The following is a 113,942-nucleotide window of genomic DNA, read 5'->3' as shown; positions in this document are numbered from 1 at the left end:
CGTTCATGCCGTACTGGACGTTGACCCCGACGAGGCTCCGGCCCTTGCCGTCGTCCACGACCACGCTGCTGTAGCCGGCCTGCTCGCTCCGGTCGACGACCGTCAGGCCCTTCGGCAGCAGCGACCGCAGGGTCGCCTTGACCACGGGGCCGCTCGGCTCGGCGTGCAGAGCGGCGGCGCCGGGCTTGCCGGACTTGGGCAGCGGGTACGACTTGGCCAGCGCCGCCCAGTCACCCAGCGTGGCGACCTGCTTCAGCTGCTGCGCGGTGAAGGGAAGGGACTTCCGGGGCAACGGCGGCTGCCCCTGGGCCTTGGGAGTCGTCGACTCCGACACGATGACGGTGAATCCGTACCGGTCGATCGAGATGGCCTTCCACATCTGGCCAGGAGCGTCCGCAGAGCCGTTGCTCCGGAGGTCCAGCAGCAACGAGCCGTCCTTGCCCTTGCTGATGTTGCAGTACTCCCACGTCTCCAAGCCCTTGCCCTGGCACGAGGTCTCGCTGATCTGTTCGGGGGCCGTCCGGGTCAGGCTCGCGGAGACGCGCGCCTTGCCCTTGCCGTCGTCGTAGGTCCCGTGGACCCCCGTCCCCGCGCTCTTGGGGTTGTCGACGGTCCAGGCGCCGGCCGGCAGGTTGTTCTTCAGGACGGCCAGCATCTTCAGGGCGGGGATGCGCGCGCCGAGGGTCGCCTCGTCCTCCGCCGCCTTGTCCTGGGCGTTCGTGCCGCCCTGGGTCGGGCCGGCCACGGAGGACTTCTCCACCCCGCCGTTCCCGCCGAGCACCGAGCCGCCGTACACCCCGCCCACGCCGATCGCGGCGAGGGCGAGGGCGCCGCCGACGGTGGCGACGCGGCGGCGCACCACCCGGCGGCGGCCGCGGGCGAGGCCGCCGGTGACGAGCTCGCGGCGGTCGTCGAGGGCGAAGCCCTCGCCGGCGTGGCGCATGACCGTGCCGAGTTCGTCCTCGAATCGTCCGTTCGTGACGTCGTGTTCTTCGTGCTGAGGCATGGCGGGATCACCGTTCCGGGTCCGTGGTTCGAAAAGGGAGGAAGTTCAGGGGTTCAGCGGGCTCAGCAGGCTCAGCGGGTGGCGAATTCGGCGATGCTGCCGCCGAGCCGTTTGCGCAGGGCCGCGAGGGCCCGGCTGCTGCGGGTGCGCACGGCCGCGGAGCTGGTGTTCATGACGTCGGCCGTCTCCTCGACGCTGCGGTCCTCCCAGTAGCGGAGCACCACCACCGCCCGGTCCTTGGGCGCGAGCCCGGCGAGGGCGTCGAGGAGGGCGATGCGCAGCGCCGGGTCCTCGCCGCTGTCGGGGGCGCGGTCGGGCAGCTCACCGAGGGGACGCTCGGTGGCCGAGCGGCGCCTGCGGTGACTGAGGAAGGTACGTACGAGCACGGTCTGTGCGTAGCCCGCCGGGTTGCCGATCCGGGCGACGCGGCCCCAGACGGCGTACATCCGGCCCAGCGTCTCCTGCACCAGGTCCTCGGCGAGATGGGTGTCGCCGCTGGTCAGAAGGCACGCCGAGCGGAACAGATGCCCGGAGCGGGCGGTGGCGAACTCCAGGAACTCGTCCGCGCGGGACGTTCTCATGTCCCTCCCCTCCGTCGCTGTCGAGTTCGCTTGCTTGCTTCACCTCACTGACGCGACGGACGCCCGGGAATGTTTCACGTGAATCCTCGACTTTCGACGACTCCCGGCGACTCTCGCCCTCCCCAGGGAGCACATTCCGGGCAAAATGGGGTAACCCTGTTGTATGAACACTTTCCTCGTGGACTCGGCGCACGTCACCACGGCGGCTGGTGTCTGGCAGTCCGGACTGGCCCAGGTGCTGGGTGGTCTGATCGTGGTCGCCATCCTCATCGGCGCCTTCATGTTCGGGATCCGGGTGAAGAACAAGGAACTTCCGCCACCCGACCCCGACACCCAGCCGCACCGGCCGGACACCGGAGCGCTGCCGGGTGAGACGTCCGAGTACCGGAAGCCCAGCGAGATGCCGCAGACCGACGGTGAGCACCGGCTCATGCCGTACCACCTGAAGAACTCCGGTGAAGAAGCCACCGACCCCCCGAGCGAGGAAAAGCGCAAGTGGGGCGGTATTTCCAGCGGCGGCTTCGGCAGCGGCGGCCCGGGCCACGGCGACTGAGCCGCCCCGCCCCGCCCGTACCCGTACCCCCGTGGACATGACTCCCGTCGACTCCCCTCCCCTCGACCCCGCTCCGGTGGCCGAGCGGCTGCTCGGCACCGCCGGGGCACCCGCCGCCTCCTCCCTCGTGGAGGAGGCGGTACGGGCGTCCGGCGGACGGCTCGCCGACCTCGCCGCGTTCTGCCTGGACTGGCTGCGGGCACGTGAGGCCCTGCGCCCGGTCCCGCAGGACCCCTGGGACGCCCCGGAGGCCGAGGAGGCCCTGGACGCCCTGGCCCCGTCGGAACGGCTCGCCTTCGTCCTCCACGAGGACTTCGCCGTGCCGTACGACACGATCGCGCCGCTCGTCGGCCGCACCCCAGCCGCCACCCGTCAGCTGGTCTCCCGGGCGCGCCGCCGGGTGGAGGGCACCGAGGAGCTGCCGGCCCCGGATCCGGAGCGGCAGCGGAAGGTGGTGGCGGCGTTCCTGGCCGCCGCGCGCGAGAACGACGTGGACGCCCTGCTCGCCCTCCTCGACCCGGACGCGGTGCTGCGAGCGGACGCCGAGGCGGTACGGGCGGGGGCGGCGCCCGCGCACGGCGCGCCGGCCGTGGCGCACCGTGTCGCGGGACGGGTGCGGGAGGCCCGTACGGCGCTGGTGAACGGCGCGGCGGGCCTGCTGTGGACGGCGCCGGACGGCGAACCGAAGGCGGTACTCCGCTTCACCGTCCTGGAGGACCGGGTCACGGCGGTCGACGCCCTGGCGGACGGCGAGCACCTGTCCCGGCTGACGCTCGCGCCCCTGTGAACTACCCAGCGGTGGAGCGGAGCCCGATCATGTTCCCGTCCGGGTCCTTCACGGTGGTGATCCGCATCCCGCCGCCGACCTCCTGCACCTCCTGCACCGTGGTCGCACCGGCCGCAAGCAGCCCCTGGAGCAGCCCGTCGAGGTCGTCGACGTCCCAGAAGGGCACGGGTCCGGTCAGCCCCTTGCCGTGACCGTTGGGGTCGAGCCCGAAGTGCTGCCCGTCGACGTCGAAGCCCACGTAGTACGGCGCGTCGACGCTGGGCGCGGTTCCGAGGAGGGTGGTGAGCAGGGCCTTGGCCCGCTCCAGGTCCTTCACGGGAAAGATCACGGTGTTCATGGCCATGGCTGCTCCTCGGACGACGGGGCCGGATGACGGGGTGGATGACGGGGGGCGAACAAAGCTCCTCCCCCAGTCACGCCCTGCGGGTCGCCCCGCGTCGCGCCGGACTGCGCCGTACGGACCACGTCACCGCCCGGGAGGCCGCCCGAGGAGTTCCCCGGCCCGCCCGGCGATGTGCGCGGGCGGCTCGATCCCGGCCGGCAGCACGGGATCGGCCTCCGGCACCCCGAACCGCGTCTCGACCGGCAGCACCCCGGCCCACAGGCCCAGTTCGGCGTCGGGCCCGTCCCCGTCGTCCGGCGGCCCGCTCGCGACCTTCACGGACGCCTCGGCCAGGTCGAGCGCGACCAGCGCGGTCGCGGCCAGCTCCTTGCGGCTGGGCTGCCGCACGTACTCCCACTGCCCCGGCGCGGACTGCTCGGTGAGCGCCTTCAGCCCGCGCAGCTTCTCCTCCGGATCGGTCACCAGGCGCGGCACGCCGTAGATCATCGCGCTGCGGTAGTTCACCCCGTGCTCGAACACCGACCGCGCGAGCACCAGCCCGTCCACATGCGTCACGCTCACGCACACCACCCCGCCCGGCGCCTGCACCAGACTCCGACTGGCCACGGACCCGTGCACGTACAACCGGTCCCCGTCGACCCCGTACACGGTCGGCACCACCATCGGCGCCCCGTCCACGACGACCCCGAGATGACAGAGGAACCCCGCCCCCAGCACCTCGTCGAGATCCCCCCGCCGATGACTCCCCTTGTGCCGCATCCGCCGCAACCGCGTCCGCTCGGTCACCCCGAACTCCGACTCCGACCCCTGCTCCGCCATCCCGGCTCCCCCGCCTCGCCCATCCCGAATCGAAACCACAAAACCCCAGGTCAGAGGCGTCCGACCGCGATCACCATGACGCCGCGTCCACCCTAGTGCCACCCAGTCCGCTCACGCAGCGCTCACCCCCGTCCCGATAGGCCCCGGTAGCAGGGTCGGTGTCGGCGTTCCAGTCAGGCCCCGCAGCCTCCTCCGAGGAATTCGCCAGGATCCGAGCGAGCCGGTTGTGGCGCTTGGACGCACTGGGGCTCACAACGACCGTCCCGTCCACGATCTCGACTGTCTGCGGAAGAAGCGCCGCGTCCACAACTGCCCGTTCAGCCCCACGTCACAGGGTCGATGATCGAGGACCGCTTGCCGCACGGCGGCCTGTTCGGCCTCCCCGAGCATCCGGTGCACCCCAACCGGCTTGCCGCGTGGGCGTATGACCAGCGCCTCCCGGCCGCCGGCCTGCCACTTCGCCCACCAGATGCCGACCGCTTTCAGCGACACCCCGAACACCGCCGCCACGTCCTCACGATCCCGCCACCCCGGCCCGGAGCCATGCGGCAGCGCCGCGCCGAGCGCGCGGGTCGGCCCGGTGCGGTCGGCGACCTTCCGCAGCAACACCACGCCCGCATGGCCGATCAGGTTCTTCTCGTCGGCTCGGACATCGAGCCCCTCCTGCTGCCGGAGCGTCAGGCCACAGCCGTAGCCGAACACATGGGGTCAATGGCCGGCCCACCACCCGGACGGGCGCAGCCAATTGGCCCAGTGAAGGTGATAGTGGAACAAGACGGCCAATCAGCCCGTATGCCACCAGAATTCCGACAGGCCCTGTTCATCGCGGCGTCGCCGTCGGCACACCGATGTTCAAGCCAAAGTTCCTTGACCCCCGCGTCGGGCCGAGGATAGGTTCCGCATAGATCTTAGAAAGTCCGTGCGATGCCATTTGCCAACTCACGCTTCATGCATGAGCCTTGACGCATCGCGCCGCCTTATGACATGCACTTCGGGGGAAGCGTGTTCGGTCGGAACTGGTTGACATCCTGGCGTCGCAACGCGTCGGCAGGGTTCGTGTCGCGTCATGTACGCGGCCTTCCCACGCGGTTCGCAATGTCGCCGTGTCCGGGCCGCTTGCCGGGGTCGTAGCGGCGGCGGGTTCAGCCGCTATGGGTGTGCGGGCGTTGGCGCCGGACCACCGCGTGACGACAGCGCGGGCGCGCCAGATGATCCGCTAGCGGTTTCCACGACGTTTCGGGTCGGAGCATTGTGATCCGACCGCGGCGGACGGCTCCCATCGGGCCGCCGCCCTCCGGCCGCCGTGCGCGGCGGCTGTCCCATGTCTCCCTTGCAGCCCGGCCGCTTGTGCATAAAGCGCCGGCACCGTAGTCCGACCCCACCACCGCCGCAGAGCGTCCCCTTCCCATCGGGACGCCTGCCGGTCGCGCCTGCGCGGAAGTGTCCGAGGCGAAGAATACCCAGTCATCCCAACCTGAATCCACGGGGGAACAGCATGCTGGTTGGAGCGATTTCACGCGGTTTGGCATCCTTCAAACCGAGATCCACCGACACTCCCGCTCTTGTCTGCGTTCCGTGGGCCGGATCCGGCGCGGCGCCGTTCCGGGCCTGGACGCCCGCCTTCGGGCAGAACGCCGGCGTCTACGGCGTCCGCCTGCCCGGCCGCGAGAGCCGGATTGAAGAAACCTTCCTCAGGGACGTCGACGCCATGGTCGCCGGCATCGTCGACGACGTGCTGGACCTCGGCCCGCGGCCGATCGTCCTGTTCGGCCTCTGCTCCGGTGCCCTGCTGGCCTACGAAGCGGCTCGCGTGCTGGGGTCGCGGGTCTCCCACCTGTTCGTGGCCTCCCAGCTGCCGCCGATCGACGCGGCCCGCGTGGCGGCCGAGGAGCTGGAGTCCCGCGAAGCACTCGCCGAGCGCTATCTCACCGCGGAGGCCGCGGCCGACCCGGAGATGGCCGAGCTGCTCCTGGAAGTCCTCGAAGCCGACATCGGCGCCATCAGCGGCTACCACTACACGCCCGGCGGCCTGGAGATCCCGATCACCGTGTTCCGGGGATCGGACGACCACGAGATCGGCGCCGACCTGCTCGGCGGCTGGACGGCCGAGAGCACCGGCCGTGTCGCCGTCCGCGAGATCAGCGGCGCCAACCATCTCTTCAGCGGTGCGTCCTGGCCGGAGCTGGCCGCCGAGATCTCGGCGGAGCTGGGCCTCGCCGCGAACTGAGGCCGGTCCCCCGTCCCGAACTTCCAGCACCACCCCATCAAGCGCTGTGTGGAAACGTCATTGAAAGGCCTCACACCGATGAGTTCAATCCCCGCCGCTCGCATCGGCGGTCGGCGTCCCGTCGGCGGCACCCGAGTCCTCAGCCGGCCCGAATCCATCGTGGAGAGCGAGCACTTCTCCATTCGTCCCTGCGGTCCCACCATCGGCGCCGAGATCACCGGCCTGTCGTTGGCCGAGCCGCTCGCCGCCCCGGTCCTGGGCGACCTGCGCCGCGCCTTCCTGGACTGGAAGGTGCTGTTCTTCCGCGACCAGCATCTGACCGCAGGCCAGCACGTCGACCTGGCAAGGGCGTTCGGCGAACCGATCATCCTGCCGGTGCCCGACAAGGGTGAGTTCCCCGAGGTGACCCGGGTCGCGGCCGGCGTCGGCGAGCCTGGCGCCGAGAACGTCTGGCACAGCGACGGCTCCGGCGACGAGAAGCCGTCGCTCGGCTCGATCCTGCGCGCCCTGCACGTCCCGCCGGCCGGCGGCGACACGCTCTGGGCCGACATGGCCGCCGCCTACGACGGGCTGCCTGAGGACGTGAAGGAGCGCATCGCGCACCTGCGCGCCGTCCACGACCCGCTGACCATCTACGACGGCTACGACGACGTGGCCCAGGACCGCGAGGGCCTGGACATGTTCCCGGTCAGCGAGCACCCGATCGTCCGGGTGCACCCGGAGACCGGCCAGAAGATCCTCTACGTGAACCGCTTCTACACCACGCGGATCCTCGGCCTCGACGACGCCGAGGGCGCCGAGCTGCTCGCCTTCCTCTGCGACCAGGCCCACTACCCCGAGTACCAGGTGCGCTTCCACTGGACGGACGGGGCGGTCGCGATGTGGGACAACCGCTCGACCCAGCACTACGCGGCTTCCGACTACTACCCGCAGACCCGCGTCCTGGAGCGGGTGAGCATCGCCGGAGACAAGCCGCAGGGACTGCGCCGGCCGCTGGCGGCGGCCACCCGGAGGGGACGCTGACCGTGCGGACGACTGATCTGACGACGGCCGAGCGGCTCGGTGTCCTCGCCGGCCTGTTCGCCGAGGTCCTGGACCTCGACGACGCCGCCGAACTCGGGCCGGACGACGACTTCTTCGACGAGGGCGGAAACTCGCTGCTGGCCACCCGGCTGATCAACGCGATCCGGACCCGATTCCGCGTCGACCTCCCCCTGAAGGCCCTGTTCCGCGCGCCGACCGTCGCCGGACTGCTGGCCCTGATCGACACCGCCCCGAGCAGCCGCCCGCCGGTCGCCCAGCAGGAGCGCGGTGGACTGTTCCCGACCTCGTTCGCGCAGCGCCGGCTGTGGGTCGTCGAGCAGTTCGAGGCTACCGGAGGCCTGTACAACATGCCGATCGCGCTGCGGCTGCGCGGCGCCCTGGACCGCGACGCCCTGACCGCGGCGCTGCACGACGTCGTGGTCCGGCACGAAGTCCTCCGCACCGTCTACGTCGACGTGGACGGCGTCCCGTGGCAGCGGATCCTCGACCCCGAGGACACCCGGCTCGCGGTCAATCACGTCACCACCGCGGCCGAGTCCCTGCCGTTCCTGCTGTCCGAGGCCTCCCGGCACGTCTTCGACCTCGCCACCGAGCTCCCGATCGCCTGCTGGCTGTTCGAACTGGGGCCGGAAGAGCACGTCCTGCTCGTGGCGCTGCACCACATCGCGGTCGACGACGTCTCGCTCCGCCCGCTCTTCCAGGACGTCTCGACGGCCTACACCGCCCACCTCGATGGCCGGGAGCCGGAGTTCGCCGACCTGCCGGTGCAGTACGCGGACTACGCGGTGTGGCAACGTGAACTGCTCGGCGAGACCACCGATCCGGACAGCCTCGGCGCCGTGCAGACCGCCTACTGGCGTTCGGCGCTGGCCGGCCTGCCCGACGAGCTGGCGCTGCCCTACGACCGGCCGCGGCCCGCGGTGCCGACATTCCGCGGCGACCGCGCCCTGCTGACCGTGGACGCCGACCTGCACGCGGCGCTGACCCGGCTCGCACAGAACGAGGGCGTCAGCCTGTTCATGGTCGTCCACGCCGCCCTGGCGACGCTGTTCGCCCGGCTCGGCGCCGGTCCCGACCTCGTGGTCGGCGCCCCGGTCGCCGGGCGCACCGACGCCGCGCTCGACGACCTGGTGGGCTTCTTCGTCAACACCCTGGTCCTGCGCGTGGACGCCTCCGGGCAGCCGGATCTCAGGACCCTGCTGAACCGGGTCCGCTCGGCGGACCTGGACGCCTTCGCGCACCAGGACCTGCCGTTCGACCGCCTGGTCGAAGCGCTGAACCCGAGCCGCTCGCTGGCCCGGCACCCGCTGTACCAGGTGATGCTCACCGTCCTGGCCGAGGACGACTTCCTCTACGTGCCCGGCCTGTCCAGCACCGAGGAAGACGTGGACCTGTCCTTCTCCCGTTACGACATGTGGGTGGGCCTGTCGGAGTCGAAGACCGCCGACGGCGCCTGCGCCGGGATGTCCGGCGAGATCCGGTACAGCACGGACGTCTTCGACGCTTCGACCATGCGGGACCTGGCCGACCGCTTCATCGCGACGCTCCGTGACTTCGTCACGGACCTGTCGCAGCGGGTGGTTCCCGCCGCGGCTCCGAGGACTCCAGCCGGCGTCCGGCGCCGCGCGGTCCCGCAACCCGTCCTGCCCACGACCTAAGCACGTAAGGCAAGAAATGATCCTGAACGTCTTCAACCTCGGATCGGCTCCGCCGAGCACCATCGCGCGAGTGGCGGAGCCCTACGGCGGTTGCGTGTTCATCGTCGACCCTGAGGAGCCCGACGCGATCGCGCTCCTGCCGGTGCTCGAGGAACTCGGCACGGTCGTGACCGCGAACACCTTGGAAGCCTGCGTCGAACTCCTCGCGGACGTCACCCCGCGCGGCGTCGTCGTCTTCGACGAGCGCAGCATCCGGCTGGCCGCCGGACTGGCCGAGTACTACGACCTGCCGGGGGTCTCCCCGAAGGCCGCACAGTGGCTCTGCGACAAGTCGGCGCAGCGCGAGCGGCTCAACGCCTGTGGCATCGGCGACGTCCGTTCGGTGTCGATGACCGGCGGCGAGGTCCCGGCCGAGATCCCGCTGCCTGCCGTGGTGAAGCCGAGCGCCGGCGCGGGCAGCGAGGACACCTTCATCGTCCGGACGCGGGAGGAGTTCGACGTGGTCGCGGCCGGGCTCGACCCGGCGCGCGCCTACGTCGTCGAGCACTACATCGAAGGTGCGGACGCGCCGCTGGGGTCGTGGCTGGCCGACTACGTCTCCGTGGAGAGCGCGGTGGACGCCGCCGGCACGGTCCGGCACATCGGCATCACCGGTCGCCTTCCGCTGGCCCGACCGGCGCGGGAGACCGGCCTGGTCTTCCCGGTCAAGCCCGACGCCGAGCTGGAGGAGAGCCTCCTGGGGCTGGCCGAGGCCACCATTTCCGCCCTCGAGTTCCGCGCCGGCCTGGCGCACACCGAGATCAAGATCGGCACCGGCGGCCCGGTCGTCATCGAGTTGAACGGCCGCCTCGGCGGCGGCCTGCACCGGCTGATGCCGCAGGCCGGCGGCGTCGAGCCGGTCTCCGTGGCGGTGGCCCTGGCCACGGGGGAGCCGGTCCCGGACGGATTCCCCGAGCCCGCGCGGCACGCGCTGCACTACTACGTGCAGCCGCCTTGTGAGGCCACCGCCGTGCTGGAGCTGCCGACGCCGCGCGTCGTGAAGACCGCGCCCGGGGTGTTCCAGGCCGACCGGACCGCGCGGCCCGGCGCGAGCGTGGACTGGCGACGCGGCTCCACCGGCCGGGTCTACGACGTCTGGCTGGTCGCCGACTCGCTGCCCGAGCTGGCCTCCCACCAGGCCGGCCTGGACGAGGTCCTGGAGCGCACGATCCGATGGGAGTCCGCGTGAACGCCGAAACGGTGTCGCTGCACGAACTGGTGGACCAGCAGGCCGACCGGGAGCCGGACGCCCCGGCGGTCGTCGTGGACGGCGAGGAGCTGACCTACGCGAAGCTCGTCGACGACAGTCGCCGGCTCGCCGCCGACCTCCGCGACCTGGGAGTCGCCGAGGAGCATGTCGTCGCGCTCGACCTGCCGGTCGGCCCGCGCCTGGTCTCCGCGATGCTCGCGGCCGGCCGGCTGGGCGCGGCCTTCCTGCCGCTGGACCAGCGGGACCCCCGGGCCCGTCGGGACTACCTGCTCGCCGACGCCAAGCCGGCGGCCGTGGTCACGGCCCACGACGTCCTGGTGCCGGAGACCGCGCCGGAGAAGCTGAGCGACCGCCTGCCCCGGGTCACCTCCCCGGCCGCGTACCTGAGCTACACCTCTGGCTCGACCGGCGAGCCGAAGGGCGTGGTCACCGAGCAGCACGCGATCGTCAACTACATCCGGGCGGCCATCGCCGAGTACCGGCTGACCCCGGCCGATCGCCAGCTCCAGTTCGCGTCGATCGCCTTCGACATCGCCATGGACGAGGTGTTCTCGACCCTGGTCGCCGGCGCGACGCTGGCACTGCGCGGCAAGGACTTCGTGTACGAGGACGCCCAGGACTTCCTCCGCCTGCTCGACGAGCGCGGCGTCACCGTGGCGAACCTGCCGACCGGCATCTGGAACCAGTTCGGCCTCGCCCTGCGACAGACCCCGCAGGTGAGTCTCCCGGCGGCGCTGCGCGTCATGGTGGTCGGCGGCGAGGCGGCCAGCGCGGACGCCGCCGCGGCCTGGCACGCGGCCTCCGTCGCCGACGGCTTCCGGGTCGTCAACGCGTACGGCCCGACCGAGGCCGCGGTGTCGGTGAGCTTCGCCGAGCTGACCGCCGACGGTCCGGTGACCATCGGCCGGGGCATCGCCAACGTCGGCCTGACGCCGGTGGGCGAGGACCTTCTGCCGGTCCCGGCCGGCGAGATCGGCGAACTGCTGGTCACCGGCGTCGCCCCGGCCCGCGGCTACCTCGACCGTCCCGAGCACACCGCGGCCCGGTTCGGCGAGAACGCGGAGGGCCGCTACTACCGCACCGGCGACCTGGGCCGGGTCCGGCCGGACGGGCTCATCGAGTTCCACGGTCGCGCAGACGAACAGGTCAAGGTCCGCGGCGGGTTCCGCGTGGAGCCCGGCGAGGTCGTCAGGGTGCTGCTGACGCACCCCGGCGTGGCCGACGCCGTGGTGCTGCCCGTCGACCAGGGCGCCGGGCGGGTGCTGGCCGCGTTCGTGGTCGCCGCCGCGGACGGCGGGCCGCAGGACACCGAGCTGCGCGAGCACCTCGGGAGCCGGCTGCCGGACTACATGGTCCCGAGCTCGTTCACCCGGGTCGAAACCGTCCCGCTCACGCCGCGCGGCAAGGTCGACGCGGCGGCGCTGACCGCCCTCCTGGCCGACCTGACGTCGCAGCCCACTGCGACTCCCGGCACGCCGGAGGCCGTGGAGAACGCCGTCCGCGAGGCCTGGACCCTGGCCGTCGGCGCCGAACCCGAGGACGACGACGCGGACTTCTTCGACGAGGGCGCGGACTCGATCGCGGCCGTGGAGTTCCTCAGTCAGCTGCGGGTCCGGCTCGGCTTCGCGCCCGCACTGCGCGCGCTCTATGCCTCACCCCGGTTCGGCGACGTCGTCGAACTCCTGGCGCAGGGCGACGGGGTCGCCCCGTCGGACCGCTGAACCCGCCCCACCATGCCCTGTCGAACCACTGTCAAACCCATCCCCACACCAGAAGGTCGTCCATGAATTCGGTCGCATCGCGGCTCAAACGCTGGCCGTTCGTCCCCGGGCAGGCGAAGTTCCGGAAACTCTGGGCGGCGCAGTCCGTCTCACTCATGGGAAGCCAGGTCAGCCTGGTGGCCTTCCCGTTGGCGGCCATCTACCTGCTGGACGCCGACACCGATGAGGTCGGCCTGATCGCAGCCGCCGAGCGCCTGCCGTTCCTGGTCTTCGGACTGCTGGCCGGCGTGCTCGTGGACCGGTGGCGGCATCGCAAGGTGCTCATCACGGCGGACTGGGTCCGCGCCGGCGCCATGGCGCTGGTGCCGCTGTTCGCCTGGATGAACCACCTCTCCATCGCGCTGATGTGCGTCGTGGTGTTCGTCGTCGGCGTCGCGACGGTGTTCTTCGACATCGCACACCAGAGCATCCTGACCTCGGTGGTCGAAGAGGACGACCTGCTGGAGGCCAACCGGCTTCTGGAAGGCAGCCGTGCGGTCTCGGAGTTCGCCGGGCCCGGCATCGCCGCCTTGATCCTGAAGCTCATGGCCGCTTCCTACGCGATCGCCGTCAACGCCGCCACGTTCGCCTTCTCGGCCCTGTTCCTGCACGCCATGGGCAAGGTCGACTCCGAACCGGAGAAGACCGGCGAGCGCACCTCGATCCGGTCCGACCTCGTCGCCGGGCTGGCGTTCATCCGCCGGACCAGCTTCCTGCGCTGGAACGCCCTGATCGGCGCCACGTGGAACCTGCTGCTCAACGCGCTCATGGCGGTGTTCTTCGTCTTCCTGGCGCGGGACCTCAAGCTGAGCCCGTCGGTCATCGCGATGGTCGTGCTCGCCGGCAGCGTCGGCGGTCTCGTCGGCATCGCCGTGATGGGCCGGATCAACAAGATGGTCGGCCTCGGCCCCGGCATCGCCGTCGCCACCGGCACCAGCGCGGTCGGCGGCCTGGTGATGGCGCTCGCCGGCGGCTCGTCCACCCAGGCGGCGATCACCGTCGCGGTGGCGTACCTCGTCATGAACTCGAGCTATCCGCTGTTCGACGTCAACGTCATCAGCATCCGTCAGACCATCACGCCGCAGAACCTGATGAGCCGGACGACCGCCGCGATGCGGACGATCGTCTGGGGCACCCTGCCGATCGGGTCCGCCATCGGCGGTTTCATGGGCGTGAACCTCGGCACGCGGACGTCGATCACCGTCCTCGGCGTGCTGCTCCTCCTGCCGGCCGTCTTCACCCTGATCTCGCCGATCCGCAAGATCCGGCAGATCTCGGACATCGACGTCCCCGGCCGGACCGCCGACGCCGACGCCGACTCCGCCGACTCCGCCGCGGCCGCCGTCACGGACACCGACCCGGATTCCGACAACGCGGCCCTGGCCACCAAACGCTAAACCACCGCTGGAGACACCGAAGTGACTACCGAAAGCACCAGAGCGCCTGAGCGCCCCGGCCCGAAGAACCTCCGCCGCCGCGCGGTCGCGATGACCGACGGCCCGGCCGTCACCGTCACCCCGCCGGCCGGCGACCGCCTCCCGGCCACCGTCACCCCCGACATCCCCGGCGTCGACCTCGCGGCCTGGCTCGCGGTCAGCGGCGACATCCTGAAGGGGCTGCTGCACACCCACGGCGCCGTCCTGTTCCGCGGCTTCGGCATCTCGGGCCCGGAGGGCCTGGAGCGGCTGGTCCTCGCGGTCTCGCCGGAGGCGATGAACTACGTGTACGGCTCCACTCCGCGCACCCGCGAGATGCGCCAGGTGTACACGTCCACCGAGTACCCGGCCAGCGAGTCGATCCCGCTGCACAACGAGCTCGCCTACGCGACCACGTGGCCGATGCGGCTGTGGTTCCTCAGCCACAAGGCCGCGGAGACCGGCGGCGCGACCCCGCTGGCGGACAGCCGCAAGGTGTACGAGCGGATACCGGAGGACGTCCGGAACCGGTTCGCCGAGCACGGCGTGATGTACGTCCGCAATTACGGCAGCGGCATGGACCTCACCTGGCAGCAGGCCTTCGAGACGGAGGACCCGGCCGAGGTCGAGCGGTTCTGCGAGGAGTCGGGGATCGAGTACACCTGGTTCCCCGACCAGCGGCTGCGGACCAAGCAGATCGCCCAGGCGGTCGTCCAGCACCCGGTCACCGGCGAGTGGTCCTGGTTCAACCAGGCCCATCTCTTCCACACGTCCAGCCTGCCGCAGGAGGCACGCGAGACGCTGCTGGAGACGCTGGAGCCGATCGAGCTGCCGCGCAACGCGCTCTACGGCGACGGCACGCCGATCGAGGACGAGGTGATCAAGGCCATCCACGAGGCAATGGAGGCCGAGTACCGCGCCGAGGGCTGGAGCGACGGCGACGTGATGCTGATCGACAACGTCCTGGTGGCCCACGGCCGTCAGCCGTACACGGGAGCACGCAAGGTGCTCGTGGCCATGTCCGAGCCGGCCTCGTCCGACTTCGGGGGTACCCGATGAGCGACGACCTGACCGAGGCGTTCGGCACCTCGCCGCAGCAGGAGCAGGTGTGGCGGGACGCGGTGTCGCGGGACGGCCTCGCCGCCGCGGTCACCGCGGTGGTGGAACTGACCGGCCCGCTGGATGTGGAGCGGCTGCGCCGGGCGGCGCAGCAGCTCGTCGAGCGGTACGAGATCCTGCGCACCGATCTGCGGATTCCGGACGGATATGTGGCACCGGTGCAGGCGATCTCGCCGGACGCGCGACTGGAGTTCGAGGTCCGTGACGTCGCGGATCTCGCCGCCGTCCGGGCGGATCAGGTGTGGTCGGCCGAGCCGGTGCTGCGGTCGCGGCCGCTCGCGCTGCGGGTCCTGCGGGTCGACGCGGAACGGCACGCGTTGGTGCTGACGGCCTCGGCGGCGACGCTGGACCGCGCGGGCGCGACGGTGCTGATCGGGGAACTCGCCGGGGCGTATGCCGCGGACGGTGCCGCTGCGGCATCCGACGACGAGGGGCCGATGCAGTACGCGGACCTCGCCGAGTGGCTGCGCGAGCGGGTCGGCGACGGCAAGTTCGAGATCCAGCAGTGTCTGCGTGGGATCGACGACGGGACGGCGCCGCTCGGGCTGCCGTTCGAGCTGCCGGTGGCGACCGGCGCCGCGACCTCGACCCCCGGTTCGCTCTTCGCGGTCACCGACGTGTCCGGCGTGCTTCCCCAGGACGTCACCGAGCTGCTCACCACCCTCGGTTGCAGCCTCCGCGACCTCCTCCTCGCCGCCTGGCAGGTCGCCCTCCACCGTTACACCTCGGCGGACAACCTCCTCACCGGCCTGCTCGACTCCGGCCGCGGCCTCCCCGAGCTCACCGACATCCTCGGCCCGCTGGCCCGCCTCCTGCCGTTCCAGGTCTCGATCGCCGAGGACACCACCTTCCGCACGGTCGTGGCCGCCTGCCACACGGCTTTCGAGTCGGGCACGTCGGAGTCGGACCTGTTCGACCCGGCCTGGTGGTCGGCACGCCCCGCCGGCACGGTCGCGGCCTTCGACCACACCGCCGTCGGCCCCTCCCGCATGGCAGCCGATGTCCGGTTCTCGACGCTCGCGGTCCACGGCATCCCGTCCGGCGCGGGCCTGTCGCTCGTGGTCGACCAGTCCGGCCTCGCCGAGGCCCGGGTCGCCCTCGCCTACGACACCACCCGCTTCACCGCTGAGGACGTCGCCCAGCTCGCCACGGTCCTGCGGACCGTTCTGGCGGTGGAAGACGCCGACACTCCCGTCGGCGGCCTCCGGATCTGGCCGGACCCCGAGCAGGCCTCGCTCGCCGAACGCGACGACATCCGCCTCGTCCCGTCCCGGTTCGCGGACCACGTCTCGCAGACCCCTGACGCGACGGCTGTCGAGGACGCCACCGGCGCCCTCACCTATGCACAGGTGGACGGGTTCGCGGCCCGGCTCGCCGCTCGCCTCACCTCGGCGGGCGTCGGCCCCGGCGCGGTCGTCCCGGTCCTCCTGGAACGCGGCGCAAGCACCATCGCCGCGATGCTCGGCGTCTGGCGCGCGGGCGCGGCCTTCACCGTCCTCGACGACACCACGCCCTCCGGCCGCATCGCCGCGATCCTCGCCGACACCGAGGCGCAGGTCGTCGTCACCAGCGCCGCACTCGACGGCCTGCTCGCCGACTCCGCCGTGGACCGCATCGTCCTCGACGACCTGACCGACGACGTCCAGGGAACCGTCTTCGAGACCGCCCCGGACACCCTCGCCTACGTCGTCTACACCTCGGGCAGCACCGGCACCCCCAAGGGCGTCGCCGTCAGCCACGCGGCCCTGGCGTCCTACGTCCACGACGTCGGACACCGCCTCCCGGGCTCGCAGTCCTCCTCGTTCGCCGCCATCACGACCTTCGCCGCCGACCTCGGCTACACCGCTGTCTTCTCCGCCCTGGCCTCCGGCGGCCGGCTGTCGGTCATCCCGAAGTCCGCGACCACCGACGCGGTCGAGCTGGCCGCCTGGCTGACCGATCACGCGATCGACTGCCTGAAGATCGTCCCGTCGCACCTGGCGGCCCTCCTGAGCGCCTCCGACGACCCGGCCGGCGTCCTGCCGCGCAAGCTGCTGGTCGTCGGCGGGGAGGCCTGCCCGCTCGACCTGATCGAGCGGGTCGCCGCGCTGGCTCCGGACTGCGTCGTCGTCAACCACTACGGCCCGACCGAGACGACCGTCGGCATCTGCACCTTCCCGGCCGGCAGCGCGCCCCTCGACCCGCGGGTCCGGACCGTCCCGATCGGCACGCCGCTGCCCGGAATCCGGGCCGCCGTCTGGGATTCCGCCCGCCGCCCGGTTCCGGCCTGGATGCCCGGCGAGCTGTACGTCTCGGGCGCGCAGGTCGCCGAGGGCTACCTGAACCAGCCCGAGATGACCGCGGAGCGGTTCGTCACCGCGCCCGCGACACCCGGCGGCGAACCGCTGCGCTGGTACCGCACCGGCGACGTGGTCCGCGCCCTGCCCGGCGGCGAGCTTGAATACCTGGGCCGCACCGACCACCAGGTGAAGATCAACGGCTACCGGGTCGAGCCGCAGGAGGTCGAGGCGGTCCTGCGCACCCACGCCGGCGTCCGCGAGTGCCTGGTCGCCGTCACCGGCGCCGACAACCAGCTGACCGCGTTCGTCGCCGCCGACGAGGACACCGTCCCGATCACCGAGCTGACCGAGCACGTCCGCGCGTTCCTGCCGGAGCACATGATCCCCAAGGCGTTCGTCGTCCTCACCGCGCTGCCGCGCACCGAGAACGGCAAGATCGACCGGACGGCGCTGGCCGCCCTGGATGTGGCGGCCAACCGCGCCCGGGACGCCGTGCCGCCTCGCGACTCGCTGGAGTTGCAGGTCCTGGAGATCTGGCGCGCGATGCTGGGCTCGGACCAGTTCGGCGTCACCGACAACTTCTTCCAGGTCGGCGGGCACTCGCTGCTGGCGTTGCAGCTGCTCGCGGAGATCACCCGCAAGCTCGGCAGCCGCCTGCCCATCTCCGTCCTGTTCGAGAGCGGCACGGTCGAAGGACTGGCCCGCGCGATCCGCGCTCAGGACGGTTGGCAGCCGACGGCGATCGTCCCGATCCGGCCCGGCGGCAGCAAGCCCCCGGTGTTCTGCGTCCACGCCGGCGGCGGCAGTGTCATGGGCTACCTCGACCTGGCGCGCTCCCTGCCCGCCGACGTCCCGGTCTACGGCCTGGAGTCGGTGGGTCTGGACGGCCGGGCGACACCGCTGGACCGGGTCCAGGACATGGCCGAGCGGTACGCCGCGGAGATCGCGCGGCTGCTCGACGCCGAGGCCGACGGCAAGGCCGGCGACACCTCGTCGTGCACGGTCATCGGCTGGGGCCTCGGCGCGGTCTTCGCCTACGCGGTCTCCGAGCAGCTCCGGACGCTGGGCCGACCGGTGGCCGCCCTGGTCGTCGTCGACGGAGCCGCTCCGGACGCCCAGGCGCTGCGCGCGGTGCTCGACGGCACGTCCGCCGACGAGTACTACAGCGGGATGACGGACGAGTTCGTCATCGAGCGGTTCGCCGCGCACTACGGACTGTCGGTGGCCGACGAGGACCTCGCCGGTCGTTCCGACGCCGAGAAGCAGGACGTGCTGGCCGCCGCGATGCGGGAGCAGAACGTGCTCGCGTCGGACGCCGGCGCCGGCCACCTGGAGACGCTCTTCGACCTGTACCGCCGCAACATCGCGGCCTGCAAGGAGTACGTCCTCGGATTCCAGCCCGCCGTCTCGGACTACGACCTGCTGCTGCTCCGCACCAGCGACGACACGGCCGGGCCGGAGCAGGACGACGTGCTCGGCTGGCGGGAGCTGTTCGGCGACCGCTGCACGCTGGCGTGGTTCCCCGGCGACCACTACGAGGTCATGAAGCCTCCGATCGTCGGAACCCTCGCCCCGCTCATCGAGAAGGCGATGGCGAGCACCTCGTAGGCGGCATCCGGCTGGATGTCCGAACTGAACGCCGCAGGCCGGCGGGTCCCCGTCCTGACCGGGAACCGCCGACCTGCGGTCGGGCTTGTAGGCAAGGAGGTTGGCTGTGTCCCGATGGATCAGGATCTTCCATCCGGTCGCGTATCCCGCGGCCCGCCTGGTGTGCTTCCCGCACGCGGGCGGCACGGCGAGCTCATACGCCGCGCTGTCCAAGGCCCTGACACGGCAACGAATCCAGGTGCTGGCGGTCCAGTACCCCGGCCGGCACGAGCGGTTCTCGGAACCTTGCGTCACCGACGCCGACGAACTCGTCGCCGCGGTCCTCAGTGCGCTGCCGGTCATCGAGGACGGCCAGGCCCTGGGCCTCTTTGGGCACAGCATGGGGGCAGTCCTGGCTTTCGAAACCGCACACCGCCTCCGGGACCGCGGCGTCCCGGTCACGGCGCTGTTCGCCTCCGCGCGGCACGCGCCGTCCACCCCGTGGGTCGGACCCGATCTGGCGGAGCGGGACGAGGCGGCGATTCTGGCTGACACCCGCCGGCTCGGCGGCATGAGCGACTCGATGCTGGCGTCCCGCGAGCTGGTCGAGTTCGTCCTCCCGTCGCTGCGCGGCGACTACCGGCTGCTCGCCGGCTACCGCTACCGCGCGCGGCGCGCCCCGCTGGACTGCCCGCTGGTCACGCTGGTGGGGGACGCCGACCCGGCGGTCTCACCCGAGGACCTCCTGGCCTGGCGGCGCGAGACGGCCGGCGACTTTCGCCGCCACGTCCTGCCTGGCGGACATTTCTATCTCGACGACCGCTCCGCCGAGGTCGCGGCGCTCGTCGGGGCGACGCTTCGGGGTGAGGTCGCGTGAGGAGTTCACCGCTGCGGTCAAGGAGTCGCTCGGGGCTGGGGTGTTCAGTGCCCTCTCGTGCCGGTTGCCCCGGCACGCGCATGACAGGCGGATCTGACGGGGGGGTGAGCGTGCGGCACCTGGCCCCCTCGACCAGGTGCCGCGCGAACTCGACGGGACCACGCACGCCCCCCGGGCCCGCCGCACCGCACTCGCCGCCGCGCAGGGTCGGGTCAGGCAGGGCGGGTGGCGAGCAGGGCGAGAAGGTCCGCCGTCGTGGTGTTCTGCCCCATGCGCGGGAAGATGTGGGTGACGCTGTGGTCGTGGGCGGTCGCGTCGAAGCTGGTCATCGCGTCGGTCGCGAGCAGGACGTTGTAGCCGAGCTCGTAGGCCGTGCGGGCCGTGGTCTCGACGCCGATCTGTGTGTTGATGCCGGCGAGCACGACCTGCGTGACACCCCGCTCCTGGAGCTGCGCGTGCAGGGTGGAGTTGGTGAAGGCGCCCCAGTTGGTCTTGGTCACCCGCAGATCACTCGGCCGGACATCGAGCTCGGGCAGGAGCTCGAGCCAGTCCTGCGTGTCGTCATCGTCCCCCTCGTCGCCGCCGTAGTCGAAGTCGGTGCGCCCCGGGGCCATCGCGGCGACGTTGACGAGCACGACGGGCAGGCCCAGGGAACGGAAGGACTCGACCAGGGCGACTGCGTTCGCGACGACGCCCTCCACCGGGTGCGCTTTGGGCCCTTCGACGATCCCCTTCTGCAGATCGATCACGACGAGTGCTGGCAGTGCGTCAAGAAGGCTCGGCTGCATGGCCGTTACCCTGTCACATCCTCCGGACGTACCGCCTCACCCGCCCGGTCGATGTTCGTAGGGTGTACCCATGGAACGGATCATCAGCTTCACCCACCTACGCAACGTCCGCGACCTGGGCGGTCTGGTCACCACGGACGGGCGGACGATACGCCCCGCGCTCGTCTACCGGTCCGACAGCCTCCACAAACTGGCAGGCGCGCACGCGGCGGAGGACCGGGAGCGCTACGCGAAGCTCGGCGTGCGCACCGTGATCGACCTGCGGCACGGCTGGGAGATCGACCAGCAGGGCCGGGCGCCGCTCGACACCGCGCCCGCCTGGCACCACCTGAGCATCGAGCACCGCCCCTACGACCAGTACCACCAGTCGTTCAAGGACGTCGCACGGTTCTTCGCGGACCGCTACGTCGAGACCGCCGAGGACGGACGGGAGGAGATCCGCGCCGTACTCGAACTGGTGGCGGACCCGCAGTCAGCGCCCGTGCTGTACCACTGCAAGGGCGGCAAGGACCGGACCGGGATCATCACCGCCCTGATCCTCCACCTGCTCGGGGTCGCCGAGGCCGACATCGTCGCGGACTACGCCTTGACGGAGGTCGTACGCCCCGTCCTGCTCGCCGAGTGGGAGGCCGCAGGAGGAAAGCCGCTGCCGCCCGGGACCGGTGCGTTCCGCGCCCCTGCTCGGGCCATGGAGCTGTTCCTGGCCGAGCTCGCGCGGGACTACGGCTCGGTCTCCGGCTACATCGCCTCCACCGGCGCCGACCCGGAGGACCTGGCGCGGCGGCTGCGCGCCCTCTACCTCGAGAAGGAGTTCTGAGCCCTCTCCGCTCCGTCGGAATTGGGTGCTTGTCTTGCTCGGGTGACTTGTTGGGGTGGTTCGCTGGGGTCTGGTGTGCCGTCGGCCGCCTCGGGTTCCTACCTTCGGTGGTGAGCCGTTCGCTGTCGGAGCGGACACCGGTCGGGCGTGGGTGCGAGCTGTCCCGGTTGCAGATCACGGCGGAGGCGTCCGGAGATAGCTGGTCCCCCTCCAGCGCAAGGCCGAGCAAGAAGCGCAGGTCCGCCAGGCCGCCGAGGAAGCGAAGAAGGCCGCGAAGGCGAGGGCCAAGCGGAAGAAGGCCGCGAAGAAGGGCTGACGGCCGCTCCGCTCACGCAAGCAAAGTCGCGGCAGTCCGGCCGTGAGACGCGCCATGCCTCGGACAACAGAAAAGGCCAGGTCAGACGGTGTCTGACCTGGCCTTCCTCTGAGCCGCCTTCGGGATTCGAACCCGAGACCTACGCATTACGAGTGCGTTGCTCTGGCCAACTGAGCTAAGGCGGCATGCCGTGCGGTCCCATGGTGGGTGCAGCAGCGTCGCCAAGTCTACACAGTTTCCGGGGGTGCTCCGACCACGGGTCGGAGCGGTGCCGGGAGGGGCTACGAGCAGCGCTTTCCGTTCTGGGGAGGGGTGCCTTCGAGGAGGTAGGTGTTGATCGCGGTGTCGATGCAGTCGCTGCCGCGGCCGTAGGCGGTGTGGCCGTCGCCCTCGTAGGTGAGGAGGGTGCCGGAGGAGAGCTGGGCGGCGAGGGAGCGGGCCCACTTGTAGGGGGTGGCGGGGTCGCGAGTGGTGCCGACGACGACGATCGGGGCGGCGCCCTCGGCGGTGATGCGGTGGGGGCTGCCGGTGGCGCGGGCGGGCCAGTAGGTGCAGTTCAGGGCGGCCCAGGCGAGGTTGCGGCCGAAGACGGAGGAGGCCTGCTCGAAGGACGGGACCGCCTTCTCGACGTCCGTGGGGCCGGCGGGGAAGGCGGGCGGGAGGTCGAGGCAGTTCACGGCGGCGTTCGCGTCCATCAGGTTGGCGTACGAGCCGTCCGCCTCCCGCTCGTAGTACGAGTCGGCCAGTGCGAGCAGCGCCGAGCCCTCGCCGCCCATCGCCCGGGTCAGCGCCTCGCGCAGCTGCGGCCAGGCGGACTCGTCGTACATCGCGGCGATCACCCCGGTGGTGGCCAGGGACTCGCCGAGCTCGCGGCTCTCGCCCGTCGGGACGGGCTTGGCGTCGACCTCGCGGAAGAAGCGCTTCAGGGCGTCGAGGGCGGCCGGGGCGGACGCGGTGCCGAGCGGGCAGTCGGTCTGCTTCACGCAGTCCGCGGCGAACGCGTTGATCGCGGTCTCGAAGCCGGCGGTCTGCTCCCGGTTGAGCTGCTCGGCGGTCAGTGACGGGTCCATCGCCCCGTCCAGGACAAGCCGCCCGGTCCGGTCGGGGAACAGCTCCGCGTACGTGGCGCCCAGGAAGGTGCCGTACGAGGCGCCCACGTACGTCAGCTTCTCGTCGCCCAGGACCGCCCGGACGATGTCCATGTCGCGGGCCGCCTCCACGGTGGAGACATGCGGGAGGACCTTGCCCGAGCGCTTCTCGCAGGCCGCCGCGAAGTCCTTGTACGAGCCGGCGAGCGCGTTCTGCTCGGCGGCGCTGTCCGGGGTGACGTCCACCTGCGTGTACGCGTCCATCTGCGGCCCGGTCAGGCACTCCACCGGCTCGCTGCGGGCCACCCCGCGCGGGTCGACGCCCACGATGTCGTACCGCGCGCGGACCGGGGCCGGATAGCCGATGCCCGCGTACCCCTGGAGGTAGCCGACGGCCGAGCCGCCGGGCCCGCCCGGGTTCACCAGGAGCGAGCCGAGGCGTTTGCCGGGGCCGGTCGCCTTCACCCGCGAGATCGCCAGGTCGACCCGCGCGCCGGCCGGCTTCGCGTAGTCCAGCGGGACGTGCACGGTGCCGCACTGGAAGCCCGGCACGCCGCAGTCCCGCCAGGTCACCTTCTGGCCGTAGTACGCCCGCAGCCCGGCCGAGGAGGCGGACGTGGACGCGGACCGGGACCCGGAAGCAGAGGCGGAGGACGACGGCGCGGCCGCGTCACTGCCGCTCGTCGAGCAGCCGGAGAGGATGAGCCCGGCGGCCGTGAGGGCCGTGGCGGAGATGCGGAGCAGACGCCTGGAATCCATTCCCGGAGCGTATCGGGGCAGGTACGGAACGTGTCCAATCGGCCCTGTGGACAACTCCGTCCCTGTGGACGACCTCCCGGGGAACCTGTGGACGGTCAGTCCCGCAACGCCATCGTCATCGCCTCCACCGCGAGCAGCGGCGCCACGTTCCGGTCGAGCGCCTCGCGGCAGGCGAGGACCGCCTCGATCCGGCGCAGGGTGCGCTCGGGAGGCGTGTCGCGGGCGATCTGCTCCAGGGAGTCCCGTACGTCCTCGTTGGCCAGGGCCGTCGCCGCGCGCAGCTGCAGGGCGAGCACGTCGCGGTAGAAGCCGGTCAGGTCGGAGAGCGCGAGGTCGAGGCTGTCGCGCTGGGTGCGGGTGCGGCGGCGCTTCTGGCGCTCCTCCAGCTCCTTCATCGCCCCGGCCGTGCCGCGCGGCATCCGGCCGCCCTGGGCGGCGCCGAGCGCGGCCTTCAGCTCCTCGGTCTCCTTGACGTCGACCTCCTCGGCGACCTGCTTGGCGTCCTCGGCCGCCGCGTCGATCAGCTCCTGGGCGGCCCGCAGGCCACCGCCGACGTCACCGACCCGCAGCGGCAGCTTCAGCACCACGGCACGGCGGGCCCGCGCCCGCTCGTCGGTGGCGAGCCGCCGCGCGCGGTCGATGTGTCCCTGGGTGGCGCGGGCCGCGGCGTGCGCCCGCTCCGGCTCGATGCCGTCCCGGCGGATCAGCAGATCGGCGACGGCGTCCACCGAAGGAGTGGTCAGCGACAGATGCCGGCAGCGGGACCGGATGGTCGGCAGCACGTCCTCCAGGGACGGCGCGCACAGCAGCCACACGGTGCGCGGCGCGGGCTCCTCCACGGCCTTCAGGAGCACATTGGCCGCGCCCTCGGTGAGCCGGTCGGCGTCCTCCAGGACGATGACCTGCCAGCGCCCGCCGGCCGGGGACAGCTGGGCCCGCCGGACCAGGTCGCGGGTCTCCTTCACGCCGATGGAGAGCAGGTCGGTGCGGACCACCTCCACGTCCGCGTGCGTACCGACGAGCGCCGTGTGGCAGCCGTCGCAGAAGCCGCAGCCCGGTGCCCCTCCGAGCGCCCGGTCCGGGCTCACGCACTGCAGCGCCGCCGCGAACGCCCGCGCCGCGGTGTCCCGGCCGGCCCCGGGGGGCCCGGTGAACAGCCAGGCGTGGGTCATCTTGGACGCGTCGGGAGCGGGCTCGCCGGCGGCGTGCGCGGTCACGAGCGCGTCGGCGTCGCGCGCGGCGGCGGCCAGCTGCTCCTCGACCCGCGGCTGCCCCACGAGGTCGTCCCATACGGCCATGCCCGATGCCCCTCCTCAGGTACGCGCTGCACGTACGCGTTCCATTGTGGGGCACCGGACTGACACCCCGGCCGTCAGCGCCGGCGGCGGCGCTCCTCGTCGTCGTCCCCGAAGCCGCCGAGCAGTTCGTCGGCGAGCGTCGGCAGGTCGTCGAGCGGGGTCTCCTCCGCCCAGTCGGAGCGGCGGCGCGGCCGGCCCTGCTCGTCCAGCTGCGGCAGCTCGCGGGTCCGGTCGTTCGACCCCGCGTCCGCTTCGCGGGCGGCCTCGTCGCGGAAGAAGCCCTGCGGGACCCGGTCGGCCGGCTCGTCGCCCTGCACGGCCGGCAGCACGGCGGTCTCGTCCGCCGCCGGAGTCTCGCGAACAGTCTCACGAGCGGCCTCGCGGGGATCCCGGGTCTGCCGGGTCTCCCGGATCCGCGGGATGACCGTGGTCTCCTCGTCGAGCCGCACGATCGGGGTGGGCACGGTGACCTCGTTCGGCGAGACGGTCGGCGCCTCGTCCGCGGCCGGCGCCGCGGCCGGCTTCGCGCCCGGCGCCGCCTCCGGCTTCACCACCGGCGTCTCGACCGTGACCTCATTCGCCGACTCCTGCAGACGCTTCGCCTCGGCGGCCTTCGCCTCCGCCGCCTTGCGCTGCGCCTCCGCCGCGAGCCGCGCGGCCTCGGCCTGCGCCACGGCCTTCCGGGAAGCTTCCGCGGCGGCGGCTTCCTCGACGGCCTTGCGGGCCGCCTCCTCCGCCGCCTTCGCCGTGGCGGCCTCCGCCAGGCGGCGGGCCTCCTCGGCGCGGATCAGGGCCTCCTCGGCCTTGCGCTGCTTCTCCTTGCGGCGCTCCTCGGCCTCGGCCCGCAGCCGGGCCTCCTCCTCGGCCTGCTTACGGAGGCGTTCCTCCTCCTCGCGGCGGGCCTTCTCCTCGGCAGCGCGGCGCTTGCGCTCCTCCTCGGCCGCGATCCGGGCCTCCTCGGCGCGCTGCCGGGCCTCCTCCGCCTGGCGCTCGGCCTCAAGGCGGCGGGCCTCTTCCTCCTCGGCCTGGCGGCGGGCCTCCTCCTCGGCGCGCAGCTTGGCGAGCTGCTCCTGGCGCTCGCGCTCCAGGCGCTCCTCCTCGGCCTTGCGCGCGGCCTCTTCCTCGGCCTTCCGCCTGGCCTCCTCCTCGGCCTGGCGGCGGGCCTCCTCCTGGGCCTTCACCTCGGCCGCGGACAGCGGCAGCATCCGGTCGAGCCGGTGGCGTACGACGGTGGTGACGGCCGCGGGCTCCTGACCGGCGTCGACCACGAGGTAGCGGCCGGGGTCGCCGGCGGCGAGGGCGAGGAAACCGGCCCGCACGCGCGCGTGGAACTCGGGCGGCTCGGACTCCAGCCGGTCGGGGGCCTCGGTGAAGCGCTCGCGGGCGGTCTCCGGGGAGACGTCGAGGAGCACGGTGAGGTGCGGGACGAGCCCGCCGGTGGCCCAGCGGTTGATGCGGCTGATCTCGGTCGCGGACAGGTCGCGACCGGCGCCCTGGTAGGCGACGGACGAGTCGATGTAGCGGTCGGAGATCACCACGGCGCCCCGCTCCAGGGCGGGCCGGACCAGGGAGTCGACGTGCTCGGCGCGGTCGGCCGCGTACAGCAGCGCCTCGGCGCGGTTGGACAGGCCGGCGCTGGAGACGTCGAGCAGGATCATGCGGAGCCGCTTGCCGATCGGGGTGGCCCCGGGCTCGCGGGTGACGACGACCTCGTGGCCCTTGGCACGGATCCACTCGGCGAGCGCCTCGACCTGGGTGGACTTGCCGGCGCCGTCGCCGCCCTCCAGGGCGATGAAGAAGCCGGTCGGCGAGGGCGCCTGGACCGGGTCGGCGCCGCGCAGCGCGTCGCGCAGGTCGCGGCGGAGCGGGACGCCGGAGCGGTCGTCGGTCTTGGCGAGGACGAGCGCGGCGACCGGCAGCAGCAGCGCTCCGGTCAGCATCAGGGTGAAGGCGGCGCCGCCGTGGGCGAAGACGAAGTCGCCGGAGGCGAGCCGGTGCGGGCCGATCGCGGCGGCGAGCAGCGGGGCGGCGAGCGCGCCGATGCCCATGCCGACGCGGGCCACGGCCTGCAGGTGCTCGGTGACCCGGGGCCGGCGGGCCTCCTCGGTCTCCTGGTCCACGAGGCCGTGCCCGGTACCGGCGGCGACTCCGGCGGCGTAACCGGCAAGCGCGGCGATCGCGAGCACGGTCGCGGTGTCGGGCACCAGGCCCATGGCGAGCAGCGCGATGCCGGTGACGGTGATCGCGAGGGCGAGCAGCCGGCGCCGGGACAGCACGCTGAGGACGGATCCGGCGGTGCGGATGCCGACGGCGGTGCCGCCGCTGAGCCCGAGGATCAGCAGGGCGAAGGTGACGGGCCCGCCGCCCAGGTCGAAGGCGAGCAGCACGGAGACGGCGGCCGCGGCGGCGATCGCTGCGGCGACGGTGGCGCAGGCGAGGACGAGCAGCCCGAGGGCGCCGGTACGGCCCTTCTCGGGGCGCTTCTCGGCGCCGGGCTCACCGGAGGTCGGCCGGCGCAGGCCCTCCAGGGGCGAGCGGGGCCGCGGGGTGTGGCCGCCGGGCAGCGCGACGAAGGAGAGGACGTTCACGGACGCGGTGAACAGGCCGGCTGCGACGTACGAGCCGAGCGCGGCCTGGTGCTGCGAGAACCAGTCGATGCCGCTGCCGAGCAGGTTGCCGACGAGGGTGGCGAGCAGCAGGACCGCGGCGCCGGCGGGCACGGCGAGGAAGCCGGTGCGCAGGCTGAGCGTGCGCAGCGCGCCCAGGTGGTCGGGCAGCGGCCGGACCGCGGCGCCCTCGATCGGCGGGTCGGGCAGCAGCGCGGGCGCCGCGCCGTCCTTGGCGATCGTCCACAGGCGCTCGGCGGCGCCGGCCACGAAGACGGTGCCGAGCAGGAACCACAGCGCGTTGTCCGGGGTCCAGTCGATCCACAGCGGGGCGATGATCAGCAGCGCGATCCGCACCCCGTCGGCGCCGATCATGGTCCAGCGGCGGTCGAGCGGGCCGCTCGGCGCGGTCAGCGCGGTGAGCGGGCCGAGCAGGGCGGCGCCGAAGACGACGGCGGCGAGCAGCCGCGCGCCGACCACGGCGGCGACGGCGAGGGCCGCGCCCCGGGCGCCGCCGCCGAGGGCGCCGCCGACGAAGGACGCCTGGAGGCCGAGCAGGACCAGGACGAGGAGGGCGAGCGCGTCGCCCGTGCCGCCGACGAGCTGCGCGCTCCACAGCCTCCGCAGGGGCTGGTGGCGCAGGAGGGCCCGTACGGCACGCTCCCGGGAATCGGCGACGAGTGCGGCGTCGGTGTCTGGCTGCTCAGCTCGCGTCATCCGTCCACCCTATCCGGACGGCCCAGCTCCCCGTGGCCTTCGCCCGAACAAACAGACGGGGGGTGCGGGCCCGGTCGGCCCGCACCCCCCGCCGCTGTCGGCAAGGTCACTCCGGCTTGGCGGCCGCCGTCTTCTTCGCGGCAGCGGCCTTCGCCGTCGTCGTCTTCTTGGCCGTCGTGGTCTTCTTGGCGGCCGTCTTCTTCGCCGTGGTCGTCTTCTTCGCCGCCGTGGTCTTCTTGGCGGCGGTCTTCTTCGCGGGCGCCTTCTTGGCGGTCTTCTTCGCCGGGCCCTTGGCGCGCTTCTCGGCGAGCAGCTCGTAGCCGCGCTCGGGCGTGATCGTCTCCACGCTGTCGCCGGTGCGCAGGGTGGCGTTGGTCTCGCCGTCCGTCACGTACGGGCCGAAGCGCCCGTCCTTGACGACCACGGGCTTCTCGCTGACGGGGTCGGTGCCGAGCTCCTTCAGCGGCGGCTTGGCGGCGGCCCGGCCACGCTGCTTGGGCTGGGCGTAGATCGCCAGCGCCTCCTCCAGCGTGATGGTGAAGAGCTGGTCCTCGCTGGTCAGCGACCGCGAGTCGGTGCCCTTCTTGAGGTACGGGCCGTAGCGGCCGTTCTGCGCGGTGATCTCCACGCCCTCGGCGTCGGTGCCCACGACGCGCGGCAGCGACATCAGCTTGAGCGCCTCTTCGAGGGTGACGGTGTCGATCGACATCGTCTTGAAGAGGGAGGCGGTGCGCGGCTTGACCGCGTTCTTGCCGGTCTTCGGGGTGTCCTCGGGGAGGATCTCCGTCACGTACGGGCCGTAGCGGCCGGCCTTGGCGACGATCTGGTGGCCGCTGACCGGGTCGGTGCCCAGCTCGAAGTCGCCGCTCGGCTTGGCGAGCAGCTCCTCGGCGTACTCCACGGTGAGCTCGTCGGGCGCCAGGTCGTCGGGCACGTCGGCGCGCTGGTGGCCCTCCTGGTCCTTCTCGCCGCGCTCGACGTACGGGCCGTAGCGGCCGACACGCAGCACGATGCCGTTGCCGACGGGGAAGGAGGAGATCTCGCGGGCGTCGATGGCGCCGAGGTCGGTGACCAGCTCCTTCAGGCCGCCGAGGTGGTCGCCGTCGCCGTTGCCGGCGTCGGCGGCGCCGGAGCCCTCGCCGGCGCCGGGTCCGCCGCCCTCGCCGAAGTAGAAACGCTTCAGCCACGGCACGGACTGGGCCTCGCCGCGCGCGATGCGGTCGAGGTCGTCCTCCATGCGGGCGGTGAAGTCGTAGTCGACGAGCCGCCCGAAGTGCTTCTCCAGGAGGTTGACCACGGCGAAGGAGAGGAAGGACGGCACGAGGGCCGTGCCCTTCTTGAAGACGTAGCCGCGGTCGAGGATGGTGCCGATGATCGAGGCGTACGTCGACGGGCGGCCGATCTCGCGCTCTTCCAGCTCCTTGACCAGGGTGGCCTCGGTGTAGCGGGCGGGCGGCTTGGTGGCGTGCCCGTCGGCGGTGATCTCCTGGGCGGTCAGCGCGTCGCCCTCGGCGACCTGCGGCAGTCGCCGCTCGCGGTCGTCGAGCTCCGCGTTCGGGTCGTCGGCGCCCTCCACGTAGGCCTTCATGAAGCCGTGGAAGGTGATGGTCTTGCCGGAGGCCGTGAACTCGGCGTCGCGGCCGTCGGCGGCGGTGCCGCCGATCTTCACGGTGACCGAGTTCCCGGTCGCGTCCTTCATCTGGGAGGCGACGGTCCGCTTCCAGATCAGCTCGTAGAGCTTGAACTGGTCGCCGGTCAGGCCGGTCTCCGCGGGGGTGCGGAAACGGTCGCCCGACGGCCGGATCGCCTCGTGCGCCTCCTGCGCGTTCTTGACCTTGCCCGCGTAGACGCGCGGCTTGTCCGGCAGGTAGTCGGCGCCGTACAGCTGCGTGACCTGCGCGCGGGCCGCGCCGACCGCGGTGTCGGAGAGCACGGTGGAGTCCGTACGCATGTAGGTGATGAAGCCGTTCTCGTACAGCTTCTGCGCCACCTGCATGGTCGCCTTCGCACCGAAGCCGAGCTTGCGGCTGGCCTCCTGCTGGAGGGTGGTGGTGCGGAAGGGGGCGTACGGGGAGCGGCGGTACGGCTTCGACTCGACCGAGCGGACCGAGAAGCGGGTGTCGGCGAGGGAGGCGGCGAGCGCGCGGGCCTTCTCCTCGTCGAGGTGCAACACGTTCTCGCTCTTCAGCCGTCCGTCGGCGCCGAAGTCACGGCCCTGCGCGACGCGCTTGCCGTCGACCGTCGCGAGCCGCGCGGTGAGCGAGGACGGGTCGGAGGGGTCGCCGGCGCGGCCGGTGGCGAAGGTGCCGGTCAGGTCCCAGTACTCGGCGGAGCGGAAGGCGATGCGCTCGCGCTCGCGCTCGACGACGAGCCGGGTGGCGACGGACTGGACGCGGCCCGCGGACAGACCGCGCATGACCTTCTTCCACAGGACCGGCGAGACCTCGTAGCCGTAGAGGCGGTCGAGGATGCGGCGGGTCTCCTGGGCGTCGACCATCCGCTTGTTCAGCTCGCGCGGATTGCGCACGGCCTGCTGGATGGCGTCCTTGGTGATCTCGTGGAAGACCATGCGGTGCACCGGCACCTTGGGCTTCAGGACTTCCTGGAGGTGCCACGCGATGGCCTCGCCCTCGCGGTCCTCATCGGTGGCGAGGAAGAGCTCGTCGGACTCGGCGAGCAGCTCCTTGAGCTTCCTGACCTGCGCCTTCTTGTCGGCGTTGACGACATAGATGGGCTGGAAGTCATGGTCGACGTCGACGCCGAGCCGGCGCACCTCGCCGGTGTACTTCTCGGGCACCTCGGCGGCGCCGCTCGGGAGGTCGCGGATGTGCCCGACGCTCGCCTCGACGACGTAGCCGGGGCCGAGGTAGCCCTTGATCGTCTTCGCCTTGGCAGGCGACTCGACGATGACGAGTCGGCGGCCGCCCTGTGCGGTCTCGCTGGTCGGGGACAACTTCGCTCTTCTCTCCGGTCGACGCGGTCTGCGCTGGCACGCACGGCAGCGGCACGCACGGTGACGCTGCCGTCGCTGCGGAGTGTGACGGTACAACCCGCCCCCGTGTCAAACGGTGAAAGCCCGCAACGGCCACTCGAACGGTAACCCGACTCCTGCCCTTCCTGCCGCCCGGACTGCCGGACGGGGCCGCGTCACGTCGGCGGCGCGGGCACGTCACAGCCGGCCGAAGCACCAGATCCCGAGCAGCACGAAGACCGCGCCGAAGAGCACGGCGAGGGTCGCGGCGGCGCGCGGCGCGACCCCGAGGGCGACCGGCTCGCCCTGCCGTACCCGGACCCCCGTCCAGAGCAGCAGTGCGGCCCCGAACAGCGTGAACGCCGCTCCCGCGAAGATCGCCGGCCCGCTCTCCATGCCCGTACCCCGTTCCCTCGCCGTTCCCTCACCCATGGCCTCAAGGGCTCCGGAGCCGAGGCTGGCACCTCCCGGCGTCAGGAGGGCGAATTCCCGGTGAACGGCGCGGAGGGTCCCGAACGGTTTCACGAGGATGGCCGGTACTCAGCCGGTGCTCAGCCGGTGCTCAGCCGGTGCTCATACGGGACGTCCGTCACAGGGGATGTGCGTCACAGGACGTCGAGCGTGGCGCGGCGCCGGCTGCCGCGCTCGAAGAGGGCGAGCAGGGCGACGGCGAGGACCGCGTACCCGGCGCAGACGAGGAGCTCGGCGCCGAGCAGCCGCCCGTCGAGCCCACCGCCCGCGGTGAGCCGGCGCGCCGCGTCGGCCGCGTGGGTCAGCGGCAGCAGCTCGCCGGTGGCGCGCATCCAGCCGGGCAGGGTGTCGCGGGGCACGGCCGCGCCGGTGAGCAGGAGCAGGGCGGAGCTCGCCACGTTGGACACCAGGAACACATCGCGGAAGCGCAGCCCGAGCGCGCCGAGCGCGAGCCCGAAGGCCGAGCAGGCGGCGGCCCCGGAGAGCAGCACGAGCCCGAGCCCGGGCAGTGCCCCGGCCGGCACGGGCAGACCGAGCAGCGTCGCGGCGGCGGCGAGCACGACGACGCTGACGAACAGACCGTTGAGGACATACGGCAGGGCGCGGCCGGTCCACAGCGGAACCCGGTGCCGGGGCGAGAGCAGGACGGCCCCGAGGGTGCCGTACCGGCGCTCGTTGGCGACGGCCATGGTGCCGCCGTACACGCAGGAGGCGGAAGCCGCGAGCACGGCGTTCCCGACGAGATGGAAACGGTCGTCGGCGACCCCGAGTTCCCGCCCGAGGAAGACGAAGAAGAAGACCTGGAGCAGCGGCCCGACCAGCAGCGTTCCGATGAACATCGGCGGGGTCGTCCAGTTGAACAGGGCGCGGTACGAGAGGGCTCCGCCGACGAGGACGAGCCGCGCCGGCCTGAGGAAACGGAACATCAGCAGGGCCTTTCGGGGCATCGGGCCACGGGGGCACGGGGTCACGGGGTCACGGGTCAGGCGAGGGCGAGGGACGCGGCGCCCCGGGCCCGGCGCTCCACGCGGCCGAGCACGAGGACGGCGGCGAGCGCGTAACCGGCGCCGAGCGCGGCGGCGACGAGCAGCGGTTCCAGGACCTCCGCGGCGGACGGGCCGCCGGAGGTCGCCGCGTGCACGGCCCGCGCGCCCCAGGTGGTGGGCAGCGCCCAGGAGATCGGCTGGGTCCAGGCGGGCAGCACGGTCACCGGCACGAGCAGCCCGGAGAGCAGCCAGATCGGCGTGTCGAGCGGGTTGGCCAGGGCGTTGGCATTGCGCAGCAGCACGAAGGTGGCGGCCAGGAGCAGCCCCATCATCCCGAGGGAGAGCACGCAGACCGGGACGGCGAGGAGGAAGAGCAGCGGGTGCGCGAAGTCCAGCGGCACCCCGAAGAGGACCACGCCCCACAGCACTGTCGCGCCCATGGCGTACGTGCCGATGACGGCGGTCGCGAGGGTGACGGGCAGCAGGACGAGGGCGAGCGGGGTCGGCGCGGCGACCAGGGTCTCCAGGGTGCCGAGCCAGCGCTGGTTCTGCACGGCGCCGCCGGAGCCGAAGAGCACCGAGCCCCAGATGCCCATGAGACCGGCGCCGACGGAAGCGGTGAGCAGCCGGTCGGGGTCCCCGGCGGCGCGGAAGAGGTAGACGGCGAGGGTGGCGTAGACGAGCGGGACGAGGGCGGCGAAGGTGATCTCGAGCGGCGAGCGCGACATGTACGAGACATGGGTGCGGACGCCGACGGCGATCAGCCGCAGGACCCGGATCACGCGGTCATCTCCGTCATCTCCGTCAGGTCGCGGGCCCGCTCGTCGCCGCCCGGGTCCTGGGAGTCCTCGCCCTCCACCAGGGCGATGTAGGCGTCCTCCAGGGAGGGTTCGCGGCTGACGACCCGTCCGACGCGTACGCCGTCGAGCGCCGCCAGGACCGGCGCGTGCAGCTCGGCGCCCCGGTCGGTCTGCACGCTCAGGGCCTGCACGGTGCCGCGCTCCTCCACGGCGACGCCCCGCACGCCGGGCACGCGCCGGACGCCGTCGAGCACGTCCTCGCCCACCCCGTACACCTCGATCTCCAGCACGTCCCGGTCTCCGACCCGGGCCTTGAGGCTCTCCGGCGTGCCGAGGGCACGGATCCGGCCGCCCGCGATGACGGCGACGCGGCCGCACAACTCGTCGGCCTCCGCCATGTAATGCGTGGTGAGCAGCACGGTCGTGCCGCCGGCGGCGAGGTCGGCGACGGTACGGCGCAGATCGCGCGCGGCGACCGGGTCCACGCCGATCGACGGCTCGTCGAGGAACAGCACCTCGGGCCGGTGCAGCAGCCCGCGAGCGATGTGCAGCCGCTGCCGCATGCCGCGCGAGTAGCCCTCGACGCGCTCCCGCTCGCGGCCCGAGAGGCCGACCAGGTCGAGGAGTTCGGCGATCCGCCGCTTCTGGTCGCGGGCCTCGACCCCGTACAGCTCGGCGAAGTAGCGCAGGTTGTCGAGCGCGCTGAGCCGGTCGTAGAGGCCGCGGTCGCCGCCGAAGACATAGCCGATGCGCCGGCGTACGGCGACGGGGTCGCGGGCCACGTCGTGCCCGCACACCCGGGCCGTGCCGGAGGTCGGCAGCAGCAGCGTGTTGAGCATCTTGATGGTGGTGGTCTTCCCGGCGCCGTTCGGCCCGAGCAGGCCGAAGAGTTCGCCGGGTGCCACGTCGAAGGTGACCCCGCGCACGGCCTCGGTCTCGGTCCGGCGCGGCCGGAGCCAGCCGGTCCTGCTGGTGTAGGTGCGGCGCAGCGCGTCCGCCTCGATAGCGAGCATGGGGCGGAGTCTGGCCAGGCCGGCCGGGCCCGGGCCATCGATTCGGGAGCGCCCGAATCGTCAGGTACTCGTCAGGCGATCGCGCTCAGCACTTCCTGCCCGGCGAGGAGCGCGAGCAGCGAACGGCCGGTGTCCGTCAACTGGTAGTAGACCGAGCGGCCCACCCGGTGGCGGGTGACGACGCCCGCGCCGGACAGCAGCGACAGGTGCTCGGAGACGGTGCTGGGCGCCAGGCCGAGCCGGTCGGCGAGCCCGGCCGTGGTGAGCGGTCCGCCCAGCTCGCGCAGGACGGCGGCCCGGCCGCGGCCGAGGAGCAGCCCGAGCCGGTCGTCGGCCGCGGGCTCGGCCGGTTCGCGCAGGGCGGCGGCGCCCCGCGCCTGGAAGGAGACGGCGAGGACCTCGGGGTCGTCGGTCGAGTAGAGCCGGCAGCCCTCGGCGAAGACCAGCGGCACGAGCACGAGCCGCCGCTCCCCCGCCGCGTACTCCGCCTCGGTGTACTTGGTCAGTTCGAGCACCGGCCGCTGCCAGCGCGCCCGGCTCTCCAGTCCGCTGAACAGAGCGTCGACGCCCTCGGTCGCGAAGGTCCGGGCCCGGACCAGGACTTCGTCCTCGACAAGGCGTCGCATCACCGGCCAGTACGGGGCGATCGCCTCCTCCCACCAGGCCGCGTACGCGTCGGCGAGCGCCCCGCACGCCGCCTCGGGGTCCGTCAGAAAGGGCCGCAGGAACGGCGCTTCGGCCAGGCCGGGGTAGTAGTAGTCGGCGAGGGCGCGCACGGCGGCCGGCTCGGTGGCCCGCAGCAGGTCCAGCTCCTCGTACACATCGGGGGTGCCGACCGGTTGGGGCAGCAGGAAGTCCGTGAACTCGCCCGCGCTCTGGGCGAACAGCTCCCACAGCGGGCGCAGCCGGTCGTCCTCCCGCCACACCGCGCGGGCGTGCCCCACCCATTCCTGGTACGGCCAGGAGGGGCTGCGCCCGGGCAGCTGGAGGTGGAGGGCGCAGAAGGCGTCCCGCAGCGGGCTCATGGCGATCCGGGTCGCGCCGAGCGCGGCCTCGTCGAGCTCGATCCGTATCAAGCAGCGCCCCCGTCCCTGTCGCCGGCCGGCAGCAGGAAGCCCTCCTCGACGAGCAGCCGGATGGCCTGCGGGGTGCGGTCCCGCAGCATGACCGGGTCCTCGCCGGTGAGCTGGCCGATGGCGTCGAGGATGCGTCCGGCGCTGAGCGTGCCGTCGCAGACGCCCGCGAAGCCGGCGGCGACGTGGTCGACCCGGGTGGCGCGGCGCATGCCCCGGTTCTGCCGCAGCAGCACGTGCTCGGGGTCCTCGGCGCCGGGCAGCCCGACCTGCTCCTGCACGACCTCGGGCGCGAGGACGAAGGAGTCGGCGAGCAGGGCCGCGTCGTCGTGGCCGCGCAGATAGTCCTGGCGCTCGAAGTGCGACCGCACGGTGGCGCCGAGCGGCTGCTCGACCGGGTGCGGCCACTCCTCGACGACGATCGAGGGCTCGACCGTGCCGACGGCCACGGCCGCGTTCCTGCGGAGGGTGATCCAGCCGAAGCCGATCGCCTTGGTCTTGCGCTCCTCGAACTCGTCGAGCCACCGCCCGTACGCCGCGCGGTACGCCTCCGGGTCGCCCTGGTGGTCGCCGCTGTCGCGCAGCCACAGCTCGGTGTACTGGGTGATGTCCTGGATCTCGCGCTGCACGATCCAGGCGTCGCAGCCGGCCGGCACCCAGGAGCGCAGCCGGTCCTGCCACTCCTCGCCCTCGACGTGCTGCCAGTTGGCGAGGAACTGGGCGAACCCGCCGTCGTTGAGCCGGTCCCCGGCCTGCTGCACGAGCGTGCGGCACAGGTCGTCGCCGCCCATCCCGCCGTCCCGGTAGGTCAGTCCGGCGCCGGGAGAGATCACGAACGGCGGGTTGGAGACGATCAGGTCGTACGTGTCGCCGTCGACGGGCTCGAAGAGCGAGCCGGTCAGCAGCTCGGCGCCGCGCGCCCCGGAGAGGGCGAGGGTGAGCCGGGTGAAGTCCAGGGCCCGCGGGTTGAGGTCGGTGGCGGTGACCAGGGTGGCGTGCTGCGCGGCGTGCAGGGCCTGGATGCCGGAGCCGGTGCCGAGGTCGAGCGCGGTGTCGACCGGGGTGCGGACGGTGATGCCGGCGAGGGTGGTGGAGGCCCCGCCGACGCCGAGGACGACGGCCGCGCCGGCCACGTCGCGGCCCTGCTTGCCGATGCCGCCGGCTCCGCCGACGGCGCAGCCGAGGTCGGAGACGATGAACCAGTCCTCGCCGTCCGGTCCTCCGTACGGCCGGACGTCGACGGTGGCGCGCACCGCGCCGTCCTCGGCCGTCACCCAGCCGTCGGCGAGGGCCTCGTCGAGCGGGAGCGCGGCGGCGGCCCGCGCCGTGTCGACGTCCTGCTGGAGCAGGAAGAGCCGGACGAGGGTCTCCAGCGGGGAGTCCCCTCGGGTGGCGCGCAGGGCGGGCACGGTCTCGCTGCGCGCGAGGGCCGCGTAGGCCTGGGCGCCGAGCAGGTCGAGCAGGCCGTCGGCGGTGAAGTCGGCGGCGAGCAGGGCCTCGCGCAGTCGGGCGGCGTGCGTGGGCACCGGAAGGCTGGGGGTCGTGCTGGTCGTACTCACATGCCCCATTGTGGCGGCCGCCACCGACTTCGGCAGCCACCGACGTCCCTGAACCGTCCCGGAGCCGACCCGGAGGGGCCCCGGAGCCACCGGGCGCCCGGACGTCCGGGTGCCCGACGTCCGGGTGCTTCCTGTGCGGCCTACTCCTCGGTCTTCGCCGAGGCGGAGGGCTTGGCCGCCGGGGTCTTGGCCGCCGGGGTCTTGGTGCCCGCGTCGGGGGCGCCGGCCTTCGGGGAGGCGCTCGGCGGCACAGACGCCTTCGGCGTCTGGCAGCCGGGCTGCTTGGCCATGGCCTGGCCGAGCTCGCCGGCCTGGAGCTTGGCGACGGCGTCCTGGTCCATGTTCTGGATCTTCGCCAGGTTGTCGGAGACGACCTTGAGCCCGTCCGCGAACTTCTGCTGGTTCGTGGTGTCCAGCGCGTCGACCTGCTTCTTCAGCCCGTCGTAGGCCACGGCCGTGGCGTTGAGCTCCTTGATGGCGTCCTGCTGGATCTTCTGGCCGTTGTCGACCGGCGGAGCGCCGGCGCTCTCGACGGCCTTGGCGAGCGCCCGGTCGGCGTCGGCGATGTCCTGGAAGGCCTTCGAGTCGGCGGCCTTGATCGTCTCGGGCTTGCTGTCGGCCGCGGTGGAGATGATCAGCTGGTTGGCGTTGGCCCGCTTCTGGATCTGCGGCTGCGCCTGGTCGCAGAACGTCTTGGCCCAGTCGTTGACCTTGTCGCCCTCGTCGTCGCTGCTGCATCCGGACAGCACGAGCACCAGTACCGCGCCGCCGGACAGTGCGGCCGCAAGCTTCTTGTTCACCGGATCGGTCCCTTCCAAGGCTCTCGGCCCCGGAACATACACGCCGGACGGACGGCTTCCACCGATCGTGCGACTGATTCATCCGATATTGCAGCCTTTTGAACCAAGGAAGCAGGGGCGGACGTCACGTCAGAACGCGCCGCCCGCCCCTGCTTTGACGAGAACTCATCAAGCTGTCGGGGAGCCTCCGTTCACGGTGCGACGGCGGCGTCCTTCGACGTGCCGTCGCGCTCCGCCGAGTCGTCGCCGACGGCCACCGAACGCCGCTTGGAGACCCGGACCGCCGCCACGATCACACCGATCGCGAGCACCGCGACCAGGGCCCGCAGCCAGGGGCTCGCGTCGGCCCCGAAGCTGAACTGCACGACCGCCGGCGCGATCAGCAGCGCGACCAGGTTCATCACCTTCAGGAGCGGGTTGATCGCCGGCCCCGCGGTGTCCTTGAAGGGGTCGCCGACGGTGTCGCCGATCACGGTCGCGGCGTGCGCGTCGCTGCCCTTGCCGCCGTGGTGCCCGTCCTCCACCAGCTTCTTCGCGTTGTCCCACGCGCCGCCGGAGTTGGCGAGGAAGACGGCCATCAGCGCGCCGGTGCCGATGGCGCCCGCGAGGTACGAGCCGAGCGCGCCGACGCCGAGGGAGAAGCCGACCGCGATCGGGGCCGTCACGGCGAGCAGCCCGGGCGTGGCGAGCTCGCGCAGCGCGTCCTTGGTGCAGATGTCGACGACCCGCCCGTACTCCGGTTTCTCGGTGTAGTCCATGATCCCGGGGTGCTCGCGGAACTGCCGCCGCACCTCGTACACCACCGCCCCGGCCGACCGGGAGACGGCGTTGATCGCGAGTCCGGAGAAGAGGAAGACGACCGCGGCGCCGAGGATCATCCCGAAGAGGTTGTTGGGCTGCGAGATGTCCATGGAGAGGTTGGCCTCGCCGGCCCTGGCCCCGACGTCGGCGACGGCGGTCGCGATGGCGTCCCGGTAGGAGCCGAAGAGCGCGGAGGCGGCGAGGACGGCGGTGGCGATCGCGATGCCCTTGGTGATCGCCTTGGTGGTGTTGCCGACGGCGTCGAGGTCGGTGAGCACCTGCGCCCCGGCGCCCTCCACGTCGCCGGACATCTCGGCGATGCCCTGCGCGTTGTCGGAGACCGGTCCGAAGGTGTCCATGGCGACGATCACGCCGACCGTGGTGAGCAGCCCGGTCCCGGCCAGGGCCACCGCGAACAGCGCCAGCATGATGGAGGCGCCGCCGAGCAGGAAGGCGCCGTAGACGGCGAGCCCGATGAGCAGCGCCGTGTAGACGGCCGACTCCAGGCCGATGGAGACGCCGGCGAGGACGACGGTGGCGGGGCCGGTGAGCGAGGACTTGCCGATGTCGCGGACCGGACGCCGGCCGGTCTCCGTGAAGTAGCCGGTGAGCTGCTGGATCAGCGCGGCGAGCACGATGCCGATGGCGACCGCGACCAGGGCGAGGATCCGCGGGTCGCCGTCGTGGGCGGTGATGCCGGGCTCGGTGACGCCGTCGAGCTCGGCGTAGGAGGACGGCAGATAGGCGAAGGCGACGACGGCCACCAGGGCGAGGGAGATCACCGCGGAGAGGAAGAAGCCGCGGTTGATGGCGGTCATCCCGCTGCGGTCGGTGCGCCGCGGGGCCACCGCGAAGATGCCGATCATCGCGGTGACCACGCCGATCGCCGGGACGAGCAGCGGGAAGGCGAGGCCGAGGTCGCCGAAGGCGGCCTTGCCGAGGATGAGGGCGGCGACCAGGGTCACGGCGTACGACTCGAAGAGGTCGGCGGCCATGCCCGCGCAGTCGCCGACGTTGTCGCCCACGTTGTCGGCGATGGTGGCGGCGTTGCGCGGGTCGTCCTCGGGGATGCCCTGCTCGACCTTGCCGACCAGGTCCGCGCCGACGTCGGCGGCCTTGGTGAAGATGCCGCCGCCGACCCTCATGAACATGGCGATGAGCGCGGCGCCCAGGCCGAAGCCCTCCAGGACCTTCGGCGCGTCGGCGGCGTAGACGAGCACCACGCAGGACGCGCCGAGCAGACCGAGCCCGACGGTGAACATGCCGACCACGCCACCCGTACGAAACGCGATCTTCATCGCCCGGTGCGACACATCCGTCAGGTTCCTCGCCGGTTCGCCCTCGGCCGGGGTCGCCTCACGGGCCGCCGCGGCGACCCGGACGTTCGCCCGCACCGCGAGCCGCATGCCGACATATCCGGTGACGGCCGAGAAAAGCGCGCCGACCAGGAAGAACAGTGAGCGTCCGGCCCGCTGCGACCAGTCGTCGGCGGGCAGCAGGAACAGCAGGAAGAACACGACGACGGCGAAGACGCCGAGGGTGCGCAGCTGCCGGGCGAGATACGCGTTGGCGCCCTCCTGCACCGCCGCCGCGATCTGCTTCATCTTCTCCGTGCCCTCGCCGGCCGAGAGGACCTGCCGGACGAGGAGCTGGGCGACGACCAGCGCCGCGAGCGCGACGCCCGCGACGACGACCACGATCACGCGGTTCTCCTGAGTGAGCACCGCGGCTGCGAGACCCGCCATTCCGTCCTCCTTGACGACGCGAGGTCAAGACAAGCCGGATTGTAAGGACGGAAACCTGATCAAAACAGGTCGCCGCAATGGTAATTCCCGAATACCTCACAAGTACCGCCGAATGCGGTAATGCCCTCAAAGCATTCCCGACCGGGCGCCCGGTCGCGAGGGGAGGTGTGGGCCCGGGCATGAAAAAGAGGCCCTGCGGGGCAGGGCCTCTTCTCGTTCTCGGGTCCGTCGCGCCGGGCGGGCCGGGCGGCGGAGGTGTCAGGCGAGCGCGGCGTCCGGGTTGGCGGGCCAGCTCATCCTGATGGTGCCGCCGTCCTCGCCGGCGCTCACCTCGACATCGTCGACGAGCCCGCGGATCACCGCGAGACCCATCTCGTCCTCGCCGCCGGCGTCGTCGAAGTCCTCGGCAGGTGCCGGGGCCGCGTCCCGCTCACCGGGCACACCGGCGGCATCCGCTGCCGCCACGCCCGCGCCGGGCACCTCGTCGCCGACCTCGATGGAGAAGGACTTCTCCTCCTCGGTCAGCACGACCCGGACCGGGGTGGTGACCCCGTTGCTGCGATGCAGCCCCACCGCGCGGGAACAGGCCTCGCCGACGGCGAGCCGGACCTCGTCGAGGACCGCCTCGTCGACCCCGGCCCGGCGCGCGACCGCGGCGGCCACCAGACGGGCCGTGCGGACGTGCTCGGGCTGGGCGCTGAAGAGCAGTTCAACGGTGGCCATGCGATCCCCCTGGGATTCTCGGCGGCTGCACGGGACGACGACTGACCGCGCGGGCTCAGTCGGCCGCGTTGATGGCCTCTTCGACCGAGGTGTGGATCGGGAACACCTTGGTCAGACCGGTGATCCGGAAGATCTTCAGAATGCGCTCCTGGTTGCAGACCAGGCGCAGCGATCCCTCGTGCGCGCGCACGCGCTTCAGACCGCCCACCAGCACGCCGAGGCCGGTCGAGTCGAGGAAGTCCACGCCTTCCATGTCGACAACCAGGTGGTAGCTGCCGTCGTTCACCAACTCGACCAACTGCTCGCGCAGCTTGGGCGCGGTATACACATCAATCTCGCCACCGACCTCGACGACCGTACGGTCGCCATTGGGGCCGGGCACAGTGCGAGTCGACAGAGACAGGTCCACGGGTCCTCCAGCACCTAGCTATCGAGCGGCCGTCCCTCGGGTCTCCCGGGCGGAGCCACGGGACGGATCGCCGGCCGCGATGGCATTCAATCACTTACCGGCAGCCATGCACGACGCCTTGGGAGCATTGTCCGTCACGCCGGTGACACACTCGGAGCCGATGGCCAAGAATCACCGCCCCCGCCGACCCACGGGAGAAACGGGCAGCCGCCCCTCTCCCGGCGAGGTCCTCGACCGGCTCTCGCGAGGCGAGAGCCGGGCCGCGCGCATCACTCATACGGAGCACATGCCCGCCCGCGAGGGCCGGCATGCCGTGTGGCCGCACCGCATCCGGGCGGAAGTGATCGCGGCCGTCGAGCAGGCCGGGATCGAGCATCCCTGGGCCCACCAGGCGGAAGCCGCCGAGCACGCCCTGGACGGCAGCTCGGTGGTGATCGCCACCGGAACCGCCTCGGGCAAGTCGCTCGCCTATCTCACCCCCGTCCTCTCCACCCTCCTGGACGGCTCCGAGGCCGCGAACGGACGCGGCACGACCGCCCTGTACCTCGCGCCCACCAAGGCCCTCGCCGCCGACCAGCGGCGCGCCGTGCGCGCCCTCGCCGCCCCGCTCGGCAACCGGATCCGCCCCGCCGTCTACGACGGCGACACGCCGGTCGAGGAGCGCGAGTGGGTCCGCCAGTACGCGAACTACGTGCTCACCAACCCCGACATGCTGCACCGGGGCATCCTCCCGTCCCACCCCCGCTGGTCCTCCTTCCTTCGTTCCCTGCGCTATGTCGTCGTCGACGAGTGCCACACCTACCGCGGCGTCTTCGGCTCCCACGTCGCCCAGGTACTGCGCCGGCTGCGCCGGATCTGTGCCCGTTACGGCTCCGAGCCGGTGTTCCTGCTGGCCTCGGCCACCTCCGCCGAGCCCGCCCTCGCCGCCGGCCGCCTCACCGGCCTCCCGGTCACCGAGGTCGCCGACGACGCCTCCCCGCGCGGCGAACTGGTCTTCGCCCTGTGGGAGCCGCCGCTGACCGAGCTGCACGGCGAGCAGGGCGCTCCGGTCCGCCGCACCGCCACCGCCGAGACCGCCGACCTGCTGACCGACCTGACCGTGCAGGGCGTCCGCTCGGTCGCCTTCGTACGCTCCCGGCGCGGCGCCGAGCTGATCTCGGTGATCGCCCAGGAACGCCTCGCCGAGGTCGACCGCTCCCTGGCCCGCCGGGTCGCCGCCTACCGGGGCGGCTACCTGCCCGAGGAGCGGCGCGCCCTGGAGCAGGCCCTGCACTCCGGCGAACTCCTCGGCCTGGCCGCCACCACCGCCCTGGAGCTCGGCGTGGACGTCTCCGGCCTCGACGCCGTGGTGATCGCCGGCTACCCCGGCACCCGGGCCTCCCTGTGGCAGCAGGCCGGCCGCGCCGGGCGCACGGGCGAGGGCGCGCTCGCGGTCCTGGTCGCCCGCGACGACCCGCTGGACACCTTCCTGGTCCACCACCCCGAGGCGATCTTCCAGCAGCCCGTCGAGTCCACCGTCCTCGACCCCGACAACCCCTACGTCCTCGCCCCGCATCTGTGCGCCGCCGCGGCCGAGCTGCCGCTCACCGACGCCGACCTGGCCCTCTTCGGCCCGGCCGTGCCCGGACTGCTGCCCCAGCTGGAGTCCGCCGGACTGCTCCGCCGCCGCTCCACCGGCTGGTACTGGACCCGCCGCGAGCGGGCCGCCGACCTCACCGACATCCGGGGCGGCGGGGGCAGCCCCGTCCGGATCGTCGAGTCCGGCACCGGCCGGCTGCTCGGCACGGTCGACGAGGCCGCCTCCCACACCGCCGTCCACGAGGGCGCCGTCCACCTCCACCAGGGCCGGACCTATCTCGTCCGCGAGCTCGACCTCAAGGACTCCGTGGCCCTCGTCGAGGAGGCGAACCCGCCCTACTCGACCGTCGCCCGCGACACCACCTCCATCTCCGTCCTGTCCACCGACACCGAGATCCCCTGGGGAGCCGGCCGCCTCTGCTACGGCTCCGTCGAGGTCACCAACCAGGTCGTCTCCTTCCTCCGCCGCCGTCTGATCACCGGCGAGGTGCTCGGCGAGACCAAGCTCGACCTGCCGCCCCGCACCCTGCGCACCCGGGCCGTGTGGTGGACGGTCACCGAGGACCAGCTCGACGGCGCCCGGATCAACCCGGAGATCCTCGGCGGTGCCCTGCACGCCGCCGAACACGCCTCCATCGGCATGCTCCCGCTCTTCGCCACCTGCGACCGCTGGGACATCGGCGGCGTCTCCGTGCCGCTCCACCCCGACACCCTGCTGCCGACGGTCTTCGTCTACGACGGGCACCCCGGCGGCGCCGGCTTCGCCGAGCGCGCCTTCCACACCGCCCGCGCCTGGCTCGACGCCACCCGCGAGGCCATCGCCTCCTGCGAGTGCGACGCCGGCTGCCCGTCCTGCATCCAGTCCCCCAAGTGCGGCAATGGCAACGACCCGCTCCACAAGCGCGGCGCCGTCCGCCTCCTCACGGAACTCCTCCGCGGCGCTCCGGACGAGGGGGTCGAGGGGGCCGAGGGAGCCACGGCGGAGGGAGCCCCGCACGGGGACGCGCCTGGTTCCCAGGCCGGCCGGCCGAATCTTCCGGGCCCGGCGGCGGCCCCGTAGGACTCCGCCGGCCGGGGAACACCCCGGGGCCTGCTGGGCCCGCTCGCGATCTGACCTCGCTCGCCCACGGACCGACGGCGACCCTCGCGGTGACGTCCGCGATGTCCTCACGGACCCGGCAGCGCAGCAGAGCGGCGCCCTGGACGGCCGCCACCCGGGTCGCGACGGCACACGCGTCCGCCTCGCCCCACAGCGCCCTGTCGGCGGCGGCGAGGGCGGCCAGGTCGGCCGCACCGCCTGCGCGGTGCCGGGCCGTGACCACCTGGCCGAGTGCGAGCACCGCACCGAACACCACGCACAGAGCGCACGCGGCGAACGCGGTCCACACCGTCGCCGCTCCCCGGTCCGCCCGGGCCGCCCGCCGCCGGTTCATGCCATCACCTCCCCCACCGTGTCCTCGGCGAGCGCCGCCGCCCCGGCCCGCAGGGTCAGCCCCAGGCCGCCGGGCCCGGGCGCGGCCGCCTCGACGGTCACCCGCCACAGCTCGCCCTCCCGCACCACGGTCACCCGGGCTCCGTCGGGGGCGGCCGCCCGGGCCGCCGCCTCGGCGGCCGGCACCGGCTCGGAGCGGGCCACCGCCCGCGCCCCGGCCCTGGCGGCGTCCACGCACTGGATCTGCCCGGCGGCGGCCGCCAGCGCCCACAGCAGCGCCGCCGTGAACAGCACGAGCGCCGGCAGCGCGACCGCCGTCTCCGCGGTCACCGAGCCCCGGTCAGAACGGCACATCGAGAGCCTTCCCGATCACCGATTCCAGGGCCTCGGAGACCGTGCCGCTGGTGAGCACCTTGTAGAGCACGGCGGCGAAGGCCGCCGCGGCGATGGTGCCCATCGCGTACTCGGTGGTGCTCATCCCCGCGTCCCGCCGCGCCGCGGCCCTCCGGGCCCGCCACCACGCACCCAGCCGCTTCCTGACCTGCGTCTGCGTCTGCGCCTTCACTTGCATCCTTCGAACCTCCTCGGGTCCGTCTCCGGACCCGTCGTCGTCTCGTCGGGCGTCCCTTCGGGGCGCCCCGTCCGTCCTCACCGGCCGCCGAGCAGTCCGCTCGCCAGGCCGATCACCACCGGCGCCACCCCCACCGCCAGGAAGGCGGGCAGGAAGCACAGCCCGACCGGCGCGGTGATCAGCACCTGCGCGCGCTGTGCCCGGGCGGCCGCCGTGCGGGCGCGGGCGGCCCGCAGCCCCTCGGCGTGGCGCGCCACGGCATCGGCCGCGGGCGCCCCGGAGGAGGCGGCCCGCTCCAGGCAGCGGGCCAGTCCCTCCGCGCCGGGTATCGCGCCGAACCTCCGCCACACCTCGGCCGGTTCGCCACCGAGCCGCAGCTCGGCGGCGGTGCGCACCAGCCGCTCCCCGACCGGTCCGCCCAGGGACCGCCCCACCGCCTCGGCGGACTCCCCCGGCGGCGCACCGGCCGAAGCGCAGGCGGCCAGCAGATCGGCCGCGAGCGGCAGCTGACGGGCCGTCTCGGCCCTCTCCTCCTCCGCCGCCTCCCCGGCGGCCCCTCGGGCCCGCGCGCGCCGTTTCCCGAGGCACCACACGCCCCAGGCGACACCGCCCCCAACCGCCGGTCCGGGCAGCCCGCCGACGAACACACCCCCGGCGAGACCCGCCACAGCGGGCACGCCCCAGGCCCGCACCCGGACAGGAAGCCCCGGCCACCGGCGCCGCCCCGGCGCCTGCCGGGTCGCGAGCAGGGCCGCCGCCCGCCCTCGAGCCCGCCGCCCGCGCCGCCGGTCGGCGAGGGTCAGCACGAGGGCCGCGAGGGCCACCACCACGGTGAGGATCGCGATCACGGACGCTCACCTCCCGGCAGGGGCTGAGCGGCCCACCATGAACCGGGCGCCTTCAGAGCGACCTCGCCGTGGCGACAGGAGAGCCCCGCGAGGGCGCACACCGCCGTGAGCAGCGCGATCACGGGCGCTCACCGCCCCGTTCGGTCCGGCCGGCCCACCACAGGCCCGCGATCTCCAGGGCGCCACCGGCAAGGAAGCAGCCGATCCCCGCGAAGGCGCACATCGCCCTGAGCAGCACCGTCACAGACGCTCACCTCCCCGCACGATCCGGGCCGCCCACCACAGACCCGCCGCCTCCAGGACCCCGCCGACGAACAGGCAGCCGAGCCCCGCAGGAGTGTGGAGCAGCACCCACAGGGGGCGGGCGCCGAGGGCCGAGCCGAGGCCGAGGCCGGCGACGGGGAGGACCGCGAGGACGGCCACCGTCGCCCAGGCACCGGCCAGTTGGGCCCGCAGCCGTTCCTGCTGGTCCCGGTGGGACCGGAGGGCGGACTCCAGGCGGTCCAGGCCGGCGGCGAGGCCGGCGCCGCCGTCCACGGCGACCTGCCAGCAGGCGGCGATCCCCGCCAGGCCGTCGGCTCCGTCCCGGCGGGCGGCCCGGCGCAGCGCCTCGGGCACGTCCCCGCCGAAGCGGGCCGCCGCGAGGACGGCCGCCTCCTGCCCGCCGAGCGCCCCGCTGGTGCGGGCCGCGAACGTCAGCGCCTGGGCGGGCTGCCAGCCGGCCCGCAGTTCTCCCGCGACGGCTCCGCACAGTGCGACCACCCGGTCGGCCCGCCGCTCCCGCTCACGGCGCGCCCGGGCCGCTCTCAACCGGCGCCCGGCCAGCGGCACCGCGAGGGCGCCCGCGAGGAGCGGCAGCGGTGAGGAGCCGAGCACGGCCGGCACCCCGGCCGCCGGCAGACACAGCCACTCGGGGCGGCCGCGCAGGCGTTCCCACCAGAGCCCGAGCGCCGTGCTCCAGGTTCGCGCCGGGCCGCCGGGGACCGCCAGCACCGCTCGCGCCCGGCGGGCGGCCCGTTCGTGCCCCGCCGTCCAGGCCAGGGCGAGCACCGCGCACAGCGCCGCGCCGAGGACCGTCGCCGTCATCGCTCGCCCCCGATCAGCGCCCGCAGCCGGCCCCAGCCCCGCTCCCGCTGGAATCCGCCCGGTTTCCAGCTGAGCGCGGGCACCGTCACCACCAGCCCCTCCCGGTCCCGTTCGAGGACATGCACCTCGGCGATCCGGCGCGTGCCGGACCGGTCCCGCACCAGGTGCAGCACCGCGGAGAGCCCGGCGCCCAACTGGCTGTGCAGGGCGGCCCGGTCGAGGCCCGCGGCCGTCCCCAGGGCCTCGAGCCGGGCGGGCACGTCCGCCGCCGCGTTGGCGTGGACGGTGCCGCAGCCGCCTTCGTGGCCCGTGTTGAGGGCGGCCAGCAGATCGACCGCCTCGGGGCCGCGGACCTCTCCGACGACCAGCCGGTCCGGCCGCATCCGCAGCGCCTGCCGCACCAGGTCCCGCAGGGTCACGAGACCCGCGCCCTCCTGGTTGGGCGGGCGGGCCTCCAGGCGCACCACGTGCGGGTGGTCGGGGCGCAGTTCGGCGGAGTCCTCGGCGATGACGATCCGCTCGCGCGGGCCGACCAGGCCGAGCAGCGTGGACAGCAGGGTGGTCTTGCCCGAGCCCGTACCGCCGCTGACGAGGAAGGACACCCGGGCCTCGATCAGCGCCCGCAGCACCGGTTCACCGCCGGGCGGGACGGTGCCCGCGTCGGTCAGTTCGGCCACCGAGAAGGCCCGGGGCCGCACCACCCGCAGGGACAGACAGGTCGAGCCGACGGCGACCGGCGGCAGGACGGCGTGCATGCGGGTGCCGTCGGGCAGGCGGGCGTCGACCCAGGGCCGGGCGTCGTCGAGCCGCCGGCCGGCCACCGCCGCGAGCCGCTGCGCCAGGCGCCGTACCGCAGCCGCGTCGGGGAAGGTCACCCCGGTCGTCTCCAGTCCGGCGCCGCGGTCGACCCAGACCCGGTCGGGTGCGGAGACCAGGACGTCGGTGACCAGCGGGTCGGCGAGCAGCGGCTCCAGCGGTCCGGTGCCGACCAGTTCGCTGCGCAATTGCTCGGCGGCGCCGAGCACTTCGGCGTCCCCGAGCAGGCGTCCCTGGGCGCGGAGCGCCGCCGCGACCCGGGCCGGGGTCGGCTCGGCGCCGCTCTCGGCGAGGCGCTGGCGGACGGCGTCGAGGAGTCCCGTACCGCTCATGCCGCACGCTCCGGGGTGAGGACCCGGTCCCAGAACGCGGCACCGAACCGGGCGAGCCCGCTCCTGGCCTCCGCGCCGGGCGGGGGTCCGCCGTCGCCGGCCGTCGACAGGCCGGGGTCGTGGGGAAGTTCGCCGACGAGGGGGAGCCGGAGGGCGTCGGCGATCCACTGCTCGTCGAGCCCGGGCGCGTACGGCCCGCGGACGACGGCGCGCAGGTCGCGCACCACGGTGCCGACGGCGCCGGCCACCCGCTGGGCGGCGGCGACGGCGCGGAGTTCGCCGGGGACGAGCAGCAGTCCGAGGTCGAGCTGGGCGAGGGCCTCGGTGACCGTGTCGTCGATCCGGCGGGGCAGGTCGACCACGACGACCCCGCCGCGCCGCCGGGCGGCGGCGAGCACCGAGCGCATGGCCTCGGGCGGCACGAGCACCGGATCGCCGCGGTCCCAGCTGAGCACCCGCAGTCCGTGCGCCTCGGGCAGCGACTCCTCCAGTGCGGCGCCGGCCAGCCGGCCCTTCGAGGCGGCGAAGTCGGGCCAGCGGCGGCCCTCGGCGCGCTCTGCGCCGAGCAGGACGTCGAGGCCGCCGCCGAGCAGGTCGCCGTCGACGAGGAGGGTGCGCTGCCCGGCCCGGACGGCGGCGAGGGCCAGGGCGCAGGCCAGGGTGGAGGCCCCGGCGCCGCCGCGCCCGCCGATGACGCCGACGGTCGGGGCCTGCCGCCCGACGCCCTCGACGGCGTCGGCGAGCAGATCCACCAGCCGGCCCTCGTCACCAGGCAGGATCAGCACGCCTTCCGCGCCGATCCGGACGGCCCGCCGCCATACGTCGGGGTCGTCGGGTTCCCTGCCGACGAGCAGCACGCCCGGCCTTCGGGCGGCGGTGCGGCAGCGGACCGCCGCGTCGTCGCCGACGAGCACGAGCGGCGGGTCGGTCCAGCTCGCCCGGCGCTCGGGCACGGTGTGGTGCACCTCGGGCTCGGCGCCCGCCGCCGCGCACAGCCGCAGCAGGTCGTCGAGCAGCACCAGGTCCTCGGTGACGAGCAGCGGCCGGACCGGCGGCGCGCCGCCGTCCCCAGCTCCCACGCCCGTGCCCGGATCCCCACCCGCGCCCGGGCCCTCGCCCCGGCGCCTCGCCGCCATGCCCCGCGCCGCCACGCTTCGCTCCCCCACGCCTCGCACCGTCGTGCCTCGCGCCGGCGTTCCGGAAGCCTTCGGTCCCTCCACGGCACCCACCCCTCACGTGATTCCTGCGGTTCGCGGACTTCGCAACCGGAATCACCGTGCAGCAGCCCCGGAAATCAAGTGGATCTTGCTCGAAAACTGTGGATAACCGGCTGCCTGTGAATAACTCCGTCACCCGATCCGGGACTGCCCGGAGAGCAGCCCGACGACTACGCTGAGTAACGAAACGAGGGTTCGTGCGCGCACCTCGCCGTCGCCGCGACGCGCGCCGGAGGAAGGGGAGAAGATGAGTGAAGAGTGGACGAAAACCCGTCCGGACATGCGACGACCCCCGCCGGGGGGGAGAGCGGGGGTCGTCTCTCCGGCCGACTCGGGGGGGGAGGAGCCGGACCGGGTTAGCACGGTCGCGAACGATCCGTGACTTCCATGGTGTACCCGAGAGCCTTCTCAGGCAAACCCACGCGCCCCAGCGTACGCCGAATGGCGGGCACCTATGCTCGGGCACGTGGAAAACCACTCGATGCCGCGCGCAGCCGCCTTCTTTGACCTGGACAAGACGGTCATTGCGAAGTCCTCGACGCTGACCTTCAGCAAGTCCTTCTACCGGGGCGGACTGATCAGTCGCCGTGCCGCACTGCGGACGGCGTACATCCAGTTCGTATACCTGGTCGGCGGGGCCGATCACGACCAGATGGAGCGGATGCGCGAATATCTTTCCGAGCTCTGCAAAGGCTGGAACGTCGCTCAGGTGAAGCAGCTCGTGGCCGAGACCCTGCACGATCTGATCGACCCGATCATCTACGACGAGGCGGCCTCACTCATCGAGGACCACCACGCCGCCGGCCGCGACGTCGTGATCGTCTCGACCTCCGGGGCCGAGGTCGTGGAGCCCGTCGGCGAGATGCTCGGCGCCGACCGGGTGGTCGCCACGCGCATGGTGGTCGGCGAGGACGGCTGCTTCACGGGCGAGGTGGAGTACTACGCGTACGGCCCGACCAAGGCGGAGGCCATCCGGGAGCTCGCCGAGTCCGAGGGCTACGACCTCTCGCGCTGCTTCGCGTACAGCGACTCGGCGACCGACCTGCCGATGCTGGAGGCCGTGGGCCACCCGTACGCGGTGAACCCCGACCGGGCGCTGCGCCGCGAGGCGACCTCGCGGGACTGGCCGGTCCTGGTCTTCGACAAGCCGGTCCGGCTCAAGCAGCGGCTGCCGGAGTTCCGGATGCCGCCGCGTCCGGCGCTCGTCGCCGCGGCGGCGGTGGGTGCGGCGGCGGCCACCGCGGGCCTCGTCTGGTACGCCAGCCGCCGCCGGCAGGCCGCGCTCGCCCGCGCGGCGGCCCGGGCCGTCGCCTGAGCCCTCATCTCGGAGAGCCCGGGGCGACCCACCGCTCCGACCTCGGGACTTGCCGATCCCTTTGCCTGGATTTGAGAAGGGCGCAAAGAAGCGGATTCAGGACTTTCGCTTCCATCCGGACAGGAGTAGAAAGGAATCAGGCCCGCGAGACCGGGGACATCCGAGAGGATCACCTGTTGAGCATGACGGCCCCACGGACCTGATGCACAGAAACCTGGCACCCACGCGACGTCGACCCTTCGATTAAGGGCCAGCCGCACCAGGCGCAGGGCAAAGTTCCCCGCCTGATGGGCACATATCGAGGACGCTTGGTAACTGGGTAGACGTGCCAGCGGCGGTACCGAAGTCTGGTACCGCCGCAACCCATGTTTGGGGGCGCGCCCGGGACGTACGAGAAGCGCTCAGGCCGCGCCGCGCTGCAGCGCCTCGCAGACGGCCGTCGACTCCCGCACCCCGAGTTCCACCGCGCGTCCGCAGTGCGCGATCCAGGCGCCCATGCCGTCCGGGGTCCCGGAGAGATAGCCGTCGAAGGCGGCCAGGTACGCCGCCCGGCCCAGCTCGGCGTGGCCGACCTCGGCCGGGCAGATCGCCTTCGGGTCGAGACCGCTGCCGATCAGCACGATCCGCTCAGCCGCCCGCGCGATCAGGCCGTTGTACGAGGTGAAGGGGCGCAGCGCGAGCAGTTCGCCGTGCACCACGGCGGCCGTGACGAGCGCCGGGGCGTCGCCGCCCGCGATGATCAGGTCGGCGAGGCCGTCGAGCCGGCCGGAGACCTCCGCCGGGTCCGGCAGCGGCGCCTCGATCAGCGGCTCGTCCACCGGCTCGCCCGCCTGCCGCGGCCGTCCCGTCGACTCGCGCGGCTCGCCCTCGGCGACCAGGTGCAGTCGGGCCAGCACCCGCAGCGGCGACTGGCGCCAGATGGAGAGCAGCTGCCCGCTCTCGGCGCCCAGCCGCAGCGCCGCGCCGACCGTGCGGGCCTCCGGGTCCGCGCCGAAGTCGGTGCGCCGACGGACCTCTTCGAGGGCCCAGTCGGCGCCCGCGAGCGCGGCGGAGCCGCGCGCCCCGCGCAGCGCCGCCTCGGCGGTGATCTCGTTGCTGCGACGGCGCATCACACGGTGGCCGTAGACCCGGTCGACGGCCTTGCGTACGGAGTCCACCGAGTCGGCGACGCCCGGCAGGGAGCCGAGGGCGGCCAGGGGGTCAGAGGCGTGCGTACTCATAAGTAGGGAGGCTACGCGCCTGCGGCTCGGACCCCACCTTGGAGTGGTCTTCTTCACGCACCTTGACCACGGCGAGCATGCATGCCACTACGCTAGGTGAACATGAAGATCGCTTTCGTGGGGAAGGGCGGCAGCGGCAAGACGACGCTGTCCTCGCTCTTCATCCGACACCTCGCCGCCGCCGGAGCCCCGGTCATGGCGGTCGACGCAGACATCAACCAGCACCTCGGAGCGGCGCTCGGCCTCTCCGACGAGGAGGCCGCCGCGCTGCCCGCCATGGGGGCGCATCTGCCGCTGATCAAGGAGTACCTGCGGGGCGTCAACCCGCGGATCGCCTCCGCCGACACGATGATCAAGACGACGCCGCCCGGGGCGGGTTCGCGGCTGCTCCGGGTCCGCGAGGACAACCCGGTGTACGAGGCCTGTGCCCGTCCGGTGGTGCTCGACGGGGACGGGATCCGGCTGATGGCGACGGGCCCGTTCACCGAGTCGGACCTCGGGGTGGCCTGCTACCACTCGAAGGTCGGCGCGGTGGAGCTGTGCCTGAACCACCTGGTGGACGGGCCGGACGAATACGTGGTGGTCGACATGACGGCCGGTTCGGACTCCTTCGCGTCGGGCATGTTCACCCGCTTCGACATGACCTTCCTGGTGGCCGAGCCGACCCGCAAGGGCGTGTCCGTCTACCGCCAGTACAAGGAGTACGCGCGGGACTTCGGGGTCGCGCTGAAGGTCGTCGGCAACAAGGTGCAGGGCCCGGACGACGTCGACTTCCTGCGCGCCGAGGTCGGCGACGACCTGCTGGTGACGGTCGGCCACTCCGACTGGGTGCGCTCGATGGAGAAGGGCCGCCCGCCGCTCTTCGAGCTCCTGGAGGCCACCAACCGCACGGCCCTGCAGCTCCTCCAGAACGCGGCGGACGACTCGTACGCCCACCGCGACTGGGAGCGCTACACGCGCCAGATGGTCCACTTCCACCTGAAGAACGCGGAGAGCTGGGGCAACGCCAAAACGGGGGCCGACCTGGCGGGTCAGGTCGACCCGGGCTTCGTCCTCGACGAGCGCCTCGCCGTGCCGCAGCCGAGCTGACGCGCCCGCCCCGTCCCGCCTCGCCGGACGGAGTCCGGCACCGCTCCCGACGCCCGGGAGGCGCCCCGGCGCCGAGCGGTGCGAGGGGGCGAGAAAGAAGGGGCCGGGGCCGACCTGGCGGCGCAGGTCGACCCCGACTTCGTACTGGCGGAAGGGCTCAGCGCCGTTCAGCCGGCTTGACGGCGGGCGGCGCGGCCGGCTTGCCCGCCGCTCCGGCCGGGGCGGCGGGCTGCGGGGCCAGGAAGGACTGCCAGCCGGCGGCCGGGGCCTCGCCGACCTTCAGGGTGCGGAGCTTGGCGACGACCGCCGAGTCCTGGGCGTCGAGCCAGTCGGCGAGCTGGCGGAAGGAGACGCACTCGACGTCCTTCTGCACGCAGACCGTGGCGATGGTCTCCTCGATGGCGCGCATGTAGGTGCCGCCGTTCCAGGACTCGAAGTGGTTGCCGATGATCAGCGGCGCGCGGTTGCCCCGATAGGAGCGCTCGAAGGCCTGCACCAGGCCGTCGCGCATCTGGTTGCCCCAGTACTCGTACATCGACGGGTCGCCCTTGGTCGTACCGGACTGGTTGACCAGGAAGTTGTAGTCCATCGACAGGGTCTGGAAGGCACGGCCGGGGACCGGCACCAGCTGCATCGACAGGTCCCACAGGCCCTGGTCCTTCTTGGGCCAGATCTGGTCGTTGACGCCGCTGGTGTCGTAGCGGAAGCCCATCTGGGACGCCGCCTTCACGAAGTTCGCGCGGCCCTCCAGGCACGGCGTGCGGGCGCCGACGAGCTCCTTGTCGTAGTCGAACGGAAGCGGCTGCTCCGCCTTCAGTCCGGCATTGGTCTTCCAGTGCTTGACGAAGGACTTTGCCTGGTTGATCTCGCTCTTCCACTCGTCGACCGACCAGGTGCCCACGCCCCCGTCCTTGCCGCAGAAGTGCCCGTTGAAGTGGGTGCCGATCTCGTTGCCCTCCTCCCAGGCGCCGCGCAGTTCGCGCACGGTGTCGCGGATGCCCTCGACGTCGTTGAAGCCGATGTCCGAGCGGCCCGGGGAGTGCTGCGGCGGGTCGTACATCTCGCGCTTGGACTCCGGCAGCAGGTAGACGCCGCTGAGGAAGTACGTCATGTTCGCGCCGTACTGCTTGCCGACCTTGCGGAAGTGGGAGAACAGCTTCTGGCTGTCCTCGCCCGCGCCGTCCCAGGAGAACACCACGAACTGCGGCGGCTGCTGACCCGGCTTCAGACGCTGCCAGCTGGGCTGGTGGGGCTGCGTGCCGGTGAAGGCGGTGGAGCCGTCGCCGATCAGCCGGACCGCGCTCTGCGGGGCCGCGGCCGGGCCCTTCTTGGCACCCGCGCCGCCCGGTGCGCCCTGTGGGGCGGAACCGCCGGAGCCCGAGCAGCCGGCGAGCCCGGCCGTGAGGGCGACGGCGAGGGCGCCGACGGCGAGCGCCCTCTTCTGGACAGTGGTCCTTCTCGCGGCGGTCCTTCTCACGGCGGCTGACATCCGCACACCTCTCCTCGTTGCGGCACGGTTCCTCGGATTTCCGTACAAGCGGCGACAACGTCGCACCACGACGGCCGGAGCGCGGCAACGACAAGCGGCATGACCACGTTCTGTCACCTGATCCGGTGAATCATTGCCCTGTTTGCCCCGAAAATAATGCCGGAGACTTTACTCTCCATTACCATCCATTTACTGAGCGTTGATCAGTGACGATCGCTGTACCCGCCGCTGCACCCCGCACGAGCCGCGCCACGCTGCCCCTCCGGAGGAGACGGGAACATGACCCTCACCACCCCTGCCCGCACCACGAACCGGCCCCGCGTCCAGCGGCCGCACAGCCCACCGGACGGGCCGCGCCGCCGCTTCCGCATCGCCGGCGCGGACCTGTCCGCGTCCATCGCCGTGTTCCTCATCGCGCTGCCGCTCTCCCTCGGCATCGCCCTCGCCACCGGCGCGCCGCTCCAGGCCGGCCTGGTGGCCGCCGCCGTCGGCGGCATCGTCGCCGGACGCCTCGGCGGCTCCCCGCTCCAGGTCAGCGGCCCGGCCGCCGGACTGACCGTGGTCACCGCCGAGTTGATCCAGCGCTACGGCTGGCGCACCACCTGCGCCGTCACGGTCCTCGCCGGACTGTCCCAACTCGGCCTCGCCGCCCTGCGGGTGGCACGCTCCGCGCTCGCGGTCTCCCCCGCGGTCGTGCACGGGATGCTGGCCGGCATCGGCGTCACCATCGCCCTCGCCCAGCTGCACATCGTGCTCGGCGGGACACCGCAGAGCTCCGCCGTGGACAACGCGCGGGGGCTGCCCGCCCAGTTGGCGCACGTCTCCGGCCCCGCGCTCGCCGTCAGCGCGCTCACCGTCGCCGTGCTGCTGGTGTGGCCGCGCCTGCCGGGGCGTGCGGGCAGGCTCGTACGCAAGATCCCGGCGGCCCTCGCCGCCGTGGCCGGCGCCACGGCGGTCGCGGCTCTCGCCGGGCTGCGGCTGCCCCGGGTCGACCTGCCCTCGTGGAGCAGTCACGCTCTCGTGGGGCTGCCGGAGGGGCCGCTGCTCGGACTGGCCGCCGCCACGCTCACCGTCACCCTGGTCGGCAGTGTCGAGTCGCTGCTCTCGGCCGTCGCGGTCGACAAGCTGGCCGCTGCCCGCCGGACGGACCCGCCGGTCCCCCGGTCCCGCCTGGACCGCGAACTCGCCGGCCAGGGCGCGGCCAACGTGCTGTCCGGGGCGCTCGGCGGGCTGCCCGTCACGGGCGTCGCCGTGCGCAGCGCCGCCAACGTCTCCGCCGGTGCGACCGGCCGCCACTCCGCGATCCTGCACGGCGTCTGGGTCATCCTCGCCGCACTGTTCCTGGTGCCCGTGCTCGACCTGATCCCGCTGGCCTCGCTCGCCGCGCTCGTCACCGTCGTCGGTGTCCAGATGGTCAGCATCACCCATCTGCGCAGCGTCCAGCGCAATCGCGAGCTGCTCGTGTACGGGGCGACGCTGACCGCCGTCGTCCTGACCGGGGTCCTGGAAGGCGTGGTCATCGGTGTCGCGGTCGCCGTGGCGGTGGCCCTGCACCGGCTCACCCGGACCCGGATCACGATCGAGGAGACCGACGAGGGCCACCACGTGCGGGCACGGGGGCAGTTGACCTTCCTCGCCGTGCCCCGGCTAAGCCGGGTCCTGCATCAGATCCCGCAGCACTCGCCCTGCGTCGTCGAACTGGACGGGTCCTTCATGGACCACGCCGCCTACGAGGCCCTGCGCGACTGGCAGGCCTCGCACGGCGCCGCCGTGAAACTGACCGGTCCGGCCGGCCACCGGATCACCCGGCCCGCTCCCGCCTCCGGCTCCGGCTCCGGCTCCGGCTCCGGCTCCGCCGCGCACGGCGCGGGCAGCCACGCCTGCTGCCGCCCGTGGACGCCGTGGCGCAACCACCAGTGCGGCGAGCAGCGTTCCCCGGCGGACGGGGGCGAGGCCGGGGGCGAGGAGCCGGGCGGCGGGGCCGTCGGGCACCGGCTGGCGAGCGGTATCGGCGCCTTCCAGCGGGACACCGCACCGCTGGTGCGCGACGAGCTGGCCCGGCTGGCCCGGGAGGGGCAGCGGCCCTCGCAGCTCTTCCTGACCTGCGCCGATTCCCGGGTGGTCACCAGCATGATCACCTCCAGCGGTCCGGGTGATCTGTTCACCGTGCGCAATGTGGGCAATCTGGTGCCGCTGCCGGGCGAGGAGAGCGGGGACGACTCGGTGGCGGCGGCGATCGAGTACGCGGTGGAGGTGCTGCGGGTCGAGTCGATCACGGTCTGCGGGCACTCGGGCTGCGGCGCGATGCACGCCCTGCTGAGCAGCGGCCCGGACGACCCGCCGAGCCAGCTGCGCCGCTGGCTGCGGCACGGTCTGCCGAGTCTGGAGCGGATGGCGAGTCGTCGCCACGCGTGGGCGAGGATCTCCGGCCGGCTGCCGGCCGACGCCGTCGAGCAGCTGTGTCTGACCAATGTGGTGCAGCAGCTGGAGCATCTGCGGGCGTACGAGTCGGTGGCGCGACGACTCGCCGAGGGCACCCTGACGCTGCACGGGATGTACTTCCACGTGGGCGAGGCGCAGGCCTATCTCCTCGCCGGTACGGACGAGGTGCACAGCTACGACGACGTGTTCAACCATGTGCCGCCCGCGGCGGGCGGACCGGCGGCAGAACCGGTGGCTGGACCGGCAGCCGGGCCGTCCGCAGGACCGGCGGCGGGACCGGTGGACCGGGCTTGGGGGCGACAGGCCGCGCGCGCGTCCTGAACCTTCCGTTCCGTCCGTCCGTGCAAGTGTGTGACCCCTCGCTCCCCACCGCTCGGGGAGCGAGGGGTCACCTCCGCATGTCACCCCACAGGTCTAAACCAATTGTCCGGAGGCTCTTGTCACCCGGGCATCCGCCTGATGAGCTATGACGCGGGACACACAGGCACATAGGACGCCCTGGGAAAGGGAGATGTCGTGAGCAACGAATCCTTGGCCAATCTGCTCAAGGAAGAGCGCCGATTCGCGCCGCCCGCCGAGCTGGCCGCGCACGCCAATGTCACGGCGGAGGCGTACGAGCAGGCCAAGGCGGACAGGCTGGGCTTCTGGGCCGAACAGGCCAAGCGGCTCAGCTGGGCCACCGAGCCGACCGAGACCCTGGACTGGTCGAACCCGCCGTTCGCCAAGTGGTTCGCCGACGGCGAGCTGAACGTCGCGTACAACTGCGTGGACCGGCACGTCGAGGCCGGCAACGGCGACCGGGTCGCCATCCACTTCGAGGGCGAGCCGGGCGACAGCCGCGCCATCACCTACGCCGAGCTCAAGGACGAGGTCTCCCGGGCCGCCAACGCCCTGACCGAGCTGGGCGTCCGCAAGGGCGACCGGGTCGCGGTCTATCTGCCGATGATCCCCGAGGCCGCCATCACCATGCTGGCCTGCGCCCGCATCGGCGCCGCCCACTCGGTGGTCTTCGGCGGCTTCTCGGCCGACGCCGTCGCCTCACGCATCCAGGACGCCGACGCCAAGCTGGTCGTCACCGCCGACGGCGGCTACCGCCGCGGCAAGCCGTCCGCCCTCAAGCCGGCCATCGACGAGGCCGTCGCCAAGTGCCCGCAGGTCGAGCACGTCCTCGTGGTCCGCCGCACCGGCCAGGACACCGCGTTCACCGAGGGCCGCGACGTGTGGTGGGACGACATCGTCACCCGCCAGTCCGCCGAGCACACCCCCGAGGCCTTCGAGGCGGAGCACCCGCTCTTCATCCTCTACACCTCGGGCACCACGGGTAAGCCGAAGGGCATCCTGCACACCTCCGGCGGCTACCTCACCCAGGCCGCCTACACCCACCACGCCATCTTCGACCTCAAGCCGGAGAGCGACGTCTTCTGGTGCACCGCCGACATCGGCTGGGTCACCGGGCACACGTACATCGTCTACGGCCCGCTGGCCAACGGCGCCACCCAGGTCATGTACGAGGGCACCCCGGACACCCCGCACCAGGGCCGGGTGTTCGAGATCGTGCAGAAGTACGGCGTCACCATCCTCTACACGGCGCCGACGCTGATCCGCACGTTCATGAAGTGGGGCGACGACATCCCCGCCAAGTTCGACCTGTCGTCGCTGCGGGTGCTCGGCTCGGTCGGCGAGCCGATCAACCCCGAGGCGTGGATCTGGTACCGCAAGCACATCGGCGCCGACACGTGCCCGATCGTGGACACGTGGTGGCAGACCGAGACCGGCGCGGCGATGATCTCGCCGCTGCCGGGCGTCATCGAGACCAAGCCCGGCTCCGCGCAGCGCCCGCTGCCCGGCATCTCGGCCACCGTCGTCGACGACGAGGCCAACGAGGTGCCGAACGGCGGCGGCGGCTATCTGGTCCTCACCGAGCCGTGGCCGTCGATGCTCCGCACCATCTGGGGGGACGACCAGCGCTTCATCGACACCTACTGGTCGCGCTTCGACGGCAAGTACTTCGCGGGCGACGGCGCGAAGAAGGACGAGGACGGCGACATCTGGCTGCTCGGCCGGGTCGACGACGTCATGCTCGTCTCGGGCCACAACATCTCCACCACCGAGGTCGAGTCCGCGCTGGTCTCCCACCCGTCCGTCGCCGAGGCCGCCGTGGTCGGCGCCGCCGACGAGACGACCGGCCAGGCCATCGTCGCCTTCGTGATCCTGCGCGGCACGGCCAGCGAGGACGAGGGCCTCGTCGCCGAGCTGCGCAACCACGTCGGCGCGACCCTCGGCCCGATCGCCAAGCCGAAGCGGATCCTGCCGGTGGCCGAGCTGCCCAAGACCCGCTCCGGAAAGATCATGCGCCGGCTGCTCCGGGACGTCGCCGAGAACCGCGAACTGGGCGATGTCACGACGCTGACGGACTCCTCGGTCATGGACCTCATCCAGACCAAGCTGCCGGCCGCGCCCAGCGAGGACTGAGCTGCCGACTGAGTGACAGAACCGCAGGTGAGCGCCCGTTCCGGAGCATCCGGGGCGGGCGCTTCCGCATGCCCGGCCCGTTGTCCACAGGCCGTTGTCCACAGGGGGTGCCGGTGTCCGCGTATGCACCTAAAGTGAAGATCACCGGACACCACCGAGCACCGTTAGGTAAGGTAAGGACCGCGTCAGTGACGCGACAAGAACACCTAGGTGCGCCGGGAAGTCTGGTCGGCATGTGCTAAGCCCTGCCCACCGACCGGAGGTTCTCACCGTGCCCGCGTCCGCGCCCCAGCCCACCGACCGCCGGTTCCTCGGCCGCCTCTCACTGCCCGAGCGCCGCTTCGTCGCCGATGCGCTGCGCACGGAGACCGTCGGCGGCGTGCTGCTCCTTGTCGCCGCGGTCATCGCACTCATCTGGGCCAACACCCCGCTGAAAAGCAGCTACGCGGCCGTACAGAACTTCCACCTGGGCCCGGCCGCCCTCGGCCTCGACCTGTCGGTGCAGCACTGGGCCGCCGACGGCCTCCTCGCGATCTTCTTCTTCGTCGCCGGCATCGAGCTCAAGCGCGAGCTCGTCGCGGGCGAGCTGCGCGAGCCCAAGGCCGCCGCGCTCCCCGTCATCGCCGCGATATGCGGCATGGCGGTGCCCGCTCTGGTCTACACCGTGGTCAACGCGGTCGGCGGCGGCAGCCTCGGCGGCTGGGCCGTGCCCACCGCCACCGACATCGCCTTCGCACTCGCCGTCCTCGCCGTGATCGGCACCTCGCTGCCCTCGGCGCTGCGGGCCTTCCTGCTCACCCTCGCCGTCGTCGACGACCTGCTCGCGATCCTCATCATCGCGATCTTCTTCACCGACAGCCTCAACTTCGCCGCCCTCGGCGGCGCCTTCGCCGGCCTCGCCGTCTTCTGGCTGCTGCTGCGCAAGGGCGTCCGCGGCTGGTACGTGTACGTGCCGCTGGCCCTGGTCATCTGGGGCCTGATGTACAACAGCGGCGTCCACGCCACCATCGCCGGCGTGGCCATGGGCCTGATGCTGCGCTGCACCACCCGCGAGGGCGAGGAGCACTCCCCCGGCGAGCGGATCGAGCACCTGGTCCGGCCGCTCTCCGCCGGTTTCGCCGTGCCGCTGTTCGCGCTGTTCTCCGCCGGGGTCACCATCTCCGGCAAGTCCATCGGCGACGTGTTCACCGAGCCCGTCACCCTCGGCGTGGTCCTCGGACTCGTCGTCGGCAAGGCGGTCGGCATCTTCGGCGGCACCTGGCTCACCGCCCGCTTCACCAGGGCGTCGCTCAACCCTGACCTGGCCTGGCCGGACGTCTTCGCCGTCGCCACCCTCGCCGGCATCGGCTTCACCGTGTCGCTGCTCATCGGCGAACTGGCCTTCGAGGACGACCCCGCGCTGACGAGCCAGGTGAAGGCCGCAGTCCTGGCCGGCTCCCTGATAGCCGCCGTCCTCGCCTCCGTGCTCCTGAAGCTGCGGGTCCGCACCTACCAGGCACTTGTGGTGGAGGAGGAGCGCGACGACGACCAGGACGGCATCCCCGACGTCTACGAGGAGCACACCCCCGAGTACCACCTGAGGATGGCCGAAATCTACGAGCGGAAGGCCGCGGAGCATCGCGAGCGCGCCCAACTGGCGGGGGCGTCGCGCGATGAGGCCGACCGTCCGGCATGATCTGAGGGCAGACGACACAGGAGAAGAGGGAGCAGCCATGAGCGACCCGTTCGACGGAACCGAGCGCAGCCTCGGCCAGCTGGTCGCCTCGGCGACCGCCGAGATGTCCGCCCTGGTGCACGACGAGCTCGCCCTCGCCAAGGCCGAGATCCGCCAGGACGTGAAGCGCGGCGCGATCGGCAGTGCCGCGTTCATCGCCGCCGGGGTTGTGCTGCTGTTCTCCCTGCCGATGCTGAGCTTCGCGCTCGCCTACGCCATCAACACCTGGACCGGCGGGCACAACGGCAACGGCGGCTGGAACATGATCTGGTGCTTCCTGCTGTCCTTCGCCGCGAACGTGCTGCTCGCGGGCCTGCTCGGGCTGATCGCGTACGCCAAGTTCAAGAAGGTCAAGAAGCCGGAGAAGTCCATCGCCTCCGCCAAGGAGACCGCGGCGGTCATCCAGAACGTCAAGCCGCACCCGCGGCCGGTCGCGGCGGACGCGGCCCGGATCGCCCTGGACAAGGGCGAGACTGTGGCACGCTCGTCCGCATGACCGTCCCTGAGAGCAGCAGCGCCAACGGCGGGAGCCCCGTCCGCATCGACGGGCCGTGGACCCACCGCGATGTCGCGGCGAACGGCGCCCGCTTCCACATCGCCGAGATGGGCGACGGCCCCCTGGTGCTGCTGCTGCACGGCTTCCCGCAGTTCTGGTGGACCTGGCGCCACCAGCTGCCGGCCCTCGCCGAGGCCGGCTTCCGGGCGGTGGCGATGGACCTGCGCGGCGTCGGCGGCAGCGACCGCACGCCCCGCGGTTACGATCCGGCCAACCTGGCCCTCGACATCACCGGCGTGATCCGCTCGCTCGGCGAGCCGGACGCCGCCCTCGTCGGCCACGACCTGGGCGGCTATCTCGCCTGGACGGCCGCCGTGATGCGCCCCAAGCTGGTGCGGCGGCTCGTCGTCTCCTCGATGCCGCACCCGCGCCGCTGGCGTTCGGCGATGCTCTCCGACTTCGCGCAGACCCGTGCCGGTTCGTACGTGTGGGGCTTCCAGCGCCCGTGGCTGCCGGAGCGTCAGCTCGTCGTCGACGAGGCGGCGCTCGTGGGGCGGCTCATCCAGGACTGGTCGGGGCCGGACCCGCGCGCGGCGGCCGACGAGGCGGAGGCCCTCGCGGTCTACCGGCGGGCCATGTGCATCCCGTCGACCGCGCACTGCTCCATCGAGCCGTACCGGTGGATGGTGCGCTCGCTGGCCCGCCCGGACGGCATCCAGTTCAACCGGCGCATGAAGCGGCCGGTGCGGGTGCCCACGCTGCATCTGCACGGTTCGCTCGACCCGGTGATGCGGACCCGCAGCGCGGCCGGCTCCGGGGAGTACGTGGAGGCGCCCTACCGCTGGCGGCTGTTCGACGGCCTCGGGCACTTCCCCCACGAGGAGGACCCGGTGGCGTTCACCACCGAGCTCGTCAACTGGCTGAAGGACCCCGAGCCCGACCGCTGAGCCCGGCGGCCGAGTCGGGGCTGAGCCAGCGGCTGAATCGGCGGCGCACAGGGATCCGTCGAACTGCCATGTGCCTCGCGCATACTCCAATTGGCGGGCCCCCGGGCGGTTACCGACCTTGGGCCCCGGGCAGACGTCCGGGTATGGGCTGGACGCACGACTACAGTGACACAGCACGCGACCGCCGCTCGATCGGCGGCGCCGGCGCCCCGGAACGGGGCGGTACGCAGGAGCAGGGCCGTCCGCACCCGGCGGGGGCCGTGGGGATCTCGCGCATCCTCCGCCGCCGGGCCCGCTGGATGTCGGCCCGGCTGCGCCACACCCGTACGTAGCCTCCGGACCGCCGCACGGCCCCGGGGCGGGCCCTAGAGGGCGCAGCCCTGGCTGTCGACCTGCTGGTTGGCCGAGCGGCCGCGGAGGATGTCGTCACGGATCTCGTCGACCGTCAGCGCGTAACCGGTGTTGGCGTCGTCGAGGGAGCGGGCGAAGATCACGCCGTACACCTTGCCGTCGGCGGTGAGCAGCGGTCCACCGGAGTTGCCCTGACGGACCGTCGCATACAGCGAGTACACGTCCCTGCGCACCTCGCCGCGGTGGTAGATGTCGGGGCCTTCGGCGGCGATGCGGCCGCGGACGCGGGCGGAGCGCACGTCGTAGGCGCCGTTCTCCGGGAAGCCGGCGACGATGGCGTTGTCGCCGCTGCGCGCGTCCTGGTCGGTGAACTGCAGCGGGCGGGCCTGGAGATCGGGCACGTCGAGGACGGCGATGTCGCGCTTCCAGTCGTAGAGCACGACCTTGGCGTCGTGGAGCTTGCCCTCACCGCCTATCTGGACGGTCGGCTCGTCGACGCCGCCGACGACATGGGCGTTGGTCATGACCCGGCGCTCGGCGAAGACGAAGCCGGTGCCTTCGAGGACCTTGCCGCAGCTGGGGGCGGTGCCGACGACCTTGACGATGGAGTCCTGGGCGCGGGCGGCGACCGGGCTGCCGGCGAGCGCCGGGTCGGGCGGCAGGACCTCGGTGATGGGCTCGTTGGAGAACGGGCTGAAGACCTGCGGGAAGCCGTTCTGGGCGAGCGCCGAGGTGAAGTCGGAGAACCAGCCGGGCGCCTGATCCGGCATCACCTGGTCGACTCCGAGGAGCACCTTGGAGCCGCGGACCTCCTTGCCCAGGGTGGGCATCGCGGTGCCGGCGAGCGCGGAGCCGATGAGCCAGGCGACGAGCAGCATCGCGACCACGTTGACCAGGGCGCCGCCGGTGGCGTCCAGGACGCGGGCGGGCGTCCGGGTGATGTGCCGGCGCAGCTTGCTGCCGAGGTGGGTGGTGAAGGCCTGGCCGACGGAGGCGCTGATGATCACCACCATCACGAAGATCACCGTCGCGGTCGTCGAGACCTCGCTGTGGTCGGTCAGCTGGTTCCAGAGGGCCGGCAGCAGCAGAACGGCGACGAGACCGCCGCCGAGGAAACCGATCACCGAGAGGATGCCGACGACGAATCCCTGGCGGTAGCCGATGATCGCGAACCAGACGGCGGCGAGCAGCAGCAGAATGTCCAGCACGTTCACCGTCAGTAGCCTCGCAGATTCGTCATCGATCGCCCCGGGGCCAGCCTGTCATGACCTCCAGTCGAGCGGGACCCGCTTCGACCGGTCCCAGGGCCGCTCCCAGCCTGCGAAATGCAGGATCCGGTCGATCACTCCTGCGGTAAATCCCCAGACCAGGGCCGATTCGACGAGGAATGCGGGGCCTTCGTGGCCGAGCGGATGGACGGCCAGGGCGCGGTTGGCGGGGTCCGTGAGATCCGCCACGGGCACGGTGAAGACCCGGGCGGTCTCGGCGGGGTCGACGACCCCGACCGGGCTGGGGGTCCGCCACCAGCCGAGGACGGGCGTCACGACGAATCCGCTCACCGGGATGTAGAGCCGGGGCAGCACGCCGAAGAGCTGGACGCCGGCCGGATCGAGGCCGGTCTCCTCGCGGGCCTCGCGCAGCGCGGCCCGGAGCAGCCCGCCGTCGGCCGGGTCGCCGTCCTCGGGGTCGAGGGCGCCGCCGGGGAAGGAGGGCTGGCCCGCGTGCGAGCGGAGGGTGCCGGAGCGCTCCATGAGGAGCAGCTCGGGGCCGCGCGCGCCCTCGCCGAAGAGGACGAGCACGGCGGACTGCCGCCCCGCGCCGTCCGCGGGCGGCAGGAAGCGGCTCAGCTGCTCCGGCTCGACCGTGCGGGCGGCGTGGTCGACCGGCGCGAGCCAGTCGGGCAGCCCCGCTCTGCTGAGCAGGCCGCCCGAGCCCTGGAGCCCTTCACCAGTGCGCGTCATAGGCACCCCCGTGTCTCATCCCGTGTTTCACAACGCGGTCGGCGTCCCGGTTCGTTCCCGGGCTCAGTGCTCGGTGCTCAGGGCCCAGGGCTCCGGCCTCAGGCCTCAGGGCTCAGGGCTTCGGAGTTCGCGCCCAGCGGGGGCGCGGGGAGGCCCGGGTAGTCCGGCGGCGGGTTGAGCCGCTGGCCCGGGAAGCCGCCCTTCTCGTACTTCAGCAGCTTGCGCGCCTTCTCCGGATCGGTCTCGCCCTCGCCGTACGAGGGGCAGAGGTGGGTGATCGGGCAGGCGCCGCACGCGGGCTTGCGGGCGTGGCAGATGCGGCGCCCGTGGAAGATCACCCGGTGCGAGAGCATCGTCCACTCGCTCTTCGGGAAGATCGCGGCGACCTCGGCCTCGATCTTCACCGGGTCGTCGGACTCGGTCCACTTCCAGCGCCGGGCGAGGCGCATGAAGTGGGTGTCCACGGTGATGCCGGGCACTCCGAAGGCGTTGCCGAGGACGACGAAGGCCGTCTTCCGGCCGACGCCGGGCAGCTTGACCAGGTCGTCCAGGCGGCCGGGCACCTCGCCGCCGAAGTCGTCCCTGAGGGCCGCGGCAAGGCCCATGATCGACTTGGTCTTGGCGCGGAAGAAGCCGGTCGGCCGGATCAGCTCCTCGACCTCCTCGGGCACGGCGGCGGCCAGGTCCTCGGGCGTCGGGTACTTCGCGAAGAGCGCGGGCGTCGTCTGGTTGACCCGCAGGTCCGTGGTCTGAGCGGAGAGGACCGTGGCGACGAGCAGCTCGAAGGGGTTCGTGAAGTCGAGCTCGGGATGCGCGTACGGATAGACCTCCGCCAGTTCCCGGTTGATCTTCCGGGCCCGCCGGACCATGGCGAGGTGCGACTCGGGCTTGGCGGCCTTCTTGGCGCCGGGCTTGCCGACGCTGGACTTGTCGGCGCCGGGCTTCTTGGGCGTGGCCTTCTTGGGCGTGGCCTTCTTGGCGGCCGCCTTTGCCTCGGCCGCCGCCGGTTTGTCGGGTCCTCCCGACCCACCGCCGGGGCGATTTGTCGGTTTCGTCTGTTTCGACACTCCGTGTTCGCCCACAGCGGAATTGGCTTCGTCCCGCACTCTTCCAGCCCCCTTGGCCTGTGCTCTCACCGGCGAGTTGGACACCCGGCCAGCCTAGGGGCCGCCGCCGACATCCGCCCCGCGCGCCCCCGATCACGACCCAATCGGGCCCCTGACGTACGGAAAGGCGGTCCGGTGCGTCAAACTTGTTGTGATTGATCGCACTGAGGTCGACATAGGAGAGAACTCGTGGACGACGTTCTGCGGCGCGCCCCGCTGTTCGCGGCGCTCGACGACGAGCAGGCCGCTGAGCTGCGCGCCTCGATGAGTGAGGCGACGCTGGCCCGAGGCGACGCACTCTTCCACGAGGGCGACCCGGGCGACCGGCTCTACGTGGTCACCGAAGGCAAGGTGAAGCTGCACCGCACCTCGCCCGACGGCCGCGAGAACATGCTGGCCGTCCTCGGCCCCGGCGAGCTGATCGGCGAGCTGTCCCTGTTCGACCCGGGCCCGCGCACCGCCACCGCGACCGCGCTGACCGAGGTCAAGCTGCTCGGCCTCGGCCACGGCGACCTCCAGCCCTGGCTGAACGCCCGGCCCGAGGTGGCCAGCGCCCTGCTGCGCGCCGTCGCCCGCCGGCTGCGCAAGACCAACGACCAGATGTCCGACCTGGTCTTCTCCGACGTGCCGGGCCGGGTCGCCCGCGCGCTCCTCGACCTGTCGCGCCGCTTCGGCGTGCAGTCCGAGGAGGGCATCCACGTCGTCCACGACCTCACCCAGGAGGAGCTGGCCCAGCTGGTCGGCGCCTCCCGCGAGACGGTCAACAAGGCGCTCGCCGACTTCGCCCAGCGCGGCTGGCTGCGCCTGGAGGCCCGCGCGGTGATCCTGCTCGACGTGGAGCGCCTCGCGAAGCGCTCGCGCTGAGCACCACCCCGTGCGTACGAGAAGGGGGCCGCCCGGTCGAACCGGGCGGCCTCCTTCTCATGTCTCGTCTCGTGCCTCGTCTCGTTCCTCGTCTCGCGGATATCTCGTGGATACCGGCGCTATCTACTCGTGAGCAGTGATCAGCGCTTCGTGCCGTCCACGATCAGCGGGTTCGAACCGCCGCTGCCGCAGGGCACCGCGTAGACCGGGTTCTTCGCCGCGGCCTCCTTGTAGGCCTCGATGCACTGGTTCGTGAGGACCTTGTCGGTCAGCGAGTCGTTGAGGATCTTGTTGGCGCGGGCGATGCCCTCCGCCTCGATACGGCGCCGGTCGGCCTCCGCCTTGGCCGTACGGGAGGCCTCCAGGGCCCGCTCGGTGGCCTGCTGCTGCTGGATCTTGCGGTCGATCTGGTCCTGCAGGGCCTGCGAGGGCTTCACGTTGCGCAGGTTCACGGTGGTGACGTCGATGCCGCGCGGGGCGAGCCGCTCCTTGATGAGGCGGGCGATCTCCGCGTTGATCTTCTCGCGGTCGGAGGCGTAGCCCTGCTCGCTCGAGTAGCGGGCGAAGACGTTGCGGACGATCTCGCGGCTGTCCGGGTAGACCAGGCGCTGCTGGATGGCGTCCTCGCTGCCGGCCAGCTTGTAGAGCTCGACCGCCTTGGACGGGTGGACCGCCCACTTCACGGTGACCTCGGCGTACATCACGCCGCCCTGCGAGGAGCGGACCTCGACCACGTCCTTGTCGGAGAGGTTGAGGTCGACGGGGCGGGTGGAGAAGGTCGTGACGTTGGTGAACGGCGACTTCATGTGCATGCCGGAGGTCATCGGCGTACCGACCTTGCCGAACGCGACCGGGACGCCGACCTCGTACGCGCTGATCACGTACGTCATGCTCGCGATCAGCGAGAACAGGCCGGCGAGCAGGGCGCCGACGGCGCCGAGCTTCAGGCCGCGGGTGTCGTTCACGCGGCCGACGATGTAGAGCACCACCGCCGTGATGACCAGCAGGATGGCTATGACGAACACGGGCTTCCCCCCGAGAGCTACGGCCAGATATAAGCGGAGCGTAAGACACTCGGGGGAGCCCAAAGGTTCCGGGGCCGGGGCCAAGGGCCAAGGGACCGGGGTGGGGGCCGGGGCCGGATGGCGAGGGCATGCGGACCGGCCGCCCGGTGCGTCCCCGCCCCGCGCCTCAGCTCAGGCCGCGCTCCCGCAGATAGTCCAGCTGCGCCCGCACGGAGAGCTCGGCGGCCGGCCACAGGGAGCGGTCGACGTCCGCGTAGACGTGGGCCACGACCTCCGGGGCGGTCCGCAGGCCGCTCTCGACGGCCGCCTCGACCTGGGCGAGCCGGTTCGCGCGGTGGGCGAGGTAGAACTCCACGGCCCCCTGCGCGTCCTCCAGGACCGGCCCGTGCCCGGGCAGGACCGTGTGCACCCCGTCGTCGACGGTGAGCGAGCGCAGCCGCCGCAGGGAGTCCAGGTACTCGCCGAGCCGCCCGTCCGGGTGGGCCACGATCGTCGTGCCCCGGCCCAGGATCGTGTCACCGGTCAGCACGGCCCGGTCGGCCGGGAGGTGGAAGGAGAGCGAGTCGGAGGTGTGGCCGGGGGTGGCCAAGACGCGGAGTTCGAGCCCGCCCGTGGTGATCACGTCGCCCTCCCCGAGACCCTCGTCGCCGAGCCGGAGCGCCGGGTCGAGCGCCCGCACCGTGGTGCGGGTCAGCTCGGCGAAGCGCGCCGCGCCCTCGGCGTGGTCGGGGTGCCCGTGGGTGAGCAGGGTGAGGCCGATCCGCTTGCCGAGCTTCTCGGCGGTGGCGACGACGTGGCGCAGGTGCCCCTCGTCGAGCGGCCCGGGATCGATGACGACGGCGAGGTCGGAGTCCGGCTCGGCGACGATCCAGGTGTTGGTGCCGTCCAGGGTCATCGCGGACGGGTTCGGCGCGAGGACGTTGACGGCGCGGGCGGTCGCGGGCCCGGAGACGACGGCGCCGCGCGGCTGCCCGGGGAGGGTGTGGGCGTGGCTCATATCGAGCCTCCTTCCCGCCCGGTGGGCCGCCCGGCGGGCCGGTCGGCGGTCCCGTCAGTGGCGCCGCCCCCGGCGGTGGGGATGTGCTTCGTGAATTCATCGTGCCCCGGCCAGCTCAGGATCACCTCATCGCCCTCCAGGCGGGCCTGCGCGAGAACCGGGGTCATGTCCTGGTCGGCCGCCGCGGCCAGGGCGCCGGCGGCGCTCCCGTACGGTTCGAGGGCGCGGAGGGTCGAGATGGTCGGCGGCATCATCGTGAGCTCGCCCCGGTCGTAACCGGCGGCGGCGTCGGCCGGGCGGATCCACACGGTCCGGTCGGCCTCGGTGGAGGCGTTCCGGGTGCGCTGGCCGGCCGGGAGGGCGGCGACGAAGAACCAGGTGTCGTAGCGCCGCGGCTCGAACTCGGGGGTGATCCAGCGCGCCCAGGCGCCGAGCAGGTCCGAGCGCAGCACCAGCCCGCGCCGGTCGAGGAAGTCCGCGAAGGACAGCTCGCGGGCGACCAGCGCCGCCCGGTCCTTCTCCCAGTCCTCGCCGGTCGTGTCGCCGACGACCGTGTCCGGGGTCTCCCCGGCGAGCAGGACGCCCGCCTCCTCGTACGTCTCGCGCACGGCGGCGCAGACCACGGCCTGCGCCTGCGCGGCGTCCGGGAGGCCGAGGCGGGCCGCCCACTCCTCGCGGGCGGGGCCGGCCCAGCGCACCGGGTGCTCGTCGCGCGGGTCGACGCCGCCGCCGGGGTAGGCGTACGCGCCGCCCGCGAAGGCCATGGAGGCGCGCCGGCGCAGCATGTGGACCAGCGGGCCGTCGGCGCCGTCCTTCAGGAGCAGCACGGTGGCGGCCCGCCGGGGCGTCGCGGGGACCAGCTCACCGGCGGCGAGGGCACGGATGCGGTCGGGCCACTCCGCCGGGTACCACTGCCCGTTCGTCTGACCGCTCGACTGACCGCTCGGCTGCCCACCGGGCTGCCCACTCGACTGACCGTTCGTCTGACCATTCGGCATGGCCGGATGCTATGCGCAAGCATCGGAATGCACGAGAGCCGATCCCCTCCGGGTGGGAGGGAACCGGCTCCGGGCGGCGCGTCGGCAGCCTGTGTACGGGCCTCAGGCCGACTCGAGCTCCACCTGGACCTCGACCTCGACGGGGGCGTCCAGCGGGAGGACCGTGACGCCGACGGCGCTGCGGGCGTGCACGCCCTTGTCGCCGAGGACGGCGCCGAGCAGCTCGCTGGCGCCGTTGATGACGCCGGGCTGGCCGGTGAAGTCGGGGGCGGAGGCGACGAAGCCGACCACCTTCACGACCCGCTTGATCCGGTCCAGGTCACCGGCGACCGACTTCACGGCCGCGAGCGCGTTGAGCGCGCAGGTGGCGGCGAGCTCCTTGGCCTCCTCGGCCGTGACCTCGGCGCCGACCTTGCCGGTCACCGGGAGCTTGCCGGCCACCATCGGGAGCTGGCCCGAGGTGTAGACGTACACGCCGGACTGCACGGCCGGCTGGTAGGCCGCGATCGGCGGGACGACCTCGGGCAGCGTCAGGCCCAGCTCGGCGATCTTCGCCTCGACGGCTCCGGCCCCGCTCACGAGGTCTTCTCCCGCTTCAGGTAGGCCACGAGCTGCTCGGGGTTGTTCGGGCCGGGCACGACCTGGACGAGCTCCCAGCCGTCCTCGCCCCAGGTGTCAAGAATCTGCTTCGTCGCGTGCACCAGCAGCGGCACAGTCGCGTACTCCCACTTGGTCATGAGCCGACTGTAGCCGCTGCGCGGGGGCGGGCCGCCGAGCCGGCCCCCGGGGTGACCCCTAGGTGATCGGGGGGGCGTGTTCGGGGGGCGCGTCCGGGGCGACCCTCTGATTGGGGCGGGCCGCCAGTGGTTAGGCTCGAAGACGTGAGCAGGCTCCAGGTCGTCAGCGGCAAGGGCGGTACCGGTAAGACGACGGTGGCCGCGGCACTCGCGCTCGCCCTCGCCACGGAGGGCAAGCGGACCCTCCTGGTCGAGGTGGAGGGCAGACAGGGCATCGCGCAACTCTTCGAGACGGAGGCGTTGCCGTACGAGGAGCGCAAGATCGCCGTCGCGCCGGGCGGCGGCGAGGTGTTCGCGCTGGCCATCGACGCCGAGCGGGCCCTCCTCGACTACCTCCAGATGTTCTACAAACTGGGCAGCGCGGGCCGGGCGCTGAAGAAGCTCGGGGCGATCGACTTCGCGACGACGATAGCGCCGGGCGTGCGGGACGTGCTGCTCACCGGGAAGGCCTGCGAGGCGGTCCGCCGCCGCGAGAAGGCCGGCGGCTTCACGTACGACTACGTGGTGATGGACGCGCCGCCGACCGGCCGCATCACCCGCTTCCTCAATGTCAACGACGAGGTGGCGGGCCTGGCGAGGATCGGCCCGATACACAATCAGGCCCAGGCGATCATGCGCTTCCTGAAGTCCCCGGACACCGCGGTGCACCTGGTGACCCTCCTGGAGGAGATGCCGGTCCAGGAGACCGCCGACGGCATCGCGGAGCTGCGCGCCGCCGAACTGCCGGTGGGCCGCGTGGTGGTGAACATGGTCCGCCCGCACGTCCTCGACGAGGCGGCGGTACGGGCCGCCTCCGGCGCCCACCGCGACGCCATCGCCGGCACGCTGGCGTCCGTCGGCGTCAAGGGCGGCACCAGGCTGGTCGAGCCGCTCCTGGAGCAGGCCGCCGAGCACGCCCAGCGGGTGGAGCTGGAGCGGGCGCAGCGGGAGACCCTGGACGGCATCGGCGTCCCGTCGTACGAACTGCCCTTCCTGGGGGACGGGGCGGACATCGCCGGCCTGTACCGGCTGGCGAAGGAGCTGCGCAGACAAGGGGTGGGCGCGTGACGCAGGCCACGCAGAGCGGGCAGAGCAGGCAGGGCACGCAGGGTACCGCCGGGGCAGACGGGGCAGACGGGGCTCCGGCGGTTCCGGCGGTTGCGGCCGGTCTGGACAGCGTGTCCGTCCTGGACCTGGATCCGCTGATCGACGATCCGGCGACGCGCATCATCGTGTGCTGCGGCGCGGGCGGGGTCGGCAAGACGACGACGGCGGCGGCGCTGGGCGTGCGGGCGGCGGAGCGCGGCCGGCGGGTCGTGGTGCTCACCATCGACCCGGCGCGGCGGCTGGCCCAGTCGATGGGCATCGACTCGCTGGACAACGTGCCGCGCAAGGTGGACGGCATCAAGGGCTGCGACGGCGGCGAACTGCACGCCATGATGCTCGACATGAAGCGGACCTTCGACGAGATCGTCGAGGCGCACGCGGACGCCGACCGGGCCCGGGCGATCCTGGAGAACCCCTTCTACCAGTCCCTGTCGGCCGGTTTCGCCGGTACGCAGGAGTACATGGCGATGGAGAAGCTGGGCCAGCTCCGGGCCAAGGACGAGTGGGACCTGATCGTGGTCGACACGCCGCCGTCGCGGTCGGCGCTCGACTTCCTGGACGCGCCGAAGCGGCTCGGTTCCTTCCTCGACGGCACGTTCATCAAGCTGCTGATGGCGCCGGCGAAGGTGGGCGGCCGGGCGGGGATGAAGTTCCTCAACGTCGGCATGTCGATGATGACGGGGACGCTGGGGAAGCTGCTCGGGGGTCAGTTCCTGAAGGACGTGCAGACCTTCGTGGCGGCGATGGACACGATGTTCGGCGGTTTCCGGACCCGCGCGGACGCCACGTACCGACTGCTCCAGGCTCCGGGCACGGCCTTCCTCGTGGTCGCCACCCCGGAGCGGGACGCGCTGCGCGAGGCGGCGTACTTCGTGGAGCGGCTGGCCGCGGAGGAGATGCCGCTCGCGGGGATCGTCCTCAACCGGGTCCATGGCAGCGGCGCCGCCCGGCTGTCGGCCGAGCGGGCGCGGGCCGCCGCAGAAAATCTTGACGAGGGGCGCATTGTGGATCAGGGCGCCGGGAAACCTAGTGGGCGTGGCTCCCGGGCCACCTCTCCCGAGTCTTCCGAGTCTCCCGAGCCGTCAGATCCCGCTGCGCACCCCACCGCAGAGCTTGCCGAACACCTCGCCACCGCCGCCGCTGTCACCACCAGCACCACGGGCACCACCGGCACCACCCGCACCGCAGGTTCCACAGGTTCCGAGTCCGAGGCTGCCCCCACAGCCGGAGCGGACCCGGATGTTCAGCAACTGACCGCAGGACTGCTCCGTCTCCATGCCGAGCGGATGCAGGTGCTCGCACGCGAGCAACGCACGCGCGACCGCTTCACCGCGCTCCACCCCGAGGTGGCGGTTGCCGAAGTGGCCGCCCTGCCCGGCGATGTGCACGACCTCGACGGGCTGCGGGCCATCGGTGAGCGCCTGGCGGTCGGCCGTATGCCCTGACGGGCACGCCGACCGGCACCACGGCCGACCCGGTCGCCCGATCGCACCGCCGGTGCGGCACCGGGCGGCAGGCTCTCCAGACCCTCGGGCCCAGGCCTGCGAAGCCACTCGGCGGGCCTGCGAAAGGCCAGTGCCCGTCAACCAGGCGGCCCAGGCGGCCCAGCCGCCTAGCCCACCGCCGCGTACGTCTCGTACGTCGCGTCGTCGTCCATCGCCACGGGCAGCAGGCCCGCTCCCCGCTCGTACTCGGTGCGCGCGGTCTCCAGGAGCCGGCGCCACGAGGTGACGGTCGGCCGGCGGCGCAGCAGGGCGCGCCGTTCGCGCTCCGTCATGCCGCCCCACACGCCGAATTCCACGCGGTTGTCGAGGGCGTCGGCGAGGCACTCGGTCCGCACCGGACATCCGGTGCACACCGCCTTCGCCCTGTTCTGCGCCGCGCCCTGCACGAAAAGTTCATCCGGATCGGTAGTGCGGCAGGCCGCCTGCGCACTCCAGTCAGCTACCCAGCCCATACCGGCGCCGTCCTCTCCCGAATCGAGGCTCCCCCACGGCGGTAGCGGCATATTCACCGCTGCCAGTTGGGACGTTACGGAAGGTGGGGACAGCGCAACACCCCCTTCGGGCCCAATCTTGAATGGCCCGAACGGACTATGCGTGCCCGGCAGATCACCCAGGGGAGTGACGCCAGGACATAATAGCCATACCGGACATGAGCCGGATTCAGGCATGAAGTCACCGCGCTTCGGGGACGCGGGAATTCCTGCCGATGCCACGCACTGGTCTTGCGCGGATCTCGCACGGGGCGTGCACGGGGCATGCACGGGTCTTGATGCGGGACCGCACTGCTGTGACAGTTGTGAGCAGCTTAGGCCAAGGCATATACGTGTGTCCGGCGAATGAGAACGTAGGCTGCCCCCATGGCAAAGAAGCGCTCGGGCGGAGGTCTGACCGGGACCCAGCAGGCCGCCAAGTTCCTCGGGGTCAGTGTGCTCTCCGGAGCCGTGCTGGCAGGCATCGCCCTGCCCGCGGCCGGAGCACTGGGGCTGGCGGCCAAGGGCACGGTCGAAGGGTTCGACGAAATCCCGTCCAACCTGAAGACGCCGCCACTGAGTCAGCGCACCACGATCCTCGACTCAGAGGGCGGCCACATCGCCACCGTGTACTCGCGCGACCGGCAGGTCGTGCCGATCGACAAGATCTCGCCGTACATGCAGAAGGCGATCGTCGCCATCGAGGACTCGCGGTTCTACGAGCACGGCGCGATCGACCTCAAGGGCGTGCTGCGCGCCATCAACCGCAACGCGCAGTCGGGCGGGGTCGCGCAGGGCGCGTCCACGCTCACCCAGCAGTACGTGAAGAACGTCTTCGTCGAGGAGGCCGGTGACGACCCCGAGAAGGTCGCCCAGGCCACCCAGCAGACGATGGGCCGCAAGGTGCGCGAGCTGAAGTTCGCGATCCAGGTCGAGGAGGAGCTCGGCAAGAAGAAGATCCTGGAGAACTACCTCAACATCACGTTCTTCGGGCAGCAGGCGTACGGCATCGAGGCCGCCTCGCAGCGCTACTTCTCCAAGCACGCCGCCGACCTGACCCTCGCCGAGTCCGCCATGATGGCCGGCCTGGTGCAGTCGCCGAGCCGCTACGACCCGGTCAACGACCTCCAGGAGGCGACCAAGCGGCGCAACACCGTCCTCCAGCGCATGGCCGACGTCAAGGACATCAGCCAGGCGGAGGCCGACAAGGCGAAGGCCACGCCGATCAAGCTGAAGGTGAAGTCGCCGAAGAACGGCTGCATCACCGCCGTCGACGGCTCCGGCTTCTTCTGCGACTACGTCCGCAAGACGATCCTCAGCGACCCGGTCTTCGGCAAGACGGTCGAGGAGCGCCAGAAGCTGTGGAACCTGGGCGGTCTCACCATCAAGACCACCCTCTCGCCGCGCGCCCAGGAGGCGGCGAACGAGGCCGCCATCGCCAAGGTCGACAAGGACGACCCGGTCGCCGCCGCGGTGGTCCAGGTCCAGCCCGGCACCGGCAAGATCCTCTCGATGGGTCAGTCCCGCCCGTACGGCCTCGACCAGAAGCTGCACCAGACGACCCTCAACCTCTCCGTCGGCAAGAAGATGGGCGGCACCACCTACGGCTTCCAGGTCGGTTCGACCTTCAAGCCGATCACGGCCGCCGCCGCGCTGGAGAAGGGCCTCAGCCCCGCGCAGAGCTTCGACGACCCGACGGAGATCACCCTCTCGGAGCGGGACTACACCCGCTGCGACGGAAAGCCGTCCGGCTACGCCAACTGGAAGGTCGGCAACGAGCTCAAGTCGGAAAAGGGCATGTACGACATGACCAGTGCCCTCGGCAAGTCCATCAACACGTACTTCGCCCGCCTCGAGCAGATGGCCGGCCTCTGCGAGACGCTGACGATGGCGAAGAAGGTCGGCTACGAGCGCGAGCTGGGCAAGCCCATCGTGCAGAGCCCGTCCGCGACCCTGGGCGCAGTCGAGAGCACCCCGCTCGACATGGCCTCGGTCTACGCGACCTTCGCCAACCGCGGCACGTACTGCACCCCGATCGCCATCGAGTCGATCACGACGGCGGCCGGCCAGAAGCTCAAGGTCCCGCAGACCGAGTGCTCCAAGGCGATGAGCGACCGCACCGCCGACATGGTCAACCAGATGCTGAAGGGCGTCGTCGAGGACGGCACCGGCACCAAGGCCGGTCTGAGCGACCGCGACAACGCGGGCAAGACGGGTACGACCAACGACCGCAAGGACGCCTGGTTCGTCGGCTACACGCCGAACCTGTCCACGGCGGTGTGGGTCGGCGACGACATCGGCGAGAAGAAGTCGATGTACGACATCACCATCGGCGGCCAGTACTACGACAAGGTCTGCGGTGGCTGCCTCCCCGGCCCGATCTGGCGGATCGCGATGACCGGCGCCCTGAACGCCGGCGAGACCCCCTCCTTCGTCCCGATCAACATCCCGCGCGGTGCGCAGCCGGGCGACAAGGACAAGCCGAAGCCCGGCGACGACAACAAGCCGGGCGGCGGCCCGAACCCGGGCACCACCCTGCCGGGCGGGATCGTCCTCCCGCCGGACCTGATCGGCGGCACCAGCGGCAAGCCCGGCCACGGCCGCGGCGGGAACTAGTCCCGCCACAGGAACAGGCGCAGGAACAGCAGCAGCGACGAAGGCGCCCCTCCCGATCCGTTCGGGAGGGGCGCCTTCTTGTGTACGACGTCCTGTGGGCGGTCAGCCCGCGAGCAGCTTCTTCACGGCGGCGGCCACGCGGCCGCCCTCCGCCTGCCCGGCGACCTTCGGGTTCACGATCTTCATCACGGCGCCCATCGCGCGCGGCCCCTCGGCGCCCGCGGCCTTCGCCTCCGCGACGGCGGCGGCCACGACGGCCTCCAGCTCCTCGTCGCTCAGCTGCTTCGGCAGGTACGCGTCGAGGACCTCGCCCTCGGCCAGCTCACGCGCGGCGGACTCGGCACGACCGCCCTGGGTGAAGGCGTCGGCGGCCTCGCGGCGCTTCTTCGCCTCCTTGGCGATCACCTTCTGCACCTCGTCCTCGGAGAGCTCGCGCTTGGTCTTGCCCGCGACCTCCTCCTTGTTGATCGCGGCGATGGTCATCCGCAGGGTCGAGGAGCGCAGCTCGTCGCGTCCCTTGATCGCGGCGGTGAGGTCGTCCTGAAGCTTGGCCTTGAGCGTGGTCATGGGGTCAAGTGTGGCAGGTGCCGGGCCTCGACCGCCCGCGCATTTCGGCTCATCGGGTCTGCGACGATAAGGGGATGCGCGCACGGTACGGGATCCCCCTGAAGATCACGGCAGGCCTCACGGCGACGGCGGCGGCCGGCCTCGTCTACGCGGCGGGCTTCGAGGCCCGCTCCTTCCGACTGCGCCGGGTGACCATCCCGGTGCTCCCCCGGGGCATGCGCGACCTGCGGGTCCTCCAGGTCTCCGACATCCACATGGTCAGCGGCCAGCGCAAGAAGCGCGCCTGGCTCCAGTCGCTCGCCGGGCTGCGTCCCGACTTCGTCGTGAACACCGGCGACAACCTCTCCGACACCGAGGCGGTGCCGGAGGTGCTCGACGCGCTGGGTCCGCTGATGGAGTTCCCCGGTGTGTACGTCTTCGGCTCCAACGACTACTACGGGCCGCGGCTGCGCAACCCCGCGCTCTACCTGAAGGAGAAGGTGCAGGGCAAGCACGGCCTCAACGGCAACCCGCCGGTGGTCGGCGCCGTCCACAACCCCTGGGAGGGCCTGCGGGACGCGTTCGACGCGGCGGGCTGGGTGAACCTCACCAACACCCGCGGCCGGCTCAAGCTGCCCGACCTGGACCTCGCCTTCACCGGCGTCGACGACCCGCACATCAAGCGGGACCGGTACGAGCGGGTGGCCGGCGGCCCCGACCAGGACGCCGACTTCTCGATGGGCGTCGTCCACGCCCCGTACCTGCGGGCCCTGGACGCCTTCACCGCGGACGGCTACGACCTGCTCCTGGCCGGCCACACGCACGGCGGGCAGCTGTGCGTCCCCTTCTACGGCGCCCTGGTCACCAACTGCGACCTCGACACCGACCGCGTGAAGGGCCTGTCCACCCACACGGCCGGCGGCCACACCTCCTACCTGCACGTCTCGGCCGGCTGCGGCACCAACCGCTACACCCCGGTCCGCTTCGCCTGCCCGCCCGAGGCGACGCTGCTCACCCTGACGGCGCGCGGGTAGCCGTACGTGTAGCCGTACGGTGCCCCCATGCCGTACGTGACCTCACTCCTCCGCGGGCTGATCGCCCTGGCCGCCGCGACGGGCATCGTGATCGAGTGCGTCGAGGGCAGCCCCCTCGTCGTCTTCTCCTTCTTCACCATCTGGTCGAACACCGCGGTCGCCGCCGTCCTCGGCCTGGGCGCCGTACGGGCCTGGCGGCGCCTGCCGCCGCCGGCCCCGCTGTGGACGGGCGGGGTGCTGCTCTGCATCTCGGTGGTCGGCCTCGTCTTCCACCTGGTCCTGGACAACCCGGCGAGCCCCTTCAACCAGGCCGCCGAGATCGCCCGCCTCTCCGGCCCCCGGGCGGTCGCCAACCAGCTCCTCCACACGGTGACCCCGCTCGGCGTACTCCTCGACTGGCTGCTCCTCACCCCGCCGGGCACCCTCCGCCGGCGCCACGCCGCCCAGTGGCTCGCCGCCCCCGCCGCCTACCTGCTCTTCGCCCTGACCCGCGGCGCCCTGCTCCCCCCGGACACCCCGACCCGCTACACGTACCCCTTCCTCGACGTCACCGCCCACGGCTATGCCGGCGTCCTCACCAACGCCCTGGTGCTCGCCCTGGCCTTCTACGCCCTGGGCCTCGCCCTGGTCACGGCAGACCGCTTCCGACCTGCGGTGGCGGGCCGCGTAAACCGGATTTCGTCTCTGGGCGCGGGTGGGCTAAAGTAAGCGATGTCGCCGCGACGGAGAAAGACCAGAGCAGCGACATCGGGGTGTAGCGCAGCTTGGCAGCGCGCTTCGTTCGGGACGAAGAGGTCGTGGGTTCAAATCCCGCCACCCCGACAGCCGCAAGACCAGGTCAGGGGCTTGATCCGAGACATCGGATCAGGCCCCTGAGTGGTTTTCTGGGCACCTTGGGAGCCGTGTGGGAGCCGACTTCAGGATCCGGCTCCCAGAGCGGGTCCGACGCCGTCGGCAGCGGGGCCTGCGCTCGGCATCGGGGGCCTTCCGCCGAGCCCGCTCCACCGCCACGTAGCGCGCGACCGATTTCCGCGTTCCCCTCCCTCGGGAGCAATCCGGGAGAAGATCCCGATCGGCTTTCCGCCAGAGGGGACCAGTGCACATGACCGACCAGCACAACCGGACCTGCGGGCGACCGACCCGTTCGGGGAGTCCCTGCAAGATCCGGATATCGGGGTCGGACGTGGCGTGCGGCACGCATACAAGCAGACGCGTCAACTGCGCAACGGAGTCGCCCTCGGCGAACGGCCGCACCACGACCGGTTCACGGCTGCCAAGCCGTATCGACCTGCGCGCTGGGCCCCGGGTGGTCAGGTCGGTCACGATCCGCAGGACGGCGCCTGGGTGTTGGTGCCGAGCTGGATGAGGGCCGGGGCGGGGGCGCAGCAGCCGCCGCCGTCGGACTGGTTGTCGGTGTCGGGCTGGTCGAAGAGGCCGGATCCGCCGCAGACTCCGGTTTCGGGCAGGACGAGTTCGACGCGTTCGGCGGACTCGTGGTCGCCGGCGATGGAGGCGACCACGGAGCGGACCTGCTCGTAGCCGGTGAGGGCGAGGAAGGTCGGGGCGCGGCCGTAGGACTTCATGCCGACGAGGTAGACGTCTTCCTCCGGGTGGGAGAGCTCCTTCACGCCGTGCGGGTAGACGGTGCCGCAGGAGTGCTGGTTGGGGTCGATCAGCGGAGCGAGTTCGACCGGGGCCTGAAGGCGCTCGTCCAGGCCGAGGCGCAGCTCGTCGAGGAAGGACAGGTCGGGGCGGAAGCCGGTGAGGACGATGACCTCGTCGACCGTTTCGAGCCGTCGGCCGTCCTCGGCCACCAGCACGAGCTGGTCGCCGTCGCGCTCGATCGCCTCCGTACGGAAGCCGGTGACGGCGTCGGCGTGGCCCTCGTCGACGGCGGCCTTGGCGGCAAGCCCGAGGGCGCCGCGGGCGGGCAGCTGGTCGGCGGTGCCACCGCCGAAGGTGGAGCCGGAGATGCCACGGCGCAGGATCCATACCGCCTTGGTCCCCTCGCCGTCCTCGGCCCGGGCCAGGTCCGCGAGCGAGGTGAGCGCGTTGAACGCGGAGGCGCCGGAGCCGATCACTGCGGTGCGCTTGCCCGCGAAACGGGAGCGAACGACCGGGTCCTTGAGGTCGGGGACGCGGTAGGTGACGCGGTCGGCGGCGGCCTTCTCGCCCAGGGCCGGCAGGCCGGAGGCGCCGGCCGGGCTCGGGGTGGACCAGGTGCCGGAGGCGTCGATCACGGCACGGGCGAAAAGTCGCTCTTCGCGTCCGTCGGCGTGGGCGACGTGGACGACGAAGGGCTGGGTCTCCCGGTCGGCGTCGACGATCCGGTCGCGGCCGGAGCGGGAGACGCCGGTGACCGTGGCGCCGAAGCGGACCTTGTCGCCGAGGACGTCGGCCAGCGGCTGGAGGTACTTCTCCGCCCAGTCGCCGCCGGTCGGGTACGTCTTCGCGTCGGGCTTCACCCAGCCGGTGGGGGCCAGGAGCTTCTCGGCGGCCTGGTCTGTGATCTCGCCCCAGGTGGAGAACAGCCGGACGTGCGACCACTCGCGCACCGCCGCGCCGGCGACCGGCCCGGCCTCCAGGACCAGCGGTTCGAGCCCGCGCTCGACGAGGTGGGCGGCTGCGGCCAGGCCGGCAGGCCCGGCGCCGATCACGAGGACAGGCAGCTGGTCGGTGACGGTGGCGTTCACGACGTTCCCCTCTCTATTTCGACATCTGTCGATGTATTGCTCGGCCAGCATGACACCTGAATTGACATGCGTCAACATAGACATTCATCGAAGTTGCCTGGTAACCCCGCCCCCCTCTACTGGTTCGACATGTGTCAACATAGACACATGTCGAATAGCACCGAGTTCCCGCTGATCCAGCCTGAGGCCGCCGCCCCTTGCTGCCCGCCGCTGAACGAGCGCCCGCTGACCTCCGAGGAGGCCGAGCGGACCGCGAAGATGTTCGACGCGCTGGGCAACCCGATCCGCCTGCGCCTGTTCTCGGCGGTCGCCTCCCACGAGGGCGGCGAGGCGTGCGTGTGCGACATCTCCGACGTGGGCGTGTCGGGGCCGACCGTGTCGCACCACCTGAAGAAGCTGAAGGAGGCCGGCCTGCTCTCCTCCGAGCGACGCGGCACCTGGGTGCACTACCGGGTCGAGCCGGCCGTACTCGCGGCGATGGGGCAGCTGCTCACCAAGGCAGCCGCCGCGTGACCGCCTCCACCGCGGCCGTCGTACCCCTCGCGGCGGAGCACGCCGAGCAGGTCCTGGCGATCTACCAGGCCGGGATCGACGAGGGCAACGCCACTTTCGAGACCGCCGCTCCCACCTGGGAGCGGTTCGACGCCGCCAGACTGCCCAGGCACCGCTTCGCCGCCGTCGACGAGACCGGCCGTGTGCACGGCTGGGTCGCCGCGAGCAAGGTCTCCGAGCGGGCCGCGTACGCGGGTGTGGTCGAGCACTCCGTCTACGTACACCCCGACGCGCGCGGGCGGGGCGTCGCCGCGTCCCTGCTCAAGGCGCTGATCGACTCGACGGAGGCGGCCGGGATCTGGACGATCCAGTCCGGAATCTTCCCCGAGAACGCCGCCAGCCTCGCCGTCCACCAGCGGGCCGGCTTCCGGATCATCGGCACCCGCGAACGCATCGCACTGCACCACGGCCGCTGGCGCGACACCGTGCTCGTCGAACGCCGCAGCCCTCACATCGCCTGACGCCACGGCGCCGCCTGATTCGATGTATGTCAACATAGGGGAATGCCGAACTCCCCCAGGCTTCCATTGCCCCGGGTCGAGGCCGAGCTCTCCGCCACGCCCCTGAACGAGCGCCCCCTGACCGCAGACGAGGCCGAGCGGACCGCGAAGGCGTTCCACGTCCTCGCCCATCCGATCCGCCTCCAGCTCCTGTCCACGATCGCCTCGTACGAGGAGGGGCAGCCGTGCGTCTGCGCCATCTCCGACGTGGGCGTGTCGGGGCCGACCGTGTCGCACCACCTGAAGAAGCTCAAGGAGGCCGGCCTGCTCTCCTCCGAGCGACGCGGCACCTGGGTCTACTACCGCTTCGAACCCGCCGTGCTCGCCGCCATGGGCCGCCTGCTGATCAAGGCCGCCTCGGAATGACCGCGCCGGCCGCGCCCGCCGGAAGGAGCGGGACGGCCGGGAGCGCACGGCACCGCGTCTACCGCCGCGTGGGCACGTGGGCCGGGGCGGCGAACTTCCTGCGCCAGGCCAGCGACACGTAGACGAGCGCGACCAGGACGGGGACCTCGATGAGCGGGCCGACGACGCCGGACAGGGCCTGACCGCTGGTGACGCCGAAGGTGGCGATGGCGACGGCGATGGCGAGCTCGAAGTTGTTGCCGGCGGCGGTGAAGGCGAGGGTGGCGGTGCGGTCGTAGTGCAGGCCGATCGCCTTGCCGAGGGCGAAGGTGCCGAACCACATCACGGCGAAGTACACGAGGAGCGGAAGCGCAATGCGGGCCACGTCGAGGGGCTGCGAGGTGATCGTCTTCCCCTGTAGAGCGAAGAGGATGACGATCGTGAACAGCAGCCCGTACAGCGCCCACGGCCCGATCTTCGGCAGGAACTTCACCTCGTAGGACTCGCGGCCGAGCCTCTTCTCGCCGATGCGGCGGGTGAGGAAGCCGGCGAGCAGCGGGATGCCGAGGAAGATGACGACGTTGAGGGCGATCTTCCACATGGAGATGTCGAGGGTCTCACCCTCGCCGAGGCCCAGCCACCCGGGCAGGATGTCGAGGTAGAACCAGCCCAGCAGGCCGAAGGCCAGGACCTGGAAGACGCTGTTGAGGGCGACGAGGACGGCGGCGGCCTCGCGGTCTCCGCAGGCGAGGTCGTTCCAGATGATCACCATGGCGATGCAGCGGGCGAGGCCCACGATGATCAGGCCGGTGCGGTACTCGGGCAGGTCCGCCAGGAAGATCCAGGCAAGGGCGAACATGACCGCGGGCCCGAGGGCCCAGTTGATCACCAGCGACGAGACCATCAGCTTGCGGTCGCCGGTGACGGCGTCGAGCTTGTCGTAGCGGACCTTCGCGAGCACCGGGTACATCATGATCAGCAGGCCGACCGCGATCGGCAGCGAGACACCGCCGACCTCGACCTTCGCCAGGGCATCATTCAGGCCCGGAATCAGCCGGCCGAGGCCCAGGCCGAGCGCCATGGCGAGCAGGATCCAGACGGCGAGGAAGCGGTCGAGCGTCGACAGCTTCGCGACCACCGACTGTTCTTCGGCAGCGGTCACGGGAGCGGGTGGAGTCACGGACAGGCCCTCTTGTTCTCGGCGGCGTTACGGGCGGACTCGGCCAGCTCGGCCAACTGGCCGGCGAGCTGCTCGATGACGTCCGGCTTGAGCCGGTAATACGTGAACCGGCCGCAGGGCTCGGTCTCGACGACCCCGGCCTCGCGCAGGACTCTCAGGTGGTTGGAGAGGTTGGTCTGCTTGGCGCCGGTCTCCTCCACGAGGTGGGTGGTGCACAGCGTCTCGCGGGCTAGCAGGGTCACGATCCGGAGGCGCAGGGGGTCGCCCAGCACCCGAATCAGATCAGTGTCGACTGACGTCATCATGGACTGATACTCTCACATCAGTCGACACTGACACCAGTTCGTACTGACATCTTGGGCTGACTTATGGCCGTCGAAGGAGGCCCCTGCCATGACCGCCTCCTCGCAGCCGGCCGCCTGCGGCCATCACGGCCCGGCCGGACCGTTACCCGACCTGCCGGACACCGGCATCGCCGTGCGTCCGCAGCAGCCTCGACACCCGCGTCACCGCACTGCCATGCCACCGGCCTCGGCACGTGACCCCTTGCACGACCGCACCAAAGGAACGCCCTCATGCCTGCCTCGCTCGCCTCCGTCCTGTTCGTCTGCGTCCACAACGCCGGCCGTTCCCAGATGGCCGCCGGATTCCTCTCCGACCGCGCCGGCGACCGCATCGAGGTCCGCTCCGCGGGCTCCCTCCCCGCCGATCAGATCAACCCGGCCGCCGTGGAAGCCATGGCCGAACTCGGCATCGACATCGCCGGCCAGGCCCCCAAGATCCTCACCACCGAGGCCGTCCAAGCGTCCGACTACGTCATCACCATGGGCTGCGGCGACGCCTGCCCGATCTTCCCCGGCAAGAAGTACCTCAACTGGGAGCTGGAAGACCCCGACGGCAAGAGCGTCGAGGCCGTCCGTCCCATCCGCGACGAGATCAAGACCCGCATCGAGTCCCTGATCGCCGAGATCGACGCCACGCAGGAGGCATGACCCCGTGACCGACACCCCCGCCGCCACCGACGACGTCCGCGAGGTCATCGTCATAGGCTCCGGCCCCGCCGGATACACCGCCGCGCTCTACACGGCCCGCGCCCAGCTCAAGCCGCTGCTCTTCGGCAGCTCGATCTTCGTCGGCGGCTCGCTCACCACGACCACCGAGGTCGAGAACTTCCCCGGCTTCCCGACCGGCATCGACGGCCCCGACCTCATGGACAACATGCGGGCCCAGGCCGAGAAGTTCGGCGCCGAGATGATCGACGACGACATCGTCGAGGTGGACCTCACCGGCGACATCAAGCGGCTGACCGACTCCGCCGGCACCGTCCACCGCGCGAGGACCGTGATCATCGCCACCGGCTCCGGCTACCGCAAGCTCGGCCTCCCCAAGGAGGACGAACTGTCCGGCCGCGGGGTGTCCTGGTGCGCCACCTGCGACGGGTTCTTCTTCCGCGACCGCGACATCGTCGTGGTCGGCGGCGGCGACACCGCCATGGAGGAAGCCACCTTCCTCACCCGCTTCGCCCGCTCCGTCACCGTCGTCCACCGCCGCTCCACCCTGCGCGCCTCCCAGGTCATGCAGAACCGCGCGTTCGCCGACGACAAGATCTCCTTCGCCTTCGACAGCGAGATCGCCGAACTCAAGGAAGAGAACGGCATGCTCGCCGGCGTCGTCCTCCGCGATGTCATCACCGGCAAGACCCGCGACCTCGACGCCACCGGCCTGTTCATCGCCATCGGCCACGACCCGCGCACCGAACTCTTCACCAGCCAGATCGACCTCGACAGCGAGGGCTACATCAAGGTGGAGTCCCCCTCGACGCGCACAAACCTCCCCGGTGTCTTCGCCGCCGGCGACGTCGTCGACCACACCTACCGCCAGGCCATCACCGCCGCCGCCAGCGGCTGCCAGGCCGCCCTCGACACCGAACGCCACCTGGCGGCGCTGGCGCACACCGGCCGGTGACGATCCGGACCGAACGTCATTCGGGACGAAGAGGTCGTGGGTTCAAATCCCGCCACCCCGACAGCCGCAAGACCAGGTCAGGGGCCTGAGCCGAGACATCGTTGCAGGTTGATGGTCCGGAGGGCGGTGGGGAGGTCCGCGCGGTAGGGGATCAGGCCGAAGCGGCGGTGTCTGATGGTGGCGGCGACGGTGACGTGGGCCTGGACGGGGGCGCCGGCGGCGGCTTTGACGATCATCGTGAAGGTCTCGTCGCCGATGAGGGGGCGGCGGCCGGTCGCCTGGAGGCGCCACTCCGGGTCGCTGTCCCTTTCGCCCATTCCGATGACGGAGATGTCCTCACGGCCCTGGCCGGGGGTGAGCTCGAGGGTGGTCTCGACGATCGCGAGACTGGCGCTGAGCGCGATGGAGCCGGACCGTTCGACCGGGTGGGAGCGCTTCTTGGGGGAGATCGACCAGGCGATCGGCTGTCGGTCGGCCGGCTCGTCGGGGGACTCCAGGAGGACGCCCACTGCCGCGTCGGCGAACGGATCGCCGTTCCCCGGGGGACGGAACGCGCAGGTGAGGCTGAGGAGGAAGTAGGCGCTGTGCGGGGCTTCCGCCGTCAGGAAGCCGAGCCATTCCGCCTCGCCTCCGGCCGCCTCCTCCGGCGTCAGCGGATGGACGACGGCCGTGCTGAGCGACACCCGTCCCTCGATACGGGGCTGGGGAGCGGGTGACTGGAGCCGGTCCACGGCCACGAGGTCGATCTCGTGGAGCGGGGGCACGGGCAGGGGCAGTTCGAGAAGGGTCACGTGGCAGCTCCGTGGTTCGCGTTCGACTGGCGCCAGTCGCCGATGAAACAGAACGAGCCCCAGTCCCGGTATGCCGGGTGGCGGCCTCGGACGCCCGTCTGGGCGGCGCGGAAGGCGGCCCGCCGGTCCGGCGTCCGTGCGAGGTGCTCGTAAAGGGTCCCGAAGAAATCCGTGGCCACCTGGGGGTGGACCGGCCACAGGCAGCCGATGACGGCCGAGGCCCCGGCGGACAGGAAGGCGGCGGGCAGGCCGCGCAGGTTGTCGTTGACGTCGAAACGCCCCAGGGCGGACTCGCAGGAACTCATCGTCACGAGTTCGACGCCCCGCAGGTCCGCCCGGAGGATGTCGTGGGCGAAGACGCGACCGTCGTTGTCCGGGTCCGGCGACAGGAACAGGCACTGGTACCAGGAGGCCCACTCGTTGTGCGCGCCGTGCGCGGCCACGTGGACGTAGCGCGCCCCGGGGAGTTCGGCGAGGAGCCGTCGCGGTGTCGCCGCGGCCCCCAGCACGGCACGGCCGCCCATCGCCGCGGCGACCCGGGCGGCATGCGTCTCCAGGTCGTCCTGGGCGGGGAAACCGTGCGGGGCGCCTCCGGCGCCGGACGCGAAGGCGAGAAGTCCCCGCCCAGGGGCCCGCGGACCGCCGGGTGCGGGCGAACTGCCGGGTGCCGGCGACCGGAGGAAACCCAGGCTCGGCACCTGCGTGACGGTCCAGTCGTCGGCGAGCGGACGGCCGTCGACGTCGAGCAGGTGATAAGGGACGTAGTGCAAGGGGCCGTTGGGCCAGATGCAGAGATGGCGCTTCCCCTGGGCCCGCCAGTCGTCGAGGGCGGTGGTGAAGGCCGCCAGATGCGTGACGCCGTCCTGTCGGAGCCGCTCCTGCGCCTGACGGCCGACCTGGCGGTGCAGCGGGTCCGCGACGACGGCCTGCCGTAGCTCGGCGACGTGGAACGCCACCGGGTGGGCGGAGAGGGTGTGCCCCGCCTTCGTGAAGCGGATGAGCCCGGCTTCGAAATCGGAGAGGATCACGGTGTGGTGCCGCATGTCGTCGCGGGTCACCGCGAGGCCGGAGAGCGAGGCCACCGGCGCGTCGGAGCCGTCCCGGCGCGTGTGGGCGAGGAAGAGCGAGAGCAGCACCGTGTCCTCGGGCAGGAGCGCCTGCAGCTCGTCGGGGAACATCATCGGAATGCCGTCCGCGGGCGCCTCGGCCACGAGTTCCTGGCTGATCCACCGGTCCGCGGCGCGCTGTGCGTTGCGGCGCAGCGTCTGGGCGTCGCTGCCGGGCTCCGATTCGCCGGTGGCCACGTAGAAGAGCATGGCTTCCTCAGCGCCCGGGAGTTCGGGCTCGCCGAGCGGTTCAGGCGGGAACGATGGCGCCGACGACGGTGACAGCGACGGTGACTCGTCCGCGCGGATACGGGCGAGAAAGCGCGAGAGCCGTTCGGAGGGTGCGAACGGGCCGGGCCGTCCGGTGCGGAACGTGAAGTCGACGCCCTTGGCGGCCTGATGGATCGCCAGCATCAGACCGTACGAGAGGGTGGGGCCGCTCAGTGCGAGGACCAACTGCTGGTAGAGATCGCGCAGTTTCCAGCCGATGACCTCGTCGAACCCGCCCCGGAGCCATACGGAGGCGGGAATCAGCGCGGCCGCGGCCGCGCCGGCGTCGTTCGCGTCGGCCGCCTGCACGCTGCGCAGTGCGGCGTCGAGGCTGTTCAGCGCCAGATCGAGCTGGCCGCACAGCGCGTAGGAGGCGAGCGCGTCGGCGAAGTGGCGGGCGGCGAGGGCCTCCTGTCCCGCCGGGGTGCCGATGCCCGTCTCGTACGAGAGCGTCGCGTCCAGATAGTCCAGTGCGGGACCGCACCGTCGGCGCAGCTCCGGCGCCAGCTCCCGAGCCTCCGCCGTCAGAGCGCGGCCGAGGTGCTCCTCGCCGCTCCCGCGGGCATGTGCCGCCAGATGGACGAGGGTTGCCGCGCGCTCCTCGGGGGTCCAGCCCTCTTCCGCCGCGCGTTCGCGGATCAGGTCCGCGGCCTCCGCCACGCGGATCCGGCCCGCGAAACAGCCCAGGCGTTCGCCCGCGAGACAGTGCACTTCGCTGGCCCAGCGGCGCCGGCGGTACGCGTCCCCGGGCAGTTCGGGCAGCTCGCGGTCGGCGGCCTGGAGGAGCTGGAACTCCAGATCGGGCCGGCGGGCCTCCTCGGCGAGGGTGAGCGCCTCGGAGAGGACGCCCGCGGCCTCCTGCGCCCCCTGCCGGGCCCGGATGGCGGCCAACGGCAGCGGCAGCAGGTCCTGGAGGTCGGCGGGCAGCGAGAGCTCACCGAGCAGATGCAGGATCCTCAGCAGGTAGAGGAGGGTGAGCGGGTCCTTGACGGGATCCAGCAGGTCGAACGCCTCGCGGGCCAGGGCCCGGATCTCCTCGTCGTACGACTCCTGCCGAAGACCGGCGACCATGGTCAGAGCCTCGGCCAGCGCCTTGAGGACCCGCGCCCGTTCGTGCCCGCGCGACAGCTCGACGGCCTCGCGCAGATAGCCGACGCCTTCCTCGACCGCGGCCAGGGGAGGCGGCATCTCCGCGGTCTCCGACGGGAGGGAGTCGTCGGGGTGGACGGCACGGTGCCGGGCTCTGCGTTCACGCCACAGGGCGTACGCCGACTGGAAGGTCAGTCCCGCCATGCCTCCCAGATACGGCGTGACGCGCAGCAGACCCGCGGCGAACAGCGTCTCGGCGAGTTCGGCGACGTTCTCGGCGCGGCCGCCGTCGCGGAGAACGGCGATCTGTTCGTCCGCCACCGCGCAGGCCCGGCGGAACAGCAGCCCGTCCGCCACGTCCACCAGGGCGAGGCGTGCCGCCTCGACATAGGCGTCGGCCGCCCACCACCACGGCGTTCTCTGCCGGGCGCCCCAGCGGGACCGCGCGGCCTCCAGTACGAGGGTGAGCGCCGGCACCGCGTCGCCCGGCGTGCCGGCCCGGACGACGCGTAACGCCCCCAGCACGACCGAGCCCAGGGCGGCCTCCGAGAGTTCGAGGGCGGGGTCCCGCACGCGGCGCAGGGCCTCGTCCTCGGTCAGTACGCGCGACGTGAACCGGCGGGCGAGGTCGAGCAGGGCTTCGGCCTGGCGTCGAACCTCGGGGTTCTCGGGTTTTTCGGGGATCTCGGGCTGGGCCGGTCCCTCGTCCTCGGTCCCGCGGCGCGCGTCCGTCACGAATCCCCCCATTCGTCGGACACCCATCGTAGTGAAGGCGACCCCGAGCTTCCCTGACGGGCCGTGTCCCTTGATCCGGACGCGACGCAAGAGCCCTTCAAAACCCGCTCTACGATGGGGCGTCGAGAAGAAGGGTGGGTCTCAGGTGCTGGTCGCGGACCGATATCAGCTCCAAGTGTGTGTCGGGCGTGGCGGCATGGGTGAGGTGTGGCGGGCGACCGACGAGGTGCTCGGGCGCGATGTCGCCGTGAAGCTGATGCTGGGGCACGAGCACGATCCGTCGGCGGCCGAGCGGTTCCGGATGGAGGCGCAGACCGCGGCGCGGCTGAGCCATCCGCATGTGGTCGGCGTCTTCGACTTCGGGACCTGGGACGGCAAGCTGTTCCTCGTCATGGAGTTGGTGTCCGGCGACAGCCTGGCCGGCGACCGGGGCCGTTCGGTGGTGCTCGGGCCCGAGCAGGTGGCCACGGTGGCCGCGCACGCCGCCGCCGGGCTCGCCGCGGCGCACCGGCAGGGCGTGGTGCACCGCGACATCAAGCCGGGGAACCTGCTGATGGACGCCGACGGGACCGTGAAGCTCGCCGACTTCGGCATCGCCCGCTTCGTCGACGACCCCTCGGCCGGACTCACCACCACCGGCCAGATCGTCGGCACCGGCCTCTATCTCGCGCCCGAGCGGGCCCTCGGGCAGCCCGCCTCGCCCGCCTCGGACGTGTACTCGCTGGGCTGCGTGCTCTACCAACTGCTCACCGGACAGCCGCCGTTCCGCGCCGACACCGCGACCGCGCTGCTCTACCAGCACATCGACACCCCGCCGGCGCCGCCGCGGCAGCTCGGCGTGCCGATGCCGGCCGCCTTCGAGGCGTACCTGCTGTCGCTGCTCGCCAAGCAGCCGGAGCAGCGCCCCTCGGCGCAGGCCATCGCCGACTGGTTCACCTCGGGTTCGTGGCGCGACCAGCCGATGCCGCTGCCCCCGGCCGTACCGCAGCCCGTACCCCGTCCCGTACCGCACACGGCACCGCACACGGCACCGCACACGGCACCGCACACCGCACCGCGCGCGCCGCACCACGCACCGCAGGCCGCCCCGGCCCCGGCTCCCGGCCCGGCCGTGATGGCGCCGACACCGCCGCAGTCACGGACGTCCCGGCGCGCCCAGCCGCCCACCGAGAACGCGCTGGCGGCGATATCCCGGCGCAGACCGCGCAGAACCGCCGCCGTGGCCGGTGCGGTCGCCTTCGTCGTCTTCCTGCTGATCGGGATGGCCTGGCTCAGCTGAGCCAGGCCGGTCAGTCGGTCGGCCGGTCGGTCCGGCAGCGGCTCAGTAGATCAATAGATCAGGAGATCAGTAGATCCGCGGGGCCATCACATGGCCCTCCTGCTCCTCCGGGCCGAGCAGCAGGCAGCGCGGCACCCCCGGGCCGGGTGTGGCCCGGACGACGACCGGGGTCGGCGGCTCGGTCGGCAGCTCGATGTGGACCATGACCGGGCGGTCGTCCTGGCTCGTCGCGTGGCCCGTCTCCTTGCCGTCGACCAGGATCTCGACGACCGGGTGGTGTCCGGTCTGGACGGTGGCGCTGACCGAGTGGCCGCGGTAGTCGATGTGGAAGTGGTGCCGTGCTCTCATGACGTCGCCTCCGCGCGCCGGGCCGCCTGCCCTCCAGGGTAGGACTTCCAGGGTAGGACCTCCCGCGCTGTCTGACATGCGGTAGTACGTCGCCCATGGTCCGCTCGGCCGGTCCTCACCCCGTGAAGGCGAGGGCCAGGCCTCCCAGCAGGACCAGGGAGCCGCAGATTCCCAGGTTGACCGCCTTGTACTGGAGGAAGACCGCGGCGAACTCGCGGATGGTCGCGCTCGGCCAGAAGTACGCGGCGGTCGGCGAGCCCACCACCTGACCGTTCACCCCCGCCTTCCGGGCCATCAGGGCGGCCCGGAAGGCGTGGAAGTTGTTGGTGACGATCACGCACTCGGAGCCGGGGCGCTCCGCCTCCATCACGGCCTTGCTGAAGAGCATGTTCTCCTCGGTGGTGCGCGAGCGGTCCTCGCGCACGATCCGGTCGGCCGGGAAGCCGCGCTCCATCAGATAGTCGGCCATGGCGTGCGACTCGGGCAGCTGCTCGTCGGGGCCCTGACCGCCGGAGGTGATCAGGACCGGGGTGCGGTCCACCTCGCGGCGCCGGGCCAGCGTCTCGTACACCTCACGACCGCGCTCCAGCCGGCTGGCGAGCAGCGGCGGCACCCGGCGGCCGCCTATGAGCCCGGAGCCGAGGACGACGACGTAGTCGGCGTCGCGGCGGATGCGCATCCGGCCGTACAGGAAGGCGTAGCCGATGAAGCAGAGGAAGAGGAAGGAGACATAGCCGAGGATCATCAGGAGGGTGGCGACGACGATCCCGAGGGTCTGCGACCCGGTGGCGAAGGCGGCGGCCATCAGGCCCATGACGCCGAAGATGCCGAGCCCGGCGAGCAGCGAGAGCAGGTTGGCGGGGCGTCTGCCCTCCTTGCGGACCATCTTGACCCCGTTGGCGCACAGCAGCCCGGCGAGGGCCACCGGGCCGAGCGCGAGCACGAGCAGCCCGACCACCATGACCGTCTCGGCCACGCCGTGCGGCGCCTCGTCGATCCCGGCGAGCAGCCCGAGGCCGAGGAAGCTGACGGCGAGTCCGAGGTACACCGCGTTGCTGAAGCGCCGCCGGTCGCGCAGCACGCCGAGCCCGAAGAGCACGGCGAAGACGGCGGCGACCACGACGAATACGAACATGCGGACATCGTAGACACCGCGACCGACATCCCGCCGACAACTGGCCCCGCACGCAAGCCGGATGAGCACCGACGCGGGCGGGGCGCCGGTCAGGCCGCCGGCTTGGACGCCTTGATCGAGTACATCAGCGGGATACGGGGACGGTCCGCCGGGAAGCGGTAGTAACCGTCGTCGTGGCGCCTGAGGGTGCCGTAGCGCTCGAACAGCGTGACGTCGTGCTCGTGCAGGAACTCGATGCGCAGGCCCGCCTTGGCGATGGCGGTGACGACCTCGCCGATCGGGTGCTGCCACTCCACGCTGCGGTTGTGGACGGTCTCGATCTCGGTCTCGATGTCCGTGTAGGTGCCGGGGGTGGTGTCCACCCACACGTCGCTGGTGAAGTAGTCGTTGATCACCCGCGAGCCGGTCTCGTCGTCGAAGACGTCGATGAGCGGATGGAACTCGGCGAGGTAGAGGAAGCCGCCGGGGGCCACCAGGGCCGCGGCGGTCTCGGCCCAGCGGTCGATGTCGGGGAGCCAGCACAGCGCCCCGCCACCGGTGTAGACGATGTCGTACGCGGAGTCGGGCACGGCCCCGGCCGCGTCGTAGGCGTCGGCGGCGACGAACGCCGCCCGGTCCGGGCCCAGGCCGAGGTCGGCCGCGAGGGTGCAGGCGGTCTCGACGGCGGGCTCGGAGAAGTCGAGGCCGACGACGCGGGAGGCGCCGTGGCGGGCCCAGGACAGGGTGTCCTGGCCCATGTGGCACTGCAGGTGCAGCAGGCTGCGGCCGGTGACGTCGCCGACCTCGGCGAGCTCGAAGTCGCGCAGGGGGTCCTTGCCGGCCCGGAAATCAGCGAGGCCGTAGAACTCGCTGGCGGCGTGCAGCGGGACGCGCTCGTCCCAGCGGGCCCGGTTGGCCTCGTACCAGTCCTCGGGCGGCTGTGATGCGTACATGTCCGCGAGGTTATCCACAGGTTCGTGGGCGGGGCGAACGGTTTGTCGGTCGCGCGGAGCATCATGGCTGCATGACGGAGATCAAGGACGAGAACAAGGCCGGGAACAAGGCCGGGGACAAGGCCGGCGGCAAGGCCGGCGGCAAGGCCGACGTCGAGGACAACGGCACCGCGGTGCCGCTCTGGGAGCAGCGGTTCCGGGCGCCGCGGGTGTCGCTGCCCGAGTGGGCGGAGGAGGCCCCGGACCGTTCGCTGTTCGTGTCGAACGCGACGGGGACCTTCGAGCTGTACGCGTGGGACCGGGCGACCGGCGGGCAGCGGCAGGTCACCGACCGGCCGAACGGGACGACGGACGGCACGCTCAGCCCGGACGGGCGGTGGGTCTGGTGGTTCGCGGACACCGACGGCGACGAGTTCGGCGTGTGGATGCGGCAGCCGTTCGGCGGCGGTGCGGACGAGGAGGCCGTGCCGGGGCTCGCCGCCTCCTATCCGGCGGGGCTGGCGCTCGGCCGGGACGGCACGGTCGTGGTGGGCCGGTCCACGGACGAGGACGGTTCGACCGTGCATCTCGTCCGCCCCGGCGCCGACGGGCCGGTGGAGATCTACCGGCACCGGGAGTCGGCCGGGGTCGGCGACCTGTCGCACGACGCGACCCTGGTGGCGGTCGAGCACACCGAGCACGGGGACGCGATGCACTCGGCGATCCGGGTGCTGCGGGCCGCGGACGCCTCGGTGGTGGCGGAGCTCGACGACACCAAGGGCGGTACGGAGGAGCTGGGCCTGAGCGTCCTCGGCTTCGCGCCGCTGGCCGGGGACACCCGGCTGCTCGTGGGGCACCAGCGGCGCGGCCGCTGGGAGCCGATGCTGTGGGACGTGGCCACGGGCGCGGAGACCGATCTGCGGCTCGACCTGCCGGGCGACGTGTCGGCGGAGTGGTATCCGGACGGCTCGGGGCTGCTGATCGTGCACGGCTTCGAGGCCCGCAGCGAGCTGTGGCGGTACGAGATCGGCACCGGCGCCCTGGTCCGGGTGGACACCCCGGCCGGGTCGGTGTCGAGCGCGACGGCCCGCCCGGACGGCTCGGTGGAGTACCTGTGGTCCTCGGCCGCCCAGCCGCCGGTCGTGCGCTCCACGGACGGCTCGGTGGTCCTGGACCCTCCGGGGCAGAAGGCGCCGCCGTCGGTGCCGGTGGAGGACGTGTGGGTGGAGGGCCCCGGGGGCCGGGTCCACGCGCTGGTGCAGCGTCCGGCGGAGGGCGAGGGCCCGTTCCCGACCGTGTTCGAGGTGCACGGCGGCCCGACCTGGCACGACAGCGACGCCTTCGCGTCCGGTCCCGCGGCCTGGGTCGACCACGGGTACGCGGTGGTGCGGGTGAACTACCGCGGCTCCACCGGCTACGGCCGGGAGTGGACGGACGCGCTGAAGCACCGGGTCGGGCTCATCGAGCTGGAGGACATCGCCGCGGTCCGCACCTGGGCCGTCGACAGCGGCCTCGCCGACCCGGAGCGGCTCGTCCTCGCCGGCGGCTCGTGGGGCGGCTATCTGACCCTGCTCGGCCTCGGCACCCAGCCGGACGCCTGGGCGGTCGGGCTCGCCGCGGTGCCCGTCGCGGATTACGTGACGGCCTACGAGGACGAGATGGAGGCCCTGAAGGCGCTCGACCGCACGCTGCTCGGCGGCTCGCCCGAGGAGGTGCCCGAGCGGTACGCGGCCTCGTCGCCGCTGACCTATGTGGACGCGGTGACGGCCCCGGTGCACATCTCCGCCGGCGTCAACGACCCGCGCTGCCCGATCCGCCAGATCGACAACTACGTGGACCGGCTGGCGGCCCGCGGCGCGGTGCACGAGGTGTACCGGTACGACGCGGGCCACGGCTCGCTGGTGGTGGACGAGCGGATCAAGCAGGTCGCCCTTGACCTGGACTTCGCGGCCCGCCACTTGGGGACCCGGAAGGAGGTGGGCTGAACGGCCTTGCGTACCGTGGGGGTGTGTACCGGTTCCTGAGAACGCCCCGCTGGTGGGGGATCAACGTCTTCGTCCTGCTGGCGATCCCGTTCTGCCTGTTCATGGGGACCTGGCAGATGGGGAAGTTCGAGGACCGTGTCGCGTCGCACGAACAGGCGGAGCGGCGGCCCGACCCGTCGACCCAGGCGCCCGAGGCGCTGGACACCCTGCTGCCGGTGGACAAGGAGACCTCGGGGCGGGTCGCCCGGGCCAGCGGGCGGTACGGCGAGCAGTTCCTGGTCCCGGACCGGGAGCTGGACGGGCGCTCCGGCGCGTACGTGCTGACCCTGCTGAAGACCGACGGCGGCCGGGCGCTGCCGGTGGTACGGGGCTGGCTGCCGTCCGGCGCGAAGGCGCCGGCCCCGCCGTCCGGCGAGGTCACCGTGACGGGCGCGCTGCAGGCCTCGGAGAGCCAGGGCACCAAGGGCGTCCGCACGGCCGGCGGGCTGCCGCAGGGCCAGCTCGGCATGATCAGCGCGGCGTCCCTGGTGAACGTGGTGTCGGACGACGTCTACGACGCCTGGATCACCCTGACCGAGTCGCCCTCCGGCCTCACCCCGGTTCCGGCCCAGGCGGCCGCGGGCACCGGCCTGGACATGAAGGCCTTCCAGAACCTGGGCTACACGGCCGAGTGGTTCGTGTTCGCCGGCTTCGTGGTCTTCATGTGGTTCCGCCTGCTCCGCCGGGAGGCCGAGGCCTCCCGGGACGCCGCCCTGGGCCTGTAGGTCCCCGGGGCCCCAGGCCACGGGCCAAGGCCCCGCGCCCGGCCGGGGCCCCGGTCCTCAGGACGCGTCCAGGACTCCCGTGCGGTAGATCGTGCCGGCGCAGGCGTTGGGGATGGTGGCCGCGGCGACCGGGCCGCCGGGGTCGGCGGTGTGGGTGACCTCGACGCTGCCGTCGGACGGGGTGCCGTCGGTGCCGAGCTGAGGTGCCACCGCGTTGTCCGCCGCTCCCGTGCCCGTGGAGCCGCCGGTCGTGCCCGCGCCCCCCGAGGTGGAGCCGCCCGTCGACGGGGTGGGGGTGGGCGTCGGCGTGGTGCCGGTGGTGGGGCAGGTCTCGCTGGGCACCCAGGCGAACCGCACCTCGTACGCGTTGTCCGGGGTCAGCAGCAGCTGGGGCGCCTCCTGCGAGGGGTCGGGCAGACCGCTCGCCGCGTCCCCGCTGGTGTGCTCGACGACCGCGATCTTCGCGCCGTCGGCCGCGCCGCGGGCGGCGAAGCCGACCTGGCCGGCGCCGCCGACCACACAGTCGCTGGCGGAGACGTTGGCGATGCGGAAGGTGCCGTAGACCTTGCCGGTGGCGTCGGGCGCGCCCGTCTGGACCGAGCTGACGCCCAGCTGCCCGGCCGCGCAGACCGGCTGGGTCGGCGGGGCACCGGTCGGCGTGCCGGCCGGGTCGGTGCCGGTGCCCGGGTTCTGCGCCGAGGCGCTCGGCTTCCCGCTGGTGCCGTCGGCCTCGCCCGGCTTCGGCGCGGCGGTGCCGGGCAGCGGGGCGGCGGTGTGCTGCCCGCCCTCGATGCCGGTCTCGGTGCCCGTGCCGCCCTGGGCCTGCTCGCCGTGCCCGGCGTTGATCGCGTTGTCGGCGGTGATCCCGTCCGAGGAGGCGACGTGCACCAGGGCCGGGACGGCCGTACCGACGAGGACGACCGCGGCGGCCATGCCGACCAGCGCCTGCCGCTTGCGGGCCCGCCGGGCGGGCACGGCGCGGCGCAGGTGGTCGAGCGCGCCCTCGGTGGGTTCGAGACCGGCCACCGCGCCCTGGAGCAGCCGCCGCAGCGCCAGCTCGTCGGGCGTGCCGTTGTCCGGCGCTTCGTTCACCATCCCGCGTCCACTCAGGTCGTCCCGGTCACCGTGCTCGTCGTGCTGCCCGCGCCACTGCGCGCGGGCCTGCCGCGCCGCGGCGCGCCTCTCCGCGGCACCGTCACGGGCACCCTCCCGGGTGCCGTCACCGGCGCCGTCCAGCGGCCCGCTCATGACGTGGCCTCCATGGCGACGCGCAGCGCCGCGATGCCGCGGGAGCCGTACGCCTTGACGGAGCCCAGGGAGATCCCGAGGGTCTCCGCGACCTGAGCCTCCGTCATGTCCGCGAAGTATCTCAGCACCAGGACCTCGCGCTGCCGCCGCTGGAGTCCGCGCATCGCCTTGATCAGCGCATCCCGCTCCAGCTGGTCGTAGGCGCCCTCCTCCGCGCTCGCCATGTCGGGCATGGGCTTGGAGAGCAGCTTGAGGCCGAGGATGCGCCGGCGCAGCGCGGAGCGCGAGAGGTTGACGACCGTCTGCCGCAGATAGGCCAGGGTCTTCTCGGGGTCGCGCACCCGGCTGCGCGCCGAGTGCACCCGGATGAAGGCCTCCTGGACGACGTCCTCGCAGGAGGCGGTGTCGTCGAGGAGCAGCGCGGCGAGACCCAGGAGCGAGCGGTAGTGCGCGCGGTAGGTCTCGGTGAGGTGGTCGACGGTGGTGCCGGCAGCCATCGTGTCGTCAGCGCCCTCGCGGGGCGCCGGAATACCGCTGATGGTGGCCGGCCGGCCGGTCCTGATGGGCATCGGCGCGATCACCGGCATGCCGCCGGCCGGGCGCGGCCGCCGGAGCGGGCGCACCGCGACCGCTGCGCTGCGCAGCGGGATGACCGCTGCGATGTCGAGTACCTCTGCCACGCCTGTTGGACACGCTTCCCCCCGTCAGGGTTGTACGCGTACGGCACCGTTTTTGGCGGTGCGCCATTCGCCCTCATGCGTACCCGTTCTCCCCCGATGCCCCATTGTGCGACGTGCTCCGTGGCACATGGTTCGGGTGCACGCGAAGACGCTCCCGCCCGACCACCGGTTGCAGAGGGAGGGAACAGCATCGTCGTCCAGGACATCTGACCTGATCAAGAGGCATCCGACGCCGATTTGCTCACAAGGCGTTCACAGATCCTACAAAGTTGATCGACACGGGGAGGCCGATTTTCGGACACTCACCGGCAGAGGCCTTCACCGGCCGGAGTGCCTGAGGGGCGGCCGGACAGCTCGGCCGCGATGTGCTCGGCGATCTGTACGGCGTTCAGGGCGGCGCCCTTGCGGAGGTTGTCGGCGCAGGCGAAGAACTCCAGGGCCCGCTCGTCGTCGGGGCTCCGGCGCACCCGCCCCACCCACGTGGGGTCGGTGCCCACGACGTCGGCCGGCGTCGGGTAGTCGCCGGCGGCGGGGTCGTCGTACAGCACCACTCCCGGCGAGGTGGCCAGGATCTCGTGCGCGCGCTCCACCGTCACCGGCCGCTCGAAGCGGGCGTGCACGGAGGCGGAGTGCCCGGTGACGACCGGCACCCGGACGCAGGTGGCGGTGACCCGCAGCCGCGGCAGGTCCAGGATCTTGCGGATCTCCTCGCGGACGGCCAGCTCCTCGGAGGACCAGCCGTCGGCGGCGGGCGTGCCCGACCAGGGCAGCACGTTCAGGGCGAGCGGCCCGGGGAAGGGGCCGGTGTGGTCGCCGACGGCCCGCCGGACGTCCCCGGGGTGCTTGCCGAGCTCGCTGCCGGTGACCAGGGCCAGCTGCTCGCGCAGCGCGCCCGTACCGGCCCTGCCCGCACCGCTGGCGGCCTGCTGGACCGTCACGACGAGCTCGTCGAGTCCGTACTCGGCGTGCAGCGCGCCCGCGGCGACGGCCAGGGTGAGGGTCGCGCAGCCGGGGCTGGCGACGATGCCGCGCGGGCGCACCCGGGCGGCGTGCGCGTTGATCTCGGGGACCACGAGCGGCACGTCGGAGTCGCCCCGGAAGGCGGCGGAGGTGTCCACGACCACCGCGCCCTTGGCGGCGGCGATCGGCGCCCAGCGGGCCGCGACGGCCTCGGGCACCAGGAAGAGCGCGAGGTCGACGCCCGCCAGGTGCTCCTCGTGCGCCTCGCTCAGCGCGAGGACCTCGCACTCCTCCCCTCGTACGGTCAGCCTGCGGCCGGCCGTACGAGGGGAGGCGAGCAGCCGGATCTCGCCCCAGACGTCCGCGTGGTGCGACAGCGTCCGGAGCAGCACGGAGCCGACCGCCCCGGTCGCTCCCACGACCGCGAGCGTCGGCTTGCCGGTGCCGGGCATGCCCGATGTACCCGTGCCCGATGTACCCGACGTACCTACCGGGGGCACGTCACCGGCCGGTGCCGCCGTAGACGACGGCCTCGTCGGAGTCGGAGTCCAGACCGAAGGCGGTGTGCACGGCGGTCACGGCCTCGTTGACGTCGTCGGCGCGGGTCACGACCGAGATGCGGATCTCGGAGGTGGAGATCAGCTCGATGTTGACGCCCGCGTCGGACAGCGCGCGGAAGAAGTCCGCGGTGACGCCCGGGTTGGTCTTCATGCCGGCGCCGACCAGGGAGATCTTGCCGATCTGGTCGTCGTAGCGCAGCGAGTCGAAGCCGATCGTGGCCTTCGTCTTCTCCAGGGCGTCGATGGCCTTGCGGCCCTCGGCCTTGGGGAGCGTGAAGGAGATGTCCGTCAGGCCGGTGGAGGCCGCGGACACGTTCTGCACGATCATGTCGATGTTGATCTCGGCGTCCGCGACGGCCCGGAAGATGGCGGCGGCCTCGCCCGGCTTGTCCGGCACGCCGACGACCGTGATCTTGGCCTCGGAGGTGTCGTGCGCGACACCGGAGATGATGGCCTGCTCCACCTTCGGATCCCCTGTCGGTTCGTTGCTGACCCACGTGCCCTGCAGCCCCGAGAAGGAGGAGCGGACGTGGATCGGGATGTTGTAGCGGCGTGCGTACTCGACGCACCGGTGCAGCAGCACCTTGGAGCCGGAGGCGGCGAGCTCCAGCATGTCCTCGAAGGAGATCCAGTCGATCTTCTTCGCCTTCTTCACCACGCGCGGGTCGGCGGTGAAGACGCCGTCGACGTCCGTGTAGATCTCGCAGACCTCGGCGTCGAGCGCGGCGGCCAGGGCGACGGCGGTCGTGTCCGAGCCGCCGCGGCCCAGGGTGGTGATGTCCTTCTTGTCGGCGGACACGCCCTGGAAGCCGGCCACGATGGCGATGTTGCCCTCGTCGAGCGCGGTACGGATCCGGCCCGGCGTGACATCGATGATGCGCGCTTTGTTGTGGACCGAGTCGGTGATGACACCGGCCTGGCTGCCCGTGAACGACTGGGCCTCGTGGCCCAGGTTTTTGATCGCCATGGCCAGCAGGGCCATGGAGATCCGCTCTCCGGCGGTCAGCAGCATGTCGAACTCACGGCCGGCCGGCATCGGGGATACCTGCTCGGCGAGATCGATCAACTCGTCCGTCGTGTCGCCCATCGCGGAGACCACGACGACCACCTGGTGGCCGTTCTTCTTGGCTTCCACGATTCGCTTGGCGACGCGCTTGATGCCTTCGGCATCGGCAACGGAGGAGCCTCCGTACTTCTGCACGACAAGGCCCACGTGCGCTCCTCGCTCAGTCTCTGCCGCAGTGAACACTGCGGTCGGCGTCAGTTTAACGAGCGGGCCGGAATCGCCGACCGTATATCACATCCTGAGATGCGATGCTCGGTACGTGATCATGCGCGCGTTGCTCCGGTGGCTCGGCCCGCCCTGGCCACCGCCTTCCCGGGCGGCCGGGATGTACGCGGGCGTGTGGGCCGTCTCACATTTCGGTACCGCTCAAGGGCCGGTACCCCGGGCCCGGCCGCGCGGTGTGCCGTACGTGGACCGTGAACGGATGGTCCTCGCCGAGCAGGCGCAGGCTGTCCGCGAGAACAGCGTCGTAACCGGCGGCCGCCCGCTCCGTCCGCCCCACCTCGACGTACAGATGCACCAGGTTGAGCCGGGAGGTGAGCGTGTCGGAGTGCCCTGGCCCCAGGAGCCGCACCCGCTCGGCGAGCGTCCCCTCGTGCACGGCGATCGCCTCCTCCGCACGCCCGGCGACCTGATACGCCACCCCCAGGTTGTTCCGTACCCGCAGGGTGTCCCGATGGGCAGCCCCGAGCAGGCGCTCCAGACCGGCCAACGCCCCTTCGAGCAGCCTCACGGCGCCCTCGGTGTCGCCGAGATGGCGCACGGTGACCCCGAGCCGCGCCCGCGCCAGATGCGTCTCGGCCCGCTCCTCCCCGAGCAGCCGGGTGAGATCGTCGACGACCTGTTCCTGCGCCCACGCCGCCGCGGCCGGCTCATTCGTCCGCGCCCAGCACTCGGCGACGCCCTCCCGGGCGAGCACGGTCAGCGGGTCGTCCGCGCCGAGGACCCGCTCACGGGCGCGGACAGCCCTCTCGAACCACTCCTCCGCCAGGTCCCAGTCCCCCGTGTCGAGCAGCCGCCACGCCGCACGCGCGATCAGTTCCGCCGTCTGCGCGGTGTCCACGGACGCGTCCGCCTGCTGGGCATAGGTGTCGACGTGCGGGAAGAGCAGCTGCCAGGCCCGCCACCCCACCGGGTCGTCCAGATGCTCCGGCAGTACGGCGAGCAGCGCCTCCTCCGCCGTCCGCCGGGCCGCGTCGATGTCCGCCGCCCGCCGGTGCGGATCATCCGCGTCCGGCGTGCGCGCCAGCGCCTGGACCAGCCGGTGTACGGACACGGTGCCGTCGTCGTGGACGGTGAGCATGCTGTGCCGGGCGAGCAGCCCGAGCGCGCCGCGTACGGCGAAGGGCGCGGCGATCCGGTCGAGCAGCGCGCGCGGGATCCGGTCCGGCGCCCACCAGGCGAGGACCCGCAGGAGGGTGCCGGTCAGCGGATCGGCCTCGGCCAGCCGGTCGAGCGTCAGCCGCCAGGTCCAGGCGACGGTCGCCGCGCCGTCGGTGCCCCCGCCGCCCTGCGGTCCGCCGCCGATCCGGAGGGCGTACACCTCCCCCGCGTACGAGGAGAGCTGCTCCAGGTACTCGACGGGGCTCGTGCCGGTCTGTCCGCAGAACGCGGCGGCCTGGTCGATCGCCAGCGGCAACTGCCCGAGCACGGCGCACAGTCGGTGCACTCCGGTGGTGTCCCGGGGGCCGGTGTGGGTGAGGATCCGGGTGAACATCTCGACGGCCTCGTGCGGGGCCGGCACGTCCAGGGTCAGGACGCGGGCGATGCCGTGCCAGCCGCCGGTCTGCCGGGTGGTGACGAGGATCCGGCCGCGCCGGACCCGGTCGAGCAGCGGCGCGAGGTCCTCGGGCGCGGAGACGTTGTCGAGGACGAGCAGCCAGTCGTCATGCCCGGACAGCCACTGCAGGGCCCGCTCACGCAGGGCTTCCGGCGGCAGTACGTCGATGAGCGCGGGCTGCAGCGCGGCGCCGAGGCCCGCCAGACCGGCGTCCAGATCGGCGCGGCTCTCCGCGGTGATCCACCAGACGAGCGCGGGCGGTTCATGGCCTGCTGAACTCCGGCTGTCTGTCCGGCCCTCTGTCCGGCTCTCCGCCCAGCGCGCGGCGAGGGTGGACTTGCCGACGCCGCCGAGCCCGCAGATCACGAGCAGGTCGGAGCCCGCCGCGAAGCCCTCGTCCAGCCGCTCCAACTCCTCCCGGCGGCCGACGAAATGGGCGCTGCGGCGCGGCACGTTGACCAGGGGGTGGGTCGCCGAGGCCGCGTTCAGGGCCTCCGGCGGGAGGAGCGTGGCGTGTTCGACCTGGGTGACGTGGTCGCCGGTGGTGACCCGCTCGATGTTCCCGCCCGCCGCGACCGAACGCTCACCCCCGGCCTCGACGTCTCCCGCCTTACGTCCCCTCATGCGTCCCCCGTGGACACGCTGCCGATGTCACCGCCGGCGGCCACGGAACGGTCGCCGGAGGCGGTGACGGGACCCGCAACGGGGTTGCCGGGAGCTGGAGTTCCGCCGGACGCGGGCGGCGTGGGCGCCGGTCCTGCCGTCGCCCCGTCCCCCGTGGCCACCGCCCCGATGTTCCCGCCCGCCGCGACCGACCGTTCACCGGCGGCCGTCACGCCGGTCGCTGCCGCGCCGCCGCTGCCGCCGCCCCTGAGGGACCACAGCGACAGGCCGAGCCCGGCGGCGGCGAGCACCGCGCCGGCCACGCTCGCGATCTGATCGGCCTTCCCGAGGTCGGCCACGGCCACCGCGACCAGGGCCGCGACCCCGATGACCCCGATCCCGATCCCCGCCCACCAAAGGGCCTTCGACCGACCGTCCGACCGGCTGCCCGACACTCCGCTCCCCGTCATGAACACATGATTGCAGCCCTGGACAGGCCGCGTCCCGGCTGCGAGTCTCCCGCCATGCGATCACGTCCCGCCCCCGCCGCTCTCGCGGTCCTCGCCGCGCTGACCGCCCTCGCCGCCTCCGCCTGCGCGCCCCAGGAGGCCGACGGCACCGCCTCCGGCCCGACCGGCCCCTCGGCCTCCAACTCCTCGGCGACGGCCGCCTCCTGCGCGCCCGCCGCCCTGGCCACGAAGGCCAAGGGGAAGCTCACCGTCGGCACGGACACGCCCGCGTACGCCCCCTGGTTCCAGGACGACGACCCGGCCAACGGCAAGGGCTACGAGTCGGCCGTCGCGTACGCCGTCGCCAAGCGCCTCGGCTTCACCGAGAAGGACGTGGTCTGGCAGAAGGTCGCCTTCAACAACGCCTTCGCGCCCGGCGCGAAGACCTTCGACTTCGACATCAACCAGGTCTCGGTCAACGAGGACCGCCGCAAGGCCGTCGACCTGTCCAGCGGCTACTACGACGTGCGCCAGGCCGTCATCGCACTCAAGAACTCCCCCGCCGCCAAGGCCACCGACCTCGCCGGTCTCAAGGGCGCCCGGCTCGGCGCGCAGGTCGGCACCACCAGCCTCGACGTGATCAACGAGCAGATCAAGCCGGACCGCCCGGCCGCCGTCTTCCAGAAGAACGACCTCGCCAAGTCCGCCCTCAAGAACGGCCAGGTCGACGCCATCGTCGTCGACCTCCCCACCGCCTTCTACATCACCGGCGCCGAGGTCCCGGAGGCCAAGGTGGTCGGCCAGTTCGAAGCGACAGGGGGCACCAAGGAGCAGTTCGGCCTCGTCCTCGACAAGGGCTCCGCGCTCACGTCGTGCGTCTCCCGGGCCGTGGACGCCCTGCGCAAGGACGGCACCCTCGCCGCCCTGGAGAAGCAGTGGCTGTCGGACGCGGCGGGCGCGCCGGTGCTCAAGTGACCACCAGCGACCTCGCGAAGGAGGCCGCCGCGCCCGACGACACGTACACCCCGTCGGCGCGGCGGCTCGCCCGCGAGCGCCACCGCCGCTCCCGTACCCGCCGCGCCACCGCCGTCGCCGCGCTCAGCACCGCCGTGACGCTCGCCGTCCTGTACGTGGTCGTCACCCGCTCCCCCGGCTGGCCGCGTACCAAGGAGACCTTCTTCAGCGCGGAGTACGCCCGCCGGGCGCTGCCCCTGGTCCTCGACGGCCTGTGGCTCAACCTGCGCCTGCTCGTGGTGTGCGGCGCCGTCGCGCTCGCCCTCGGGATGCTGCTCGCCCTCGCCCGTACGGTGCGCGGCCCGGCGCTGTTCCCGCTGCGGGCGCTGGCCACCGCGTACGTCGACTTCTTCCGCGGCCTGCCGCTGATCATCTGCCTGCTCGCCGTGATCTTCGGCCTGCCGGCGCTGCGCCTCCAGGGCGTCCCCACCGACCCCGTCGTCCTCGGCGGGATCGCGCTGGTCCTCACGTACTCCGCCTATCTCGCGGAGGTCTTCCGGGCCGGCATCGAGAGCGTGCACCCGGCCCAGCGGGCCGCCGCCCGCTCCCTCGGCCTGTCGAGCGCGCAGACCATGCGGTTCGTCGTCCTGCCGCAGGCCGTACGGAGGGTGGTGCCGCCGCTCCTCAACGACCTGGTCTCGCTCCAGAAGGACACCGGTCTGGTCTCCATCGCGGGCGCGGTCGACGCCGTGTACGCGGCGCAGATCCTGGCCGGCAAGACCTTCAACTACACCCCGTACGTCGTCGCGGGCCTCGTCTTCGTCGTCCTCACGATCCCGATGACCCGGTTCACCGACTGGGTCACGGCCCGGATGAACCGCCGCCAGTCCCAGGGAGGCACGGTATGACCCAGGCACCGGAGCCGGAGCCGGAGCCCGAGCCGGAGCCCGTCCTGAGACTGGAATCGGTCCGCAAGACGTACGGGCACGGGCAGGGCAGCTCGGTCGTCCTGCGCGATGTCGACCTCACCGTCCCGCAGCACTCGGTCACCGTCCTCATCGGCGCCTCCGGCTCGGGCAAGTCGACCCTCCTCAAGTGCGCCAACCTCCTGGAGGAGGTCGACGACGGCGCGATCTTCCTCGACGGCGAGGAGATCACCGACCCGCGCGTGGACGCCGATGCCGTACGGCGCCGGATCGGCGTCGTCTTCCAGGCGTACAACCTCTTCCCGCACATGAGCGTGCTCGACAACATCACGCTCGCCCCGCGCCGCGTCCACAAGGCCGCCCGCCGCGAGGCCGAGGACCGCGCCCGCGAGCTGCTCGGCCGGCTCGGACTCGGGGACAAGGCCGCCGAATACCCGGACCGGCTCAGCGGCGGCCAGCAGCAGCGCGTCGCCATCGCCCGCGCCCTCGCGAACCGGCCCCGGCTGCTGCTCCTCGACGAGGTGACCGCGGCGCTCGACCCGGAGCTGGTGGGCGAGGTCCTGAACGTCGTCCGGGACCTCAAGGAGGACGGCATGACCATGGTCGTCGCCACCCACGAGATGGGCTTCGCCCGCGAGGTCGCCGACCAGGTCTGCTTCCTCGCCGACGGGGTCGTCCTGGAGCGCGGCGCCCCGGCCGAGGTCTTCGGCGCGCCCGCGCACGAGCGGACCCGACGGTTCCTCAGCCGGATCGTGGAGGCGGGCCGGCTGTGACGGCGACAGCCGGCCCCCGGCCTTCAGACAGGTCCGAGGTCCGTCAGACCGCCTTGCGGCCGAGGCGTCAGGCCCCCTTGCGGCCGAGGCCGCCCAGCTCCTCCGCCATCACGCGCCCCGCCTCCTCCGCGAGGACGTCCTCCGTCAGGTCCTCGTCCGTGTCGAGCCCCGCCAGGTCGGCGAGCGGCTGGTCGAGCCGGACGTGCGCCACCAGGGACTGGAGGGCGCGCAGGGTGGCGGAGGCGGTGGGGCCCCAGTTCGAGAAGTACGAGAACTGCCACCACCACAGCGCCTCGCTGGTCCGGCCCGCCCGGTAGTGCGCCAGACCGTGCCGCAGATCGGTGATCATGTCGGCGAGGTTGTCGGAGATCCGCGCCGGTACGGGCGCCTTGCGCGGCTCGTACGGGTCGAAGACCTCGGAGAACACGTCCACCGGCTCCAGGAGCGCCGCGAACCGCTCCCGCAGCTCGTCCACGTCCAGGTCCGGGCCCGCGTCCGGCTCGTACCGCTCGTCCGGGACGATGTCCTCGTGCGCGCCGAGCCGCCCGCCGGCGAGCAGCAGCTGCGAGACCTCCAGGAGCAGGAAGGGCACCGCGCTGTCCGGCTCGTCGCCCTTGGCGACCTCGGTCGTGGCGACGATGAAGCTCTCGATCGAGTCCGCGATCTGCACCGCGAAGTCGTCCGGGTCCTGAGTGATGGAGTGCAGCGTGGCGTCAGACATCGAGGAGCCTCCCTGAGAGTGCGCCGTCGTGCGCACGGACCGCACGGACCGCACGGACCCGGTCGTCGTCATACATCTAGCAGCCGCCGCCCCTCGAAGGCACGCCCCAGGGTGACCTCGTCGGCGTACTCCAGGTCGCCGCCGACGGGAAGTCCGCTGGCCAGGCGGGTCACCTTGAGGCCCATGGGCTTGATCATCCGCGCCAGGTACGTCGCGGTGGCCTCGCCCTCCAGGTTCGGGTCGGTGGCCAGGATCAGCTCGGTGACCGTGCCGTCCGCGAGCCGCGCCAGCAGCTCGCGGATCCGCAGGTCGTCCGGGCCGACCCCCTCGATGGGACTGATGGCGCCGCCGAGCACGTGGTAGCGGCCGCGGAACTCGCGGGTCCGCTCGATCGCCACGACGTCCTTCGGCTCCTCGACCACACAGATGACCGTCTGGTCCCGGCGCGGATCGCGGCAGATGTTGCACTGCTCCTGCTGCGCCACATTGCCGCACACCGCGCAGAAGCGGACCTTCTCCTTGACCTCCAGGAGCGCCTGGGCGAGCCGCCGCACGTCGGTCGGCTCGGCCTGGAGGATGTGGAAGGCGATCCGCTGGGCGCTCTTGGGACCGACACCGGGCAGTCTGCCCAGCTCGTCGATGAGGTCCTGAACCACGCCTTCGTACAACGCGAGCGCCCTTCTCGGGGAATGCTTGATTCTTACGGTAGTGGCTTAAATGCAGCGTTAGAAGCCGTACGGGCCGGAAGGCATCAGAAGCCCGGGCCCAGGAGGCCCGGCATCAGAAGCCGAGGCCCGGCATCCCGCCGCCCAGGCCCTGGGTCAGCGGGCCCAGCTTGGCCTGCTGGAGCTGCTGCGCGTTGTCGTTGGCGGCCTGCACGGCGGCCACGATCAGGTCGGCGAGGGTCTCGGTGTCCTCCGGGTCGACCGCCTTCGGGTCGATCACCAGGCCGCGCAGCTCGCCGGAGCCGGTCACGGTGGCCTTGACCAGGCCGCCGCCCGCCTGCCCCTCGACCTCGGTCGCCGCGAGCTCCGCCTGGGCGCGGGCGAGATCCTGCTGCATCTTCTGGGCCTGCTGGAGGAGCTGCTGCATGTTGGGCTGGCCACCACCGGGGAACACGGTCACTCACTCCTGCTGATGTCGGAAGTCGGTCGGTACACCGTCGGTACTCGCTCGGTAAGCCGAGCCTACGTGCTCGTGGACCGGGGTGCCGACACAACTCTTTCGAGTGAGAAACTGCGGGCTCCTCTACCTGATCAACACCCTCTTGCGGGCGGAAATCCCGGGATTCCGGGCCCACAGCCCACCATTCGGCGGTAGGAAGGGCAGGCACCACGTGCACCGCACGTCACAGAAGGACATGAGCGCTGAGCTGAACAGAGGAGTTCCCCGGTGAGCCAGCAGCCGGACATGCAGCCGCAGCCGGGGAATCCCGAGGGCCCGGGGAAGCCCGAGGCTCCGGGGAAGACCGGAGGCCCGGCCGCCCACCACCGTGATCTGACCGGGTCCCCCTTCCCGCTGGGCGACTGGGGCGAGCCCGCCGAGCGCCTCGACGAGCTCTACCGCTGGGTCGAGTCCAACGCGCTGCGCACCGCCGAGTGGTATCTCTCCGACCGCGTCTGGAAGCGCCGCTGCGCCCGCGCCCTGCGCATCGGCACCGCCGTCGGCGTGATCGCGGGCGCCGCGCTGCCGCTGCTCGACCTGACCGGGGTGGCCGAGGGCACGGCCGGCTGGGGCTATCTGTCGCTGCTGCTCGGCGCGGCCTGTCTGGCCTGCGACCGCTACTTCGGCCTGACCTCGGGCTGGATAAGGAACATGGCCACCGCCCAGGCCGTGCAGCGCCGGCTCCAGGCGCTGCAGTTCGACTGGGCCTCGGAGAGCGTCCGCGAGGTGCTCGGCCCCACCGAGGGCACGGCCAGCGAGGCCGCCGAGCGCTGCCTCGGCGTGCTGCGGCGCTTCTCGGAGGACATCACGGAGCTGGTACGGGCGGAGACCGCCGACTGGATGGTCGAGTTCCGCTCGGGCCCCGCTCCGCTGGCCCTGCAGTCGGTCGGCACCGCCCCGCCCCGCCCCGAGGCCGGCCACCCCGCGGGCCGCTTCCCGCTCCCGCCGGGCACCCGCCCGAACATGCCGCGGCAGCGGCCGCCGGAGCCGCGCTGAGGGGTGCCCGTACGGGACCGCCCGTAAGGGTGGGGCGGCCCCCTGGCCGGATGCCTACCCGGACCGGGCCCGGCCGACCCACCCGCGGGTCAGCTGAGGATGATCATCGAGCCCTGGCCCAGGCTGCGGGTCGCCGCCGCGTGGAGGCCCAGCCAGACGTGCCGCTCGCGGGCGAAGGGGCTGTCGTCCTCGTACGGCACGGGGGCGGCGGGTTCGTCCAGGTCGGTGGGCCGCTCCGGGGGCCGGGGCGCGGCCGGCGGGTTCGCGGGGTCGATGCCGATCGCGGGCGCCACGAACTCCAGCTCCCGCAGCAGCCCCTGCGAGGAGCCGAGCGGGCCGCCGCCCGCGAGCAGCTCGTCGTTGGAGAGCGGCGCCGGGAAGTCGACCGGCACGTAGGCGCCGGCGTGGTCGTAGTGCCACACCAGGTGGGACTGCTGGGCGGTCGCCTCGAACATCTCCAGGAGCTGCTCGTAGTCCCCGCCCAGCTCGCCGACCGGTTCCACGGGCAGCCCGCACATCTGGAGCAGATAGGCGCGGCGCAGGAAGTGCAGGGCCTCGTAGTCGAACCCGGCGACGGGGGCGACGTCCCCGGAGAGCCCCGGCATGTAGGCGAAGACGGGCACGGTGGGCAGGCCGGCCGAGGTCAGGGCGTGGTCGTAGACCGCGATCTCCTCGGCGAAGGGGTTGTCGGGGCTGTGGCACAGCACGTCGACGAGGGGGACCAGCCACAGGTCACAGGCCAAGACAGGCTCGCTCTCCGTCGGTTGCTCAAGCATGGAGTGCAGGGATTGCACGGACTGCAGGGACCGTCAGGGTAGTGCGGCCTCGTGATCCCGCACACCCGCTGGGTGCCTGCCCGTGCCAGGGGCTCCTCAACCCGTACGGCCGGCGCGGGCGTCCAGCCGGTCCGCCCATTCCAGGGAGCGCGTGTTGTAAGCGCGTACGACGTCGACGGCGCCGGCCGCGTCGCCGCGCGTGATCGCGTCGACCAGCTCGATGTGCTCGCTCCACAGCCAGCCGAGCAGATCGCGGTCGGCGCGCAGATAGGGCACGGAGAAGACCCAGGCCTGGACGCGGAGGCGGTGCAGGAAGTCGGCGATGTAGTCGTTGGCGGCGACGAGGCGGCCGAGCTCGCGCCAGTAGCGGATGTCGTAGCCGATGAGGACGTCGAGGTCGCCGGCGCGGGCCGCCCGCGCGGCGGCCTCGCCCCGGCGGCGTATGGAGACCAGGGCGACGCCGTAGGAGACGTCGGGCTCGGCGGGCGGCTGGGAGACGGGGGCGTGGCGGCGGAAGATGCCGTCCACGACGAGCATCCGGGCCTCGACCATGCCCCGGTAGTCGTCGACCGAGAACTCGTGCACGCGGAAGCCGCGGTGCTGGTCGGAGTCGAGGAGCCCCTGCGCGCACAGGTCGACCAGCGCTTCTCGTACGGGCGTCGCCGAAACCCCGTACTGCTCGGCGATCTGCTTGACCGTGAACTCCTGGCCCGGCTGGAGACGCCCCGCGAGCACTTCGTCACGCAGCGCGTCCGCGATCTGCTGTCGCAGGGTGCTGCGGGTGACTCCTGCTCCGCTCGCGGCCATGGTGACCGGCCCCCTCCGTACGACTTCCGGACACCCTAATCCAGGGCCGGGAGGGGGCAGATCACCGTTGGGTGACGGTCGGACCGGTCACCGCGGAGCGGCAGGCGTCGTCACACCGTGTGCTCGTCGGCGACGCTGAGCGCCGCGTCCAGGGCCGCCAGGCCCTCCTTCGCCTCCGCCTCGGTGACGTTGCAGGCGGGGACCGCGTGGGTGCGGTTCATGTTGACGAAGGGCCACAGGCCGTTCTTCTTCGCGGCGGCGGCGAAGGCGGCCATGGGCGCGTTGGCCTCGCCGGCCGCGTTGTACGGGACGAGCGGCTCGCGCGTCTCCTTGTTCTTGACCAGGTCGAGCGCCCAGAAGACGCCCATGCCGCGCACCTCGCCGACCGACGGGTGGCGCTCGGCGAGCTCGCGCAGGCCGGGGCCGAGGACGGTCTCGCCGATGTGGGCGGCGTGCTCGACGACCTTCTCCTCCGCCATCACGTCGATGGTGGCGACGGCGGCGGCGCAGGCCAGCGGGTGCCCGGAGTAGGTGAGGCCGCCGGGGTACGGCCGCTTGTCGAAGGTGGCGGCGATCTCGGCGCTGATGGCGACGCCGCCGAGCGGCACGTAACCGGAGTTGACGCCCTTGGCGAAGGTCATCAGGTCGGGCACGACGTCGAAGTGCTCGGCGGCGAACCACTTGCCGGTGCGGCCGAAGCCGGCCATGACCTCGTCGAGGACGAAGACGATGCCGTACTTGTCGCAGATCTCGCGGACGCCGGCGAGGTAGCCGGGCGGCGGGGTCATGATGCCGGCGGTGCCGGGGACGGTCTCCAGGATGATCGCGGCGATGGTCGCCGGACCCTCGAAGGCGATCGTGTCCTCCAGGTGCTGCAGGGCCCGCGCGCTCTCCTCCGCCTCGGTGGTGGCGTAGAAGGGCGAGCGGTAGAGGAACGGCGCCCAGAAGTGCACGACACCGGCGGAGGCGGTGTCGGAGGGCCAGCGGCGCGGGTCACCCGTCAGGTTGATCGCGGTGGAGGTGGCGCCGTGGTACGAGCGGTAGGCGGAGAGCACCTTCGTACGGCCCGTGTGCAGACGGGCCATGCGGACGGCGTTCTCGACGGCCTCGGCGCCGCCGTTGGTGAAGAAGATCTTGTCCAGGTCGCCCGGGGTGCGCTCGGCGATGAGGCGTGCGGCCTCGGAGCGTACGTCGATGGCGAAGGCGGGCGCGAAGGTGGTGAGCTTCGCGGCCTGCTCCTGGATGGCGGCCACGACCTTGGGGTGCTGGTAGCCGATGTTGGTGTAGACGAGGCCGCTGGTGAAGTCGAGGTAGCGGTTTCCGTCGTAGTCCCAGAAGTACGAACCCTCGGCGCCGGCGACGGCGAGCGGGTCGATCAGGCCCTGGGCGGACCAGGAGTGGAACACGTGCGCGCGGTCGGCGGCCTTGACGGCAGCTCCGGCCTGGGGGTCGGGTTCGACATGAGGGGTCATGGCTCCGAGGGTAAGGAAACGCAGGTGGGACGGGCCATGACCATCTTGTCCACCGAGACCGGGGCGGACGAGACAGTGTGCCGGGCGGGGCCGAGAGGCACTCCATTGACAGCAAACTGTCATCATGACAGCCTACTGTCATGACTGGAACCGAGATCGAGACCCCCCAGGCCACCGCCACCGTCCATCTCGCCGTCTACGACACCCTCGCCGACTGGGAGACGGGCCACGCGACCGCCTGGCTCGCCCGGGCGGGATTCACGGTCAAAACCGTCGGCACGCGCGCGGGGGACCCGATCACGACGATCGCGGGCATCCGGATCGTCCCGGACCTCTCCCTCGCCGACCTGACCCCCGAGGACAGCGCGCTGCTGATCCTCCCGGGCGCCGAGAAGTACGACGAGGGCGACGAGCTCGCCCCCTTCACCGCCAAGGCCCGCGCCTTCCTCGACGCGGGCGTCCCGGTCGCCGCGATCTGCGGCGCCACGGCCGGACTGGCCCGGGAGGGCCTGCTCGACGCCCGCCGGCACACCAGCGCCGTCTCCTTCTACCTGGCCGCCACGGGCTACAAGGGCGGCGAGCACTACGTCGAGGCCGACGCGGTCCTGGACGGCGACCTGATCACGGCCGGTCCGACCGAGCCGGTGGCCTTCGCGCGCGAGATCTTCGCCCGCCTCGGCGCGTACGAGGGCAAGCGGGACGCCTGGTTCCGCCTGTTCCACGACTCGGACCCGGCGGCCTACGCCGAGCTCAACGGATGACAGGAACGAACCGGATGAGCCGCCGCCAGCAGGACGCCCTCTCCCGTACCGCCCTCGGCGTCTTCCGCCTCAACGGCCAGTTCCTCTCCGTGGCGGAGAAACTGGCCGAACCGGCCGGCCTCACCGCCGCCTGGTGGCAGGTTCTGGGAGCCGTCGTCCACGAGCCGCTCCCGGTCTCCGGCATCGCCCGCGCCATGGGCATCACCCGCCAGAGCGTCCAGCGCATCGCCGACCTCCTCGTCCGGGACGGCCTCGCCGCCTACGAGCCGAACCCCGCCCACCGCCGCGCCAAGCTCTTCACCCCGACCGAGGCCGGCCGCGCCGCCATGCGCCGCATCGTCCCGGGCCACGCGGAACTGGCCGCCCGCCTGATGCACGAACTGGGCGGCCAGGAGGCGTTCGACGAGACGGTACGGGTGCTGGAGCGGCTGTCGCGGGCGGTGGAGGCGGTGGAGGCCTCAGGGGCCGGGGAGGCGGCGGAGTCCCAGCGGGGCGGGGAGACCGGGGAGCCCCCGGAGGAGGGTCACCAGTAGGTGAACACGCCGCCGGGCGCTAAGTCACCGGTGCCCTTCGACCCCTCCCCCTCGTACGCGGGTCCGCCGAGGCAGAAGGCCTCGGCGGCCCGCACCAGTTCATCGGCGCCCGCTTCTCCACCTCGGCGACGATCGCGGGCGGTACGCCGCCGACGACGTACTCCTCGTCGGGGTCGTACTTCCAGCGCCAGGTCACTCGGACACCGCCCGCGCGGCTTCGTCCTCGACGGCGCGGAGCTCGTCCATGGCGACGCGGAAGGCGGGGTCGCCCTTGCCACCGGTGTGGTGCAGCACGTCGAGGGCGTGGCGGCGGCGGGTGGACAGATCGGACCGGCGCTCGATCTCCACCTCCCGCGCCCAGACGTTGAGCCAGCCATGAATGGGCCCGAGTGAGTCGTGCTCGGCAGCGAGGGAGAAGGCCGCGTTCTTCTGCTGCTGCATCTCCCCCAGCCGGTGCGGAGCGATCCTGGCGAGGGCGAGGCGCAGGGCATCCGGCGTGCGCTCGGGACGCGAGTTGTCCCACCCGCCCGTCACACCAGGATCTCCGTGACCGCGCTCCTCAGGAGGAGCGGGTGGACGAAGCGGTCCGGCGCGGTCGGGGGAAAGCGCCAGGTCAGGGGCCAGGTCTTGCCCGACAGCGCCGGGACGGGGACGTAACTCACCACCCCGGGCGCCGCATTGAACCGCGTCACCCCGCGCGGCCACGACCGGTGCGCCGTCGACCCGGGCGGGAGGAGGAAGTAGACCCCGCGCCGCCCGTTCTCCTCCAGGACCACCGGTCCCGGCTCGCCGCCGGTGAGCGCCGCCATCAGATCGGCGAGGCGCCGCCCTTCATCGCCGTCGACGCGGATGGCGTCGAATTGCACGCCGGCCTTGCGGAGTTGGAAACCCAAATAGGGGATCCAATCACAAGAGCTCATGTTTCGCTCTGCTTTTGAGGCATTCACAGGGACATGGTGACGGGTCGACGCTAGCGTTTTCCACGACTGCGAAGGCGCGTCGGCATTCCCTTGACCTGCGCCAACGCTCCTTCTGTGCAGTCGAATTCGGCGGGGAGCAGTTGAGGCCGGTTGAGATCGGTTGAGACCGAATGGGGAACGCGAATGAAGCAAGCGGAAAACAAGGAAACAGCGGGTCCGGCGGCGCGCATGGCGGCGGCACTCGCAAAGAAAATGCGCCTGCGCGCGGGGCTCACTCAGGAGAAGTTGGGGGCGCGCATGGGGTACACGGGCGCCGCGATCAGCGCGATGGAGCGCCTGATCCATCCCGTGAGCGACGAGATGCTCGTCAAGCTGGAGGAGGAGCTCGGTGACGGCACGGGCGTGTTCGAGGAGCTGCGGGAGCTCGTACGCCTGGAGCGGCTCCCCGCGCAGTTCCGCGGCTACGCGCCGATCGAGCAGAAGGCGCTGGCACTGTGGCTGTACGCGGGCCACGTCATGCACGGCCTGTTCCAGACGGAGCCGTACATGCGGGCCCTGATCGCGGGCGGGTATCCGGAGCCGGCACCGGAACGGGTGGAGGAACTGGTCATCGGACGGATGGCGCGCAAGGCGCTGTTCGACCGGAAGGTGGTGTGCGAGATCGAGCTGATCCTCGACGAG

The 113,942-nt window shown here is 72.3% G+C and carries 102 protein-coding genes, 2 tRNA genes and 3 pseudogenes (2 of these 107 only partly in view); 43 read left to right on the top strand and 64 right to left on the bottom strand.

Annotated elements, in window-relative coordinates:
* Both KV205_RS17425 and KV205_RS17420 read right to left on the bottom strand, forming a co-directional pair.
* Positions 1-1,006, bottom strand: the 5' portion of a protein-coding gene (locus KV205_RS17425) for a hypothetical protein (RefSeq protein ID WP_265865288.1). The gene continues 275 nt to the left of window position 1, outside the view; 1,006 of the gene's 1,281 nt are visible here — the first part of the coding sequence; the start codon lies at positions 1,004-1,006; its stop codon lies beyond the left edge, outside the window.
* Between the two features lie 71 nt (positions 1,007-1,077).
* Entirely contained in the window at positions 1,078-1,587 is a 510-nt protein-coding gene (locus KV205_RS17420; RefSeq protein ID WP_265865287.1) for a SigE family RNA polymerase sigma factor, read from the bottom strand.
* 163 nt (positions 1,588-1,750) lie between these two features.
* Between KV205_RS17420 and KV205_RS17415 the strand changes: the two genes are divergently transcribed.
* Positions 1,751-2,140: a DUF6479 family protein gene (locus tag KV205_RS17415; RefSeq protein ID WP_265865286.1), complete on the top strand. Its 390-nt coding sequence runs from the start codon at positions 1,751-1,753 to the stop codon at positions 2,138-2,140.
* Between the two features lie 37 nt (positions 2,141-2,177).
* Entirely contained in the window at positions 2,178-2,927 is a 750-nt protein-coding gene (locus KV205_RS17410) for a sigma factor-like helix-turn-helix DNA-binding protein (RefSeq protein ID WP_265865285.1), read from the top strand.
* 1 nt (position 2,928) lies between these two features.
* On the opposite strand, the gene KV205_RS17405 is transcribed toward KV205_RS17410, so the two are convergent.
* From KV205_RS17405 to KV205_RS17390, 4 genes and pseudogenes are all read right to left on the bottom strand, one after another.
* A complete protein-coding gene (locus tag KV205_RS17405; protein WP_265865284.1) occupies positions 2,929-3,270 on the bottom strand; it encodes a VOC family protein in 342 nt (113 codons plus the stop codon).
* Between the two features lie 123 nt (positions 3,271-3,393).
* Complete coding sequence (locus KV205_RS17400; RefSeq protein ID WP_265865283.1) at positions 3,394-4,089, bottom strand: pyridoxamine 5'-phosphate oxidase family protein; 696 nt, start codon at positions 4,087-4,089, stop codon at positions 3,394-3,396.
* Positions 4,090-4,243: 154 nt separating this feature from the next.
* Positions 4,244-4,369: pseudogene (locus KV205_RS17395) on the bottom strand (Uma2 family endonuclease); the annotation flags it as partial.
* Positions 4,370-4,386: 17 nt separating this feature from the next.
* Positions 4,387-4,641 (bottom strand): annotated as a pseudogene (locus KV205_RS17390) (hypothetical protein); the annotation flags it as partial.
* Between the two features lie 970 nt (positions 4,642-5,611).
* Between KV205_RS17390 and KV205_RS17385 the strand changes: the two are divergent.
* From KV205_RS17385 to KV205_RS17345, 9 genes are all read left to right on the top strand, one after another.
* Entirely contained in the window at positions 5,612-6,316 is a 705-nt protein-coding gene (locus KV205_RS17385; RefSeq protein WP_265865282.1) for a thioesterase II family protein, read from the top strand.
* 78 nt (positions 6,317-6,394) lie between these two features.
* Positions 6,395-7,339, top strand: coding sequence for a TauD/TfdA family dioxygenase (locus KV205_RS17380; RefSeq protein ID WP_265865281.1), 945 nt, complete (start codon positions 6,395-6,397; stop codon positions 7,337-7,339).
* Positions 7,340-7,341: 2 nt separating this feature from the next.
* Positions 7,342-9,018 (top strand): condensation domain-containing protein, encoded by a 1,677-nt coding sequence (locus tag KV205_RS17375; protein WP_265865280.1) that lies wholly within the window; start codon positions 7,342-7,344, stop codon positions 9,016-9,018.
* Positions 9,019-9,088: 70 nt separating this feature from the next.
* A complete protein-coding gene (locus tag KV205_RS17370) occupies positions 9,089-10,246 on the top strand; it encodes an ATP-grasp domain-containing protein (RefSeq protein WP_265865279.1) in 1,158 nt (385 codons plus the stop codon).
* Positions 10,243-11,988 carry an amino acid adenylation domain-containing protein gene (locus tag KV205_RS17365; protein WP_265865278.1) on the top strand — a complete coding sequence of 582 codons (1,746 nt, stop codon included), beginning with the start codon at positions 10,243-10,245 and terminating at the stop codon, positions 11,986-11,988. Before KV205_RS17370 ends, KV205_RS17365 begins: the two co-directional genes overlap by 4 nt.
* A 62-nt stretch (positions 11,989-12,050) precedes the next feature.
* Positions 12,051-13,424, top strand: coding sequence for an MFS transporter (locus tag KV205_RS17360; RefSeq protein ID WP_265865277.1), 1,374 nt, complete (start codon positions 12,051-12,053; stop codon positions 13,422-13,424).
* Positions 13,425-13,445: 21 nt separating this feature from the next.
* Positions 13,446-14,501 carry a TauD/TfdA family dioxygenase gene (locus KV205_RS17355; RefSeq protein WP_265865276.1) on the top strand — a complete coding sequence of 352 codons (1,056 nt, stop codon included), beginning with the start codon at positions 13,446-13,448 and terminating at the stop codon, positions 14,499-14,501.
* Positions 14,498-18,448 carry an amino acid adenylation domain-containing protein gene (locus tag KV205_RS17350; RefSeq protein ID WP_265865275.1) on the top strand — a complete coding sequence of 1,317 codons (3,951 nt, stop codon included), beginning with the start codon at positions 14,498-14,500 and terminating at the stop codon, positions 18,446-18,448. The genes KV205_RS17355 and KV205_RS17350 overlap by 4 nt, the downstream gene beginning before the upstream one ends.
* Positions 18,449-18,554: 106 nt before the next feature.
* Positions 18,555-19,304, top strand: coding sequence for a thioesterase II family protein (locus KV205_RS17345; protein ID WP_265865274.1), 750 nt, complete (start codon positions 18,555-18,557; stop codon positions 19,302-19,304).
* A 212-nt stretch (positions 19,305-19,516) separates the two neighbouring features.
* Here KV205_RS17345 and KV205_RS17340 read toward each other — a convergent pair whose 3' ends face one another.
* Entirely contained in the window at positions 19,517-20,092 is a 576-nt protein-coding gene (locus KV205_RS17340; RefSeq protein WP_265865273.1) for an isochorismatase family protein, read from the bottom strand.
* A 70-nt stretch (positions 20,093-20,162) separates the two neighbouring features.
* On the opposite strand from KV205_RS17340, the gene KV205_RS17335 reads away from it, so the two are divergent.
* Positions 20,163-20,909 (top strand): tyrosine-protein phosphatase, encoded by a 747-nt coding sequence (locus KV205_RS17335; protein ID WP_265865272.1) that lies wholly within the window; start codon positions 20,163-20,165, stop codon positions 20,907-20,909.
* 427 nt (positions 20,910-21,336) lie between these two features.
* Here KV205_RS17335 and KV205_RS17330 read toward each other — a convergent pair.
* The 15 genes from KV205_RS17330 to KV205_RS17260 form a co-directional block, all read right to left on the bottom strand.
* Positions 21,337-21,410, bottom strand: a tRNA-Thr gene (locus tag KV205_RS17330).
* 96 nt (positions 21,411-21,506) lie between these two features.
* Complete coding sequence (locus KV205_RS17325) at positions 21,507-23,072, bottom strand: alpha/beta hydrolase (protein ID WP_265865271.1); 1,566 nt, start codon at positions 23,070-23,072, stop codon at positions 21,507-21,509.
* Between the two features lie 95 nt (positions 23,073-23,167).
* On the bottom strand, positions 23,168-24,370 hold the full coding sequence (locus KV205_RS17320) for a DNA polymerase III subunit delta' (protein ID WP_265865270.1): 1,203 nt from the start codon (positions 24,368-24,370) through the stop codon (positions 23,168-23,170).
* Between the two features lie 74 nt (positions 24,371-24,444).
* Complete coding sequence (gene tmk, locus KV205_RS17315) at positions 24,445-27,693, bottom strand: dTMP kinase (RefSeq protein ID WP_265865269.1); 3,249 nt, start codon at positions 27,691-27,693, stop codon at positions 24,445-24,447.
* Between the two features lie 106 nt (positions 27,694-27,799).
* Positions 27,800-30,646: a type I DNA topoisomerase gene (gene topA / locus KV205_RS17310; protein ID WP_265865268.1), complete on the bottom strand. Its 2,847-nt coding sequence runs from the start codon at positions 30,644-30,646 to the stop codon at positions 27,800-27,802.
* 216 nt (positions 30,647-30,862) lie between these two features.
* Positions 30,863-31,060: a hypothetical protein gene (locus tag KV205_RS17305; RefSeq protein ID WP_265865267.1), complete on the bottom strand. Its 198-nt coding sequence runs from the start codon at positions 31,058-31,060 to the stop codon at positions 30,863-30,865.
* 209 nt (positions 31,061-31,269) lie between these two features.
* Positions 31,270-32,082 carry an ABC transporter permease gene (locus KV205_RS17300; RefSeq protein ID WP_265865266.1) on the bottom strand — a complete coding sequence of 271 codons (813 nt, stop codon included), beginning with the start codon at positions 32,080-32,082 and terminating at the stop codon, positions 31,270-31,272.
* Between the two features lie 35 nt (positions 32,083-32,117).
* Positions 32,118-32,903 carry an ABC transporter permease gene (locus tag KV205_RS17295; RefSeq protein ID WP_265865265.1) on the bottom strand — a complete coding sequence of 262 codons (786 nt, stop codon included), beginning with the start codon at positions 32,901-32,903 and terminating at the stop codon, positions 32,118-32,120.
* On the bottom strand, positions 32,900-33,934 hold the full coding sequence (locus KV205_RS17290) for an ABC transporter ATP-binding protein (protein ID WP_265865264.1): 1,035 nt from the start codon (positions 33,932-33,934) through the stop codon (positions 32,900-32,902). Before KV205_RS17290 ends, KV205_RS17295 begins: the two co-directional genes overlap by 4 nt.
* Before the next feature lie 71 nt (positions 33,935-34,005).
* Positions 34,006-35,010, bottom strand: coding sequence for a helix-turn-helix domain-containing protein (locus KV205_RS17285; protein WP_265865263.1), 1,005 nt, complete (start codon positions 35,008-35,010; stop codon positions 34,006-34,008).
* Positions 35,007-36,575, bottom strand: a complete 1,569-nt coding sequence (locus tag KV205_RS17280; RefSeq protein WP_265865262.1) for a methyltransferase — start codon at positions 36,573-36,575, stop codon at positions 35,007-35,009. Before KV205_RS17280 ends, KV205_RS17285 begins: the two co-directional genes overlap by 4 nt.
* A 131-nt stretch (positions 36,576-36,706) precedes the next feature.
* The gene (locus KV205_RS17275) at positions 36,707-37,366 is read right to left on the bottom strand and encodes a small secreted protein (protein WP_265865261.1); all 660 of its coding nucleotides are present in this window, start codon (positions 37,364-37,366) and stop codon (positions 36,707-36,709) included.
* 191 nt (positions 37,367-37,557) lie between these two features.
* The gene (locus KV205_RS17270) at positions 37,558-39,912 is read right to left on the bottom strand and encodes a sodium-translocating pyrophosphatase (RefSeq protein WP_265865260.1); all 2,355 of its coding nucleotides are present in this window, start codon (positions 39,910-39,912) and stop codon (positions 37,558-37,560) included.
* A 258-nt stretch (positions 39,913-40,170) separates the two neighbouring features.
* On the bottom strand, positions 40,171-40,635 hold the full coding sequence (locus KV205_RS17265) for an ATP-binding protein (protein WP_265865259.1): 465 nt from the start codon (positions 40,633-40,635) through the stop codon (positions 40,171-40,173).
* Between the two features lie 55 nt (positions 40,636-40,690).
* Positions 40,691-41,044 (bottom strand): STAS domain-containing protein, encoded by a 354-nt coding sequence (locus KV205_RS17260; RefSeq protein WP_265865258.1) that lies wholly within the window; start codon positions 41,042-41,044, stop codon positions 40,691-40,693.
* 79 nt (positions 41,045-41,123) lie between these two features.
* Here KV205_RS17260 and KV205_RS17255 point away from each other — a divergent pair, with 79 nt between their 5' ends.
* The gene (locus KV205_RS17255) at positions 41,124-43,682 is read left to right on the top strand and encodes a DEAD/DEAH box helicase (protein WP_265865257.1); all 2,559 of its coding nucleotides are present in this window, start codon (positions 41,124-41,126) and stop codon (positions 43,680-43,682) included.
* 94 nt (positions 43,683-43,776) lie between these two features.
* Here KV205_RS17255 and KV205_RS17250 read toward each other — a convergent pair.
* The 8 genes and pseudogenes from KV205_RS17250 to ssd all read right to left on the bottom strand — a co-directional run.
* Positions 43,777-44,055: pseudogene (locus tag KV205_RS17250) on the bottom strand (Rv3654c family TadE-like protein); the annotation flags it as partial.
* A complete protein-coding gene (locus tag KV205_RS17245; RefSeq protein ID WP_265865256.1) occupies positions 44,052-44,408 on the bottom strand; it encodes a TadE family type IV pilus minor pilin in 357 nt (118 codons plus the stop codon). The pseudogene KV205_RS17250 and the gene KV205_RS17245, both read right to left, overlap by 4 nt.
* The gene (locus KV205_RS17240; protein ID WP_265865255.1) at positions 44,395-44,532 is read right to left on the bottom strand and encodes a DUF4244 domain-containing protein; all 138 of its coding nucleotides are present in this window, start codon (positions 44,530-44,532) and stop codon (positions 44,395-44,397) included. Before KV205_RS17240 ends, KV205_RS17245 begins: the two co-directional genes overlap by 14 nt.
* A 170-nt stretch (positions 44,533-44,702) precedes the next feature.
* Positions 44,703-45,473 carry a type II secretion system F family protein gene (locus tag KV205_RS17235; protein ID WP_265865254.1) on the bottom strand — a complete coding sequence of 257 codons (771 nt, stop codon included), beginning with the start codon at positions 45,471-45,473 and terminating at the stop codon, positions 44,703-44,705.
* A gap of 118 nt (positions 45,474-45,591) precedes the next feature.
* Positions 45,592-45,717 (bottom strand): hypothetical protein, encoded by a 126-nt coding sequence (locus KV205_RS17230; protein WP_265865253.1) that lies wholly within the window; start codon positions 45,715-45,717, stop codon positions 45,592-45,594.
* Complete coding sequence (locus tag KV205_RS17225; protein WP_265865252.1) at positions 45,714-46,559, bottom strand: type II secretion system F family protein; 846 nt, start codon at positions 46,557-46,559, stop codon at positions 45,714-45,716. Before KV205_RS17225 ends, KV205_RS17230 begins: the two co-directional genes overlap by 4 nt.
* On the bottom strand, positions 46,556-47,707 hold the full coding sequence (locus tag KV205_RS17220) for a TadA family conjugal transfer-associated ATPase (protein ID WP_265865251.1): 1,152 nt from the start codon (positions 47,705-47,707) through the stop codon (positions 46,556-46,558). Before KV205_RS17220 ends, KV205_RS17225 begins: the two co-directional genes overlap by 4 nt.
* Complete coding sequence (ssd, locus tag KV205_RS17215) at positions 47,704-48,843, bottom strand: septum site-determining protein Ssd (protein ID WP_274710559.1); 1,140 nt, start codon at positions 48,841-48,843, stop codon at positions 47,704-47,706. The genes KV205_RS17220 and ssd overlap by 4 nt, the downstream gene beginning before the upstream one ends.
* 535 nt (positions 48,844-49,378) lie before the next feature.
* Here ssd and KV205_RS17210 point away from each other — a divergent pair.
* The gene (locus KV205_RS17210; RefSeq protein ID WP_265865249.1) at positions 49,379-50,239 is read left to right on the top strand and encodes an HAD family phosphatase; all 861 of its coding nucleotides are present in this window, start codon (positions 49,379-49,381) and stop codon (positions 50,237-50,239) included.
* A 401-nt stretch (positions 50,240-50,640) separates the two neighbouring features.
* Here KV205_RS17210 and KV205_RS17205 read toward each other — a convergent pair whose 3' ends face one another.
* Positions 50,641-51,459, bottom strand: coding sequence for a Fic family protein (locus KV205_RS17205; RefSeq protein WP_265865248.1), 819 nt, complete (start codon positions 51,457-51,459; stop codon positions 50,641-50,643).
* A 102-nt stretch (positions 51,460-51,561) separates the two neighbouring features.
* On the opposite strand from KV205_RS17205, the gene KV205_RS17200 reads away from it, so the two are divergent.
* Entirely contained in the window at positions 51,562-52,548 is a 987-nt protein-coding gene (locus tag KV205_RS17200; RefSeq protein WP_265865247.1) for an ATP-binding protein, read from the top strand.
* A gap of 157 nt (positions 52,549-52,705) precedes the next feature.
* Here KV205_RS17200 and KV205_RS17195 read toward each other — a convergent pair whose 3' ends face one another.
* Positions 52,706-54,037, bottom strand: coding sequence for a hypothetical protein (locus KV205_RS17195; protein WP_265865246.1), 1,332 nt, complete (start codon positions 54,035-54,037; stop codon positions 52,706-52,708).
* A 279-nt stretch (positions 54,038-54,316) separates the two neighbouring features.
* Between KV205_RS17195 and KV205_RS17190 the strand changes: the two genes are divergently transcribed.
* From KV205_RS17190 to KV205_RS17165, 6 genes are all read left to right on the top strand, one after another.
* Positions 54,317-56,800 carry a SulP family inorganic anion transporter gene (locus KV205_RS17190; protein ID WP_265865245.1) on the top strand — a complete coding sequence of 828 codons (2,484 nt, stop codon included), beginning with the start codon at positions 54,317-54,319 and terminating at the stop codon, positions 56,798-56,800.
* Between the two features lie 195 nt (positions 56,801-56,995).
* Positions 56,996-58,951, top strand: coding sequence for an acetate--CoA ligase (gene acs / locus KV205_RS17185; RefSeq protein WP_265865244.1), 1,956 nt, complete (start codon positions 56,996-56,998; stop codon positions 58,949-58,951).
* Between the two features lie 271 nt (positions 58,952-59,222).
* Positions 59,223-60,626, top strand: a complete 1,404-nt coding sequence (gene nhaA / locus KV205_RS17180) for a Na+/H+ antiporter NhaA (RefSeq protein ID WP_265865243.1) — start codon at positions 59,223-59,225, stop codon at positions 60,624-60,626.
* Positions 60,627-60,663: 37 nt separating this feature from the next.
* Positions 60,664-61,161: a phage holin family protein gene (locus KV205_RS17175; protein WP_265865242.1), complete on the top strand. Its 498-nt coding sequence runs from the start codon at positions 60,664-60,666 to the stop codon at positions 61,159-61,161.
* Positions 61,158-62,108 (top strand): alpha/beta fold hydrolase, encoded by a 951-nt coding sequence (locus KV205_RS17170; RefSeq protein WP_265865241.1) that lies wholly within the window; start codon positions 61,158-61,160, stop codon positions 62,106-62,108. Before KV205_RS17175 ends, KV205_RS17170 begins: the two co-directional genes overlap by 4 nt.
* A gap of 143 nt (positions 62,109-62,251) precedes the next feature.
* Positions 62,252-62,440 carry a hypothetical protein gene (locus tag KV205_RS17165; protein WP_265865240.1) on the top strand — a complete coding sequence of 63 codons (189 nt, stop codon included), beginning with the start codon at positions 62,252-62,254 and terminating at the stop codon, positions 62,438-62,440.
* Positions 62,441-62,473: 33 nt separating this feature from the next.
* Here the strand turns inward: KV205_RS17165 and KV205_RS17160 are convergent, their stop codons facing one another.
* The 3 genes from KV205_RS17160 to nth all read right to left on the bottom strand — a co-directional run bounded on the left by KV205_RS17160 (position 62,474) and on the right by nth (position 65,571).
* Complete coding sequence (locus tag KV205_RS17160; RefSeq protein ID WP_265865239.1) at positions 62,474-63,673, bottom strand: MarP family serine protease; 1,200 nt, start codon at positions 63,671-63,673, stop codon at positions 62,474-62,476.
* Between the two features lie 48 nt (positions 63,674-63,721).
* The gene (locus tag KV205_RS17155) at positions 63,722-64,420 is read right to left on the bottom strand and encodes a CoA pyrophosphatase (RefSeq protein ID WP_265865238.1); all 699 of its coding nucleotides are present in this window, start codon (positions 64,418-64,420) and stop codon (positions 63,722-63,724) included.
* Positions 64,421-64,518: 98 nt separating this feature from the next.
* On the bottom strand, positions 64,519-65,571 hold the full coding sequence (gene nth / locus KV205_RS17150; RefSeq protein ID WP_374214682.1) for an endonuclease III: 1,053 nt from the start codon (positions 65,569-65,571) through the stop codon (positions 64,519-64,521).
* A gap of 144 nt (positions 65,572-65,715) precedes the next feature.
* Between nth and KV205_RS17145 the strand changes: the two genes are divergently transcribed.
* Complete coding sequence (locus tag KV205_RS17145; protein ID WP_046910193.1) at positions 65,716-66,390, top strand: Crp/Fnr family transcriptional regulator; 675 nt, start codon at positions 65,716-65,718, stop codon at positions 66,388-66,390.
* Positions 66,391-66,530: 140 nt separating this feature from the next.
* On the opposite strand, the gene KV205_RS17140 is transcribed toward KV205_RS17145, so the two are convergent.
* The 5 genes from KV205_RS17140 to KV205_RS17120 form a co-directional block, all read right to left on the bottom strand.
* Positions 66,531-67,415 (bottom strand): prohibitin family protein, encoded by an 885-nt coding sequence (locus tag KV205_RS17140; protein ID WP_265865236.1) that lies wholly within the window; start codon positions 67,413-67,415, stop codon positions 66,531-66,533.
* A gap of 166 nt (positions 67,416-67,581) precedes the next feature.
* Entirely contained in the window at positions 67,582-68,412 is an 831-nt protein-coding gene (locus KV205_RS17135) for an MBL fold metallo-hydrolase (protein WP_265865235.1), read from the bottom strand.
* A complete protein-coding gene (locus KV205_RS17130) occupies positions 68,409-69,410 on the bottom strand; it encodes an NUDIX hydrolase (RefSeq protein WP_265865234.1) in 1,002 nt (333 codons plus the stop codon). The genes KV205_RS17135 and KV205_RS17130 overlap by 4 nt, the downstream gene beginning before the upstream one ends.
* Before the next feature lie 102 nt (positions 69,411-69,512).
* A complete protein-coding gene (locus tag KV205_RS17125; protein ID WP_265865233.1) occupies positions 69,513-69,989 on the bottom strand; it encodes a RidA family protein in 477 nt (158 codons plus the stop codon).
* Positions 69,986-70,147: a DUF4177 domain-containing protein gene (locus KV205_RS17120; RefSeq protein ID WP_137988514.1), complete on the bottom strand. Its 162-nt coding sequence runs from the start codon at positions 70,145-70,147 to the stop codon at positions 69,986-69,988. Before KV205_RS17120 ends, KV205_RS17125 begins: the two co-directional genes overlap by 4 nt.
* A gap of 144 nt (positions 70,148-70,291) precedes the next feature.
* On the opposite strand from KV205_RS17120, the gene KV205_RS17115 reads away from it, so the two are divergent.
* Together KV205_RS17115 and KV205_RS17110 are read left to right on the top strand one after the other, a co-directional pair.
* Positions 70,292-71,254, top strand: a complete 963-nt coding sequence (locus tag KV205_RS17115) for an ArsA-related P-loop ATPase (protein ID WP_265865232.1) — start codon at positions 70,292-70,294, stop codon at positions 71,252-71,254.
* A gap of 101 nt (positions 71,255-71,355) precedes the next feature.
* A complete protein-coding gene (locus tag KV205_RS17110) occupies positions 71,356-72,738 on the top strand; it encodes an ArsA family ATPase (RefSeq protein WP_274710553.1) in 1,383 nt (460 codons plus the stop codon).
* Between the two features lie 167 nt (positions 72,739-72,905).
* On the opposite strand, the gene KV205_RS17105 is transcribed toward KV205_RS17110, so the two are convergent.
* Complete coding sequence (locus tag KV205_RS17105; RefSeq protein WP_046910200.1) at positions 72,906-73,250, bottom strand: WhiB family transcriptional regulator; 345 nt, start codon at positions 73,248-73,250, stop codon at positions 72,906-72,908.
* Positions 73,251-73,655: 405 nt separating this feature from the next.
* Between KV205_RS17105 and KV205_RS17100 the strand changes: the two genes are divergently transcribed.
* Positions 73,656-75,884 carry a transglycosylase domain-containing protein gene (locus KV205_RS17100; protein ID WP_265865230.1) on the top strand — a complete coding sequence of 743 codons (2,229 nt, stop codon included), beginning with the start codon at positions 73,656-73,658 and terminating at the stop codon, positions 75,882-75,884.
* A gap of 102 nt (positions 75,885-75,986) precedes the next feature.
* Here the strand turns inward: KV205_RS17100 and KV205_RS17095 are convergent, their stop codons facing one another.
* Positions 75,987-76,451 (bottom strand): GatB/YqeY domain-containing protein, encoded by a 465-nt coding sequence (locus KV205_RS17095; protein ID WP_265865229.1) that lies wholly within the window; start codon positions 76,449-76,451, stop codon positions 75,987-75,989.
* A 74-nt stretch (positions 76,452-76,525) separates the two neighbouring features.
* On the opposite strand from KV205_RS17095, the gene KV205_RS17090 reads away from it, so the two are divergent.
* The 3 genes from KV205_RS17090 (at position 76,526) to KV205_RS17080 (ending at position 78,286) form a co-directional block, all read left to right on the top strand.
* Positions 76,526-77,464: a metallophosphoesterase gene (locus KV205_RS17090; RefSeq protein WP_265865228.1), complete on the top strand. Its 939-nt coding sequence runs from the start codon at positions 76,526-76,528 to the stop codon at positions 77,462-77,464.
* 27 nt (positions 77,465-77,491) lie between these two features.
* A complete protein-coding gene (locus KV205_RS17085; protein WP_265865227.1) occupies positions 77,492-78,172 on the top strand; it encodes a Pr6Pr family membrane protein in 681 nt (226 codons plus the stop codon).
* A gap of 40 nt (positions 78,173-78,212) precedes the next feature.
* A tRNA-Pro gene (locus KV205_RS17080) sits at positions 78,213-78,286 on the top strand.
* Between the two features lie 497 nt (positions 78,287-78,783).
* Here the strand turns inward: KV205_RS17080 and KV205_RS17075 are convergent.
* Positions 78,784-80,157, bottom strand: a complete 1,374-nt coding sequence (locus KV205_RS17075; RefSeq protein WP_265865393.1) for an NAD(P)-binding domain-containing protein — start codon at positions 80,155-80,157, stop codon at positions 78,784-78,786.
* A gap of 147 nt (positions 80,158-80,304) precedes the next feature.
* Between KV205_RS17075 and KV205_RS17070 the strand changes: the two genes are divergently transcribed.
* The 3 genes from KV205_RS17070 to KV205_RS17060 are packed head-to-tail and all read left to right on the top strand — an operon-like array spanning position 80,305 to position 81,575.
* Positions 80,305-80,670, top strand: coding sequence for a helix-turn-helix transcriptional regulator (locus KV205_RS17070; RefSeq protein WP_265865226.1), 366 nt, complete (start codon positions 80,305-80,307; stop codon positions 80,668-80,670).
* The gene (locus KV205_RS17065; RefSeq protein ID WP_265865225.1) at positions 80,667-81,170 is read left to right on the top strand and encodes a GNAT family N-acetyltransferase; all 504 of its coding nucleotides are present in this window, start codon (positions 80,667-80,669) and stop codon (positions 81,168-81,170) included. The genes KV205_RS17070 and KV205_RS17065 overlap by 4 nt, the downstream gene beginning before the upstream one ends.
* A 42-nt stretch (positions 81,171-81,212) precedes the next feature.
* Entirely contained in the window at positions 81,213-81,575 is a 363-nt protein-coding gene (locus KV205_RS17060; protein WP_265865224.1) for a helix-turn-helix transcriptional regulator, read from the top strand.
* 58 nt (positions 81,576-81,633) lie between these two features.
* Here the strand turns inward: KV205_RS17060 and arsB are convergent, their stop codons facing one another.
* Together arsB and KV205_RS17050 are read right to left on the bottom strand one after the other, a co-directional pair.
* Positions 81,634-82,740: an ACR3 family arsenite efflux transporter gene (gene arsB / locus KV205_RS17055; protein WP_274710552.1), complete on the bottom strand. Its 1,107-nt coding sequence runs from the start codon at positions 82,738-82,740 to the stop codon at positions 81,634-81,636.
* Positions 82,731-83,039: a helix-turn-helix transcriptional regulator gene (locus tag KV205_RS17050; protein WP_265865222.1), complete on the bottom strand. Its 309-nt coding sequence runs from the start codon at positions 83,037-83,039 to the stop codon at positions 82,731-82,733. Before KV205_RS17050 ends, arsB begins: the two co-directional genes overlap by 10 nt.
* A gap of 270 nt (positions 83,040-83,309) precedes the next feature.
* On the opposite strand from KV205_RS17050, the gene KV205_RS17045 reads away from it, so the two are divergent.
* Together KV205_RS17045 and trxB are read left to right on the top strand one after the other, a co-directional pair.
* Entirely contained in the window at positions 83,310-83,726 is a 417-nt protein-coding gene (locus KV205_RS17045) for an arsenate reductase ArsC (RefSeq protein ID WP_265865221.1), read from the top strand.
* 4 nt (positions 83,727-83,730) lie between these two features.
* Positions 83,731-84,699, top strand: coding sequence for a thioredoxin-disulfide reductase (gene trxB, locus KV205_RS17040; RefSeq protein WP_265865220.1), 969 nt, complete (start codon positions 83,731-83,733; stop codon positions 84,697-84,699).
* A 77-nt stretch (positions 84,700-84,776) separates the two neighbouring features.
* On the opposite strand, the gene KV205_RS17035 is transcribed toward trxB, so the two are convergent.
* Together KV205_RS17035 and KV205_RS36435 are read right to left on the bottom strand one after the other, a co-directional pair.
* The gene (locus KV205_RS17035; RefSeq protein WP_265865219.1) at positions 84,777-85,490 is read right to left on the bottom strand and encodes a hypothetical protein; all 714 of its coding nucleotides are present in this window, start codon (positions 85,488-85,490) and stop codon (positions 84,777-84,779) included.
* Positions 85,487-88,690 carry a CHAT domain-containing protein gene (locus KV205_RS36435; protein WP_265865218.1) on the bottom strand — a complete coding sequence of 1,068 codons (3,204 nt, stop codon included), beginning with the start codon at positions 88,688-88,690 and terminating at the stop codon, positions 85,487-85,489. Before KV205_RS36435 ends, KV205_RS17035 begins: the two co-directional genes overlap by 4 nt.
* A 145-nt stretch (positions 88,691-88,835) precedes the next feature.
* Between KV205_RS36435 and KV205_RS17025 the strand changes: the two genes are divergently transcribed.
* Positions 88,836-89,969 carry a serine/threonine-protein kinase gene (locus tag KV205_RS17025; protein ID WP_265865217.1) on the top strand — a complete coding sequence of 378 codons (1,134 nt, stop codon included), beginning with the start codon at positions 88,836-88,838 and terminating at the stop codon, positions 89,967-89,969.
* Between the two features lie 66 nt (positions 89,970-90,035).
* Here the strand turns inward: KV205_RS17025 and KV205_RS17020 are convergent, their stop codons facing one another.
* The 3 genes from KV205_RS17020 to KV205_RS17010 all read right to left on the bottom strand — a co-directional run bounded on the left by KV205_RS17020 (position 90,036) and on the right by KV205_RS17010 (position 92,384).
* Positions 90,036-90,317: a hypothetical protein gene (locus tag KV205_RS17020; protein ID WP_265865216.1), complete on the bottom strand. Its 282-nt coding sequence runs from the start codon at positions 90,315-90,317 to the stop codon at positions 90,036-90,038.
* A 115-nt stretch (positions 90,318-90,432) separates the two neighbouring features.
* Positions 90,433-91,452, bottom strand: a complete 1,020-nt coding sequence (locus tag KV205_RS17015) for a YdcF family protein (RefSeq protein ID WP_265865215.1) — start codon at positions 91,450-91,452, stop codon at positions 90,433-90,435.
* Positions 91,453-91,541: 89 nt separating this feature from the next.
* Positions 91,542-92,384, bottom strand: a complete 843-nt coding sequence (locus KV205_RS17010) for a bifunctional 2-polyprenyl-6-hydroxyphenol methylase/3-demethylubiquinol 3-O-methyltransferase UbiG (RefSeq protein ID WP_265865214.1) — start codon at positions 92,382-92,384, stop codon at positions 91,542-91,544.
* A 71-nt stretch (positions 92,385-92,455) separates the two neighbouring features.
* Here KV205_RS17010 and KV205_RS17005 point away from each other — a divergent pair, with 71 nt between their 5' ends.
* Together KV205_RS17005 and KV205_RS17000 are read left to right on the top strand one after the other, a co-directional pair.
* Complete coding sequence (locus tag KV205_RS17005; RefSeq protein WP_265865213.1) at positions 92,456-94,348, top strand: prolyl oligopeptidase family serine peptidase; 1,893 nt, start codon at positions 92,456-92,458, stop codon at positions 94,346-94,348.
* Positions 94,349-94,371: 23 nt separating this feature from the next.
* The gene (locus KV205_RS17000) at positions 94,372-95,112 is read left to right on the top strand and encodes an SURF1 family protein (RefSeq protein WP_265865212.1); all 741 of its coding nucleotides are present in this window, start codon (positions 94,372-94,374) and stop codon (positions 95,110-95,112) included.
* A 57-nt stretch (positions 95,113-95,169) separates the two neighbouring features.
* On the opposite strand, the gene KV205_RS16995 is transcribed toward KV205_RS17000, so the two are convergent.
* The 6 genes from KV205_RS16995 to KV205_RS16970 all read right to left on the bottom strand — a co-directional run bounded on the left by KV205_RS16995 (position 95,170) and on the right by KV205_RS16970 (position 102,479).
* Positions 95,170-96,360, bottom strand: a complete 1,191-nt coding sequence (locus tag KV205_RS16995; RefSeq protein WP_265865211.1) for a hypothetical protein — start codon at positions 96,358-96,360, stop codon at positions 95,170-95,172.
* A complete protein-coding gene (locus KV205_RS16990; RefSeq protein ID WP_265865210.1) occupies positions 96,357-97,040 on the bottom strand; it encodes a SigE family RNA polymerase sigma factor in 684 nt (227 codons plus the stop codon). Before KV205_RS16990 ends, KV205_RS16995 begins: the two co-directional genes overlap by 4 nt.
* 302 nt (positions 97,041-97,342) lie before the next feature.
* Positions 97,343-98,452 (bottom strand): aspartate-semialdehyde dehydrogenase, encoded by a 1,110-nt coding sequence (locus KV205_RS16985; protein WP_265865209.1) that lies wholly within the window; start codon positions 98,450-98,452, stop codon positions 97,343-97,345.
* Between the two features lie 49 nt (positions 98,453-98,501).
* Entirely contained in the window at positions 98,502-99,773 is a 1,272-nt protein-coding gene (locus KV205_RS16980) for an aspartate kinase (protein WP_265865208.1), read from the bottom strand.
* A gap of 202 nt (positions 99,774-99,975) precedes the next feature.
* Positions 99,976-102,030, bottom strand: coding sequence for a tetratricopeptide repeat protein (locus tag KV205_RS16975; RefSeq protein ID WP_265865207.1), 2,055 nt, complete (start codon positions 102,028-102,030; stop codon positions 99,976-99,978).
* The gene (locus KV205_RS16970) at positions 102,027-102,479 is read right to left on the bottom strand and encodes a hypothetical protein (RefSeq protein WP_265865206.1); all 453 of its coding nucleotides are present in this window, start codon (positions 102,477-102,479) and stop codon (positions 102,027-102,029) included. Before KV205_RS16970 ends, KV205_RS16975 begins: the two co-directional genes overlap by 4 nt.
* Positions 102,480-102,533: 54 nt before the next feature.
* Between KV205_RS16970 and KV205_RS16965 the strand changes: the two genes are divergently transcribed.
* Genes KV205_RS16965 through KV205_RS16955 form a run of 3 tightly spaced genes read left to right on the top strand, consistent with a single transcriptional unit; the run spans position 102,534 to position 105,111 of the window.
* Positions 102,534-103,433, top strand: a complete 900-nt coding sequence (locus KV205_RS16965) for an ABC transporter substrate-binding protein (RefSeq protein ID WP_265865205.1) — start codon at positions 102,534-102,536, stop codon at positions 103,431-103,433.
* Positions 103,430-104,320: an amino acid ABC transporter permease gene (locus tag KV205_RS16960; RefSeq protein ID WP_265865204.1), complete on the top strand. Its 891-nt coding sequence runs from the start codon at positions 103,430-103,432 to the stop codon at positions 104,318-104,320. Before KV205_RS16965 ends, KV205_RS16960 begins: the two co-directional genes overlap by 4 nt.
* Entirely contained in the window at positions 104,317-105,111 is a 795-nt protein-coding gene (locus KV205_RS16955) for an amino acid ABC transporter ATP-binding protein (protein WP_265865203.1), read from the top strand. Before KV205_RS16960 ends, KV205_RS16955 begins: the two co-directional genes overlap by 4 nt.
* 67 nt (positions 105,112-105,178) lie before the next feature.
* Here the strand turns inward: KV205_RS16955 and KV205_RS16950 are convergent, their stop codons facing one another.
* From KV205_RS16950 to KV205_RS16940, 3 genes are all read right to left on the bottom strand, one after another.
* The gene (locus KV205_RS16950) at positions 105,179-105,832 is read right to left on the bottom strand and encodes a DUF5063 domain-containing protein (RefSeq protein WP_265865202.1); all 654 of its coding nucleotides are present in this window, start codon (positions 105,830-105,832) and stop codon (positions 105,179-105,181) included.
* 68 nt (positions 105,833-105,900) lie between these two features.
* Positions 105,901-106,500, bottom strand: a complete 600-nt coding sequence (gene recR, locus KV205_RS16945) for a recombination mediator RecR (RefSeq protein ID WP_265865201.1) — start codon at positions 106,498-106,500, stop codon at positions 105,901-105,903.
* Positions 106,501-106,612: 112 nt separating this feature from the next.
* Positions 106,613-106,951: a YbaB/EbfC family nucleoid-associated protein gene (locus KV205_RS16940; protein ID WP_265865392.1), complete on the bottom strand. Its 339-nt coding sequence runs from the start codon at positions 106,949-106,951 to the stop codon at positions 106,613-106,615.
* A 291-nt stretch (positions 106,952-107,242) separates the two neighbouring features.
* On the opposite strand from KV205_RS16940, the gene KV205_RS16935 reads away from it, so the two are divergent.
* A complete protein-coding gene (locus tag KV205_RS16935) occupies positions 107,243-107,992 on the top strand; it encodes an SLATT domain-containing protein (protein ID WP_274710545.1) in 750 nt (249 codons plus the stop codon).
* Between the two features lie 89 nt (positions 107,993-108,081).
* On the opposite strand, the gene KV205_RS16930 is transcribed toward KV205_RS16935, so the two are convergent.
* The 3 genes from KV205_RS16930 to KV205_RS16920 all read right to left on the bottom strand — a co-directional run bounded on the left by KV205_RS16930 (position 108,082) and on the right by KV205_RS16920 (position 111,047).
* On the bottom strand, positions 108,082-108,735 hold the full coding sequence (locus tag KV205_RS16930; RefSeq protein ID WP_265865199.1) for a hypothetical protein: 654 nt from the start codon (positions 108,733-108,735) through the stop codon (positions 108,082-108,084).
* A gap of 129 nt (positions 108,736-108,864) precedes the next feature.
* Positions 108,865-109,575 carry a GntR family transcriptional regulator gene (locus tag KV205_RS16925; protein WP_265865198.1) on the bottom strand — a complete coding sequence of 237 codons (711 nt, stop codon included), beginning with the start codon at positions 109,573-109,575 and terminating at the stop codon, positions 108,865-108,867.
* A gap of 110 nt (positions 109,576-109,685) precedes the next feature.
* A complete protein-coding gene (locus tag KV205_RS16920) occupies positions 109,686-111,047 on the bottom strand; it encodes an aspartate aminotransferase family protein (RefSeq protein WP_265865197.1) in 1,362 nt (453 codons plus the stop codon).
* Between the two features lie 140 nt (positions 111,048-111,187).
* On the opposite strand from KV205_RS16920, the gene KV205_RS16915 reads away from it, so the two are divergent.
* Together KV205_RS16915 and KV205_RS16910 are read left to right on the top strand one after the other, a co-directional pair.
* A complete protein-coding gene (locus KV205_RS16915) occupies positions 111,188-111,808 on the top strand; it encodes a DJ-1/PfpI family protein (protein ID WP_265865196.1) in 621 nt (206 codons plus the stop codon).
* A 14-nt stretch (positions 111,809-111,822) separates the two neighbouring features.
* Positions 111,823-112,341 carry a MarR family winged helix-turn-helix transcriptional regulator gene (locus KV205_RS16910; protein ID WP_265865195.1) on the top strand — a complete coding sequence of 173 codons (519 nt, stop codon included), beginning with the start codon at positions 111,823-111,825 and terminating at the stop codon, positions 112,339-112,341.
* A 192-nt stretch (positions 112,342-112,533) separates the two neighbouring features.
* Here the strand turns inward: KV205_RS16910 and KV205_RS16905 are convergent, their stop codons facing one another.
* Both KV205_RS16905 and KV205_RS16900 read right to left on the bottom strand, forming a co-directional pair.
* On the bottom strand, positions 112,534-112,875 hold the full coding sequence (locus KV205_RS16905) for a hypothetical protein (protein ID WP_265865194.1): 342 nt from the start codon (positions 112,873-112,875) through the stop codon (positions 112,534-112,536).
* Positions 112,872-113,261, bottom strand: coding sequence for a hypothetical protein (locus KV205_RS16900; protein WP_265865193.1), 390 nt, complete (start codon positions 113,259-113,261; stop codon positions 112,872-112,874). Before KV205_RS16900 ends, KV205_RS16905 begins: the two co-directional genes overlap by 4 nt.
* 183 nt (positions 113,262-113,444) lie before the next feature.
* Here KV205_RS16900 and KV205_RS16895 point away from each other — a divergent pair, with 183 nt between their 5' ends.
* Positions 113,445-113,942 carry the 5' portion of a helix-turn-helix transcriptional regulator gene (locus KV205_RS16895; RefSeq protein WP_265865391.1) on the top strand. 339 nt of this gene lie beyond the right edge of the window, so 498 of the gene's 837 nt are visible here — the first part of the coding sequence; it begins with the start codon at positions 113,445-113,447; its stop codon lies beyond the right edge, outside the window.

Source organism: Streptomyces sp. SKN60 (assembly GCF_026236535.1).
Lineage (GTDB): Bacteria > Actinomycetota > Actinomycetes > Streptomycetales > Streptomycetaceae > Streptomyces.
Note: the sequence above shows the minus strand (reverse complement) of the source record. Positions and strands in the feature narration are given on the sequence as shown.

Bases quoted from the DNA above. Each gene is read 5' to 3' on its own strand.
- KV205_RS17420 (WP_265865287.1), bottom strand. From the start codon at position 1,587: ATGAGAACGTCCCGCGCGGACGAGTTCCTGGAGTTCGCCACCGCCCGC.
- KV205_RS17415 (WP_265865286.1), top strand. From the start codon at position 1,751: ATGAACACTTTCCTCGTGGACTCGGCGCACGTCACCACGGCGGCTGGT.
- KV205_RS17410 (WP_265865285.1), top strand. From the start codon at position 2,178: ATGACTCCCGTCGACTCCCCTCCCCTCGACCCCGCTCCGGTGGCCGAG.
- KV205_RS17405 (WP_265865284.1), bottom strand. From the start codon at position 3,270: ATGGCCATGAACACCGTGATCTTTCCCGTGAAGGACCTGGAGCGGGCC.
- KV205_RS17400 (WP_265865283.1), bottom strand. From the start codon at position 4,089: ATGGCGGAGCAGGGGTCGGAGTCGGAGTTCGGGGTGACCGAGCGGACG.
- KV205_RS17380 (WP_265865281.1), top strand. From the start codon at position 6,395: ATGAGTTCAATCCCCGCCGCTCGCATCGGCGGTCGGCGTCCCGTCGGC.
- KV205_RS17360 (WP_265865277.1), top strand. From the start codon at position 12,051: ATGAATTCGGTCGCATCGCGGCTCAAACGCTGGCCGTTCGTCCCCGGG.
- KV205_RS17350 (WP_265865275.1), top strand. From the start codon at position 14,498: ATGAGCGACGACCTGACCGAGGCGTTCGGCACCTCGCCGCAGCAGGAG.
- KV205_RS17340 (WP_265865273.1), bottom strand. From the start codon at position 20,092: ATGCAGCCGAGCCTTCTTGACGCACTGCCAGCACTCGTCGTGATCGAT.
- KV205_RS17335 (WP_265865272.1), top strand. From the start codon at position 20,163: ATGGAACGGATCATCAGCTTCACCCACCTACGCAACGTCCGCGACCTG.
- KV205_RS17325 (WP_265865271.1), bottom strand. From the start codon at position 23,072: ATGGATTCCAGGCGTCTGCTCCGCATCTCCGCCACGGCCCTCACGGCC.
- KV205_RS17320 (WP_265865270.1), bottom strand. From the start codon at position 24,370: ATGGCCGTATGGGACGACCTCGTGGGGCAGCCGCGGGTCGAGGAGCAG.
- tmk (WP_265865269.1), bottom strand. From the start codon at position 27,693: ATGACGCGAGCTGAGCAGCCAGACACCGACGCCGCACTCGTCGCCGAT.
- KV205_RS17305 (WP_265865267.1), bottom strand. From the start codon at position 31,060: ATGGAGAGCGGGCCGGCGATCTTCGCGGGAGCGGCGTTCACGCTGTTC.
- KV205_RS17300 (WP_265865266.1), bottom strand. From the start codon at position 32,082: ATGCCCCGAAAGGCCCTGCTGATGTTCCGTTTCCTCAGGCCGGCGCGG.
- KV205_RS17290 (WP_265865264.1), bottom strand. From the start codon at position 33,934: ATGCTCGCTATCGAGGCGGACGCGCTGCGCCGCACCTACACCAGCAGG.
- KV205_RS17280 (WP_265865262.1), bottom strand. From the start codon at position 36,575: ATGGGGCATGTGAGTACGACCAGCACGACCCCCAGCCTTCCGGTGCCC.
- KV205_RS17270 (WP_265865260.1), bottom strand. From the start codon at position 39,912: ATGGCGGGTCTCGCAGCCGCGGTGCTCACTCAGGAGAACCGCGTGATC.
- KV205_RS17265 (WP_265865259.1), bottom strand. From the start codon at position 40,635: ATGGCCACCGTTGAACTGCTCTTCAGCGCCCAGCCCGAGCACGTCCGC.
- KV205_RS17255 (WP_265865257.1), top strand. From the start codon at position 41,124: ATGGCATTCAATCACTTACCGGCAGCCATGCACGACGCCTTGGGAGCA.
- KV205_RS17245 (WP_265865256.1), bottom strand. From the start codon at position 44,408: ATGTGCCGTTCTGACCGGGGCTCGGTGACCGCGGAGACGGCGGTCGCG.
- KV205_RS17240 (WP_265865255.1), bottom strand. From the start codon at position 44,532: ATGAGCACCACCGAGTACGCGATGGGCACCATCGCCGCGGCGGCCTTC.
- KV205_RS17225 (WP_265865252.1), bottom strand. From the start codon at position 46,559: ATGACGGCGACGGTCCTCGGCGCGGCGCTGTGCGCGGTGCTCGCCCTG.
- KV205_RS17220 (WP_265865251.1), bottom strand. From the start codon at position 47,707: ATGAGCGGTACGGGACTCCTCGACGCCGTCCGCCAGCGCCTCGCCGAG.
- ssd (WP_274710559.1), bottom strand. From the start codon at position 48,843: ATGGCGGCGAGGCGCCGGGGCGAGGGCCCGGGCGCGGGTGGGGATCCG.
- KV205_RS17210 (WP_265865249.1), top strand. From the start codon at position 49,379: ATGCTCGGGCACGTGGAAAACCACTCGATGCCGCGCGCAGCCGCCTTC.
- KV205_RS17205 (WP_265865248.1), bottom strand. From the start codon at position 51,459: ATGAGTACGCACGCCTCTGACCCCCTGGCCGCCCTCGGCTCCCTGCCG.
- KV205_RS17200 (WP_265865247.1), top strand. From the start codon at position 51,562: ATGAAGATCGCTTTCGTGGGGAAGGGCGGCAGCGGCAAGACGACGCTG.
- KV205_RS17195 (WP_265865246.1), bottom strand. From the start codon at position 54,037: ATGTCAGCCGCCGTGAGAAGGACCGCCGCGAGAAGGACCACTGTCCAG.
- KV205_RS17190 (WP_265865245.1), top strand. From the start codon at position 54,317: ATGACCCTCACCACCCCTGCCCGCACCACGAACCGGCCCCGCGTCCAG.
- KV205_RS17175 (WP_265865242.1), top strand. From the start codon at position 60,664: ATGAGCGACCCGTTCGACGGAACCGAGCGCAGCCTCGGCCAGCTGGTC.
- KV205_RS17170 (WP_265865241.1), top strand. From the start codon at position 61,158: ATGACCGTCCCTGAGAGCAGCAGCGCCAACGGCGGGAGCCCCGTCCGC.
- KV205_RS17165 (WP_265865240.1), top strand. From the start codon at position 62,252: ATGGGCTGGACGCACGACTACAGTGACACAGCACGCGACCGCCGCTCG.
- KV205_RS17155 (WP_265865238.1), bottom strand. From the start codon at position 64,420: ATGACGCGCACTGGTGAAGGGCTCCAGGGCTCGGGCGGCCTGCTCAGC.
- KV205_RS17135 (WP_265865235.1), bottom strand. From the start codon at position 68,412: ATGAGCCACGCCCACACCCTCCCCGGGCAGCCGCGCGGCGCCGTCGTC.
- KV205_RS17130 (WP_265865234.1), bottom strand. From the start codon at position 69,410: ATGCCGAATGGTCAGACGAACGGTCAGTCGAGTGGGCAGCCCGGTGGG.
- KV205_RS17120 (WP_137988514.1), bottom strand. From the start codon at position 70,147: ATGACCAAGTGGGAGTACGCGACTGTGCCGCTGCTGGTGCACGCGACG.
- KV205_RS17105 (WP_046910200.1), bottom strand. From the start codon at position 73,250: ATGGGCTGGGTAGCTGACTGGAGTGCGCAGGCGGCCTGCCGCACTACC.
- KV205_RS17100 (WP_265865230.1), top strand. From the start codon at position 73,656: ATGGCAAAGAAGCGCTCGGGCGGAGGTCTGACCGGGACCCAGCAGGCC.
- KV205_RS17095 (WP_265865229.1), bottom strand. From the start codon at position 76,451: ATGACCACGCTCAAGGCCAAGCTTCAGGACGACCTCACCGCCGCGATC.
- KV205_RS17090 (WP_265865228.1), top strand. From the start codon at position 76,526: ATGCGCGCACGGTACGGGATCCCCCTGAAGATCACGGCAGGCCTCACG.
- KV205_RS17085 (WP_265865227.1), top strand. From the start codon at position 77,492: ATGCCGTACGTGACCTCACTCCTCCGCGGGCTGATCGCCCTGGCCGCC.
- KV205_RS17070 (WP_265865226.1), top strand. From the start codon at position 80,305: ATGTCGAATAGCACCGAGTTCCCGCTGATCCAGCCTGAGGCCGCCGCC.
- KV205_RS17060 (WP_265865224.1), top strand. From the start codon at position 81,213: ATGCCGAACTCCCCCAGGCTTCCATTGCCCCGGGTCGAGGCCGAGCTC.
- KV205_RS17050 (WP_265865222.1), bottom strand. From the start codon at position 83,039: ATGATGACGTCAGTCGACACTGATCTGATTCGGGTGCTGGGCGACCCC.
- KV205_RS17045 (WP_265865221.1), top strand. From the start codon at position 83,310: ATGCCTGCCTCGCTCGCCTCCGTCCTGTTCGTCTGCGTCCACAACGCC.
- KV205_RS17020 (WP_265865216.1), bottom strand. From the start codon at position 90,317: ATGAGAGCACGGCACCACTTCCACATCGACTACCGCGGCCACTCGGTC.
- KV205_RS17015 (WP_265865215.1), bottom strand. From the start codon at position 91,452: ATGTTCGTATTCGTCGTGGTCGCCGCCGTCTTCGCCGTGCTCTTCGGG.
- KV205_RS17010 (WP_265865214.1), bottom strand. From the start codon at position 92,384: ATGTACGCATCACAGCCGCCCGAGGACTGGTACGAGGCCAACCGGGCC.
- KV205_RS17005 (WP_265865213.1), top strand. From the start codon at position 92,456: ATGACGGAGATCAAGGACGAGAACAAGGCCGGGAACAAGGCCGGGGAC.
- KV205_RS16995 (WP_265865211.1), bottom strand. From the start codon at position 96,360: ATGAGCGGGCCGCTGGACGGCGCCGGTGACGGCACCCGGGAGGGTGCC.
- KV205_RS16985 (WP_265865209.1), bottom strand. From the start codon at position 98,452: ATGCCCGGCACCGGCAAGCCGACGCTCGCGGTCGTGGGAGCGACCGGG.
- KV205_RS16975 (WP_265865207.1), bottom strand. From the start codon at position 102,030: ATGAGGGGACGTAAGGCGGGAGACGTCGAGGCCGGGGGTGAGCGTTCG.
- KV205_RS16970 (WP_265865206.1), bottom strand. From the start codon at position 102,479: ATGACGGGGAGCGGAGTGTCGGGCAGCCGGTCGGACGGTCGGTCGAAG.
- KV205_RS16965 (WP_265865205.1), top strand. From the start codon at position 102,534: ATGCGATCACGTCCCGCCCCCGCCGCTCTCGCGGTCCTCGCCGCGCTG.
- KV205_RS16955 (WP_265865203.1), top strand. From the start codon at position 104,317: ATGACCCAGGCACCGGAGCCGGAGCCGGAGCCCGAGCCGGAGCCCGTC.
- KV205_RS16950 (WP_265865202.1), bottom strand. From the start codon at position 105,832: ATGTCTGACGCCACGCTGCACTCCATCACTCAGGACCCGGACGACTTC.
- KV205_RS16935 (WP_274710545.1), top strand. From the start codon at position 107,243: ATGCAGCCGCAGCCGGGGAATCCCGAGGGCCCGGGGAAGCCCGAGGCT.
- KV205_RS16925 (WP_265865198.1), bottom strand. From the start codon at position 109,575: ATGGCCGCGAGCGGAGCAGGAGTCACCCGCAGCACCCTGCGACAGCAG.
- KV205_RS16920 (WP_265865197.1), bottom strand. From the start codon at position 111,047: ATGACCCCTCATGTCGAACCCGACCCCCAGGCCGGAGCTGCCGTCAAG.
- KV205_RS16915 (WP_265865196.1), top strand. From the start codon at position 111,188: ATGACTGGAACCGAGATCGAGACCCCCCAGGCCACCGCCACCGTCCAT.
- KV205_RS16910 (WP_265865195.1), top strand. From the start codon at position 111,823: ATGAGCCGCCGCCAGCAGGACGCCCTCTCCCGTACCGCCCTCGGCGTC.
- KV205_RS16900 (WP_265865193.1), bottom strand. From the start codon at position 113,261: ATGAGCTCTTGTGATTGGATCCCCTATTTGGGTTTCCAACTCCGCAAG.